Origin of the sequence: Luteimonas salinilitoris (assembly GCF_041300785.1) — a bacterium.
GTDB lineage: Bacteria > Pseudomonadota > Gammaproteobacteria > Xanthomonadales > Xanthomonadaceae > Luteimonas > Luteimonas salinilitoris.
In genome coordinates, this window is record NZ_JBFWIB010000012.1 from 1 (window position 1) to 115343 (window position 115343).

At 68.8% G+C, this 115343-nt stretch carries 91 protein-coding genes, 2 tRNA genes and 2 pseudogenes (1 of these 95 running past the window's edge); 38 read left to right on the top strand and 57 right to left on the bottom strand.

Annotation, left to right across the window (positions count from 1 at the left end):
- Positions 1-137: 137 nt before the first annotated feature.
- Positions 138-917, bottom strand: coding sequence for a LytR/AlgR family response regulator transcription factor (locus AB5T46_RS15765; RefSeq protein ID WP_370564995.1), 780 nt, complete (start codon positions 915-917; stop codon positions 138-140).
- Positions 914-1987 carry a sensor histidine kinase gene (locus tag AB5T46_RS15770; RefSeq protein WP_370564996.1) on the bottom strand — a complete coding sequence of 358 codons (1074 nt, stop codon included), beginning with the start codon at positions 1985-1987 and terminating at the stop codon, positions 914-916. The genes AB5T46_RS15765 and AB5T46_RS15770 overlap by 4 nt, the downstream gene beginning before the upstream one ends.
- A gap of 145 nt (positions 1988-2132) precedes the next feature.
- Between AB5T46_RS15770 and AB5T46_RS15775 the strand changes: the two genes are divergently transcribed.
- The 8 genes from AB5T46_RS15775 to AB5T46_RS15810 all read left to right on the top strand — a co-directional run bounded on the left by AB5T46_RS15775 (position 2133) and on the right by AB5T46_RS15810 (position 14254).
- Positions 2133-3071, top strand: a complete 939-nt coding sequence (locus tag AB5T46_RS15775) for a TolB family protein (protein ID WP_370564998.1) — start codon at positions 2133-2135, stop codon at positions 3069-3071.
- Positions 3072-3314: 243 nt separating this feature from the next.
- Positions 3315-4925 (top strand): FecR family protein, encoded by a 1611-nt coding sequence (locus AB5T46_RS15780; protein WP_370564999.1) that lies wholly within the window; start codon positions 3315-3317, stop codon positions 4923-4925.
- A 2-nt stretch (positions 4926-4927) separates the two neighbouring features.
- Positions 4928-6598 (top strand): CHASE2 domain-containing protein, encoded by a 1671-nt coding sequence (locus AB5T46_RS15785; RefSeq protein WP_370565000.1) that lies wholly within the window; start codon positions 4928-4930, stop codon positions 6596-6598.
- 72 nt (positions 6599-6670) lie between these two features.
- Complete coding sequence (locus AB5T46_RS15790; RefSeq protein ID WP_370565001.1) at positions 6671-7027, top strand: hypothetical protein; 357 nt, start codon at positions 6671-6673, stop codon at positions 7025-7027.
- A gap of 263 nt (positions 7028-7290) precedes the next feature.
- Positions 7291-8772: a SulP family inorganic anion transporter gene (locus AB5T46_RS15795; protein ID WP_370565002.1), complete on the top strand. Its 1482-nt coding sequence runs from the start codon at positions 7291-7293 to the stop codon at positions 8770-8772.
- A 25-nt stretch (positions 8773-8797) separates the two neighbouring features.
- Entirely contained in the window at positions 8798-9682 is an 885-nt protein-coding gene (locus AB5T46_RS15800) for a universal stress protein (protein WP_370565003.1), read from the top strand.
- A 216-nt stretch (positions 9683-9898) separates the two neighbouring features.
- Positions 9899-12106, top strand: a complete 2208-nt coding sequence (locus AB5T46_RS15805) for a M13 family metallopeptidase (RefSeq protein WP_370565004.1) — start codon at positions 9899-9901, stop codon at positions 12104-12106.
- A gap of 141 nt (positions 12107-12247) precedes the next feature.
- Positions 12248-14254: a M13 family metallopeptidase gene (locus tag AB5T46_RS15810; RefSeq protein ID WP_370565005.1), complete on the top strand. Its 2007-nt coding sequence runs from the start codon at positions 12248-12250 to the stop codon at positions 14252-14254.
- A gap of 350 nt (positions 14255-14604) precedes the next feature.
- Here the strand turns inward: AB5T46_RS15810 and AB5T46_RS15815 are convergent, their stop codons facing one another.
- Positions 14605-15252: a rhomboid family intramembrane serine protease gene (locus AB5T46_RS15815; RefSeq protein ID WP_370565006.1), complete on the bottom strand. Its 648-nt coding sequence runs from the start codon at positions 15250-15252 to the stop codon at positions 14605-14607.
- Between the two features lie 99 nt (positions 15253-15351).
- Positions 15352-15687: an MGMT family protein gene (locus AB5T46_RS15820; RefSeq protein ID WP_370565007.1), complete on the bottom strand. Its 336-nt coding sequence runs from the start codon at positions 15685-15687 to the stop codon at positions 15352-15354.
- A 52-nt stretch (positions 15688-15739) separates the two neighbouring features.
- Here AB5T46_RS15820 and AB5T46_RS15825 point away from each other — a divergent pair, with 52 nt between their 5' ends.
- Positions 15740-16150, top strand: coding sequence for a hypothetical protein (locus AB5T46_RS15825; protein WP_370565008.1), 411 nt, complete (start codon positions 15740-15742; stop codon positions 16148-16150).
- A gap of 226 nt (positions 16151-16376) precedes the next feature.
- Here AB5T46_RS15825 and AB5T46_RS15830 read toward each other — a convergent pair whose 3' ends face one another.
- A complete protein-coding gene (locus AB5T46_RS15830; RefSeq protein ID WP_370565009.1) occupies positions 16377-17504 on the bottom strand; it encodes an inorganic phosphate transporter in 1128 nt (375 codons plus the stop codon).
- Positions 17505-17941: 437 nt separating this feature from the next.
- Positions 17942-18568 carry a DUF47 domain-containing protein gene (locus AB5T46_RS15835; RefSeq protein ID WP_370565010.1) on the bottom strand — a complete coding sequence of 209 codons (627 nt, stop codon included), beginning with the start codon at positions 18566-18568 and terminating at the stop codon, positions 17942-17944.
- Between the two features lie 270 nt (positions 18569-18838).
- On the opposite strand from AB5T46_RS15835, the gene AB5T46_RS15840 reads away from it, so the two are divergent.
- On the top strand, positions 18839-20143 hold the full coding sequence (locus AB5T46_RS15840; protein WP_370565011.1) for a hemolysin family protein: 1305 nt from the start codon (positions 18839-18841) through the stop codon (positions 20141-20143).
- Positions 20133-20816, top strand: a complete 684-nt coding sequence (locus AB5T46_RS15845) for an exopolysaccharide biosynthesis protein (RefSeq protein ID WP_370565012.1) — start codon at positions 20133-20135, stop codon at positions 20814-20816. The genes AB5T46_RS15840 and AB5T46_RS15845 overlap by 11 nt, the downstream gene beginning before the upstream one ends.
- A 211-nt stretch (positions 20817-21027) precedes the next feature.
- On the opposite strand, the gene AB5T46_RS15850 is transcribed toward AB5T46_RS15845, so the two are convergent.
- The 3 genes from AB5T46_RS15850 to AB5T46_RS15860 form a co-directional block, all read right to left on the bottom strand.
- Entirely contained in the window at positions 21028-23142 is a 2115-nt protein-coding gene (locus AB5T46_RS15850) for a putative bifunctional diguanylate cyclase/phosphodiesterase (RefSeq protein ID WP_370565013.1), read from the bottom strand.
- Positions 23139-24017, bottom strand: coding sequence for a phosphate/phosphite/phosphonate ABC transporter substrate-binding protein (locus AB5T46_RS15855; protein WP_370565090.1), 879 nt, complete (start codon positions 24015-24017; stop codon positions 23139-23141). The genes AB5T46_RS15850 and AB5T46_RS15855 overlap by 4 nt, the downstream gene beginning before the upstream one ends.
- Before the next feature lie 128 nt (positions 24018-24145).
- A complete protein-coding gene (locus AB5T46_RS15860) occupies positions 24146-24904 on the bottom strand; it encodes an RNA methyltransferase (RefSeq protein WP_370565014.1) in 759 nt (252 codons plus the stop codon).
- Between the two features lie 88 nt (positions 24905-24992).
- Between AB5T46_RS15860 and AB5T46_RS15865 the strand changes: the two genes are divergently transcribed.
- Entirely contained in the window at positions 24993-25829 is an 837-nt protein-coding gene (locus AB5T46_RS15865; protein WP_370565015.1) for an inositol monophosphatase family protein, read from the top strand.
- Positions 25830-26196: 367 nt separating this feature from the next.
- Here AB5T46_RS15865 and secF read toward each other — a convergent pair whose 3' ends face one another.
- The 9 genes from secF to AB5T46_RS15910 all read right to left on the bottom strand — a co-directional run bounded on the left by secF (position 26197) and on the right by AB5T46_RS15910 (position 37444).
- Positions 26197-27162, bottom strand: coding sequence for a protein translocase subunit SecF (secF, locus tag AB5T46_RS15870; protein WP_370565016.1), 966 nt, complete (start codon positions 27160-27162; stop codon positions 26197-26199).
- Between the two features lie 16 nt (positions 27163-27178).
- Entirely contained in the window at positions 27179-29038 is a 1860-nt protein-coding gene (secD, locus tag AB5T46_RS15875) for a protein translocase subunit SecD (protein ID WP_370565017.1), read from the bottom strand.
- 62 nt (positions 29039-29100) lie between these two features.
- The gene (gene yajC / locus AB5T46_RS15880; protein ID WP_370565018.1) at positions 29101-29439 is read right to left on the bottom strand and encodes a preprotein translocase subunit YajC; all 339 of its coding nucleotides are present in this window, start codon (positions 29437-29439) and stop codon (positions 29101-29103) included.
- Positions 29440-29732: 293 nt separating this feature from the next.
- Positions 29733-30863 carry a tRNA guanosine(34) transglycosylase Tgt gene (tgt, locus tag AB5T46_RS15885; protein WP_370565019.1) on the bottom strand — a complete coding sequence of 377 codons (1131 nt, stop codon included), beginning with the start codon at positions 30861-30863 and terminating at the stop codon, positions 29733-29735.
- 254 nt (positions 30864-31117) lie between these two features.
- A complete protein-coding gene (locus tag AB5T46_RS15890) occupies positions 31118-32131 on the bottom strand; it encodes an ABC transporter ATP-binding protein (RefSeq protein WP_370565020.1) in 1014 nt (337 codons plus the stop codon).
- Entirely contained in the window at positions 32128-33798 is a 1671-nt protein-coding gene (locus AB5T46_RS15895; protein ID WP_370565021.1) for an ABC transporter permease, read from the bottom strand. Before AB5T46_RS15895 ends, AB5T46_RS15890 begins: the two co-directional genes overlap by 4 nt.
- 42 nt (positions 33799-33840) lie before the next feature.
- Positions 33841-34947, bottom strand: coding sequence for a Fe(3+) ABC transporter substrate-binding protein (locus AB5T46_RS15900; RefSeq protein ID WP_370565022.1), 1107 nt, complete (start codon positions 34945-34947; stop codon positions 33841-33843).
- A 292-nt stretch (positions 34948-35239) separates the two neighbouring features.
- Positions 35240-36292 carry a tRNA preQ1(34) S-adenosylmethionine ribosyltransferase-isomerase QueA gene (queA, locus tag AB5T46_RS15905; protein ID WP_370565024.1) on the bottom strand — a complete coding sequence of 351 codons (1053 nt, stop codon included), beginning with the start codon at positions 36290-36292 and terminating at the stop codon, positions 35240-35242.
- Between the two features lie 720 nt (positions 36293-37012).
- On the bottom strand, positions 37013-37444 hold the full coding sequence (locus tag AB5T46_RS15910) for an Lrp/AsnC family transcriptional regulator (protein ID WP_370565025.1): 432 nt from the start codon (positions 37442-37444) through the stop codon (positions 37013-37015).
- Between the two features lie 143 nt (positions 37445-37587).
- Between AB5T46_RS15910 and AB5T46_RS15915 the strand changes: the two genes are divergently transcribed.
- The 3 genes from AB5T46_RS15915 (at position 37588) to AB5T46_RS15925 (ending at position 40465) form a co-directional block, all read left to right on the top strand.
- Entirely contained in the window at positions 37588-39099 is a 1512-nt protein-coding gene (locus AB5T46_RS15915; protein WP_370565026.1) for an aminotransferase class III-fold pyridoxal phosphate-dependent enzyme, read from the top strand.
- A gap of 242 nt (positions 39100-39341) precedes the next feature.
- Positions 39342-40313 carry a CNNM domain-containing protein gene (locus tag AB5T46_RS15920; protein ID WP_370565027.1) on the top strand — a complete coding sequence of 324 codons (972 nt, stop codon included), beginning with the start codon at positions 39342-39344 and terminating at the stop codon, positions 40311-40313.
- Entirely contained in the window at positions 40310-40465 is a 156-nt protein-coding gene (locus AB5T46_RS15925; protein WP_370565028.1) for a hypothetical protein, read from the top strand. Before AB5T46_RS15920 ends, AB5T46_RS15925 begins: the two co-directional genes overlap by 4 nt.
- A 47-nt stretch (positions 40466-40512) precedes the next feature.
- Here AB5T46_RS15925 and AB5T46_RS15930 read toward each other — a convergent pair whose 3' ends face one another.
- From AB5T46_RS15930 to AB5T46_RS15945, 4 genes are all read right to left on the bottom strand, one after another.
- Positions 40513-41133 carry an inorganic diphosphatase gene (locus AB5T46_RS15930; protein ID WP_370565091.1) on the bottom strand — a complete coding sequence of 207 codons (621 nt, stop codon included), beginning with the start codon at positions 41131-41133 and terminating at the stop codon, positions 40513-40515.
- Positions 41134-41280: 147 nt separating this feature from the next.
- Positions 41281-42645, bottom strand: coding sequence for a purple acid phosphatase family protein (locus tag AB5T46_RS15935; RefSeq protein WP_370565092.1), 1365 nt, complete (start codon positions 42643-42645; stop codon positions 41281-41283).
- A 38-nt stretch (positions 42646-42683) separates the two neighbouring features.
- Positions 42684-43865 carry an NHL repeat-containing protein gene (locus AB5T46_RS15940; protein ID WP_370565029.1) on the bottom strand — a complete coding sequence of 394 codons (1182 nt, stop codon included), beginning with the start codon at positions 43863-43865 and terminating at the stop codon, positions 42684-42686.
- A gap of 63 nt (positions 43866-43928) precedes the next feature.
- Positions 43929-46481: a TonB-dependent receptor gene (locus AB5T46_RS15945; RefSeq protein ID WP_370565030.1), complete on the bottom strand. Its 2553-nt coding sequence runs from the start codon at positions 46479-46481 to the stop codon at positions 43929-43931.
- A gap of 152 nt (positions 46482-46633) precedes the next feature.
- Between AB5T46_RS15945 and upp the strand changes: the two genes are divergently transcribed.
- Positions 46634-47266 carry a uracil phosphoribosyltransferase gene (upp, locus tag AB5T46_RS15950; protein WP_370565031.1) on the top strand — a complete coding sequence of 211 codons (633 nt, stop codon included), beginning with the start codon at positions 46634-46636 and terminating at the stop codon, positions 47264-47266.
- Positions 47267-47471: 205 nt separating this feature from the next.
- Here the strand turns inward: upp and AB5T46_RS15955 are convergent, their stop codons facing one another.
- The 8 genes and pseudogenes from AB5T46_RS15955 to rsmD all read right to left on the bottom strand — a co-directional run bounded on the left by AB5T46_RS15955 (position 47472) and on the right by rsmD (position 54150).
- Positions 47472-48026, bottom strand: coding sequence for an REP-associated tyrosine transposase (locus AB5T46_RS15955; protein WP_370565034.1), 555 nt, complete (start codon positions 48024-48026; stop codon positions 47472-47474).
- 200 nt (positions 48027-48226) lie between these two features.
- The gene (locus tag AB5T46_RS15960; RefSeq protein WP_370565035.1) at positions 48227-48943 is read right to left on the bottom strand and encodes a hypothetical protein; all 717 of its coding nucleotides are present in this window, start codon (positions 48941-48943) and stop codon (positions 48227-48229) included.
- Positions 48940-49833: an MBL fold metallo-hydrolase gene (locus AB5T46_RS15965; protein WP_370565037.1), complete on the bottom strand. Its 894-nt coding sequence runs from the start codon at positions 49831-49833 to the stop codon at positions 48940-48942. Before AB5T46_RS15965 ends, AB5T46_RS15960 begins: the two co-directional genes overlap by 4 nt.
- 307 nt (positions 49834-50140) lie before the next feature.
- Positions 50141-51925 carry a gamma-glutamyltransferase gene (ggt, locus tag AB5T46_RS15970; RefSeq protein ID WP_370565038.1) on the bottom strand — a complete coding sequence of 595 codons (1785 nt, stop codon included), beginning with the start codon at positions 51923-51925 and terminating at the stop codon, positions 50141-50143.
- A gap of 143 nt (positions 51926-52068) precedes the next feature.
- A pseudogene (locus AB5T46_RS15975) lies at positions 52069-52329 on the bottom strand (YfhL family 4Fe-4S dicluster ferredoxin); the annotation flags it as partial.
- Between the two features lie 171 nt (positions 52330-52500).
- Positions 52501-52986 (bottom strand): hypothetical protein, encoded by a 486-nt coding sequence (locus tag AB5T46_RS15980; RefSeq protein ID WP_370565039.1) that lies wholly within the window; start codon positions 52984-52986, stop codon positions 52501-52503.
- A gap of 39 nt (positions 52987-53025) precedes the next feature.
- Positions 53026-53529 (bottom strand): pantetheine-phosphate adenylyltransferase, encoded by a 504-nt coding sequence (coaD, locus tag AB5T46_RS15985; RefSeq protein ID WP_370565040.1) that lies wholly within the window; start codon positions 53527-53529, stop codon positions 53026-53028.
- Positions 53530-53574: 45 nt separating this feature from the next.
- Positions 53575-54150, bottom strand: coding sequence for a 16S rRNA (guanine(966)-N(2))-methyltransferase RsmD (gene rsmD, locus AB5T46_RS15990; RefSeq protein ID WP_370565041.1), 576 nt, complete (start codon positions 54148-54150; stop codon positions 53575-53577).
- A gap of 122 nt (positions 54151-54272) precedes the next feature.
- Here rsmD and AB5T46_RS15995 point away from each other — a divergent pair, with 122 nt between their 5' ends.
- Positions 54273-55295, top strand: a complete 1023-nt coding sequence (locus AB5T46_RS15995; protein ID WP_370565042.1) for an Ldh family oxidoreductase — start codon at positions 54273-54275, stop codon at positions 55293-55295.
- Between the two features lie 130 nt (positions 55296-55425).
- Here the strand turns inward: AB5T46_RS15995 and AB5T46_RS16000 are convergent, their stop codons facing one another.
- The 3 genes from AB5T46_RS16000 to AB5T46_RS16010 form a co-directional block, all read right to left on the bottom strand.
- The gene (locus AB5T46_RS16000; protein ID WP_370565043.1) at positions 55426-57786 is read right to left on the bottom strand and encodes a beta-L-arabinofuranosidase domain-containing protein; all 2361 of its coding nucleotides are present in this window, start codon (positions 57784-57786) and stop codon (positions 55426-55428) included.
- A 40-nt stretch (positions 57787-57826) separates the two neighbouring features.
- A complete protein-coding gene (locus AB5T46_RS16005) occupies positions 57827-59422 on the bottom strand; it encodes an amidohydrolase family protein (RefSeq protein ID WP_370565044.1) in 1596 nt (531 codons plus the stop codon).
- A 95-nt stretch (positions 59423-59517) separates the two neighbouring features.
- Entirely contained in the window at positions 59518-62289 is a 2772-nt protein-coding gene (locus tag AB5T46_RS16010; RefSeq protein WP_370565045.1) for a TonB-dependent receptor domain-containing protein, read from the bottom strand.
- Between the two features lie 615 nt (positions 62290-62904).
- Between AB5T46_RS16010 and AB5T46_RS16015 the strand changes: the two genes are divergently transcribed.
- Entirely contained in the window at positions 62905-63096 is a 192-nt protein-coding gene (locus AB5T46_RS16015) for a hypothetical protein (RefSeq protein WP_370565046.1), read from the top strand.
- A 395-nt stretch (positions 63097-63491) separates the two neighbouring features.
- Here AB5T46_RS16015 and AB5T46_RS16020 read toward each other — a convergent pair whose 3' ends face one another.
- From AB5T46_RS16020 to AB5T46_RS16065, 10 genes and pseudogenes are all read right to left on the bottom strand, one after another.
- Positions 63492-63992 carry a YybH family protein gene (locus AB5T46_RS16020; protein WP_370565047.1) on the bottom strand — a complete coding sequence of 167 codons (501 nt, stop codon included), beginning with the start codon at positions 63990-63992 and terminating at the stop codon, positions 63492-63494.
- Positions 63992-65794 carry a DUF885 domain-containing protein gene (locus AB5T46_RS16025; RefSeq protein WP_370565048.1) on the bottom strand — a complete coding sequence of 601 codons (1803 nt, stop codon included), beginning with the start codon at positions 65792-65794 and terminating at the stop codon, positions 63992-63994. The genes AB5T46_RS16020 and AB5T46_RS16025 overlap by 1 nt, the downstream gene beginning before the upstream one ends.
- Positions 65795-66037: 243 nt before the next feature.
- Positions 66038-67606, bottom strand: a complete 1569-nt coding sequence (locus AB5T46_RS16030; protein ID WP_370565049.1) for an APC family permease — start codon at positions 67604-67606, stop codon at positions 66038-66040.
- Between the two features lie 61 nt (positions 67607-67667).
- On the bottom strand, positions 67668-68870 hold the full coding sequence (locus AB5T46_RS16035; RefSeq protein ID WP_370565050.1) for a M24 family metallopeptidase: 1203 nt from the start codon (positions 68868-68870) through the stop codon (positions 67668-67670).
- Entirely contained in the window at positions 68867-70462 is a 1596-nt protein-coding gene (locus AB5T46_RS16040) for an aldehyde dehydrogenase family protein (RefSeq protein WP_370565051.1), read from the bottom strand. The genes AB5T46_RS16035 and AB5T46_RS16040 overlap by 4 nt, the downstream gene beginning before the upstream one ends.
- 2 nt (positions 70463-70464) lie before the next feature.
- On the bottom strand, positions 70465-71364 hold the full coding sequence (locus AB5T46_RS16045; RefSeq protein WP_370565093.1) for a dihydrodipicolinate synthase family protein: 900 nt from the start codon (positions 71362-71364) through the stop codon (positions 70465-70467).
- 12 nt (positions 71365-71376) lie between these two features.
- A pseudogene (locus AB5T46_RS16050) lies at positions 71377-72667 on the bottom strand (FAD-dependent oxidoreductase); the annotation flags it as partial.
- The gene (locus tag AB5T46_RS16055; RefSeq protein WP_370565053.1) at positions 72660-72914 is read right to left on the bottom strand and encodes a (2Fe-2S)-binding protein; all 255 of its coding nucleotides are present in this window, start codon (positions 72912-72914) and stop codon (positions 72660-72662) included. The pseudogene AB5T46_RS16050 and the gene AB5T46_RS16055, both read right to left, overlap by 8 nt.
- Positions 72911-74011, bottom strand: coding sequence for an NAD(P)/FAD-dependent oxidoreductase (locus AB5T46_RS16060; protein ID WP_370565054.1), 1101 nt, complete (start codon positions 74009-74011; stop codon positions 72911-72913). Before AB5T46_RS16060 ends, AB5T46_RS16055 begins: the two co-directional genes overlap by 4 nt.
- A complete protein-coding gene (locus AB5T46_RS16065) occupies positions 74008-74961 on the bottom strand; it encodes a proline racemase family protein (RefSeq protein WP_370565055.1) in 954 nt (317 codons plus the stop codon). Before AB5T46_RS16065 ends, AB5T46_RS16060 begins: the two co-directional genes overlap by 4 nt.
- Before the next feature lie 179 nt (positions 74962-75140).
- On the opposite strand from AB5T46_RS16065, the gene AB5T46_RS16070 reads away from it, so the two are divergent.
- The 4 genes from AB5T46_RS16070 (at position 75141) to mutY (ending at position 79637) form a co-directional block, all read left to right on the top strand.
- Positions 75141-75845 carry an AraC family transcriptional regulator gene (locus AB5T46_RS16070; RefSeq protein WP_370565094.1) on the top strand — a complete coding sequence of 235 codons (705 nt, stop codon included), beginning with the start codon at positions 75141-75143 and terminating at the stop codon, positions 75843-75845.
- A 200-nt stretch (positions 75846-76045) separates the two neighbouring features.
- Positions 76046-77284 (top strand): signal recognition particle-docking protein FtsY, encoded by a 1239-nt coding sequence (gene ftsY / locus AB5T46_RS16075; protein WP_370565056.1) that lies wholly within the window; start codon positions 76046-76048, stop codon positions 77282-77284.
- Positions 77281-78555, top strand: coding sequence for an AsmA family protein (locus AB5T46_RS16080; RefSeq protein ID WP_370565057.1), 1275 nt, complete (start codon positions 77281-77283; stop codon positions 78553-78555). Before ftsY ends, AB5T46_RS16080 begins: the two co-directional genes overlap by 4 nt.
- Positions 78552-79637 (top strand): A/G-specific adenine glycosylase, encoded by a 1086-nt coding sequence (gene mutY, locus AB5T46_RS16085; protein ID WP_370565058.1) that lies wholly within the window; start codon positions 78552-78554, stop codon positions 79635-79637. The genes AB5T46_RS16080 and mutY overlap by 4 nt, the downstream gene beginning before the upstream one ends.
- 20 nt (positions 79638-79657) lie before the next feature.
- On the opposite strand, the gene AB5T46_RS16090 is transcribed toward mutY, so the two are convergent.
- Positions 79658-80116 (bottom strand): DUF6491 family protein, encoded by a 459-nt coding sequence (locus AB5T46_RS16090; protein WP_370565059.1) that lies wholly within the window; start codon positions 80114-80116, stop codon positions 79658-79660.
- Positions 80117-80398: 282 nt separating this feature from the next.
- On the opposite strand from AB5T46_RS16090, the gene AB5T46_RS16095 reads away from it, so the two are divergent.
- Positions 80399-80695, top strand: a complete 297-nt coding sequence (locus tag AB5T46_RS16095) for an oxidative damage protection protein (RefSeq protein WP_370565060.1) — start codon at positions 80399-80401, stop codon at positions 80693-80695.
- On the opposite strand, the gene AB5T46_RS16100 is transcribed toward AB5T46_RS16095, so the two are convergent.
- The gene (locus AB5T46_RS16100; RefSeq protein WP_370565061.1) at positions 80647-81123 is read right to left on the bottom strand and encodes a DUF6491 family protein; all 477 of its coding nucleotides are present in this window, start codon (positions 81121-81123) and stop codon (positions 80647-80649) included. The genes AB5T46_RS16095 and AB5T46_RS16100 overlap by 49 nt on opposite strands.
- A 168-nt stretch (positions 81124-81291) precedes the next feature.
- On the opposite strand from AB5T46_RS16100, the gene AB5T46_RS16105 reads away from it, so the two are divergent.
- Positions 81292-81367, top strand: a tRNA-Phe gene (locus AB5T46_RS16105).
- 303 nt (positions 81368-81670) lie between these two features.
- Here the strand turns inward: AB5T46_RS16105 and AB5T46_RS16110 are convergent.
- Positions 81671-83821, bottom strand: a complete 2151-nt coding sequence (locus AB5T46_RS16110) for a TonB-dependent siderophore receptor (RefSeq protein ID WP_370565062.1) — start codon at positions 83819-83821, stop codon at positions 81671-81673.
- A gap of 70 nt (positions 83822-83891) precedes the next feature.
- On the opposite strand from AB5T46_RS16110, the gene AB5T46_RS16115 reads away from it, so the two are divergent.
- Entirely contained in the window at positions 83892-85043 is a 1152-nt protein-coding gene (locus AB5T46_RS16115; RefSeq protein WP_370565064.1) for a DUF1624 domain-containing protein, read from the top strand.
- 77 nt (positions 85044-85120) lie between these two features.
- On the opposite strand, the gene AB5T46_RS16120 is transcribed toward AB5T46_RS16115, so the two are convergent.
- Complete coding sequence (locus AB5T46_RS16120; RefSeq protein ID WP_370565065.1) at positions 85121-85510, bottom strand: hypothetical protein; 390 nt, start codon at positions 85508-85510, stop codon at positions 85121-85123.
- A gap of 310 nt (positions 85511-85820) precedes the next feature.
- Here AB5T46_RS16120 and AB5T46_RS16125 point away from each other — a divergent pair, with 310 nt between their 5' ends.
- Both AB5T46_RS16125 and AB5T46_RS16130 read left to right on the top strand, forming a co-directional pair.
- Positions 85821-86672: a tetratricopeptide repeat protein gene (locus AB5T46_RS16125; RefSeq protein ID WP_370565066.1), complete on the top strand. Its 852-nt coding sequence runs from the start codon at positions 85821-85823 to the stop codon at positions 86670-86672.
- Positions 86673-86761: 89 nt separating this feature from the next.
- A tRNA-Val gene (locus tag AB5T46_RS16130) sits at positions 86762-86836 on the top strand.
- A 468-nt stretch (positions 86837-87304) separates the two neighbouring features.
- Here AB5T46_RS16130 and AB5T46_RS16135 read toward each other — a convergent pair.
- The 3 genes from AB5T46_RS16135 to AB5T46_RS16145 form a co-directional block, all read right to left on the bottom strand.
- Positions 87305-89467 carry a CBM96 family carbohydrate-binding protein gene (locus AB5T46_RS16135; RefSeq protein ID WP_370565067.1) on the bottom strand — a complete coding sequence of 721 codons (2163 nt, stop codon included), beginning with the start codon at positions 89465-89467 and terminating at the stop codon, positions 87305-87307.
- A gap of 132 nt (positions 89468-89599) precedes the next feature.
- Positions 89600-89887, bottom strand: a complete 288-nt coding sequence (nadS, locus tag AB5T46_RS16140) for a NadS family protein (RefSeq protein WP_370565068.1) — start codon at positions 89885-89887, stop codon at positions 89600-89602.
- Positions 89888-90033: 146 nt separating this feature from the next.
- Positions 90034-90243: a hypothetical protein gene (locus AB5T46_RS16145; protein WP_370565069.1), complete on the bottom strand. Its 210-nt coding sequence runs from the start codon at positions 90241-90243 to the stop codon at positions 90034-90036.
- Between the two features lie 304 nt (positions 90244-90547).
- Here AB5T46_RS16145 and AB5T46_RS16150 point away from each other — a divergent pair, with 304 nt between their 5' ends.
- Positions 90548-90760 (top strand): hypothetical protein, encoded by a 213-nt coding sequence (locus AB5T46_RS16150; RefSeq protein WP_370565070.1) that lies wholly within the window; start codon positions 90548-90550, stop codon positions 90758-90760.
- 56 nt (positions 90761-90816) lie between these two features.
- Here AB5T46_RS16150 and AB5T46_RS16155 read toward each other — a convergent pair whose 3' ends face one another.
- From AB5T46_RS16155 to AB5T46_RS16175, 5 genes are all read right to left on the bottom strand, one after another.
- Entirely contained in the window at positions 90817-91542 is a 726-nt protein-coding gene (locus AB5T46_RS16155) for a M15 family metallopeptidase (RefSeq protein WP_370565071.1), read from the bottom strand.
- The gene (locus AB5T46_RS16160; protein WP_370565072.1) at positions 91539-93125 is read right to left on the bottom strand and encodes a serine hydrolase domain-containing protein; all 1587 of its coding nucleotides are present in this window, start codon (positions 93123-93125) and stop codon (positions 91539-91541) included. Before AB5T46_RS16160 ends, AB5T46_RS16155 begins: the two co-directional genes overlap by 4 nt.
- 110 nt (positions 93126-93235) lie before the next feature.
- The gene (locus AB5T46_RS16165; RefSeq protein WP_370565073.1) at positions 93236-96115 is read right to left on the bottom strand and encodes a TonB-dependent receptor domain-containing protein; all 2880 of its coding nucleotides are present in this window, start codon (positions 96113-96115) and stop codon (positions 93236-93238) included.
- 535 nt (positions 96116-96650) lie between these two features.
- Complete coding sequence (locus AB5T46_RS16170; RefSeq protein ID WP_370565074.1) at positions 96651-99731, bottom strand: TonB-dependent receptor; 3081 nt, start codon at positions 99729-99731, stop codon at positions 96651-96653.
- Positions 99732-99774: 43 nt separating this feature from the next.
- Positions 99775-101142 (bottom strand): transglutaminase-like domain-containing protein, encoded by a 1368-nt coding sequence (locus AB5T46_RS16175; protein ID WP_370565095.1) that lies wholly within the window; start codon positions 101140-101142, stop codon positions 99775-99777.
- Between the two features lie 306 nt (positions 101143-101448).
- On the opposite strand from AB5T46_RS16175, the gene AB5T46_RS16180 reads away from it, so the two are divergent.
- The 5 genes from AB5T46_RS16180 to arsC all read left to right on the top strand — a co-directional run bounded on the left by AB5T46_RS16180 (position 101449) and on the right by arsC (position 106784).
- Complete coding sequence (locus AB5T46_RS16180; protein ID WP_370565076.1) at positions 101449-102858, top strand: C40 family peptidase; 1410 nt, start codon at positions 101449-101451, stop codon at positions 102856-102858.
- A gap of 28 nt (positions 102859-102886) precedes the next feature.
- Positions 102887-103984 (top strand): dipeptide epimerase, encoded by a 1098-nt coding sequence (locus tag AB5T46_RS16185; RefSeq protein ID WP_370565077.1) that lies wholly within the window; start codon positions 102887-102889, stop codon positions 103982-103984.
- Between the two features lie 15 nt (positions 103985-103999).
- The gene (locus AB5T46_RS16190; RefSeq protein WP_370565078.1) at positions 104000-104851 is read left to right on the top strand and encodes a MurR/RpiR family transcriptional regulator; all 852 of its coding nucleotides are present in this window, start codon (positions 104000-104002) and stop codon (positions 104849-104851) included.
- Positions 104852-105159: 308 nt separating this feature from the next.
- Positions 105160-106434 carry a dicarboxylate/amino acid:cation symporter gene (locus AB5T46_RS16195; RefSeq protein WP_370565097.1) on the top strand — a complete coding sequence of 425 codons (1275 nt, stop codon included), beginning with the start codon at positions 105160-105162 and terminating at the stop codon, positions 106432-106434.
- On the top strand, positions 106431-106784 hold the full coding sequence (gene arsC, locus AB5T46_RS16200; RefSeq protein ID WP_370565079.1) for an arsenate reductase (glutaredoxin): 354 nt from the start codon (positions 106431-106433) through the stop codon (positions 106782-106784). The genes AB5T46_RS16195 and arsC overlap by 4 nt, the downstream gene beginning before the upstream one ends.
- A gap of 174 nt (positions 106785-106958) precedes the next feature.
- Here arsC and AB5T46_RS16205 read toward each other — a convergent pair whose 3' ends face one another.
- Positions 106959-108581 carry an FMN-binding glutamate synthase family protein gene (locus AB5T46_RS16205; protein ID WP_370565080.1) on the bottom strand — a complete coding sequence of 541 codons (1623 nt, stop codon included), beginning with the start codon at positions 108579-108581 and terminating at the stop codon, positions 106959-106961.
- 36 nt (positions 108582-108617) lie between these two features.
- A complete protein-coding gene (locus tag AB5T46_RS16210) occupies positions 108618-109895 on the bottom strand; it encodes a nucleotide sugar dehydrogenase (RefSeq protein ID WP_370565081.1) in 1278 nt (425 codons plus the stop codon).
- 253 nt (positions 109896-110148) lie between these two features.
- Between AB5T46_RS16210 and AB5T46_RS16215 the strand changes: the two genes are divergently transcribed.
- The 5 genes from AB5T46_RS16215 to treF form a co-directional block, all read left to right on the top strand.
- The gene (locus AB5T46_RS16215) at positions 110149-110913 is read left to right on the top strand and encodes an endonuclease/exonuclease/phosphatase family protein (RefSeq protein WP_370565098.1); all 765 of its coding nucleotides are present in this window, start codon (positions 110149-110151) and stop codon (positions 110911-110913) included.
- 4 nt (positions 110914-110917) lie between these two features.
- The gene (gene clsB / locus AB5T46_RS16220) at positions 110918-112126 is read left to right on the top strand and encodes a cardiolipin synthase ClsB (protein ID WP_370565082.1); all 1209 of its coding nucleotides are present in this window, start codon (positions 110918-110920) and stop codon (positions 112124-112126) included.
- Positions 112123-113088, top strand: a complete 966-nt coding sequence (locus AB5T46_RS16225; RefSeq protein WP_370565083.1) for a lysylphosphatidylglycerol synthase domain-containing protein — start codon at positions 112123-112125, stop codon at positions 113086-113088. Before clsB ends, AB5T46_RS16225 begins: the two co-directional genes overlap by 4 nt.
- Before the next feature lie 310 nt (positions 113089-113398).
- Positions 113399-114196 (top strand): SDR family NAD(P)-dependent oxidoreductase, encoded by a 798-nt coding sequence (locus AB5T46_RS16230; protein WP_370565085.1) that lies wholly within the window; start codon positions 113399-113401, stop codon positions 114194-114196.
- A protein-coding gene (gene treF / locus AB5T46_RS16235; RefSeq protein WP_370565086.1) for an alpha,alpha-trehalase TreF crosses the window boundary here: on the top strand, positions 114177-115343 show its 5' portion. It continues 441 nt past the right edge of the window; the window shows 1167 of its 1608 coding nt (coding positions 1-1167); its start codon is at positions 114177-114179; its stop codon lies beyond the right edge, outside the window. The genes AB5T46_RS16230 and treF overlap by 20 nt, the downstream gene beginning before the upstream one ends.

Below are 115343 nucleotides of genomic sequence, written 5' to 3' on the forward strand. Positions count from 1 at the left end.
ACATCAGGAAGCGGTCGAGCTGCGCCTCGGGCAGCGGGAACGTGCCCTCCTGTTCCCTCTTTCCCTCCCCCCCCCCCCCCCCCCCCCCCTCCCACAATTGCGATTGCACTTCACCCTTGCCCTGCGTTGCGCCCGGATCACCGGGTATGCCGCACGTCCTCATCCCGGGAACCCGGGTCGCGCGCGATGCCCAGCGCACGGCGCAGCGGCTCGCGATAGCTGCGTCCGGAGGTCATGCAGGTGCCGTTGCGCAGCCGCAGCCAGTACTGCGCGGCGCCGTAAGATTCGATCTGGTCGATCAGGTCGATGCGTACGATGCGCGAACGGTGGATGCGCACGAACCGCTGCGGGTCCAGGCGCCGGACGAAGCCTGCCATGGTCTCGCGCAGCAGCAGCGTGCGCTCGCCGAGATGCAGCTCCAGGTAATTGCCCTGCGCCAGCACGTACTCGATGTCGGCGACGCTGATCATGCGCAGCCGCTGGCCGTCCGGCACCGCCAGGCGTTCCGGATAGTCCGCGGATGCCGCCGGCGCGACGGCCGCCTCCGCCGCCAGCCGCCGCCGCACCCGCGCCACCGACTCGCGCAGCCGCGCCGGCGCCACCGGCTTGACCAGGTAGTCGACGGCGGAGGCGTCGAACGCTCTCAGCGCATGCGCCGAGTACGCAGTGACGAAAACCACCAGTGGCCGCCGCGCCGGCGGCAACCGCTCGAGCATCGCGAAACCATCGGCATGCGGCATGCGCACGTCGAGGAAGACGACGTCGACCGCGGCCTCCGCCAGCCCGGCGGCGGCCTGCACGCCGTCGCCGTACTCGGCGATGACATCGACGTCGCCCTCTGCCAGCAGCAGCCGCGACAGCCGCGCCCGCGCCAGCGGCTCGTCGTCGACGATGGCCGCGCGCAGGCGCCGGTTCATGCCGCCATCTCCTCGGGCGGGCACGGCAGCCACAGCCGCACGATGGTGCCGCCGGCATCACCTGGACCGATCTCGAAGCCGTGCCGGTCGCCGAACAGGTAGTTCAGCCGCGAACGGATGTTGCGCAGCCCGGTACCGTGCCGGGCAGTCGCCGCACCATCACCGACGCCGCCGTCGTCGCCGACTTCCAGCCACAGCCGTCCGCCCTCGCGCCGGACGACGATCCGCAACAGACCCGGTGCGCTCTTCTCGGCGATCGCATGCAGGATCGCGTTCTCCGCCAACGGCTGCAACAGCAGCGGCGGCACCGGCAGGTGATCCAGCCCCGGTTCGACCTGCCATTCCAGCCGCAGCCGCTCACCCAGCCGGACCTTCTCGATCTCGAGGTAATGCCGCAGCAACCGCAGTTCCTCATGCAGCGGCACCAGCTGCGAGCGCTGGTGGTCGAGGCTGCTGCGCAGCAGTTCGCCCAGGCCGACCAGCATGCGGTCGGCGGCGTCGGCGTCACGGTGCACCATCTCGGCGATCGAGTTGAGCGCGTTGAACATGAAGTGCGGATTGAGTTGCGCGCGCAGCGCATCGAGGCGGGTCTCGGTGAGCCGCGCCTGCAACTGCACCGCCTCGCGCTCGCGCGCCTGCGCCCGGTGCGCGTACAGCCAGACGTGGGCGACACCGACCATCAGCCACAGCAGCAGGAAGTTGTTGCCGAAGCTGGTCCACAGCAGCGCCGGTACCGCAGGCAATTGCTGATACCAGCCGATCCATGGATTCAACACCGCCACCGCGGCCGCACGCAGCACCACCATCAGCAGCACCATCGCGGTCGTGGCCGCGATCGAGCGCGACAACCTGCCGCGCTCGATCGGCCAGCGCCGCACCCACCACAGCAGCAGCCAGGTCAGCGGAATCCACATCAGCCCCGATGCCAGGCCCAGCCGCAGGGCGTGCGCGGCCGGCATGACGCCGCCGTCGGGGCCTTCCATGCCCAGCAACTGTCCGGCCAGCAGCAGGCCGTACAGCGTCCACCAGCCGACCACCGCCATCAGGAGCTTGAGCGTGTTCCCGCGCATCCACCGCATGCTGCGACCGGCCGCGGGCGCTTGCAACCGCCCGGTGACCGTTCGTCACCGCCTGCATGCGGTTGGTCCCGGCGCGATGGCCGCGGCCCGCGTACGGGGGGATGTTCGATCCCGGTTTAGCCCCGAGGAATTCCGCATGCACGCCTGCCTGCTCGTTCCCGCCCTGGCGATCGCCCTGCTCGCCTGCACCGTCCGTCCTTCCGCCGCGGCGCCTCCGGCCGCCGCCGATCCACGGCAATGCCCGGCAGTGGAAGTGTTCGCCCCCGGCATCATCAGCGACGCGGACTGGCAGTGGCGCATCAGCTTCACCCCGAACCGCTTGCGCGCCTACTGGTCGACCAGCAAGGGCTGGTGGCCCGGCACGCGCGAACGCGCGGTGATCATGACCGCCTACCGCCTGCCCCGGGACCGCTGGAGCCAGCCGGTGGTCGCGCCGTTCTCCGGCCTGCACGCCGACATGGATCCGTTCGTCTCGCCCGACGGGCGCACGCTTTACTTCTCGTCGATGCGCCCGCACGACGGCGTCGAGCGCGGCGACATGGACCTGTGGATGGTCCGGCGCACCGCCCACGGCTGGGGCGACCCGGTCCACCTCGGACACGAGGTCAACGCCGAGGGCCAGGACGAGCTGTATCCGAGCATCGACCGGCACGGCAACCTGTACTTCGCCCGCGTCGACGCACCGGTACCGCTCGGGGACGTCGACATCTGGCGCAGCGAGCGCCGTGCGGACGGCAGCTTCGCGCCGCCGGCCAGGCTCGACCCCGGTGTCAACACGCCCGAACGCTGGGAGTACAACCCGGAAATCTCGCCCGATGGCCGCACCCTGCTGTTCGCGCGCCTGGACCGGCCCGACGACGGCCTTCCCGACCTCGGCCATGGTTGGGGCGACCTGTACGTCAGCCACCTCGGGCCGGACGGCTACGCCACCGCGCGCAACCTCGGCCCGTGCATCAACAGCGCGGCGGACGAATATCACCCGACCATGCTGTGGGACCGCCGCGAGCTCTATTTCGTCCGCAACGCCGGCGCCCCCGGCGATTTCCATCGCATCCGGTTGCGCCTGCCGCGCTGACGACGACCGGTCCTCTCCGCGGCCGCAACGGCCGACGGAGCCTGCGCTCATGGGCCGCCCGAACCGTGCCGGCGGCGCTCATGGCCGCATCCGGCCGGGCGCATTCATCCACTACAATGGCCGCCGTGCAAGTACCGGCGTCGGCATTTGAAGCTTAGCCTCCGCAATCCCCCGCCAACAGACGGCCACGGAGCCCGCCGGGCAGCGCCGACGCCGGTTATCCGGCTCGTCTGGCTGTTGCCGATGCTGCTGGCCTTGCTCGGCAGCACCGCCGCATCGGCGCAGGAATGGCGTTATCGGGTCCGCCCCGGAGACACGATCTGGGACCTGAGCCGGACCTACCTGCGACACGACGTGCGCTGGCAACGTCTGCAGGCGCACAACGATGTCGAGGATCCATGGCAAATGGCGCCGGGCACGCAGCTGCGGATCCCGGTGGCCTGGCTGCGCGTGCAGCCGGCGAAGGCAACCGTCGTCGCGCTCCACGGCGAAGCGACGGCCGCGCCCGCGGACGCTCCCGACGAGGCCTCGCCGATCGCGCCGGACATGCGGTTCGGGGCCGACACCGTGCTGCGCACGGCGGCGGACGCCAACCTCACCCTGCACTTCGCCGACGGCTCGCGCCTGCTGTTGCATGGCGATAGCGAACTGCACCTCGACAAGCTCAGCGCCTATGGCGCCACCGGCATGGTCGACAGCCGGATGCGGCTGATCCGCGGCCGCACCACCAACTCGGTCGAACGCGCGCGCGGGCCGGCCTCGCAGTTCGTCGTCGACACCCCCGGCACCATGGCCACCGTGCGCGGCACCGAATTCCGCATCGGCCGCGATGCCTCGCATACCCGCTCCGAGGTGCTGGACGGGCGCGTGCGGGTCAGCGGCGGCGGGCGCGGCGTGGAACTCGATGCCGGCCAGGGCACCCTGAGCGGCCAGGGCAACCGTCCGCTGCCGGCCAGTCCGCTGCTGCCGGCACCCGACCTGTCGGGCTGGCCCGACGAGTTGCAGCGAATGCCGGCCGCCGTCGACTGGCCGGTGGTCGACGGCGCCGTCGGTTACCGCCTCCAGGTCGGTGCCGATCCGGAGTTCCTGACGCTGCTGCAGGACACGCTGGTCGATGCGCCCCGCGCCGAGGTGGCGGTGCCCGGCGACGGCGATTTCCACGCCCGGGTGCGGGCGGTCGATGCGCGGGGCCTGGAAGGCCGCGACGCCGTCCGTGGCTTCCGCATCGCCGCGCAACCGGCGCCGCCGTTCGCGATCGCGCCGATCCAGGACGGCAGCACCGCCGGTCCGCGCCCGCGCTTCCGCTGGACCCTGAGCGCGGACGACGGCGTGCGCTACCGGCTGCAGGTCGACCGCGACCCGGCGTTCGCCGCCCCCCTGGTCGATCTGGACCGGCTGCGCCGCAACGAGCATCGCGCGCCGGACGCGCTGCCGCCGGGCGAGTACTACTGGCGCGTCGGCGCGACCGACGCCTCCGGCAAGCACGGCCCGTTCGGCGATCCGGTGCGCTTCGTCCTGCGCGGAGCGGAGCCGGGGCCGGCGATCGGCGCCGACGACGTCGAACGCGGCAGGCGCGACCTGCACGTCCGCTGGCCCGCCGGTGGCGACGACCAGCGCTATCACTTCCAGTTGTCCCGCGATGCCGACTTCGCGCGGATCGAACTCGAACGCACCCTGGACGAGAACCAGATCGCGCTGCCGGAACTGCGGTCCGGCACCTGGTACATGCGCACCCGGCTCATCGACAGCGATGGCTACGCGCATCCGTTCGGCCCCACCCAGAGCGTCAAGGTCGGATGCCTGCCGTGCCGGATCGCGCTGGGCGCCGCCGGCCTGTTGCTGCTGGTGCTCTGAGCATGCGCGTCGGGCGCCAACGCGATCTGGCGGCGCGTCTGCTGATCGGCCTGCTCGCCGTGCTGTGCGTCGGCGCGCTGCTGTCGCAGCAACTGACCTGGCGCGTCGACACCTGGGTCTACGACACCCTGCTGTCGCGTTTCGAGCAGCCGGCGGACGAGCGCATCGTGATCGTGGCGATCGACGAGCGCAGCCTGTCCGAACTCGGGCGCTGGCCGTGGTCGCGCGGCGTCCATGCCGAGCTCGTCGACCGCCTGCAGCGAGCCGGAGCGCGCGGAATCGCCCTGAACGTCGTATTCGCCGAACCGGCCCGCGACGATCCCGCCGGCGATGCCCTGCTCGCCCTGGCACTCGCCGAAAGCGGCAACACCGTCCTGCCGGTCATGGCCGAACCCGCCGAACCGGGCGGCATGCTGATCGAGGTGATGCCGATGCCCCCGTTGATCGAGGCCGCCGCCGGGCTCGGCCACGTGGACGCGAAGATCGATCATGACGGCATCGCGCGCCACACCTATCTCCGCGCCGGGCTGGGCTCGGCGCACTGGCCCTCGCTGGCAGTGGCACTGCTGGATACGCGTGCCGGAACCGACGCCGACCGCGCGCTGCCGGGATTGCGCAATCCGCGACGGCAGCATGCCGCGCCCTATCAGTGGGTGCGCGACCATCACATCATGGTCCCGTTCGTCCCGCACGGTGCATTCGCGCAGGCGTCCTACCTAGACGTGCTCGACGGCGCGGTCGACGACGCGCTGTTGCGCGATCGCTGGATCCTGGTGGGCGTGACCGCCGCCGGCATCGACCAGGGCCTGCTGACGCCGCTGACCGGCGGCGGCCCGCGGCTCTCGGCCACCGAGTACCACGCCAACGTGCTCAACGCGCTGACCACCGGGCAGGCGATCATTCCGCTCTCCGGGCTACGGCAGTGGTTGCTGTCGATCGCGCTCGCGCTGCTGCCGCTGGCGCTGTACAGCGAACGCAGCCCGTGGAGGCGGCCGTGGATCGTCTCCGTTCTGGCCGCCGCCGCGACGCTGCTCTGCTGCGCGCTGCTGCTGCGCTACGGCCGCTACTGGTTCCAGCCGACGCCGACGCTGGCGGTGTTGGCGGCCGGCTACTTGGTGTGGACGCTGTCGCGCCTGCGGCAGTCGCAGCGCCTGGCGCATTCGGACGCTTTGACCCGCCTGGCCAACCGCCGCATGTTCGACCTCACGCTGACGCGCGAACTGAAGGCGGCACAGCGCTCCGGCCGGCAGCTGTCGCTGCTGCTGGTCGATGTCGATCACTTCAAGCACTACAACGACCGCTACGGCCACCAGGCCGGCGACGATGTCCTGCGCCGGATCGCCAATGTGATCGGCGTGCACGCACGCCGTCCGCGCGACCTCGCCGCGCGCTACGGCGGCGACGAGCTGACGGCGATCCTGCCCGAGACCTCGGCCGCCGCCGCCGCCGCCCTCGCCGAGGCGATCATCCGCGATGTCCGCGCACTGGGGATCCCGCACCTCGGTTCCGAGATCGCGCCCTGGATCACCCTCACCATCGGCATGGCCACGTTCGATCCGAAGCGCGAGTCCGGCCCGGTCGACCTGGTGCAGCGTGCCGACGCCGCCCTGTATCGCGGCAAGCACGAGGGCCGCGACCGCAGCCAACGCGCAGCGGATGCCGCGACCGCCTAGGTCCGCCCGGTGAGATCGGCACGCGTCTGTGACACGATGTTGCCGGAGTCCACAACACCGGAGATCGCCCGCATGCGCCAGGATAATCCCGCAATCGTACTGCCGCGGCTGCTGCTGGCCGGCGTGTTCGTCGTGATGGGCGGCTGGCGCCTGTGGGGCGCCTGGCAGGGCGCGTCGACCAGCGGCGCCACCCTGACCTTCAGCACCGCGGAACTGCTGCTGGGGCTGCTGATCGCATTCGGCTGGAAGCTGCGCTGGACGGCGCTGGCCGCGGCGCTGCTGATGGCCGTCGACGCGGTGCTGGCGCATCCCTTCTGGTCGGTGTCCGGCGTCGACCGCGATGCCCAGCTGCTGCACTTCATGAAAAACGTCGGCATCGTCGGCGGTTTCCTGCTGCTGTCGCTGACGGCGACCACGCACAGGCGCTGAGCCGTGGCGGTCGAAGGCGACGTCCGGCAACGGGTCGAACCTGTTACCATGTTGCGATGCAGCAACCGTCGATCTTCGCACCCGGCAGGACCGCCCCGCGCGACAACCGCTCCGTGTCGGGCGTGATGTCCGCAGCTGCCCGGACGACGCCACCTTAGCGTCCTGGTATCCGCCGCGCGCACCGCCGGCGTTCCGCTCCGCCTCCCCGACCGTCTCCCATCGACCGCCCGTACCCACGGCCGCGGCCCAGGATCCTGCCCCCCATGACATTTTCCAACCTGCGCGCGGAATGGTTTCCGAACGTCCGCGCCGATCTGCTTGCCGGCCTGGTGGTCGCGCTGGCGCTGATCCCCGAGGCCATCGCCTTCTCGATCATCGCCGGCGTCGATCCCAAGGTCGGGCTGTACGCCTCGTTCTGCATCGCCGTGGTGATCGCCTTCACCGGCGGCCGCCCGGGCATGATCTCCGCCGCCACCGGCGCGATGGCGCTGCTGATGGTCGGCCTGGTGCGCGACCACGGCCTGCAGTACCTGCTGGTGGCGACCGTCCTCACCGGCGTGCTGCAGATCGCCGCCGGCTACCTGCGCCTGGCCGACCTGATGCGCTTCGTCTCGCGCTCGGTAATCACCGGCTTCGTCAACGCGCTGGCGATCCTGATCTTCCTGGCGCAGGTCCCGGAGCTGATCGCGGTGCCGTGGATGGTGTATCCGATGGTCGCGATCGGCCTGGGGATCATCTATGGGCTGCCGCAGCTCACCCGCGCGATCCCGTCGCCGCTGGTGGCGATCGTGCTGCTGACCGCGGCGGCGCTGCTGTTCGGCATCGAGGTGCCCACCGTCGGCGACAAGGGCGAGCTGCCCGACAGCCTGCCGGTATTCCTGCTGCCCGATGTGCCGTGGAACCTGGACACGCTGCGGATCGTCCTGCCGGTCTCGCTGACGCTGATGGTCGTCGGCCTGCTGGAGTCCTTCCTCACCGCGAGCATCGTCGACGACCTGACCGACTCGCCCAGCGACAAGCACCGCGAGGCCAAGGGCCAGGGCGTGGCCAACATCGCCGCGGGTTTCCTCGGCGGCATGGCCGGCTGCGCGATGATCGGGCAGTCGGTGATCAACGTGAAATCCGGCGGCCGCGGCCGCCTGTCGACCCTGACCGCGGGCGTGTTCCTGCTGCTGATGGTGGTGTTCGCCAGCGACTGGGTGGGCATGATCCCGATGGCGGCACTGGTGGCGGTGATGATCATGGTGTCGATCGGTACCTTCAACTGGCGCTCGGTCGCCAACCTGCGTACCCATCCGAAGACCTCCAGCCTGGTGATGATCGCCACCGTGGTGGTCACGGTGCTGACCCACGACCTGGCCAAGGGCGTGCTGACCGGCGTGCTGCTGTCGGCGCTGTTCTTCGCCCGCAAGGTCGGCCAGGTGTTGCACGTCGGCTCGGTCTCGGCCGAGGACGGCGCGGCGCGGCACTACACCGTGACCGGGCAGGTATTCTTCGCCTCGGCGGAGAGCTTCATCGCTTCGTTCGACTTCGGCGAGGTGCTGGATCGCGTCCGCATCGACGTGTCCGATGCACACTTCTGGGACCTGAGCGCGGTCGGGGCGCTGGACAAGGTGGTGCTCAAGTTCCGCCGCGAGGGCACCGAGGTCGAGCTGGTGGGCATGGACGAGGCCAGCCGTACACTGGTCGACCGGCTGGGCGTGCACGACAAGCCCGGCGCCGAGCACCTGATGGGCGGACACTGAGGAACACTGAGGAGAGGAATCGGAGATGAGCGCGAACAGCTATGAAATCCCCGTCGACGGCAAGGTGCTGGCCTGCGTCGATGCCTCGGTCTACGCCGACAGCGTCGCCGACCACGCCGCCTGGGCCGCCCAGCGGCTCGGCGCGCCGCTGCAGTTCCTGCACGTGCTCGACCGCGAGGCGCATCCGACCGCCGCGGCCGACTACAGCGGCAACATCGGCCTGGAGGCGCAGGCCGAACTGCTGCAGGAGCTGGCCGAACTCGACGAGAAGCGCAGCCGCCTGTCGACCGAACGTGGCCGCCTGCTGCTGGCGCGGGCCCGCACGCGCGCGGCCGAGGCCGGCGCCGGCGATGCCGACAGTCTGCAGCGCCACGGCAGCCTGGCCGAGACCCTGGCCGGGCTCGAAGCCGGCGTGCGGCTGCTGGTGCTCGGCAAGCGCGGCGAGTCGGCCGATTTCGACAAGGGCCACCTGGGCGCCAATCTGGAGCGGGTGGCGCGGGCGGTGCATCGTCCGCTGCTGGTCGCCTCGCGCGCGTTCCGCCCGGTCGCGCGCTTCGCGATCGCCTTCGACGGCAGCCCGACCACGCGCAAGTGCGTGCAGATGGTCGCGCGCAGTCCGCTGTTCCGCGACCTGCCCTGCCACCTGGTCAGCGCCGGCGAAGGCAACGACGCGCTGCGCGAGGCGCAGGCCTGGGCCAGCGGCGTGCTGGCGGAGGCCGGTTTCCAGGTGCATGCCTCGATCGCCGCCGGCGACGCCGAGTCGGTCATCGGCAACCACGTGCGCAAGCACGGCATCGACCTGCTGGTGATGGGCGCCTACGGGCACTCGAAGATCCGCCGGCTGATCGTCGGCAGCACCACCACCGCCATGATCCGCAGCTGTCTGGTCCCGGTGCTGCTGCTGCGCTGAGGCCGGCGAATCCGCGGCTGCCGGCGATCGGAGGCGCAGGGACGCCGGCAATGCCGGTCAGCCGCGGCACTTCCGCAGACCGGCAGACCGCTGGAGACACCCGTCATCCCGGCGCAGGCCGGGATGACGGTGCGAGGCGGATCTCCGGGCAGGCCGCTACGAAGCGACTCCAGACACGGCGTGGAGCACCACGTCACCCCGGCGCGCCGGCGATCCATGACCTTCGACACCCCCGGGCGCGGGAGCCTGACGCGTAGAGTGGTCCGATGCCCCGACCGGGGCGGTCCCTCCGAACCACCAGATGCCCCGCCGGGGCGGAGCGTGCATGTGATCAGATCCAAGCCCAAAGTCCTTCTCCTGTCGCTGGCGGTCACGCTGGCGCTGTCCGCCTGCAACCGCGAGGCCCCCGACGACGCCACGGCCGCCGCCGACACACAGGCGCCCGTGCTGACGCTCGACGAAAGCGCGCTGCCGCCGGTCAACCGCTTCCAGGGCAACGACCTGGACCAGGCGATCGGCGCCTGCCAGGACTTCAACGCGCATGCCAACGGCAAGTGGCTGGCCGCCAACGACATCCCCGGCGACCGCACCTCGTGGGGTTCGTTCGAGATGCTGGGCGAGCGCACCCTTGCGATACAGCGCCAGCTCGCCGAACAGGCCGCCGCGGACGAAGGCGCCGCCGGCGTGGAAAAGATCGCCGGCGATTTCTGGGCCACCGGCATGGACCGTGCACGCATCGAGGAACAGGGCATCGCGCCGCTCCGCGAGCGCCTGGACCGCATCGATGCGCTCGACAGCCCCGAGGCCGTCGCCGGTTATCTGCGCGACAGCGCCGCCGCCGGCGAGAACGTCCTGTTCGGCTTCGGTGCCAGCCCGGACTTCAAGGATTCGAAGGTCAACATCGCCTACGCGATGCAGGGCGGCCTGGGCCTGCCGGACAAGACCTACTACTTCGAGGACGGCCACAAGGACAAGCTGGCCGCCTACCAGGAGCACGCGGCGCGGGTGCTTACGCTGTCCGGCGTGACCGCCGACGATGCCGCGGCGCAGGCGGAGGCGATCGTCGCCTTCGAGACGCGCCTGGCCGACAAGTCCAGGGCGCGGGTCGAGCTCGCCCGCGACGCCGAGCTGCGCTACAACCCGGTGACCCCGGCCGAGGCCGACGCGCTCACCCCGAACTTCCCGTGGACGCGGTTCTTCGAGTCCCAGGGAATCGACACCCCGGAGATGTTCTCGCTGGCGATTCCGGAGTTCCACCGGGAAGTCGATGCCATGCTCGCCGACGTGCCGGTCGACACCTGGAAGGCCTACCTGCGCTTCCGCACCGTCGACCGCGCCTCGCCGTTCCTGTCGGACGACTTCGTGCAGGCCAACTACGACTTCTACGGCAAGACCCTGCGCGGCCAGCAGGAAATCGAGCCGGAGTGGAAACGCACCCTGGGCACCATCAATTCGCAGGTCGGCGAGACGCTCGGCCAGCTGTACGTGCAGGTCGCGTTCCCGCCGGAATCGAAGACGCGCATGGACGAGCTGGTGAAGAACCTGAGCGATGCACTGAAGGTCCGCATCGAGAACCTCGAGTGGATGGGCGAGGAGACCAAGCAGAAGGCAATGGAGAAGTGGGCCACCTTCAAGCCCAAGATCGGCTACCCGGACAAGTGGCGCGACTGGAGCGGGCTGGAGACCGGCCGCGACAGCTACATCGGTAACGTGCTGGCCGCCAACGCGTTCAACTACCGCTGGAACATCGACAAGATCGGCCAGCCGGTCGATCCGGACGAGTGGTTCATGCCGCCGCAGACGGTGAACGCGTACTACAGCTCGCAGCGCAACGAGATCGTGTTCCCGGCCGCGATCCTGCAGCCGCCGTTCTTCGATCCGGAGGCCGACGACGCCGTCAACTACGGCGGCATCGGCGCGGTGATCGGCCACGAGATGATCCACGGCTACGACGACCAGGGCAGCCGCTTCGGCCCCAGCGGCAACTTCGAGAACTGGTGGACCGAGCAGGACTCGGCCGGCTTCAAGGCGCTGACCGACCGGCTGATCGAGCAGTTCAACGGCTACGAGGCGGCGCCGGGACAGTTCGTCAACGGCAAGCTGACGCTGGGCGAGAACATCGCCGACCTCGGCGGCCTGGCGGTGTCCTACGACGCCCTGCAGCGCGCGCGCGAGGGCGAGGAGGATCCGATGATCGACGGCCTCACCCAGGACCAGCGCTTCTTCCTCAACTGGGCCACCGTCTGGCGCCGCAACTTCACGCCCGAGGAGCTGAAGGTGCGCCTGGCGACCGACTCGCACGCCCCGGCCGGTTTCCGCGCCGCGGGCGCGCCCTCGAACCTGCCGGCCTTCGCCGCGGCCTTCGGCTGCAAGCCGGCCGATGCCATGGTGCGCGACGGCGAGGCGCGCATCGTCATCTGGTGACCATCCGCGGCTGAGGTCGCGCAGGCACGCCACGAAAGAAAGGTCCGACATCCGTCGGGCCCTTCTTTTTATGTGCATGGCGGTCGCGTTCAGCACCGCGGGGCTTGCTAGACTCCCGCGATCGTTTCGATGGATTCCGCGATGCCCAACGCCAAACCGCTCACCCACGCCCTGGTCGCCTGCCTGGCGATCGGGATGTTCGCCACCGACGCCGGCGCCCAGCGCCGCGGCGCGGCCAAGGCGCCCGACGGGCCCACGGCCTGCACCGACTTCTACAGCTTCGTCAACAAGGACTGGCTGACCGCGAACATGATCGTGGGCTCGGGCAGCGTGTCGGCGCTGGGCGAGCTGCAGGCGTTGGCCCTGCAGCAGCAGCGCGAGCTGCTCGACGCGGCGATGCAGTCGCCGCAGAACAACGTGCAGCAGCTGCTCGGCGATTTCTGGGCCAGCGGCCTGGACGAGGCCGCGGTAGAGGCGGACGGGGCGCAGCCGATCGCGCCGCTGCTCTCGCGCATCGACGCCATCCGCCGCGCCCGCGACATCCCGCCGGCGATCGCGGCGCTGCACCAGGTCGGCATCCCGGTGGTGTTCAATTTCAATGCCGACGTCGACCTGGCCGACCTGACGCGCCACATCGGCTACTTCACCCAGGGCGGCCTCGCCCTGCCCGACCCCGCGTACTACACCCGCGACGACGCCGACACCAAGGCGATCCTCGACCGTTATCGCGACTACGTGCGCAGCATCCTGGCGTTGGCCGGGGTCGAGGAGAAGTCGCTCGACGCCGAGACGGCGGCGGTGATCGACCTGGAGACCGAGATCGCGCGGCACTGGCGCGCGATCACCCTCGCCCGCGACCCCCGCAACAACTACGCACCGGTGCCGACCGCGGGTTTCGACAAGCAGTACAAGCGCCTGCAGCTGGACGAGTTCCTGGAGACCAACGGCATCCAGGCCGAGACGGTGTCGATGGCCAATCCGGCGCTGTTCGCCCGGCTCGACGAACTGGTCGGCAGCGTGAAGCCGGCGCAGTGGAAATCCTATCTGCGCTTCCATGTCGGCAATGCCATGGCGCCGTACCTGTCCAGGACCTTCCGCGAGGCCGAGTTCGAGTTCCACGGCCGCGTGCTGCGCGGCCAGTCCGAGCCGCTGCCGCGGCAGACGCAGGTGCTGAACGCGATCAACAAGGCCGCGGGGCCGATGCTCGGCCGCGAGTACGTGGCCAGGCATCTGCCCGAGGGCGCCCGCCTGCGCGCAACCACCATCGCCACCGAGGTCCGAGACGCGCTGCTGCGCGGCATCGATCGCAGCGCCTGGATGAGCAAGCCGACCAAGGCCGAGGCGCGCAGCAAGATCGAGACGCTGCGGATCGAGATCGGCGCGCCCCAGCACGACCTCGACTACAGCGTGCAGCCGATGGGGCGCGGCAGCTTCGGCGGCAACATGCTGATCGCGTCCACCTGGCGCCACCGCGAGGAGATGCGGCGCATCGGCCGGAGCAACGCCGACCAGCGCTGGGACGTGCTGCCGCAGCAGCCGGCGCTGGCGTACGACATCGCCCAGAACCGGCTGATCGTGTCCGCGGCGGTGCTGCAGCCGCCGGTGCTCGACATGACGAAGGACGCCGCCGCGCACTACGGCAGCTACGGCGCGCTGGTCGGGCACGAGCTCGGCCGCAGCATCGACATCCGCGGGCGCGTGGTCGATGCCGCCGGCAACGTCCGCACCTGGTGGAACGAGGGCGACGAGGCCGCATGGACCGATCTCGCCAACCGCCTGTCCGGCCAGTACAGCGGCTACGCCTATCCCGCCGCGACCGCGCTGATGGTCAACGGCACCCAGACCCGCGACGAGAACGCCGCCGACCTGGCCGGCGTGGAACTGGCGTGGGACGCGCTCACCACCACCAATGCCGAACTGCCCAAGGAGTCCGCGCAGGCGTTCTTCGAGGCATGGGCCCAGCTGTGGCGGCAGCAGATGTCACCGGACGTGGCCAACCGCATGGCGGCCAGCAGCGTGCAGGCGCCCGGCCAGTGGCGCGCCAACGGCCCGCTGGTCAACCTGCCCGCGTTCGGCACCGCCTTCGACTGCAAGGCCGGTACCGCGATGCAGGCCGCCGAGGAGCAGCAGGTGCGGATCTGGCGCTGACTGCTCAAGCCAAAGTAATGAATGCCCCCGCGGCAAGCCGCGGAGTATCTGCGCGCACGTAGAGCCGAGCTTGCTCGGCTGCTCTTGGTTCCAGAGCCGAGAGCAGCGGAGCAAGCTCCGCTCTACGCCGCAAGCAGCGAGGTATCGAGCAAGCGAAAATGAGGTGTTGACCCAAACGGCTGCCTGGCGTGGCGCCAAGCCTTTTCTCACCGCGACGGAAGAGATTGCCGGGCGCGGCTATTCATTGGCGGCGCCCGTGGCGACGGGCCGGTTATCACCGCAGCGGAAAGGGCTGCTTGGCGCGGCGACGGGCCGGTTCTCGCCGCGACGGAGGAGGCTGCCTGGCGCGCCTAGAACCGCCGGACGTTGTTGCCCGAGCGCCGGCTGAAGGGCGGCCGCCCGCGCCACTGCTGGATCAGCAGCCAACCGAACAGCATGCCGCCCAGGTGGGCGAAGTGGGCGACGCCCGAACGCGTGCCGCTGATGCCGAACGCCAGTTCGATCACGCCCAGCACGATCACCAGCGTGCGCGCCTTCATCGGGATCGGCGGGATCAGCAGCATCACCCGCTGGTTCGGGAACAGCATGCCGTAAGCCAGCAGCAGCCCGAACACGCCGCCGGAAGCGCCCAGCGTCGGGAATGCGCCGCCGCCCTGCGCAAGCGCCCACGACACCACCACCAGCTGGCACAGCCCGGCGCCGACCACGCAGACCAGGAAGTAGGTCAGGAACCGCTTCTGCCCCCAGGTGTACTCCAGCGGCGCGCCGAACATCAGCAGCACCAGCATGTTGAACATCAGGTGGAAGCCGCCGCCGTGCAGAAAACCGTAGGTGACCAGCTGCCAGGGCAGGAAGCTCATGCCGCCCGCCTCGGCGCCACCGAGCGGCCACAGCATGAACGGCCAGAACGGCGCATTGCCGAGGACCAGTTGCAGGAGGAAGACCACGCCGTTGAGGATCAGCAGCGTCTTGGTCACGGGGGGGAGATTGGAAAACATCCGGGTTCCTTTAGCGACGCGCCATGATACCGGGATCACGACGGACGCCGTGAGGCCACGCTTCACGCGCACGGGACGAAGCGTCCGGCGAATCGCGCATCAGCGCCGCGGACCCCACAGCGCCGCATCCAGGTCCGCAGCGGGCTTCGCCACGCGCACCCTGCCCCGCTCCACCCGGACGCCTTCCGCACGCAGGCGCTGGACCTGTTCATGCCAGCCGCGGCTGTTCTCCGGCAGCGCGATGCGGCCGTCGCTGCGCAGCACGCGATGCCAGGGCAACGCGGTGTCGGCATTCCCGGACAGGATCCGCGCGACCAGCCGCGCCCGCCCGGGCAGCCCCGCGCGCCGTGCGACCTCGCCATAGCCGGCTACCTGCCCGCGCGGGATGGCGCGGATCGCGGCGAGGATCCGCGCTTCGGCAGACAGTTCGTCCATGGGGGATTAGGATAGCGGCACGACCCACCCAAGGCACCATCAGGCCCAGCGCATGCAGAATTTCGAGCAGATCCGCAGCCATCTCCGCAGCGCGGACTTCCGCATCACCATGCAGGAACCGTACGTGATCTGCGTGGAACTCTCGCTCGACAACGGCCGGCGCCACCAGGCGATCTTCCTGTCCGAACTGCAGGACGACGACGGCCGCGCATACCTGCGCGCGAGCACCGTGATCGCGCCGATCACCGGCATCGACGCGCGGCGCGCGCTGATCTTCAACTGGGAGAGCCGGGTCGGCTATCTCGCCGTCGGCGACCTCGACAGCGTGCCCTACCTGCAGCTGTGCGAGAACCGGCCCTACGCCGCCCTCGACGCCGCCGAGCTGGGCCGCCTGGTACTCGAGATCGGCGGCATGGGCGACCGCCTGGAGCGCGCCCTCTCCGCCGACGGCGATTTGCTTTGAAGCTAGAAACGAGAAACGAGGAGTGAGAAACGAGTAAGAGCAGTGCCTCCTCCCTTTTCTCATTACTCTCCACTCTACATTGCGTTCGACAGCAAATCGTAGTCGAGTGATCGTTTGCGGGATCGTGTTGCTCTTGCAGCTGGGCTGGCCGCAGATCGAAACGTGACAGAAGAGAGTGAGCAATGCTTTCTCTCGTTTCTCACTCCTCGTTTCTCGTTTCTAGCTCTCAAGCCCATCCGACCGTTCGGAACAGCCGAAACATCCCATAGGCGATCCCGCCCGACATCGGGATGGTCAGGATCCACGCCCAGATCATCTTGTGCACCACGCTCCACTTGATCGCGTTCAGGCGCTTGGCGGTGCCCACGCCCATGATCGCCGAGGAGATGTTGTGCGTGGTCGAGACCGGGATGCCGAGCGAGGACGCCGCCAGGATCACCGACGCAGCGCTGGTCTCGGCGGCGAAACCGTGGATCGGATGCAGCTTGACCAGCTTGTGGCCCAGGGTCTTGATGATCCGCCAGCCGCCGGCGGCGGTGCCCGCCGCCATCACCAGCGCGCAGGCGACCTTGATCCATAGGTCGATGTCGCCCTCGGTCAGCGCCGCCTCGGACGGATGCAGGAAGCCCAGCAGCGCCGGCAGGCTGTCCATCGTGCCCGCCGCCTCGGCGCTGATCAGGGTCAGGGCGATGATGCCCATGGTCTTCTGCGCGTCGTTCATGCCATGGGCGAAACCCATGCTCGCGGCGCTGACGATCTGGCTCTTGCCGAAGAACGCGTTGACCCAGCGCGGCCGCGCGATCCGTGCCAGCGCCCCGCCCGAGCGCGCCATCATGGCGATGACGAAGAACAACACGCCCATCATCAGGAAGCCGGCGGCGAAGCCCAGCACCGGCGAACTGACCATCGGCACGATCACCTTCCACAGCACGCCGGCGCTCTGCCACACCGGTTCTGCCGGCTGCGACCAGATCACCACGTCGAAATCCATCGAGGCCGCGGCGAGCGCGGCGCCGAGCAGGCCGCCGATCAGCGCATGCGAGGACGACGACGGCAGGCCCCACCACCAGGTGATCAGGTTCCAGACGATGGCGCCGAGCAGCGCGCACAGGATCAGCTGCGAACCGACGTCGATCACGCCGGCATCGATCAACCCGGAGGCGATGGTCTTGGCGACCGCGGTGCCGGCCAGCGCGCCGATCAGGTTCATGACCGCCGCCATGCCCACCGCCTGCATCGGCGAGAGCACCTTGGTGGCGACCACGGTCGCGATGGAGTTGGCGGTGTCGTGGAAGCCGTTGATGTACTCGAACACCAGCGCGGTGAACACCACGATCAGGACCAAAGTCAGCATCCATAACCCCCTTAAGTTAAGGGGGCGGTCTCGCCGCATAGCGGCGAGACCGGAGTTGTGGAGGAATGACGCAAAGGCATCGGCGCAGCCGATGCCCGTCCCTCCGGAGCCGGCAAACAGCCATCCATCAGCGCGACGATCAGCATCCCCATAGCCCCCCTTAAGTTAAGGGGGGCGGCCTCGCCGCGCAGCGGCGAGGCGGGGGTTGTGGAGACATGGCGCAAGGGCATCCGCGCAGCGGATGCCCGCCACTCCGGAGCCCGGAGACGGCCCTCCATCAGCGCGACGATGAACATCTCATAGCCCCCTTGAGTCAAGGGGGCGACCTCGCCGCGCAGCGGCGAGGTCGGGGTTGTGGAGGCATGGCTCAAGGCCATCGGCGCAGCGGATGGCCGTCGTCCCGAAGCCGGGCAACATGAGGGTACGGGAGGTGCTCATCAAGAATTCTTCAGCACGATTTCGTACGCGACCACGCCGGCGCCGCGGCAACGGTCGATCGCCTTCTCCAGGATCTCGAAGAACTCCTTGAGCAGGAACATCTGCAGCGGGTCGAGCTTGCCGGAATAGATGTCGCCGTAGAGCTCCAGCATCAGCCGGTCGGCCTCGGTCTCGATCGTGCGCAGCTCGTCGCCGAGCGCCTTCATCGGCTCCAGCTTCATCTTGCGCAGTTGGCGGACCATCTGCACCACCACCCCGGCGGCCTGCTCGAGCATCGCCGCGCGCGGGGCGAAATCGATGTGCTCCAGGTGCTGGATCGCCAGCGAATAGCGGTCGGCGAACTTCTCGATCTGCTTGGGGATCTTGTACAGCGCCGATGCCAGCGCCTCGATGTCCTCGCGCTCGATCGGGGTGATGAAGCTGTCCACCAGCTCCTGGCTGATCCGGTTGGACGCCTCGCGCTCGCGCAGCCGCGCCAGGCGGAAGGCGTCCAAGGCCGGCTGGCGGTCGGATTCGCGCAGCATCGCGTGCAGGGCCCGGGCGGCGTCGTGCGCGGCCACGGCGGCTTCTTCCAGCAGGTTGTAGAACTGGTTGCCGCGACCGAAGATGGTTTGCAGGGAGAGCATGCGTGGACCTTGTCGATGCCCCCGGCGGGCCGCCGGAGCTTCCGGTTGCTGATTATGACGGTTTGATGACACCAATACCCACCCGCCCGGGCGCCGCCGGCACCGCGTCCGTCCGCCCTGCACAGCCGTTCACGCCGGCTGCTATGATTCCCCTCCGCGCTGCCGCGCCCCGATGCCGATGGCCGACGACCCTAGACCGCCCCGCCCAACGCCCCGCCCCGACAGCGCCCCGGCCCGCCCCCGCCCCGACCCGACCCAGGAATTCCGACGATGCTGGAATTCCTGATCGTCTTGGTGCTGATCGTCTGCAACGCCTTCTTCGCGTTGTCGGAGATGTCGGTGGTGACCTCGCGCAAGGCGCGGCTCAAGCAGGCGGCCGCCAGCCGCGGCGCGCGCAAGGCGCTGGAGCTGGCCGAGCACCCGGAGCGCTTCCTGTCCACGGTGCAGGTCGGCATCACCCTGATCGGCATCCTCACCGGCATGTTCGGCGGCCAGGCGATCGGCGCCTCGATCGGCGCGCGCCTGGCGGAAGGCATCCCGGCGCTGTCGGACTACGCGGACACCGTCGGCGTGGTGCTTGCGGTCGGGCTGATCACCTACCTGACCATCGTGCTGGGCGAACTGCTGCCCAAGCGCCTGGCGCTGCTGGCGCCGGAGCGGGTGGCGGCTACGGTGGCGCTGCCGATGCATGCGATCTCGCGGGTCGCCACGCCGGCGGTCTGGCTGCTCAGCGCCAGTGTGCGCGGGGCGCTGCGGCTGCTGCGGCTCGACAACACCCAGGCCGCGCACGTCTCCGAAGAGGAGATCCGCCTGCTGGTGAGCGAGAGCCACGAGCAGGGCGTGATCGACGTCGAGGAACGCAACATGATGAACCGCGTGCTGCGCCTGGGCGACCGCAGCGCCGAGAGCCTGATGACGCCGCGCACGCGCATCGCCTGGCTCGACGCCAACGAGAGCTTCGCCGAGAACCTGGCGGCGATGCGGCAGACCCCGTTCTCGCGCTATCCGGTGCTGCGCGGCAGCGACGCCGACGTGGTCGGCGTGCTGGAGGTCAAATCGCTGCTCGACCGGATCGACGAGACCGAGTTCGACCTGTTCAAGTACCTGCGCGAGACCCTGTTCGTCTCCGAGTCCACCCCGGCGCTCAAGCTGCTGGAGATCTTCCGCGAGGAGCAGCAGTCGCTGGCGCTGGTGGTCGACGAATACGGCGATGTCACCGGCCTGGTCACGGTGCACGACCTGCTGGAGGCGGTGATCGGCCGCACCCAGAGCGGCGAAGGCGCCGAGGCCACGTCGCTGGTGACCGTGCGCGAGGACGGCTCGCTGCTGGTCGACGGCGCCCTGACCGCCGACGGCGTGCGCGAACTGCTCGGCGGCGGCGCCCTGCCGGACGAGGAGGCGCACGACTACCACACCGCCGCCGGCATGGTCATCGCCCACTTCGGCCGCATCCCCGACACCGGCGAGTCCTTCCGCTGGAAGGGCTGGCGGATCGAGGTGGTCGACCTGGACGGGCCGCGCATCGACAAGCTGCTGCTGCAGCGCCTGCCCGAACCGGTCGACGATGCCGAGTGACACCCCTCCGCCGCGGCAGCGGGCGGGCGGTGCCGACACAGACGGCCGCCGGCACCGCCGCCGCGGTCCCCAGGAAGCCGGCATCCGCGCCCTGCTCGCCGCCTATGCCGTCGGCGACCCGAACGACCTCCTGACCCTGCGCATCCTGCTCTCCGGCCTCGGCAAGCGCATGTTCGGCATGCTGCTGTTCATCGCCGCGCTGCCTGCCTTCATCCCGATCCCGATCGGCGGCGCGATCAGCGGCCCGCTGACGATCCTGATCGGACTGCAGCTGCTGTTCGGCCTGCGCAAGCCCTGGCTGCCGAAATGGATCGCCCGTCGCGGCCCGCGCCGCCACACCCTGCTGCGCTTCGAGCGCAGGATCGACCCCTGGCTCGGCCGGCTGGAGCACCTGATCAAGCCGCGCCTGACCCTGCTGCTCGACCAGCGCATGACGACCCTGCTCACCGGCCTGTTGCTGGTGGTGCTTGGCGTGCTGCTGGCGCTGCCGATCCCGTTCACCAACTACCTGTTCGGCGGCCTGATGCTGCTCTACGCCCTGGCCCTGCTGGAGCGCGACGGCGTGCTGATGCTGATCGCCTGGACGGCGGGAATCGCCGCGATCGCGGTGTTCGGCGTGCTCAGCGGCACCCTCGCCGCCGCGGCCGTCGAATGGTTCGACCGGATTTTCTGAGGCTCGCTCCCCCACATTATTGATAGCTGTCTTCCCCCCTTTGAAAAAGGAAATCGAGGGGGACGAAAGCCGCCGCTTGCAAGCCGCAGGCTTGCGGCGGCTTGAGCGCCACCGAGCGCTGCGCGGAGGCCGGGAATCGCAAAGCGATTCGCTTCGGCTGTGAGACCGGGGGGCGCCGAGAGCCACGGCCGCGGCAGCTGCTGGCGCCGTTTCAGGCGATCAGCCGCGCCAGTTCCTGCGGGCTCATCGGATGGCCCAGCCAATAGCCCTGGGCGAGATCGCAGCCGCGCTCGCGCAGCAGGTCGAACTGGCCTTCCTGCTCCACGCCCTCCGCCACCACCGTGATGCCCAGCGAGTGCGCCATGGCGATGATCGCAGTGGTGAGCGCCAGGTCGTCCGGATCGCGCAGCACGTCGGCGATGAAGCTGCGGTCGATCTTGACGCCGTCGATCGGCATCCGGCGCAGGTGGCTCAAGCCCGAGAATCCGGTGCCGAAGTCGTCCAGCCAGACCTTCACCCCGGACTCGCGCAGCCGCGCCAGCAGGCTGCTGATGCGCAGCTCGTCGCCGATCACCGCCGTCTCGGTCAGCTCGATGTGCAGCCGTTCGGGCGCCATCGTGGTCTCGCGCAGCACCTCCTCGACCTGGCGCGCCAGGTCGCCGGTCCGCAGCTGCCGCGGCGACACGTTCACCGCCACGAACAGGTCGGCGCCGCCGAAATCGCGCTGCCAGCGCATGGCGTCCCGGCAGGCCGCGCGCAGCACCGACGGGCCGAGGGTCTCGATCAGGCCGCTCTGCTCGGCCACGTCGATGAACACCGACGGCGCGACCATGCCCTGGGTCGGGTGATGCCAGCGCAGCAGCGCTTCGGCGCCGACCAGCCGGTTGTCGGCGACGCGGAATACCGGCTGGTAGACCAGGCTCAGCTCGCCGCGCTCCCAGGCGCCGCGCAGGTCCTGCTCCATGCGCACCCGGCGCTCCACCGCCTGGTCCATCGCCCGGCTGTAGAACCGATAGCAGCCCTTGCCCGCCACCTTGGCCTGGTACATGGCGATGTCGCCGTTCTTCATCAGCATGGTGGCGCCCGAGGCGTCTTCCGGGAACAGCGTCACCCCGACCGAGACACCCAGGAACACCTGCCGCCCCTCCACCAGGATCGGGCGCCGCAACTCGTCCACCAGCAGCCCCGCCAGGCGGCTGGACACCTCGCGGATGTCGTCCGTGCTCTCGAGCAGGATCACGAATTCGTCGCCGCCGAAGCGCGCCAGCAGTGCACCATCGCCGCCGTAGCGCTCCACGATGCCGCGGATCCGGCTGCCGAACTGCACCAGCACCTCGTCCCCGACGTCGTGGCCGAGGGTGTCGTTGATGCGCTTGAAGTCGTCGACGTCCGCGAACAGCAGCGCCAGCCGCCGCGCCGCGCCCTGCGACTGCAGCATGCGCGCATCGAGGATCTCGCGGAACGCGAGCCGGTTGGCCAGCCCGGTCAGGGGATCGTTGTAGGCCATGCGGCGGATGTCGCGGTCGTGGCGGGCGATGCTCTCCCCCATGCGCCGGAAGCCGCGCATCAGCTCGCCGACCTCGTCGTTGCGCCGGCTCGCCGGCACCTCGGCGCCGTAGTTCCCGGCCTCGATCTCGCGCGCGGCGTCGGCCAGCTGCCGGATCGGCCGCACCAGCGCCCGCTGCACGATCAGGCTCATCGCGATTCCGAGCGCGACCAGCGCCGCCAGCAGCCAGACCACCCACTGCAGATGGCGCTGGCCGATCTCCTGCAGGGATTTGCGCAACTCGACGCTCACGTTGTTCTCGTCCCTGCGCAGCGCCTCGAGCGAATAGCCGATGCGCACCCCGCCCAGCCGCTCCTCGCCGATGCGGATCGGCGCCGCCACGTCGAGCACGCGCCCGTCGCTCTGGACCCGCACGCCCTCGGTCGAGATCGCGTCGTGGGCGAACGCGTCGTCCATGGCCCGGCCATAGGTGGCGATGTCGCGCGAGCCGTCGTGGATGACGTCGCCGCCGGCCGAGTAGACGAGCACGTAGTCGACGTTCGGCTGGCTCTGGACATCGGCGATGCTGCTGCCGATGGCATCGAGATCGAAGTAGTACAGCGGATTGACCAGGCTCTCGGCGAGGCGCCTCGCCTGTCCCTCGCCGTACTCGCGCAGCCGGTCCTGCACCAGCTGGTGCAGGGAATCGCGGCTGTGCGCCAGCATCTCCTCGCGCATCTCGCCCTGCCGCTGCAGGATCAGCACCACGACCGCGAGGGTGATCAGCATCGCCGCCAGCAGGACCGTGACCGAACGGGCGTACAGGCCGTAGCGCATCATTCGATCTCTGCGCTCACTCGTGTCACCGCCCGGCGCAGGTACTCGAGCTCCCGCATCGCCGCGTCGTCCAGCGGCAGGAAGCGGCTGGTCCGGAAGAAGCCGAGCAGCGCCTCGGAGGCGTCGGGATCGCCGGCGGCCTGCAGCAGCACTTCGCGCAGGCGCTCCCGGACTGCCGGGTCTAGATCGCCCCGCACCATTTCCAGCGCGCGCGGGTACTCCGGCGTCTCGTGCACGATCCGCAGGTCGCGGCGATACGCAGGCGGCATCGCTCCCGGGTCGTTCCAGTCGAGGTCGCTCATCGCGCCGACATCGACCAGGCGCTTGTGCACCCAGGTGGAAATGTTGGCCTCGGAGCGGGCGAACAGGTAGCCGACCGAATCGGGCGGCGGCCGGTCCATCGGCGAGAGCAGGATCTCCATCGACAAACCGCGCTCGAGCAGTTCCATCGCCGGCACGAAGTAGGCGCTGGTGGACGCGCGATTCTGGAAGGCGACACTGCGTCCGCCCAGCGCGTCCAGCGAATCGATGCCGCTGTCGTGGCGGGCGAAGAACACGGTGCGGTAGTGGCTGACGCCGGTGCGTTCGGTCAGCAACAGCGGCGCCGCGCCGGCGCGCTGCTGCAACAGCATCGCGCTGGCGGAGGTTTCGGTCACCCAATCGACGCGGCCGCGCCGCAGGTAGCTCATCATCTGTTGCGGATCGCGCGCCATCAGGATGCGTCCCTCGCGGATTCCGACACTGGCCATCCGCGGCACCACGTAGTCGAGCAGCGGCTTGAGCTGCTCGTAGTGCGCGGCGGGATCGTCGGTGATCCGGCCCAGCACCAGCACCTGGCGGTCGTTGCCCGAGGCCGGCAACGCAACGGCCATCGCCATCGACAGCCCGCACAACACACGGCACAGCAGGCGAGCGGGTGCGGTCAAGCGGGAATCACCTGGATGGCGGGCCACGCGAGACTAGCCGAAATGCCCGTCGCGCGACAGACGGCGGACGAAGACGAGAGTCACTCCCGTCTGCCCGCAGCCAGGCGCGCCATCCGCTGCGCATCGGCGAGTACGCCGCGCAGCAGCCGCACCTCGCGCGCGTCCAGGTCGCTGCGCAGGAACAGCCGCCGCAGCTTGCGCATCGCCGTCTCCGGGGTGCGGCCCTTGTGGAAGTCGATCGCATCGAGCGTTTCGGCGAGCTGGGCGAAGAAGCCCTCGAGCTCGGCATGGCTCGCCGGCGGCTGGCCGCGGGCCGGCGCCGGATCGGGCGCCGTCTCCAGCAGCGCCAGGCGGATCTCGTAGGCGAGCACCTGCACCGCCGCCGCGAGATTGAGCGAGCTGTAGTCGGGATTGGCGGGGATGTGGACGGCGGCGTGGCACAACTGCAGTTCTTCGTTTTCCAGGCCCGTGCGCTCGCGGCCGAACACCAGCGCCACTTCGCCCTCGGGGGTTGCGGCGGCCGCCCGCTCCGCCGCCTGGCGCGGACGCAGCTGCTCCAGCGCGATGCGCCGGTCGCGCGCGGTACACCCCAGCACCAGCCGGCAGTCGGCGACCGCGGCCGCCAGGTCGTCGAAGCGTTGCGCCTGCACGAGCAGGTCGCCGGCGCCGGCCGCCATCGCCTCGGCGTCGGCGTGCGGGAACCGCAGCGGCGCCACCAGCGCCAGCCGCGACAGTCCCATCGTCTTCATCGCGCGCGCCGCCGCGCCGATGTTGCCCGGGTGCTGGGTCCCGACCAGGACGATGCGGATGCGTTCGGCGGTGCGTGCGGCGGAATCCATGGTGCGGATGGTAAACTGCGCGCCCGGTCTTCGCGCCGGACCGTTCTTTGTCCCCGTCGATCCTTCCTGCGCCCGGAGCCCGTCCGCGATGCAACAACCAGCCGTCAATGTCATGGTCAAGGCGGCCCGCGCCGGCGGCAACGTGCTGCTCCGGCACATGCACCGGCTCGACGCGCTCAACGTGGTCGAGAAGGACCGGATGGACTACGCCAGCGAGGTCGACGGCCTGGCCGAGGCGGAGGTGATCAAGGAGCTGCGCCGCGCCAATCCCGACTACGCCGTCCTCGGCGAGGAAGGCGGCGCGCAGAAGGGCAACCGCGGCGTCAGCCGCTACACCTGGGTCATCGATCCGCTCGACGGCACCAGCAACTACCTGCGCGGCTTTCCGCACTGGTGCGTCTCGATCGCGCTGGTGGAGAACGGCGAGCCGCTGCACGGGGTGATCTTCGATCCGCTGCGCAACGAGCTGTTCACCGCCACCCGCGGCGGCGGCGCGCAGCTCAACGAGCGCCGCATCCGCGTCGGCGAGCGCAGGGAGCTGCACGGCGCCATGCTCGCCACCGGCTTCGCGCCGCGCGAGCGCGAACGCGCGGGCGCGCAGCTCGAATGCATCCGCGAGCTGCTGCGCGACGCCGAGGACGTGCGCCGCGCCGGTTCGGCCGCGCTCGACCTGGCCTATACCGCCTGCGGACGCGTCGACGCCTACTTCGAGGCCGGGGTCAAACCCTGGGACATCGCCGCCGGCGTGCTGCTGGTGCGCGAGGCCGGCGGCCGCGTCAGCGACTTCCGCGGCGCCGCGCTCGGCCCGATGGACGCCCGCGGCACCGCCGACCGGCAGGTGATCGCCGGCAACGTGCGCATCACCGAGCCGTTGCAGAAGACCATCGCGTCGTCGGGCTACGCGGCGACATTCGCCAAAAGCTAGGAACGAGAAACGAGGAGCGAGAAACGAGAGAAGTGCGGTGCCTTCTCTCGTTTCTCGCTCTCATCTCGCTCTCGAGGCCGCCTCGTCCCTCTCCCTCCGCGGGAACAGAGAAGCCCGGCACCGGTTCCCCCGTAGGAGCGCGCCATGCGCGCGATGCCGCGTGACCCCAACTTGCCGCCGATACTTGCAACCGGCTGCGTTCGCACCGCCGCGGCATCGCGCGCATGGCGCGCTCCTACGGACATGGCGTCATGGCGGGCGTCCGGTTGCGGTCACGTCCGGCGGCCCAAATGCGCGGAACGAAACAGGAAACGAGCAAGCCCCCCGCTCTCACTCGTTTCTCACTCCTCGTTTCTCGTTCCTCGCTCTACGGCCTTCTAGCCAGCGCCGCCTCGTCCCTGGCCTTCGGCAGCAGGTCCTGCTTGGTGACCTTGAGGAATCCCACGGTCAGCAGCGGACAGGCGATCAGGATCGACGACAGCGTGCCGACGATCACGCCGATCATCTGCGTCAGCGCCAGGCCTTCCAGCGAGCCGCCGCCGTACAGGTACAGCGCCAGCACCGACAGGAAAAACACCGCCGAGGTGATGATGGTGCGCGACAGGGTCTGGTTGATCGAGCGGTTGAAGACCTCATGGGGATCGGCCCGCATGCTGCGGAAATTCTCGCGCACGCGGTCGAACACCACGATCGTATCGTTGATCGAGAAGCCCATCACCGCCAGCAGGCCGGCGAGCACGGTCAGGTCGAACTCGCGCCCGCTGAGCGCGAAGTAGCCCGCTACCACGCCGACGTCGAACAGCGTCGTCACAGAGGCCACCACCGCGAACTTCCACTCGAAGCGGAAGCCGATGTAGATCAGGAACCCGACCAGCACGAACAGCACCGCCTCGGTCGCCTTCTCCGCCAGCTCGGCGCTGACCTGCGAACCGATCGACTGGCGGTCGAGGATCTGGGCGGGATTCTCCGGCGTACTGACCGCCTCCTGCACGTCGCGGGCGAGACGCTCGGCCTCGTCGACTGTGTTCTGCTCTTCCTCCGCGCGCATCCGCACCAGCAGGTCGGTGCCGCTGCCGAAGGTCTGCACCTGGGCGTTCTCGTGCCCGATCTCGGCCATCCGCGCACGCACCGCGTCGACGTCCGCCGGCTGCTGGAAACGCAGCGTGATCGCGGTGCCGCCGGTGAAGTCCAGGGCGAAATTGAAACCCTTGACGGCGACCGCGCCGGCGGCGGTGGCGAACACCAGCAGCCCGAGCACCAGCGTCACCCAGCGGATGCGCATGAAGTCGAAATTGGTATCGCTGGGGATCAGCATCAGCGGGAAAATCTTCATATGGTGTGTCCTCCCGTCAGACGGCCAGCGACTTGAGCTTCTTGCGGCGCGCGTAGATCAGCGTGACGATGCCGCGGGTCACGGTGAGCGCGGTGAACATCGACGCCAGGATGCCGACCACCAGGGTGATGGCGAAGCCGCGCAGCGGCCCGGTGCCGAACGCGTACAGCGCCACGCCCGCGAGCGTGCCGGTGATGTTGGCGTCGAGGATCGAGCTCGAGGCCTTGTCGTAGCCGGTCGCGATCGCCGTCTTCGGCGGCATGCCGTTGCGCAGCTCCTCGCGTATTCGCTCGTTGATCAGCACGTTGGCGTCCACGGACAGGCCGATCGACAGCGCCAGGCCGGCGAAGCCCGGCAGGGTCATGGTGGCGCCGAAGATCGACATCACCGCGGCGACGATCAGCAGGTTCAGCAGCAGCGCCGCGCAGGTGACCAGGCCGAACATGCGGTAGTAGGCCATGAAGAACACCAGGGTGAACAGGAACGCGTACAGCACCGCGGTCACGCCGCGCTCCACGTTCTCGGCGCCCAGGCTGGGGCCGACGATGCCCTCGCCGATGAAGTCCATCGGCGCGGCCAGCGAGCCGGAACGCAGCAGCCGGGCGAGATCGTCGGCCTCCTGCTTCTCCAGGCCGGTGGTCTGGAACTGGCGGCCGAACACGCTATTGATGTTGGCGACGGAGATGATCTCCTCGCTCACGCGGAAGCTGCGCACCTCCTCGCCGTCGACCGTGCGCACCTGCGGGATCCGCTCGATGTAGACCACCGCCATCGGCTCGCCGACGTTGGCGCTGGTGAAGTCGAACATGCGCTTGCCGCCGGCGGCGTTGAGGGTGACGCTGACCGCCGGCAGGCCGTCCTGGTCGTAGGTCGACTGCGCGGTCACCATCTCCTCGCCGGAGGCGATCACGCGGCGGCTGAGGATGTACGGGATCGGCTTGCCGTCGGGGCCGGTACGGCGGTGGAAATAGATCTTGCCGCCCGCGGGCACTATCCCGCTCTCCGCCGCGGCATAGGCGTCGCCCTCGATCGTGGCGCGGTATTCCAGCGTCGCGGTGGCGCCGATCATGCGCTTGGCCTCGGCGGTGTCCTGCACGCCCGGCAGCTGCACGACCACGCGGTCGTCGCCCTGGCGCTGGATCACCGGCTCGGAGACGCCGATCTCGTCGATGCGGTTGCGCAGGGTGGTGATGTTCTGCTCGATGGCGTCGGCCGAGATCTGGTCGATCTCGGCCTGCGGCAGGCGGACGACGATGCGGTTGTCGGCGAGGTCGCGGTTGAGCATCGGCTGCGCCGCCGCCAGCAGCGACAGCGCGCGCTCGGCGTCGGCGTCCGGCGCCAGCACCGCGAGGATGCTGCCGTCGCCGCGACGCTCGACCGACTGGTAGCGGACGCGGTTCTCGCGCAGCGTGGCGCGCGCCTCCTCGGCGTAGGCCTCGACGCGCTTGTCCAGCGCCGCCTGCTGGTCCACCTGCAGCAGGAAGTGCACGCCACCCTGCAAATCCAGGCCGAGCAGCATCGGCTCGGCGCCGAACGAACCCAGCCAGTCCGGCACCGTCGAGGCGAGGTTGAGCGCGACGACGTAGTTCTCCCCAAGTCCCGATCGCAGGGCATCGGAAGCGCGGGTCTGCGCCTCCAGGTCCGGCAACCGCACCAGCATGGTGTCGCCGTCGACGTCGACCGCCTTGGGCGAAACACCTGCCTGCTGCAGGACGTCGTCGACGGTTTGCCGCAGCGCGGCGTCGACGGCGGCGCCGCGCTGTGCCGTGATCTGCACCGAGGGATCCTGCGGATAGATGTTGGGCAGCGCGAACAGCGCGCTGACCAGCACCACGACCAGGATGAGAACGTACTTCCAGCGGGGAAACTCGAGCATTGCGAAGCCCTGCGCGCGGGGTCGACCGACCGGCGCCTAGAGAGAAGGAACGGAAGGGGCGATCAGGCCGACTTGAGCGTGCCCTTGGGCAGCACGGTGCCGATGGCACCCTTCTGCACGCGGACCTCGACGCGGTCGGCGATTTCCACGGTGACGAAGCTGTCGCCGATCGCGCGCACGGTGCCGGCGATGCCGCCGCCGGCGATGACCTCGTCGCCGACCGACAGCTTTTCCAGCATCGTCTTGTGCTCCTTGGCGCGCTTCATCTGCGGACGGATCAGCAGGAAGTACATGATCGCGATCAGGATCAGCGGGAACATCAGGGTGGAGAGCAGGCTCGGGCCGCCCGCGGCGCCTGCAGCGGCGTGGGCGGGAGCGATCAGGAAGTCCAGCAGATTCATCGGTGGGTCCGTCAATGGAAAAAACAGCGGGCAATTATGGCACGCGGCCGCCGCGCCATGCAGACATCTCCGTATGCGGTGAGATCGGGCCCGTCGCCACGGGCGGTGCCAATGACGAGCCGCGCCAGGCAGACCTCTCCGCCGCGGTGAGACAGGGCCCGTCGCCACGGGCAGGCCAATCACGCTTCGGGCCGATATCGCCCCGAAGCGCCAATGGATCCCGGCTTGCGCCGGGATGACGGTGCGGGCGGCTTCCCGATTGCCGGCTACCAGTGGCCGCCACCGGCGAAATGCTACCGGCCGCCGCCTCGCGCCGCGTAGAAGGACTCGCGGAAGGCCGCGAAGGTTCCCGCCGCGATCGCCGCGCGCATGTCGGCCATCAGCCGCTGGTAGTGCCGGAGGTTGTGCAGCGTGCCCAGGATCGGGCCGAGCATCTCGTTGCAGCGGTCCAGGTGGCGCAGGTAGGCGCGGCTGAAGCCGCCGCTGCAGGCCGGGCAATCGCAGGCCTCGTCGATCGGGCGCAGGTCGTTCTCGTATTTCGCGTTGCGGATGCGTACGGTGCCGGTCGAGGTGAAGAAGTGGCCGTTGCGCGCGTTGCGGGTCGGCATCACGCAGTCGAACATGTCGACCCCGCGCGCCACCGCCTCCACCAGGTCCTCGGGCCGGCCGACGCCCATCAGGTAGCGCGGCCGGTCCTCGGGCAGCTGCGGGCAGGTGTGCTCGAGCATGGCGTTGCGCTCGGCCTCCGGCTCGCCCACGGCGAGGCCGCCGATGGCGTAGCCATCGAAGCCGATCGCCCGCAGGTCCGCGGCCGAGCGCGTGCGCAGGTCGTGGTGCACGCCGCCCTGGACGATGCCGAACAGCGCCGCGTCGTTGCCCTCGTGCGCGCGCCTGGAGCGCTCCGCCCAGCGCAGGCTGAGCTCCATCGACGCGCGCGCGACCTCCGCGGTCGCCGGCGCACCATCGATCAAATATGGCGTGCACTCGTCGAAGATCATCACGATGTCCGAATCGAGCGCCTTCTGGATGCGCATGCTCTCTTCGGGACCCAGGAACACCGTGCTGCCATCGGTCGGCGCCTGGAAGGTGACCCCGGCCTCGGTGATCTTGCGCCGATGCGCCAGCGAGAACACCTGGAAACCGCCGGAATCGGTGAGGATCGGACCGTCCCAGCGCCCGAACCCGTGCAGCCCGCCGTGCGCCTCGATCACCTCCAGCCCCGGCCGAAGGTACAGGTGGAAGGTGTTGCCGAGGATGATCTCCGCACCGGTCGCGCGCACCTGCGCGGGCAGCATGCCCTTGACGGTGCCGTAGGTGCCGACCGGCATGAACGCCGGCGTCTCCACCGTGCCGCGGGGAAACGTCAGGCGGCCGCGGCGGGCGGCGCCGTCGCTGGCGAGCAGCTGGAACTGAAGTCGGGACATGAAGTCGATCGATGGAGACGGGTTGCGCCGGGCGCGGCCCGCCATTGTCGCGGATCGCGCGCGCGATGGCAGTGCCCGCCAGCCGATCATCGAGATCGGCATGTCCGTAGGAGCGCGCCATGCGCGCGATACCGCGGGTGTCGGCAGGATCCGGTGGATGCCGCGATTCCAGACCGGCAGGCACGCCGGTCACCGGAATCCGCGGGCGGCGAAGCGCCCGCGGCATCGCGCGCATGGCGCGCTCCTACGGCAGGTCAGCGCGGGAACGTCACCAGCCCTTGCTCGACCAGCCGCAACGGCAACACCTCTCCGGGCTGCCGCGGCGCTCCCTCCGGCAGGTCGATCTCGACCAGCTCGCCCGTGGCCAGCCGCACGCTGCCGACGTAGCCCGGCCCGCGGAAACCGGCCTCGACCAGCGTCGCCCGGATCGGGCCGCCGGGATCGTGGCGCAGGCATTCCGGCCGCAGCAGCACCTCCACGTCGTCCGCCAGGCCCAGCGCGGCGCCCGGCACCAGCGTGCCACGGCCGATGAAATCGGCGACGAAACGATCCGCCGGGCGCCGGTAGAGCGCCTCGGCATCGTCCCACTGCACGATGCGGCCGCACTCCATCACGCCGATGCGATCGGCAATGGCGAACGCCTCGGCCTGGTCGTGGGTCACCAGCAGCACGGTGGTGCCGGTGGCCTTGAGCAGCGCGCGCAACTCGCCGGCCAGGCGCTGGCGGGTATCGATGTCGAGATTGGAGAACGGCTCGTCGAGCAGCAGCAGGGCCGGCTCCGGCGCCAGCGCACGCGCCAGCGCGACCCGCTGCTGCTGACCGCCGGAGAGTTCGTGCGGATAGACGTCGGCGCAGTCCCGCAGCCCGACCAGGTCCAGCATCGCCTCCACCCGGGCCCGGCGCCCGGCGCGCGGCATGCGGTGCAGGCCGAAGCCGATGTTCGCGGCGACGTCCAGGTGCGGGAACAACGCGTAGTCCTGGAACATCATCCCGACCCGGCGCCGCTCGGGCGGCAGCGCCGTCGCCACCGTAGCGACCGCATCGCCCAGCAGCGCGATGCGGCCCGCGCGCAGCGGCTCGAAGCCGGCGATGGCGCGCAGCACGGTGGTCTTGCCGCAGCCGGACGCGCCCAGCAGGCAGCCGATTTCACCGGCACGCAATGCCAGCGAGAGATCGTCAACGACCACGTGCAGCCCACCGCTGGCCGGATAGCCGACGCGGATCCGCTCGAGCTGCAGCAGCGATTCGATATTCGTGGGCGCGTTCATGGCAATCGTTCCTGCAGGTCGGGTTCCTGGCCGTAGCGCAGGCCGGCGCGCGCCAGCAGGATCACCGGCAGCAGGCCCACCAGCACGATCAGCAGCGCCGCCACCGCGCCCTCCTCATAGGTGCCGCGCGCGGCTTCGCCGTAGAGCCAGGTGGCCAGGGTCTCGAAATTCAGCGGCCGCAGCAGCAGCGTCGCCGGCAGCTCCTTCATGGTATCGACGAACACCAGCAGCGCGGCCGCGGCGACTGCAGGACGCAGCAGCGGCAGGTGCACCCGCCACAGCGTGCCGGCGGCACCGTGGCCGAGTCCCGCCGCCGCCTGCTCGAGCGAGACCGGGATCCGCGTCAGCCCGGCCTCGATCCCGCCGGCGGAGATCGCCAGGAAGCGCAGCATGTAGGCGAGCACCAGCGCCGTTGTGGATCCCATCAGCAGCATCCGCGGCGCGCCGCCAAACGCCTGCAGCAAGCCGTTGCCGGCGTCGTCGAACCAGGCCAGCGGCGTCAGCAGGCCGATCGCCAGGACCGTGCCGGGAATCGCGTAGCCGAGACTGGCGATGCGCAGGCTCGCCGCGGCCATGCGCGGACGCCGCCGCGCCTGCGCCAGCCGCAGGGCCCAGGCCACGATCAGGCCCGCGATCAGGGTGACCGCGGTCGCGGCCAGCGCCACGAACACCGTGTTCCAGGCGCTTTCGACGAGTTGGCGCGACACGTCGCCGTAGCGCAGGCGTTCCAGCGTCTTCCACAGCAAATAGGCCGCCGGCACCAGGAAACCGACCAGCACCGGCAGCAACGCCAGCAGCAGCGCGACCACGGCATCGATGCCGCGCAACCGCAGCGGCTGCAGCGGCCGCGGCCGCTGCGTGGCGGCATAGCGCTGGCGGCGGCGGCCGTAGCGCTCCAGCGCGATCACCGCCACCACGATCGCCAGCATGGCCAGCGCGATCTGCGCCGCGCCGGGCAGGTCGCTGCGGGCGACCCAGGTGGTGTAGATCGACACCGTCAGCGTGCGGACGCCGAGGAACTCGGAGGCGCCGATGTCGTTGAGCGTCTCCAGCAGCGCCAGCGCCGCACCGATCGCGATCGCCGGCCGCGCCAGCGGCAGCGCCACCCGCAGGAACAGCGCCGCGCGGCCGGCGCCGAGCGAGCGCGCCGCCTCCAGCAGGCTGCCCGCCTGGGTCATGAACATCGCCCGCGTGGTGAGATACACGTAGGGATAGAGCACGAAGCCCAGCAGCAGCACGGCGCCCGCCAGCGAACGGATGTCCGGCAGCCGGAAATCGCGCGGACCGTCGTAGCCCAGCAGCGCGCGCACCGCGCCCTGCACCGGCCCCAGCGGATGCAGCAGGTCGAGATAGGCGAAGGCGACGATGTAGGTCGGCACCGCGAGCGGCAGCAGCAGCGCCCAGGACAGGACGCGCGACCCCGGAAACGCATACGCGGTCACCAGCCAGGCGCTGCCGGTGCCGATCGCCGTCACCAGCACGCCGACGCCCGTCAGCAGCAGCAGCGTGTTCACCGAGGCCCGCGGCAGCACGTGCACGGCGATGTGCGACCACAGGCCGTCGCTGCCCTGCGCCGCGGTCCAGGCCAGCGCCAGCAGCGGCAGCAGCGCCATGGCGGCGATCGCGACCGCCGCGAACTGCCACGGGTCGGCCCGGTTTCGCGTCATCGGCGCTGCCGCCGGGCCACGCCCAGGTCCGGAGTGCCGGCCTCAGTCGTCAAAGCCGACCTTGTCGGCCAGCTCGCTGGCCTGCCTGCGGTATCGGGCGACTTCGGTCAGCGGCAACGGATCGATCTTCATCTCGCCGAAGCTGGCGACCACCGGGTCGAGCTCCACCCCTGCCTTCACCGGATACTCGTAGTTGGCCTTCGCGTACAGGCTCTGCGCCTCGTCCGAGACCAGGTATTCCATCAGCTTCACCGCGTTGTCGCGGTTGGGCGCATGGCGGGCGACGGCCGCACCGCTGATGTTGACGTGGGTACCGCCGTCCTCGGCGCCGGCGAACACCGGCCGGATCACCTGGATCGCATCGCCCCACTGGCGCTGCTCCGAGCCTTCCTCGGCGTTCTTCATCCGGCCGACGTAGTAGGCGTTGGCGATGCCGATGTCGCAGATGCCGGCGAGGATGTCGCGGGCGACGTCGCGGTCGCCGCCGGCGGCCTTGCGTGCCAGGTTGGCCTTGACCCCGCGCAGCCAGCGCTCGGTGGCCTCGACCCCGTTGTGCGCGATCATCGCCGCGAACAGGCTGGTGTTGTACGGGTGCTGGCCGGAACGGATGCACACCCTGCCCTTCCACTGCGGATCGGCCAGGTCCTCATAGGCGAAGCCGTCGAGCTCGAGGTCCTTGTCGGCGTACAGCACGCGATCGCGCAGCGACAGCGTGAACCACTGCCCGTCGCTGCCGCGCAGGTGCGCCGGGATCGCCGCTTCCAGCGTCGGCGACTGCACCGGCTGCGTGTGGCCGGCCTCGACCACGTCGAGCAGGTTGCCGGTATCGACCGTCATCAGCACGTCGGCGGGCGACCGCTCGCCCTCGGCGCCGAGGCGCTCGAGCAGCCCGTCCTTCAGGAACACGGTGTTGACCTCGACGCCGGTGTCGTCGCTGAAGGCGTCCAGCAGCGGCTGGATCAGGCCCGGTTCGCGCGTGGTGTAGAGATTGACCTCGCCGCCGGCGACAGGGGCGGCGGGCGTCTCCGCGGCCGGGTCGGCGGCCGGCGGCGCCTGCTGGCTGCACGCGGCCAGCAACAGGCCGGCGCAGGCGGCGGCGAACAGGGTCGTGGCATGTCGCGGGCGAATGACGGAACGATCGGAACGCATGGGGAGCATCTCCTGGGAGTGGATTCGATTCGACCGGCCCTGGCGGCGCGCTGCGCGGATGGCTGGAGCGGAGATGAGAATTCTAATCATTTACGGCTCGGCCGCCCAAGAAGTCCCGCGCAACCGGGTGGCGGTCCAGGCATTCCACGCGTCCGTAGGAGCGCGCCATGCGCGCGATGCCGCGGGTGTGGCGCCGCCCGCAAATTCCGGTGACCGGCGTGCTTGCCGGTCCGGAATCGCCGCATCCACCGGATCCTGCCGACACCCGCGGCATCGCGCGCATGGCGCGCTCCTACGAAGAACCAGCACCGTCCGACGTGGCGGGAAACAGCAGCATCGCGTCGCCGTAGGAAAAGAAGCGGTAGCGCTCGCGCACCGCGTGCCGGTACGCCGCGAAGATCCGTTCCCTGCCGGCGAATGCCGACACCAGCATCAGCAGGGTCGATTCGGGCAGGTGGAAGTTGGTCAGCAGCGCATCGACGCTGCGGATGCGGTAGCCGGGAAAGATGAAGATCCGGGTCTCGCCGGCGAACGGCTGCAGTTCCCCGTGGTGCATGGCGCTCTCGAGCGCGCGCACGACGGTGGTCCCGACCGCGACCACCCGGCCGCCGGCCTCGCGCACGCGGCGGATCTGCGCGATGAGCTCGGCGCCGACATTGAGCCATTCGCTGTGCATGCGGTGCTGGTGCACGTCTTCCACGCGCACCGGCTGGAAGGTTCCGGCGCCGACGTGCAGGGTGATGTGCCCGAACTGCACGCCGCGCGCGCGCAACGCATCGAGCAACGCGTCGTCGAAGTGCAGGCCGGCGGTGGGCGCCGCCACCGCCCCGACACGGCGCGCGAACACGGTCTGGTAGCGCTCGGCGTCGTCGTGTCCGGGCGCGCGCCGGATGTAGGGCGGCAACGGCATGCGCCCGGCCTGCAGCAACCACGACTCCAGCGCGTCCGGGACCTCGAAGCGCAGGTGGTAGAAGCCGGCCTCGTCGCGCGACAGCACTTCGGCGCTGCCGCCGCCGTCGAGCGCGATGCGCCCGCCCGGCTTCGGCGCCTTGCTGGCGCCGATCTGCGCCCGCGCCTCGTTGTCCGGCAACAGCCGCTCGATCAGGATCTCCACCCGGCCGCCGCTGTCCTTCTGCCCGAACAGCCGGGCCGGGATCACCCGGGTGTCGTTGAACACCAACAGGTCGCCGGGCTGCAGCAGCGCCGGCAGGTCGCGGACGCGACGGTCGTCGAAAGCGCCCTCCCGCGGCGGCGCCACCAGCAGCCGACTGGCCGAACGCTCAGGCAGCGGCGCCTGGGCGATCAGCTCCGGCGGCAGGTCGTAGTGGAAATCCGATTTCTTCAAGGCGGCGAGTCGTGCGGGGCGCGGGCATTGTAAGACGCGGGTGCTTGCTGCCCGTCAGCCTTTCCTTCACGGCTCGAACAAGCGGGCAGGCTCGCCGGCTTCGGAGCCAGCGACGCCCAGGCCGGGTGATGTGTACCCCCGGCGCAACTCGCGCCCCGCGTGGTCGGTCGAAGCAGATCTTCCTCGAACCAATTCCTGACGCGGCTAGTCACTGGCGCCGCCCCGTGGCGACGGTGATGACTCGTTGCGACGGATGGCGCTGCCTGGCGCTGCTTCGGAGGCAGCGGCGCCCGGGCCGGGCAATGCTCCCCGGCTCGGTCGGGCCATCCATGGCCCGACTCGCCGCCGCAGACCATCCCTGGTCTGCTGTCCGCATCACCCGGCCCGGACGCCGCACTGGCGATTCGCTGTCGGCTGCTCGGCAGCCCATTCCTCCGGAGCCAACCAACACTGCAGCGGGAGCTGTGCCGGGGGTATTGCGGAGAGCTGCACAGGGATGTGCAGCGGCCCTGAGTCCGGCCATGGACGGCCGGACCGAAGGGCGGAGCAATACCCCCGGCACAGCTCCCGCCCCGCGCGGCCAACCGAAGCCGCTCTTCGAAAAAACCAACTGCCAGACTCGGCTATTCACTGGCGCCGCCCCGTGGCGACGGTGATGCCTCGTCGCCACGGATGGGGCTGCCTGGCGCGGCTATTCACTGGCGCCGCCCCGGGAGCAAATCAGCGCTGGAACTTCGTCGACAGCACCAGCGAGGACGTCGTGCGCTCCACACCCTCGAGTGCGCCGATGCGGTCGGTCAGTTCATCCATCTCGCCGATGGTCGGCACCGCGGCGGCCGCCACCAGGTCCCACGGTCCGCTCACCGATTGCACGCTGCGCACCCCGGCCATGCCGCGCAGCGCCTCCACCACCCCCGGCATCTGCTTGGGAAACACCGTCACCATGATCAGCGCACGGATGCGCTCGCGCTCGTAGTCCTCGTTGAGCCGCACCGTGTAGCCGGCGATCACGCCCTGCCGCTCCAGCCGCTCCAGCCGGCTCTGCACCGTGGTCCGCGACAGCTGCAGGCGGCGGGCGAGTTCGGCGGTGGACGCGCGGGCGTTCTCGCGCAGCAGCGACAGCAGGGCTTCGTCGGCGTCGGTGAGCTTCATTGCGGTCCCGGGTTCGTCGATCTGACGATTTCTACATGAATTCCGAGCAGATCGCACCTGTTAATCGACGAAATCATCGCGATAATAGGGAGATGCCTGCCGCAAGCGCGGCGCCGGCCCCACTCCAGCACCCGGAGGACCGCATGTCCGTGATCGATACCCTCGCCCCGCTCCGCGCCCGCAAGGGCCAGCGCCGCACCAGCGGCCTCGACGACGCCACCCTTGCCAGCTTCGCCGCCGGCCATCCGGAGCTCGTCGCCGCGATCGATGCTGCCGCCGCGGAGTTCGCGCGCATCGAGGGCGATTTCGCCGAGTTGCTCGACCTCGACGAGGACGCCCAGGTCCTGGCCGTGCAGGCCGATTTCGTCAATTTCTACCCGCAGGACGGGGTGAACCCGTATGTCGCCCTGGCCGCACGCGGTCCGTGGATCGTGACGCTCAAGGGCGCGGTGATCTACGACACCGGCGGCTACGGCATGCTCGGCTTCGGCCATGCGCCGGAGGCGGTGCTGGAAGCGATGGCCAGGCCGCAGGCGATGGCCAACATCATGACCCCCAGCCTGTCGCAGCTGCGCCTGGCCCGCGCGTTGCGCGCGGAGATCGGCCACACGCGTCAGGCAACGGCAGGTGGCGACTGCCCGTTCGCCGCCTTCATGTGCCTCAACTCCGGCTCGGAATCGGTGGGCCTGGCAGCACGCATCGCCGACACCAACGCCCGGGCGATGACCGACGAGGGCGCGCCCAGCGCCGGCCGCGCGATCAAACGGCTGGTGGTCAAGGGCAGCTTCCACGGCCGCACCGACCGCCCCGCCCTGTACTCCGATTCCACCCGCAAGACCTACATGCAGTATCTCGCCAGCTATCGCGGCGAGGACAGCGTGATCGCGATCGAGCCCTACGACATCGAGGCGCTGAAACAGGTGTTCGCCGATGCCGACGCCAATGGCTGGTTCGTCGAGGCGATGTTCCTCGAGCCGGTGATGGGCGAAGGCGACCCTGGCCGCCGCGTGCCGGTGGCGTTCTACGCCGCCGCGCGCGCGCTCACCCGCGCGCACGGTTCGCTGCTGCTGGTCGACTCCATCCAGGCCGGCCTGCGCGCCACCGGCGCGCTGTCGATCGTCGACTACCCCGGCTTCGAGGGGCAGGACGCGCCCGACATGGAAACCTACTCCAAGGCGCTCAACGCCGGCCAGTACCCACTGTCGGTGCTGGCGTTGGGCGAACGCGCGGCCGGCATCTACCGGCGCGGCACCTACGGCAACACCATGACCGCCAATCCGCGCGCGGCCGACGTCGCCTGCGCGGTGCTGGGCGCGATCACCCCGGAGCTGCGCGCCAACATCGGCGAGCGCGGCCGTCAGGCGGTGCAGAAGCTGGAAGCGCTGAAGGACGAGCTGGGCGGGCTGATCACCAAGGTCCAGGGCACCGGCCTGCTGTTCTCCTGCGAGCTGGCCAAGGGTTTCAAGGGCTATGGCGCCGGCTCCAGCGAGGAATGGCTGCGCGAGCACGGCCTGGGTGTGATCCACGGCGGCGAGAATTCGCTGCGCTTCACCCCGCGCTTCGACATGGGCGAGGACGAGCTCGACCTGGTGGTGGCGATGGTGCGCCGGGTGCTGCTCGAGGGCCCGCGCCAGCGGCAGGCCGAAGCCGCCTGAGGGCACGCATTCTCCCGTGCACCCCGCTTTTCTTGGAAGCAGCGCAACAAGCGCAGCGAATCACGGCGAAGCCTGCCCGAAGAGCCTGCCCACCGGGCGGTATCGACATTCGCTTTCGCCGAGCTCCGAAGCCTCGCACGCATCGACGTCTCGCACGCCCGGATACGGCGCCGATGTCCTGCCTCGGTAGACTCTGCAGGCCGGGCCGCGTCCCGACCTTGCCATCTCCGAGCGAAATTCCCATGCGATCGAGCGCCAGCTCCCCCATTCGCCGCTACGCTGCCGCGTTCTCGCTTGCCGTTGCGCTTCTTCCCGCCTGCTCGCTTGCCGCGGCTCCCGCCTCCGGGACGGCTCCCGGATACGGCACCCTCGACGTGGTCCTGCTCGTCACGTATCTCGGCGTCGCGATCGGGCTGTCGTTCCTGTGCTCGATCGCGGAAGCGGCCTTGCTCAGCATCACGCCGTCCTACATCGCAGGCTTGCAGGAAAAGCGCCCCCGACTCGCAGCCTCGCTGCATCGGCTGCGCCAGGACAACATCGACCAGTCGCTGGCCGCCATCCTCACGCTCAACACCATCGCCCATACCGCCGGCGCCGTCGGTTCCGGCGCGAAGGCGGCCGTCGTCTTCGGAAGCGCATGGGTGGGCGTGTTCTCGGCCGTCGCGACCCTGCTGATCCTGTTCCTGTCCGAGATCGTGCCGAAAACGCTCGGCGCCGTGCACTGGCGCCGGCTGGCGGCGCCGACCGCCGTCTTCGTCCGCGGACTGATCCTGCTCCTCTATCCGCTGATCAAGGTGTCCGAACTACTGACCCGTCTCGTCTCGGGCGGCCGGCAGACGCATGTCTTCAGCCGGGAAGAGTTCATCGCCATGGCGGGCATCGGCGAGCAGTCAGGCCACATCGATCCGCGCGAATCGCGCATCCTGCGCAATCTCTTCCGCATGTCCACGCTCAGGACGCGCGACGTGATGACGCCGCGCCCCGTGGTCGCTGCGCTGCAGCACGACACGACCGTCTCCGAAGCGCTTCGGGCCGCCCCCGCGGCGCCGTTCTCGCGAATTCCCCTGTACACGAAGGACCTGGACGACATCGCCGGCTTCGTCCTCAAGGACGAGCTGCTGCAGGCCGAGGCCCGCGACGAAGGCGGGACGCCGCTGCGCCGCCTGCAGCGCGACCTGTCGTCGGCGAGTACGGCGATACCGAGGGACTGGTGACGATGGAGGACGTGATCGAGACACTGCTCGGCGGCGAGATCGTCGACGAGATGGACCACGTCACCGACATGCAGCGTCTGGCGCGCCAGCGCTGGGAGCGGCGCGCGGCCGCCCACGGATTACAACTGCCGCCAGGCGGGTGGCCGGGCTGACCTGCACGACGCGTGAGCGCAGCGCTGCACAGGTCGTGCGGTTGCCCTCACTCCCCCGTTCGCTGCCGGAATCTTTCCAGTGAACTCCGGATCAGAAGCCGTGCCTCATCGGCGTTTCCAAAACCGTCGAGCACGACCGGATTCGCTTCCTCCGGCAACTCCTTGTAAACGCGGAAGAACGCCTCGATGCGTCGGCGCTCCATCTCCGGCAGGTCGGCGATGTCGCGGATGCCGGAGTACGTGGGATCGACGTCGTCGGCCGGCACGCCGACGATCTTCTCATCGCGTTCGCCGCCGTCGATCATCCGCAGCACGCCCACCGGGCGAAAGCGGATCAGTACTCCCGGGTGCAACGGTGCACGGGTGAGCACCAGCGCGTCGAGCGAATCGCCGTCGCCGGCCAGGGTGCGCGGCATCGATCCGTAGTTCGCCGGATAGGCCATGGGCATCGACAGGAAACGGTCAACGCGGACCAGGCCGTCGTCGCCGATCTCGTACTTGGTGAAACTCCCGGCCGGAACCTCGACTACCAGCACCCCCTCCTCCGGGATGCTGCCCGGCTGTCCGGCATGGAACGGATGCACGATCGACCCGGCGGCCTGGACCGTACACACGGCTGCCAATCCCAACACCAGCGCCGGCAACCGCTGCGACAACATCGAAAGCATCACGACAACCCTCCGCATGCGCTTCCCCCCGTAGAGCGGAGCTTGCTCCGCTGCTCCCTCTCCCGGAACCGAAGCAGCCGAGCAAGCTCGGCTCCACCGCGGAGCGCGATCAGCATGGGATCACAGGGCAAACCCGGCTCCACTCCCCTACTCCCAGCAGCGATCAGTACGCCCCTTCAAAGTCGCCTCGCGCGGGCAGTCGCGCTGTCCGATGCGCCCGGCCTCGATCTCGACCAGGCGCCGATCATTGCCTTCTGCACGCAGCTCAAACGTGTCGTACAGCCGTCCGGTCGCGGTGCGCGCCTCGTAGCGCAGGGTGTCGCCGTCGATGCGCAGCACCTGGAACAACTGCGTGTCCTCGGCCACCGGGGCCATCGTGTTTCGCGCCTCGTCGGACAGCCGGTACTGCTTGGCGCCGGCCACCGAGACCACGTACTGCGGTGTCGCCCGGCCTTCGACCAGACCGCCGCGGCGGCCGTAGACGTGATCATGCCCCTGCAGCACCACGTCGACGCGGCGGCGCTCCAGCACCGGCAGCAGGTACTCGCGCAGCAGCACGTTGTCGCGGTCCTGGCGCGGCGAGAACATCGGCTGGTGGATCAGCGCCAGGGTCCAGGGCCGCGGATTGTCGGCCAGCACGCCGTCGAGCCAGCGCGCCTGCGCCTGGGCGGTGCCCAGATCGAGCGCCGAGGTGCCGTCCAGTACCACCACGCGGGCGCCCTGAAAATCGAACCAATAGGTGGTCGCCTCGGCGCCGGGCGCACCGTTGCCGGGCAGTGCGAACGCCAGCGACCACGGCGCGCCAAGCACGCGGCGCTCCTGCGGGGTGTCCTCGAATTCCTCGAAATGCTCGTGGTTGCCGGCGGCCGGCGCCACCATCAGCAGCGAAGGCAGCGGGCCGGCGGCGTCGAACCACTCGCCCCACTCGTTGTCGTCCTCGCCGTCGCCGCCGCTGACCAGGTCGCCGGCGTACAGCGCCAGGCGCGCGTCGGGAGCATGGCGCAGCGCCTCCAGCGCCACCCGGGTGACGAGACTGGCGTTCTTGTTCTGGGTGTCGCCGAAGTACAGCAGCGTCAGCGGCGCATCGGCCGCGGCGGCGGTGCGCAGCTGCCGCCACGGGCTCCAGGTGCCCTCGCCCTGCACGCGCCAGGCGTACAAGGTGTCCGGCTGCAGGCCGTCGACATCGGCGCGGTGGTGGTGCGCCGCGCCGTTCTCGGTTGTCAGCGCCCGCGTCGTCGACCGGACGTGCCGTGGCAGGCCCATGTCCGGCGAATCGCCGGCCTCGACGATCTCCAGCCACGGCGCGTCGACAGCGCCACCGGTGCGCCAGGCGACCGCGAACCCGGTCGCCGCGTCCTCGGACGGCGAAGCCACGATGCGATCGGGGAAAACGCCCGGCGCATATCGCATCACCCCCGCGGGCACGAGCGTGTTCGGTTCGGCTTTGCGCTGGGCCGGACCGGCATCGGCGAACGCGGCGCCCGCCAGCAGCGCACCGAGCGCCAGCATCATGCCGGCACCGAGCACGCCGCCCCTCCGCCGACACGCCATCAACGCGCGCACCCCGGCAACTTTGCGGCCCTGGCGATCTCCGCCCAGTCGAACGCGACGACACCCTGATCGTCGTGCACGGCATACAGCACGCCGTCGGGGAAGCGTTCGGACGGCACGTCGTGCAGCCAGATGCCGTCGGTGTTGGCGACGGTACGTCCGGTCACCGCGCCGGCATGTTCGAGCGTGTCGCGGTCGAACAGGTGGAACACGGTCCGCGACGGCCCCTGCTCGGTCGTCAGCCACCAGCCGCTGCCGTTCGCGCAGGTCTTGAGCATGATGCCCTCGGCCTGGGCCTTGAACACGTCGCGGCCGACCGTGCGGCCGGCGAACCTGCCGGCGAGGTCGTAGACCTTCAGCTCGTTGGCGTAGGTCTCGTCCTCCTCGGCGATCAGCAGGCGGTCGGTCGCCGGATCGCCCCAGATCGACTCGACCACGCGCAACGCGCCCTCCGGGCCGGTATCGCCGAATGCGCCCAGGCGGGTCACCTCGAACCCTTCGCCCGCAGGCTTCAGGGCGTAGCGATGCACGCGACGATCCAACTTCTCCAGTGGCGGGAGGATGTCCTCGCCCTGCGCATCCTCGCCCTCGTCGTACGAGTCGGTGACATAGACCTCGTAACCGCCGTCGGCGCGGTTGACCCACAATCCATAGGGCTTGACGAGGTCCTCGGCCGCGAACGTGACCACATGCGCGAACTCCGGCAGGCGCAGTACCTGGACACGATGATTGTCGCGCTCGACGACGAACAGCAGCGCCTGCCCCGGGCCTGATCCGGGGTCGTCGACGACGGCGACGCCGTTGGGCCGCTCGAACTGGCCCTCGCCGATGCCGAGGCTGCCGACGCTGCGCAGCGTCTCGCCGGTGGCGCCGTCGTAGACGACGAGGCGGTCGGTCGCCTTGGCCGTCGCGATGACCCAGGTCGTGCCGTCGGGCGCGGTCCACGCAGCGGGCGAGTCGATGTTGTCGTCGGGCGTCAGTGCGGAGACGAAGGCCTCCTCGATGGCCGGCACCGCGGCGCCACCGTCGGGTCGCGCGGCGGTGACATCGGCGGGCGCCTGTACCGCTTCGTGCTCGGCGGCGGCGTCGCCGGTCGCCATGTCGGCGCTGCAGGCAGTGGTCGCGAGCGCCAGCGCCGCCGCAAGCACGCCGGCAGGCAAGGAATACTTGGAGTTGGACATGAAGACTTTTCCTTCGAACGTGACTGCCGGACCGCCGGACCGCCGGCCCGGCGACCGGGGAGATCAGAATCGCAGTTTCGCGCCCACGACGTAAGTCCGGCCGTACAGTTCGTTCTGCAGCGTGTTCGCCGGCGAACCCTGATACAACTCCAGCGGCTCGTCCAGGAGGTTGGAAGCCTCGAAGAAGAAGCCCCACTCGTCGCTGACCTTGTAGTCCAGGGTGAAGTCGAGCTGGGTGTTCTCCGCGACCCAGATGTCGAAATCCGGATCGTCGCTGTCGATCTCGTCCAGGTATTCGCTGCGGTAGACCGCCGCCAGGCGCACGCTCAGGCCGCGTTGCTCGTAGCCGATGTGGGCGCTGTACAGGCGGTCGGACGCGCGCGGCAGCGCAAACTTCTCCCCGGCGCGGTCGACGCCGGGCAGCAGGCTGAACTCGGTGTCCAGCCAGGTGGCGCTCGCGCCGAACAGGAGACCGTTGTCGAAATGCTGCTGCCAGTTCAGTTCCACTCCGAGCACGCTGGCGTCGTCGCCGTTGACCGGCATGGTCACGTCGAAATCGGCATAGTCCGGATGGCTGCGCTCGGAAGTTTCGGCGATGTATCCCTCGATGTCCTTGTGGAAGACGCCGACCGAGAAGATGCCCGACTCGCCGATGTAGCGCTCGGCCGAGAAGTCCAGGTTCCTGGACTTGTACGGGTCCAGGTCCGGATTGCCCAGTTCGACCTCTTCGTCGTCGCGGTTGATCCGGGTCCGCGGCGAGATGTCGCCGAACGACGGACGGGCGATGGTATGGGTGTATGCGCCGCGGAACACCCAGTCGTTCTGCGTATCGTAGCGAAGATGCAGGCCTGGCAGGACGTTGGTGTAGCTGCTGGACACGTTGCGCTTGCCGATCGAGCCGATGGTCTCCTCGTCCTCCAGGTCGACCACGTTGCCGGTCGCCTCGAAATCCGTCGTTTCGACACGGGCGCCGGCGATCACGCGCAGGCCGCCGAAGTCCACGGTACCCATCAGGTAGCCCGCCAGGATGTCCTCGTTGGCGACGTAGTCCTCGATCAGCGAGATCTCGGTGTTCGCCGCCGCGTCCTGCGGCCGCTCCGAATACTGGTCCAGGAACCGGCGGAGATAGTCGTTCATGGCGCCGGAGCCGATGCCGTCCCCCATGTTCCCATGCGCGTAGGAAGGCGGGTTCGAGGTCCAGCTGCCCAGGTTGATGTCGGGACCGACGCGCAGTTCCCGCTCGTCGATGTTCACGTCGCGCTCCCGCCACCGCCCCAGCACGCCGGCCTTCCAGGTCACCCTGTCGGTATCGAAGCGGACATTCAGCGCCGCGCTGTACTCGTCGTCATCGACCCAGATCGGCGCCACCACGAAACGGTCGAACGCGTAGTTGTCGTTCCGCAGCCAGCCTCCGGCCGGCGAATCGGCGATCGTGTACGTCGGGACGGCACTGCGCTGATCCAGGATCAGGGAAACGTCGTCGTCGCCGTCGTAATCGAAGCGGGATTCGACCTCGTCTTCGACCCGCTCCCGCATCTGGGTGTAACCCAGTTTGTAGTCGACCGCGAATGCGTCGAAGCGGTTCTCGCCCCCCGCACTCACCGTGAAGGTCTCTTCTTCCTTGGTGCGCCAGCGCACGCGCCGGCTGAAATCGCCGGGATCGATGCCCGTCACTTCATAGACACCGTCCCCGATCTGTGCGAAGTCGCCCTCGCCCACCGGAACGATGCTGTTCTGGCGCGTTTCCGCATCGGTGAAATCGGTGTACAACGTGCGCAGGTAGTAGCTGCTGCTGTCGTCCGGCCGCCAGTCGAGGTTGAGGTTCACGCCGGTGCGTTCGCGGTTGATGCTGTACTTGCGCTGCTGCACCTCGATCGGGATGAGGCCGTCGGAGACATCTTCGTCCTTGTCGTACTCGACCTCGATATTGTCCGACTCGTAGTTGCGGTCCTGGTAGCTGACACCGAAGGCGACGCCGAAGGTGCCGCCGCCGAAGATGTCGCTGTAGTTGAACGAAGCCTTGGGGCTGGTGATGCCGCTCAGGCTCTGATGGCCGAGTTCGGCTTTCGCACGGATGTTGCGTCCCTCGCGGTCGAAGGCCGATGCCGATTCGATCAGGATGGTGCCGCCAATGGAGTCGCCGGGCATGTCCGGGGTCGGCGACTTGATCACGGTCAGGCGTTCGGTGGAATCGGAGGGGATCACGTCCAGCGGCGCCGCGCGGATCGAATCCTCCGGCGTGCCGACGGCCACGCCATCCACGCTGACGCTGTTCAGCCCGGCATCCAGGCCGCGGACGACGACGAAGCGTCCCTCGCCCTGGTCGCGGGTCACGCTGATGCCGGGCAGGCGCTGCAGCGATTCGCCGACGTTCTTGTCGGGGTACTGGCCCATCGAGTCCGAGGACACGGTGTCCTGGATGGCATCGGAACTGCGTTTGAAATCGATCGCGCGCATCTGCGATTCGAACTGCGGACGCACCTCGAGGGTGTCGAGGGTGACCGCATCGTCGTGGCCGACGGTCGGCGCGGCAGTCGACTGCGCGGAGACAGGATTGGAGGCGGCGGCCACGAGGGCCATCGCGATGGCGACGGGGAGCGGATGGCGAGGGGTCACAGGATCACCGGAAAGTGTGAACAACGGGCGCAAACCCTATTGCCGTTCGATTGCAGGTCCATGACAACCGGACCGCGCCCGCTCGCCATGCGGCTTTGTGCCGCATCATCTTTCAGTCACACTGACCTGGTTCCCTCGATACCGGTCCGCCCATGAAAGTCGTCGAAGTCCGCCATCCGCTGGTGCAGCACAAGCTCGGCCTGATGCGCCGCACCGACAACAGCACCAAGACCTTTCGCGAGCTGTCCGCGGAGGTCGCCACCCTGCTCACCTACGAGGCGACGGCGGACCTGGAGACCGAGGACACCGAGGTCGAAGGCTGGGCCGGCACCGTGCGCGTGCGCCGGATCAAGGGCCGCAAGGTCACCCTGGTGCCGATCCTGCGCGCCGGCCTGGGCATGCTGCCGGGCGTGCTGGAACTGATCCCGGCGGCCAAGGTGAGCGTGGTCGGGATCAAGCGCGACGAGGCCTCGCTGCAGGCGATGCCGTACTACGAGAACCTGGTCGGCGGCATGCGGGACCGCACCGCGCTGATCCTCGACCCGATGCTGGCCACCGGCGGCACCCTGATCGCCACGGTGGAGATGCTCAAGGCCGCGGGCGCGTCGCGGATCAAGGGCCTGTTCCTGGTCGCGGCACCGGAAGGCCTGCGCGCGATCGAGGCGACGCATCCGGACATCGAGGTCTATACCGCCTCGATCGACGAGCGCCTCAACGAGAAGGGTTACATCCTGCCCGGCCTAGGCGACGCCGGCGACAAGATCTTCGGCACCCGCGCCGACTGACCCCCGCCGCGAGCCCCGCCCGTTTTGCCTTCGCCCCCACCAATCCTCCACGCCCCTCGTAGAGCCGAGCTTGCTCGACTGCTCCTGGCTCCGGAGCCGGAAGCAGCGGAGCAAGCTCCGCTCTACGGATGGCCGCGATCTCCGCCAATCCCCCGCACCCCTCGTAGAGCCGAGCTTGCTCCGCTCTACGGAGCAGATATCGTATTTACAGGTCGGCGGCGCGGGAGATCCATCGGCACCCCCAGTACGGATAGGCATCGATGTCGCTGACGAGTCCGCTTCGGATGGGATTCGCGATGAGGTATCTGGCCTGGCGGTCGAGATCGCGCTCGTCGCGTAGACGGTGGTCGTAGAAGCCTGGTTGCCAGACAGAGCCCTGCGACGCTCCGACGGCGTTGATCGCACGCGCGGACCGCGATTTGAACGCCTGCATGCACCGGCTCAGCGAACTCTGCTGCAACTGCAACAGCCAATGCAGATGATCGGGCATGACGACCCATGCGAGGGAAATCAGCGCGCCCTCCTCTGCGCAGAGTTGCAGCTCCCCGACAACGACATCTGCCAGCTTTCCACTGCGAAATAGTTCCCGACGTCGCTCAGTGACCGTCGTCACCACGTAGAAATCGCCGACTCGCGAAATGCGGCCTTTCAGCAGTCGTGGGCTCGCCATGGCCGCAGCATCGCCGGAAGCGGCCGGCGCCGATATCGGCGCAAGGCTGGTTATCCAGTAGGAATTTCCCACGCCGCCGGCCTTCGGCACCCCCGCGTAGAGCCGAGCTTGCCCGGCTGCGCAGGCCCCGGAGCCGAGAGCAGCGGAGCAAGCTCCGCTCTACGGGGCGTCATGTTTCCCGCCGGCCTCCGGGCGTCATGTTTCCCGTCGGCCTTCGGCACCCCCGCGTAGAGCCGAGCTTGCTCGGCTGCGCAGGCCCCGGAGCCGAGAGCAGCGGAGCAAGCTCCGCTCTACGGGGTGCGGCGGCGGCGTTGGCGGTGGCGGATGGCGACCAGGATGGCGACGATCAACAGCAGCAGGCCGCCCACCCACGGCGTGTAGTTGCGCACTTCACCCTCGCCGTCGGCCGGCGGCACCTCGCCGGGGTCGGTCGCCGGCATCTCGGCAGGATCGACCGACGCGTCGGCGACGATCCACGCGCCGTCGCGCAACACCACCTGGCCGTGCAATGGCGGCAGCACGCGCTCGAGCCAGCGGATGCGCAGATCCCCCGCACGCGGTGCGGCCACGTCCTCGGCGGTGGTGAGCGTACTGCCATCGAACTGGAAGGTTGCGGCCATATTCTCCGGCAACGCCTCCGGGACCGGCGTCAGCGGCCGCCAGATGCCCAGCGTTTCCACCGCCTCTTCCGCCAGCGGACGTCCGTCGGGCATCGTCGCGGCGGTCGTCCATTCGCGGCTCGGCAGACGGAATTCGCCGGGATTGCGGTACTGGGGCGGGAACCCGGTGGAATCGATCGGCTGCGCGCTCCAGATCACCACGTATTCCCCGTCGCTGCGCTGCCACTGCGCCATTTCGACGTGGCGGCGCAGACCGAATCGTCGGCTGGCGACGCCGAACTCGTCGTCCACCAGCGCCAGCTCAGCGCGCGGCGTACCGGGCCCCGCCGATTCCTGCGCGAATGCAGGCGAGCACAACAGCAGCATCAGCAGCCAGACGTATTTCATGGATGCAGGACCCTCGCCTTCAACTCGGCCACCTCGTGCGTGGCGCCGAACCGCCCGCGCTCGTCACGGTTCACCCGCACCAGCGCGATCTCCGGATCGTGTGTCAGGAACAGATGCACGTCGCGCGCGAGCTTGTCTTCCAGGAAGGCTCGCTTCTCGTCGATCAGCAGTTCCGGGTTGCGGTCGTAACCCATGGTGATCGGCACGTGCATCCACGGCCGGCCGGGCACCAGGTCGGCGCAGAAGGCGACGCCGCCGTGCGGGCGGCCGTCGACTGCGATCCCGGGGCCGTGGATCTCGGCCAGCATCATGCCCGGCGTGTGGCCGTCGCTGTAGGTGAAATGCACCGCATCGCCGAGCAGCGGCGAGCGGTCGCCGTCGACGAACTGCAGCCGGCCGCTGGCTTCCAGCAGTGCCGGCAGTTCGGGAATGAAGCTGGCGCGGTCGCGTGGATGCGGGTTGCGTGCGCGCTGCCAATGCTCGCCACCGGTGAGATAGGTTGCATTGGGGAACAGCAGCTCGGGAGCGCGGCCTTCGCGCCAGGCGGTCAGCAGGCCGCCGGCGTGGTCGAAGTGCAGGTGCGAAAGCACCACCACGTCGATGTCCTCGTGCGAGAAGCCGGCCGCCGCGAGCGAGTCGAGCAGCACGTGGCGCTCTTCCACGACACCGAAGCGCTCGCGCAGCTTCGGCTCGAAGAACGCGCCCACCCCGGTCTCGAACAGCACCGCCTTGCCGTTGAGCGGCTTGACCAGCAGCGCGCGGCAGGCCAGCGGAATGCGGTTGTGCTCGTCGGGCTGCGCCCATTTCGTCCACATTGCGCGCGGCGCGTTGCCGAACATCGCCCCGCCGTCGAGCTTCTGGGTGTTGCCTTCGATCGACCAGAGTTTCATGGCCGGAGTGTAACGCCGCGGGTGTGGAGAAGGCCGCAACGGCCCGCGCTGCATGCCCGTGCGCCGGCTCGCAGCGGGCGCTTCCGCCTGGCGCTGGCGCATCCGCGCCGCGCATCGCCCCGGATCGGGAAATGCGGGAAGGTCCATCGCGGCGGGCGTCCGACGGTGCGGGCGTCGCGACTGCCGTCGCTCCCACAAAAAAGCACCGGAACCTCGTGGCGGACACCGCGGCTGCCGCGGTCTCCACGGGAAACTGGCTCGTCTGCGGGAATGGCGGCATGCCGCCGCCGGGTGGCCGCACCCGCGGCTAGTCGGCCGCGGCGCGCAACTCCACTTCCGCCTTGCCGACCGGGTTGCGCGGGTCGCTGCCGCCCTCGAGGGTGTTGTCGCGAAGGTCCCAGGCGACGGTCTGCAGATTGCCCCAGACATGGCTGGAGGTGCGGCCGCCGGCCTGGCGCATCTCCGCCTCCTCGTCGGGAGCGTCGACTTCGTGGCCCATCGCCCGCAGCGCCCGCACGGTTTCGGCCGAAAGTGCGCCGCCTTCCGCCGAGATCCGGTCCGGAATCCACTGGTGATGGAAGCGCGGCAGCGCCGCCACCGCCTGCGCATCCAGCCCGGCGTCGTAGCCGAGCATGCCCAGCAGCACCATGGTGATGATGCGGGTGCCGCCGGGCGTGCCGAGCACGGCGATGCGGTCGTCGGACACCATGAAGCTCGGCGTCATCGAACTGAGCATGCGCTTGCCGGGCTCGGGCGCGTTGGCCTGGAAGCCCATCACCCCGAAGGCGTTGGGGGTGCCGGGCTTGAGCGCGAAGTCGTCCATCTCGTTGTTGAGCAGCACGCCGGTCCCCGGCGCGACCAGGCCGGACCCGAACAGCAGGTTGACGGTCTGGGTGGCGGCGACGCGGTTGCCGTCGGCGTCGATGATCGAGAAATGCGTGGTCTCCTCGTCCTCGAGCGGGGTCGGCTCGCCGGAGAGCAGGTCACTCGGCGTGGCCTTGCGCGGGTGGATGGTGGCGCGCAGGCCTGCGGCGTAGTCGCGGCTGGTCAGGGTGCGCATCGGGATCTCGACGAAATCGGGATCGCCCAGGTAGAAGGTGCGGTCGCGGAACGCCCGGCGCATCGCCTCGACGGTGAGATGCGTACGCTGCGCCGGGTCCAGTTCGTCGAGGTCCCAGCCGGCGAGGATCTGCAGCATCTGCGCCAGCGCCACGCCGCCCGACGACGGCGGCGGCGCGGTGACGATCTCCCAGTCGCGGTAGCGGAAGCGGATCGGATCGCGCTCGGCCACGCGGTAGCCGGCCAGCTCGTCCGCGGTCCACTGCCCGCCCTCCGCGTTGACGCCTTCGACCAGCAGGCGCGCGGTCTCGCCGCGGTAGAAGCCGTCGAAGCCCTGCGCCGCCAGCCGCTCGAGGGTGCGCGCCAGGTCCGGCTGGCGAAAGAGATCGCCCTCCTGCAATCCCCGGCCCTCCGGCGCATACACCGCCCGGGTGCCGGGATAGCGGTTCATCACTTCGCGCCTGCGTTCGTAGCCACGCGCCATGCGCCCGTAGACCGGAAAACCCTCGCGGGCGACGCGGATCGCCGGTGCCAGCGTGGTCCGCAGCGGCAGCTTGCCGTAGCGCTCCGCCAGGTGCACCAGCGCAGCCGGCAGGCCGGGGATGCCGGCGGCCCAGGGGCCGTTGGTGGCGCGGTCGCTGTCGAGTTCTCCCGCCTCGTCCAGGTAGCGCTCCATCGTCGCCGATGCCGGCGCGATTTCGCGCGCGTCGACGAAGACGTCACGGTCTTCATCGGCCTGGTGCAGCAGGAACAGGCCTCCGCCGCCCAGGCCCGAACTGATCGGTTCGACCACCGACAGCGTCGACGACACCGCCACTGCCGCGTCGAAGGCATTGCCGCCCTCGCGCATGACCTGCAGCCCGGCCTCGGTCGCCAGCGCGTGCGCAGAGGCGACGGCGACGCCCGGCGGTTTCTGCGTTTCTGGACGGCTTCCGTCGGCCGCCTGCGGCGGCGTCGCGGCTTCCTGCGGCACCGCCAGCACGGGCGCGAAAGCCACGACCAGCAGAAGGGCGAATTTGAACAGGTGTTTCATGCGGTCTCCTGCGGCGTGTTCGCGCCGTGGCTTCGATCGAGTCGTCAATGCCGTCCCCGTCCCTGGCCGGCTTCCGGATCGTCCGGCCCGGCCGTCCCGGACCGGGCGCCCAGGGTCGCAGCCGACACCGACGGGACATCGGCCGGGCGCGGCCCCTCGCCCTCCTGCAGCCGGCGCAATTTCGCCAGCAGCTGTGGTTCGGATTCGGGGAACTCCGGATCCGGATCGATGCACTCGACCGGACACACCGCGACGCACTGCGGCTCGTCGTAGTGACCGACGCATTCGGTGCACCGCGCCGGATCGATGACGTAGATCGTCTCCCCCTGCGCGATCGCCTGGTTCGGGCAGGCCGGCTCGCAGACGTCACAGTTGACGCAAAGGTCGTTGATCTTCAGCGACATGAATTCTGGACGACGCCATGGAGGGGTTTCGAGGCCGCCGGACAGGGGGCCGGGGCTTGGGCTCGCCCGGCACCGGACGGCCTCGCACGGTACCCGGAACCTGCCGGTGCAGGGAAACGCGCCCGATCCCGGCGTGAGCCGGGACCGGGCCGGACTGCGGATACGTGCAGCCTACTTCTCGACGAGAACGTATTCGACACCGGCCGGCGTGACGGCCTGTTCCACGCGTGCGCTGTCGGCGGCGTCGCCGATGAACAACACGCGCACGCCGTTCATGCTCTTGGCCGGCACGCCTTCGAACGCGCTGACCACCATGTCGGCGACGCGGTTGGAGTCGGGACCGGCGTAGGCCAGCATGTTGCCGCGGACGATGCCGCGGGCCACGTCGATCCTCGCCTTCTCCTCGAGCCGCTCGTACTGGCCCTCGAAATCGGCGATGCCGTCGTCCGGCACCAGATAGATGTAGGGCTGGTTCTGGATGCCCTCCATGTGCCGCGGCACCAGGTCGGACAGGTAGGCGCGCCACTGCGCGCTGTCGCCGTCGGTCGGCGCGGTCATCGGCGCCTTTTCGGCCTGTTGCGTCTGCCCTTCGTTCTGGCAGGCCGCGAGCGGCAGCACCAGGCAAGCCGTCAGCAGCAGGCGGTGAATGATGTTCATGGTGTTCCTCCCCGTTTTTCGTATGGTCGTCATGTTGTCTCACGCATCGGTGCGCTGCCATTCGGCCTGCAGCGCTTTGGCCACCGCCGCCGGCACGAACGCGGAAACGTCGCCGCCGAGGCGGGAGATTTCGCGGACCAGCGAAGAGGATATGAAGCCGTATTGTTCCGCCGGCGTGAGGAACAGCGTCTCGACCTCGGGGATCAGATGCCGGTTCATGCTGGCCAGCTGGAACTCGTATTCGAAGTCCGACACCGCGCGCAGCCCGCGCAGCAGCACCCCGGCGCCGACGTCACGCACGAAATGCGCCAGCAGCGAGTCGAACCCGCGCACCTCGACGTTGCCGTGTTCGGCGAGCGCCGCGCGCGCCAGTTCGACGCGCAACTGCAGGTCCAGGGTCGGGCTCTTGGCCGGGCTCTCCGCGATCCCGACGATGATCCGCTCGAACAGCGGCGCGGCGCGATCGACCAGGTCCACGTGCCCGTTGGTGATCGGGTCGAAGGTGCCGGGATAGACCGCGATGCGGGTGCGGGCCACGCTCATGGGTTGTGTCCGTCGTCGGGAAGCCGGATCGTTCGCGCAAGTGTATCAGCGTCGCACCACGGCCCGATCCGCGGCCCGGCGATACAGGGCATGACGCGCTTCACGGCTGCGGCCCTCCCGATGCGGCAGCCAGCCCGCGTCCGGCTCGATGCCGGTCTCGACCGGCGACTCGAGGTACAGCCATGCCGTGTCGGCGAGCCATGGCGGCAAGGCCGCGAGCACCGGCTGCCACAGGGCCGCGTCGAACGGCGGATCGAGGAACACGAGGTCGAAGCGGCCATGCAACGGCGCCCGCAGGAAGGCCGACGCGTCGCCCCGCACCACGCGCGCCTGCGCGCCCAGGCGCTGCACGCTGGCCTCCAGCGCCTGCGCCAGGCGCGGATCGCGTTCGACCAACAGGGCCTCGGCCGCGCCGCGTGACAGCGCCTCAAGCCCCAGCGCGCCGCTGCCGGCGAACAGGTCCAGCACGCGCGCACCGGGCAAGGCCGGCTGCAACCAGTTGAACAGGGTTTCGCGCGCACGGTCCGACGTCGGGCGCAAGCCGTCGGCATCGGCGACCGGCAAGCGGGTGTTGCGCCACTTGCCGCCGATGATCCTGACCTGTCCCGGAGCGCGTTTCATGCGTGCATTGTGCAACGTGCGGCGGCCAATGCCATCAATCCGGCACAAATCCCGCGGGAGCCGCCACCCGCGATCCCGGATGCGTATAGTCCCGTGCTGGCTTCGATGCGGTGCACTCTCGAATGGATACGACGCAGACGGTTTCGCTGTCCCTGGAGGAATCGGCAGGACTGGTCTCCGGCATCCTCCGCCACGCTGGTTTCAGCGAACGCCACGTGCGCACGCTCACGGACACCATGGTCGCCGGCGAACGCGACGGCTGCGCCGCGCATGGACTGTACCGCACCCTGGTCTGCGTGCATTCCCTGCGCAGCGGCAAGGTGGTCGGCGATGCCGAGCCGGTCGTGCACGACCAGGCGCCCGCCATCGTGCGCGTCGACGCGCGCGGCGGATTTTCCCTGCTGGCGTTCGACGCCGGCCTGCCGCACCTGCTCGACAAGGCCCGGACCAGCGGCCTGGCCGCGATGGCGATCAACCGTTGCGTGCACTTCTCCGCGCTATGGCCGGAAATCGAGCGCCTGACCGATGCCGGGCTGGTGGCGCTGGCGTGCAACCCCAGCCACGCCTGGGTCGCACCCGCAGGCGGTCGCGTGCCGCTACTGGGCACCAATCCGTTCGCGTTCGGCTGGCCGCGGCCCGATGGCCACCCCTATGTCTTCGACTTCGCCACCAGTGCGGTGGCGCGCGGCGAGATCGAGCTGCGCCGGCGCGCCGGCCAGCCGCTTCCCGAAGGCGTCGGCATCGATGCCGACGGCCAGCCGACAACCGATCCGCAGGCAGTGTTCGATGGCGGCGCGATGCTGACCTTCGGCGGGCACAAGGGTTCGGCGCTATCGACCATGATCGAACTGATCGCAGGCCCGCTGATCGGCGACCTGACCAGCCTGGAATCGCTGCAGCACGATGCCGGCGCGGGCGCGTCCCCTTATCACGGCGAACTCGTGCTCGCGCTCGATCCGCAGCGTTTCCTCGGTGCCGACGCCTCCGCCCACCAGGCGCGTGCGGAGGCCTTCCTCGCGGACTTCGCCGGCAGCGGCGCACGGCTGCCCTCGCAGCGGCGCTACCAGGCACGCCAGCGAAGCCTCGCAGAAGGCGTGCGCATCCCGGCGAACCTGCATTCCGAGCTGCTCGCACTGCTGGACTGACGTTTCGGCGCATCCGTGCGGGCACAGCTCTCGTAGAGCCGAGCTTGCCCGGCTTGCGGGCCGACGACGGCGGAGCAAGCTCCGCTCTGCGGGAAGACGCGGCGGCATTCTGATGTGGGCTTGGCCCGGATCAGGCCTCCAGCAGCCAGCTCCCGAACACCGGACCGGCCGAATAACCGGCGTCGGGCTCGATGCGGACCCGCCAGCCATCGGCTGGCGGCGCCCTCAACGCATCAGGCAGCGGATACTCGACCTCGACGAAATCATCGCCGCGTCCGCCGTCGAGCACCTCATGCGCGATCGGCGTGCCGTTGACCGAAATCGTGAACCGGCGTCGGTGTTCCTCGCCCCAGTAACGCATCCGCAGGAAGCTGGCGGCACGCTCGCCGCGCAGCGTGAATTCGAACGCCCCCCCTGTGCGGGCATCGCGTCCGGACTGGCGCCGATAACTGACCGCGTAGGAATCCCCCGTGGACGCGAACGCATGCGCCCGTTCGCTGGCTTCGTCCCCCGGCACGATGCGGTCCAGGCTGCGCCGGTCGAGCGCCTCGGCCTGCTTGCGCCGCGCCGCCTGCGCGGCCTCCCAGGCACGCCGGGCCTCGGCATCGAAATGCCGGAAATAGACCGCATACCTGCGCTCGTGCAGCGCATGGAACGGCGCGAACGCCAGTCCCCGGGGATGCGAAGGCAAGTTGACCGACAACCGGCCGTCCTCGCCCGGCGGGCCGAAGCTGCGCTCCACCCCGGCCGGTAGCCAGGGTTCGATACCATCCCAAGGCTGATCGGCCGGGCCGAGATCGGCCGCGAGCACGCAGGGCCCGCGTCGCAGCGAGACCAGCGCCGGATCATCGCCGCAGGGTTCGACCAGCACCGGCAGGGTGAATTCGATTTCGATCCGGTCGCCGTCCCGCCACTCGCGCTCGAGCAATGCATAGCCGTTTCGCCTGGGGGCGCCCACCTCATGGCCATTGACGAGGATCCGCGCCTGGCCTGCCCATGACGGGATGCGCAGCTGCACGCTGCGCAATGCACCAGGCATGGCCGAGACGACCTCCAGCGCGACCTGTCCGGCATCGGGCAGGGTCGAGCTCATCCGTAGCGACAGCCCCCGTTCCGCGTCCTCGAGCGTGGACGGAATGTACAGGTCGACCGTCAGGTCGCGGCCATCGAAACCGTAGATCGCATCGGAGAACTGTGCATGGCTCTCCATGCCGGTGCCGACGCAGCACCAGAACTCGCCCTCGGGCTCGGAATACTTGCGCGCCTCGCCGCTCAGCATCGGCGTCATGTAGGTATAGCGCCCGCCGTCGGGATGCTGCTGCGACAGGATGTGGTTGTAGAGCGCGCGCTCGTGGAACTCGACATGGCGCACATCGCCGGACCAGCGGTGCAGGTAGCGACCGAGCCGCAGCATGTTCAACGTGTTGCAGTGCTCGCAGGTCTGCTCGGTGACGTACTTCGAAATGGTGTCGGGCGTCTGGAAATACTCGCGGTCGGAATTGCCGCCGATCGCGTAGCTGTGATGGCCGGTCACCCGCTGCCAGAAGAACAGCGCCGCAGCCGCGTCGCCGCGGTCGCCGTCGAGTTCGAATCCGCGCGCCGCGCCCAGCAGTTTGGGAATCTGGGTATTGGCGTGCAGGCGGTTGAGCCGATCGTGCCCGGCCGCCAGCGGATCGAGCACCACGTCGTGGCGGAAACGCCGCGCCAGTGCCAGCCAGCGCGCGTCGCCGGTCCCGGCCGACAGTTCGGCCAGGCTCTCGGGCATGCCGCCGAACTCGCAGTCGAGCACCTGCTGCATCTGCGCATGGTCCAGCGGCGCCAGCTTGCGCTCGACGTAGCCGGCCAGCCCGACCGCGACTTCCAGCGCGTCCTGATTGCCGCAGCAGCGGTGCGCGTCGAGCAGGCCGGCGAACAGTTTGTGCCAGGTGTAGAAGGGCGCCCAGCTGCCGTTGAGCCGGAACGGCAGCGCGCGGATGTCGCCTCGCGAGACCTCGTCGAACACGACCCGGCCACCTTCGATGGTGCCGTCCTCGCGTTTGCGGGTGAAGCCGGCCACGTAGCCGTCGCCGCCGGCCTGCTGGCAGCGCTTGAGTTCGGCGACGATCGCATCGGCGCGCGCCTTGCACGTCGCATCGCCGTCGCCTTCGTGCATCAGCGCCAGCGCACTCAGGTAATGCCCGAGGGTGTGCCCGGCGATGGTGTCGCTTTCCCAGCCGCCGTAGACCTTGCCCTGCGGCGGCAACCCGGCCTGGACGTGGAAGTTGTGCAGCAGGCGGCCGGGATCGAGCCGCATCAGGTAGCCGCGGGTCGCGGCGACCGCGTCGGCGAACATCGACGGCAGCAGGCGCACGCTGCCCGGGGCGGGCCTTGCGATCCGTCCGGGCGCGAACGCCAGCACCTGTTGCGGGAAGCCCATCCATCCCGCCGCGATGGCCGCCACGCTCCAGGCCAGCAGGCGCCTGCGCCCGGCATCGATGTCCATCGCCTTCATCTGCGTGCCCCTCCGCTTGCCTCGTCGCGCCATCGCCGCCTCACCGCTCCGCATCGACCACCGGCATCGGGCCGTCGGGCAGGCCGCGCGCGGCCTTGGCCTCGCGCACCATCCGGCGCACATCGGCCCGCAGCGCCGCCGCGTCGTAGACGATGCCGTCCTTGATCGTGTAGTCGATCCCGCCGACCTGCTCGACCCGGCCGGTCGCGTCATCCAGCCGGATCGTACCAGTGCCCAGCAGCAGCTTCAGGTTCGCCAGCGGATTGCCGCGTACCAGCACCAGGTCGGCCTTGTGCCCGACCCGCACCGTGCCCACCTCGTCCGCGCGCCCGATGATCTTCGCGCCCATGCCGGTCGCGGCATGGATCACTTCCAGCGGGCTGAACCCGGCCTCGCGCAGCAGTTCCATCTCCTGCACGTAGCCGAAACCGTACAGGTTGTAGATGTAGCCGCAATCGCTGCCGATCCCGACCAGCCCACCGCGGTTCTTGTACTCGTCGACGAAACGCATCCACAGGCGGTAGTTCTGCCGCCAGTCCATCTCGCGCTCGGTGGTCCAGTCGAACCAGTACGAGCCGTGGTGGTGGCGGCTGGGACGGTAGAAATCCCACAGTGCCGGCAGGGTGTACTCGGCATGCCAGGTCGCATTGGTCATCCGCATCAGATCGCGGCTGGCCAGATACGCGGTGAAGGTCGGGCTCAGGCCGAAGCCGCGCTCGAGCAGGGTGTCCATCACCTCGTTCCAACGTTCCGATCCGGGCTCCGCGGCCTGCTGCCACAAGCGGCCGGCCTCGGCGAAGCGCATCTGCTCGTCGGTGTTGTTGAAACCGGCCGGCCAGCGCTGCAGGCGGCGATCGGTGAACATCGCCTCGGGCAGGCCGTACCAGTGCTCGATCGAGTCCAGGCCGCGCGCCGAGGTCTGCAGCACGTTGGCATAGGCCACCAGCTGCTGCGCATGGTGCATCGTGGTGCGCATGTCCAGCGCCTCGGCCTCGTCGAGCGCCGCATAGAGCACGTCCTCGGGGATCGAGCCGATGAACTTGATGCCGTCGGCGCCGCGCCGGCGGGCCTGCCGGACCGCGTCGCGCGCGGCCGCCGGGTCGTGGATGCCTGGCCGGATCGCATTGAAGAACGGATAGACATCGATCCGCGGCGCGACGATCTCGTTGCGCTCGCTGCGGCGCTTGACATCGACCAGCCATTCGATCGGCCGCCCGCTGCCGAGTTCGCGGACGCTGGTCACCCCGTGCGCCAGCCACAGCTTGAGCACGTACTCGGGCGGCACGCCCTGGGCGTCGTCCAGGGTGTGCAGGTGGACATGGGTATCGACGAAGCCCGGCATCAGGGTGAAGCCGGTGCCGTCGATCTCGCGCTCGCCGGCGTCCGCCCGCTTGTCCGGCTCGATCGCCCCGGGCGCACCGATCGAGAGGATCTCGGTGATCCGGTCGCGCTCGACGACCACGTCGAACGGCCCCTGCATCGGCGCACCGGTGCCGTCGACGACATCGACGTTGCGGATCACCAGCCGCGCGTACGGCCCCTGCCCGGCATCGCGCGCGGGAATCGCCTCGCGCGTATCGGCGGCCAGCACCGGAACAGTCATCGCGCCGATGGCCGCGACCAGGCCCGCCAGCATGCTCCCAACCCGCCTGCGTACCGCCCGCATCGCGTTCTCCTGAAAGGACATGGAACCCGTCGCGGGCCATCCGCCATGGACGGCCCGCACCTGGATCAGAACTTCACCCGCAGGCCGAAGAAGTAGCGGCGCCCGAGCACGTCGTAGACGCCGACGTCGGTGTTCGCATCGCCGGCCAAGGCGGTGCCGAGGACCGGCGGCTGGCGGTCGAACACATTGTCGATGCCCGCGAACAGCTGCAGGTGCTCGTTGAAGTCGTAGGCGGCGTTGGTGTCGAAGTACCACTGCCGCGGCGACTCGGTGACCGCAGCGGTGATGCCCGGCCGCAGCTCGAACTTGTCGATCATCCGTCCCTGCAGGCGCAGCGACAGCGGACCGCTGCGGTAACCGGCCGACAGGTTCAGCTTCAGGTCCGGGATCATGATGTTGCCGGTCCCGCCGCCGCAGCCGCCGCCCATGTAGCCGGCGCAATCGAGTTCGCCCTGGTCGGCGATGACCTCTATCGAACGCTCGAACAGCCAGCTGGTCAGCAACGCCAGCGAGACCCGTCCGTCGTCGCCGCCGATCCCCCACGGCACCGCGAAGCCGTAGTCGACCTGGAAGTCCAGTCCGCTGGCCTTGAGCAGTCCGATGTTCTGCAGCGTCGAGCGCACATCGTCGATCTGGCCGTTGGGCAGGCGCACGATCGACTGGCAGCTCGGCGCAGTCGGATCGACCCGGCTGAAGCAGTCGGCAAGCATCTGGTTGGCGGTGATGCTGGTGATCGCGTCCTCGACCTCGACCTCGAAGTAGTCGACCGCGAAGTTCAGGCCCTCGGCGGCCGGGATCGAGAACACCGCGCCGATGGTGAAGGTCTCGGATTTCTCCTCGGTCAGGTCTGGATTGCCGCCGGTGGTGCGTTCGAACCCGACCGAGCCCTGGGTGAAGTTGGGCAGATCGGCGGCAGGCACACCTTGCTGGATGCACAGCTGCTGCTGGGCCGCGGTCGGGTTGGCCGCGGCCGTGCAGGGATCGACGCCGGCGGTGAAGCCGCGCGTCCGCGGCGCGTACAGTTCGTTCAGGCTCGGCGCACGGATCGCGACGTTGAACGCGCTGCGCAGGCGGAACCAGTCGCTCGGCGCCCACTCCGCACCGAGCTTCCAGGTGTTGACGCCGCCGATGGTGGAATAGTCCGAATAGCGCGCCGCACCCTCGATGGCGAGATCGTGCGCGAAACGCGCGCCGGCGAGCAGCGGCACGCGGAACTCGGCGAACAGCTCCTTGACGCTGTACTCGCCGGCCATCGGCGACTGCGAGGTCGCGCCATAGTCGCCGGACACGTCCATCGCGCTGGGCTGGAACCGGTACTCGTCCTTACGGTACTCGGCGCCGAAAGCCAGTGCGACCGAACCGGCCGGCAGATCGAACAGCGTACCGCTCATCGAGGCGCCGGCCACCGTGCGATCGAAGATCTCGTAGCTGGTGCGCTGCGGGGTCAGGAACGCCGCCGCATTGGCGTTGATCGAGCCCAGTCCGAAAATGCTCGCCGGCACGCAGCCGCTGGCCTGATTGACGCAAACCAGGTTGCCGTCTGCATCCACCGTGGCATCCAGCGCCTGCGACAGCCGCGCTTGGTTGATCTGGTTGTTGTTGGCGGTGTCGGTGCGGGTGCGCTGCTCCTGCATGAAGGCGTCCCAGCGCCACCAGTGGCCGCCGCCGGCCTCGAAGTCGCCGCGCAGGCCGCCGACCAGGTTGTAGCTGACCCGCTCATAGGTATAGAAGCGCGGCCCCAGTTCGTCGGCGCGCCGGCCCGAACCGACGATCGCCGCGACGCCGTCGCCATCCGGATCGAAGATGTGGACGTTGTCGGACAGGAACTGGCGCACGTTCGGCAGCAGCACCGGGTTGCTGGCGTAGTTGGGCACCAGCAGTGTCGATGACGGCGCGCCCGGCGTGACCGGCGTGAACGAATCGGGGGCCTGCTGGTACTCGTTGCGGCTGTTGGAGTAATAGGCCTCGCCATAGGCCTCGACCGCATCGTTGATCTTGTAGTTGGCCAGCGCGGTGACCTGGGTCCGCTCCAACGGGCGCTGCAGGTAGTTCAGGTCCGCATAGTTGTAGGCGTCCTGCGGGCTGCAGTACGGCAATGGCGTTCCGCCCTCGCCGAAACGGATGCCGGTGATCGCGCTGCATGCCCCGGAGGGGGCCAGGTCGACGCCGACCAGCGAATCAAGCTGCGCGCCGCTGAGCCCGATCCGGGTGCCCGGGACCGAACCGGAGCCACCGGGCACGAGTTCGCCGCCGACGGTATCGAGCGGCACGCGCGAGAAATCACGCCGGCCTTGCAGTACGGCGTCGCGTTCGGTGCGGCTGATCGACAGCACGGCGTTGCCACGATCGTCGGCGAAGTTTCCGCCGATAGTCAGGTCGAACTTGTCGTAGGCGCCGTCACCTTCGGCGGTCTGCCCGTGGGTGTATGCCGCTTCGAGTCCTTCGAAGTCCTCGCGCAGGATGAAGTTGACCGCACCGGCGATGGCGTCGGAGCCATAGACCGCCGAGGCGCCGCCGGTGATGATTTCGACATTCTCGATCAGCGCATCGGGAATGCTCGCCAGGTCGACCACGCCATCGGAATTGGCCGGCATGAAACGGCGGCCGTTGACCAGGGTCAGCGTGCGCGTGGCGCCGAGGCCACGCAGGTTGGCGGTCAGCACGCCGGAACCGCCGCCGTTGTTGACGCTGGAAGTATTTCCGGCTGCGAGCTGCGGAAATTCGTTGAGTACAGTCTCGATCGTCGCGCTGCCCGACATCGCGATGTCTTCACGGGTCACCACCGTGGTTGGGCTGGGTGCGCTCAGATCGCTGCGCGCCAGGCGCGATCCGGTCACGGTGACCGTGTCGAGATTGGAAACTGTCGCGCTCCTGGATTCCGTTTCCGGCGTGGCAGCCTGCTCCTGCGCATGCGCTGCGCCCGCAACCAGCGAACCGGCGACCAGGATGCACGCAACACTGTCCGCCAGGGGGCGCCTCTTCGGCGGTTGCGGCAGACACTGCGAATCACGTGAGGAATGGCGCGTGGCGCGTCGAACGGCTGTCATGGAAATACCCCCGGCTATGAAAGGAATGCTTGGGTGCGTTATGAACTCTTGCCTGTCTCCGCCTTTCCTGGAGAGGCCATCGCTTCCCGATCGACGGCAAGCTGGCAGATGACACTTCCATGACCCCAAGTCTCGTTGCCCGTGGTGCGCCCGGTCTTGTGTGGTTTGATGGATTTGCATGCGGAAACCTGCATGATTGTCTTGTGCAATACAGCAATTCCGCGGCCCCGTGCACGTGAAACCCGCCACCCGAATTCACACGCAGCTACGCTCTAGAATGCTTGTCGTTAAGTGCGTACGTCCCGTATCTTCGAGGGATAAGCCGGCTCAACGTTTGGTTTCTGCCGACCGCGACAATTCATCTGCAGAAATCAGCACAAGCATTCCAATACAGAAAATTCCCGTATGATCCTGCACCTGCTGTTTACAGGACTGCTCTGGTTCGCCGACGCGATCGGTATCGGCCCGCTGAACCTGCATGCCAGCCACCCGGGCCGCGACACGGCGGATGCCCGGTGGGAAAACGCTTCGCTGCCGATATCGGCAACCCTGCCGGGGGATTGTCAAAGGTTTGATCTTTCCGGCAGTCGGCTTTGAAGCCCCTCTCCCTCCGGGGCGACAGCACACGCGGAGCGGGGGTTGGGGTGAGGGTACGGCGAAGTCGCGATGGTTCAGACGCGTGCCGCTTCGCCGTACCCTTGTGGTGGGCCAAGGACCACCCTATAACCCGCATAGGGTGGGCCTTGGCCCACCATTGTCGCCCGCGATAACGCGCCACCTATCCTCCGCGCCACCACGCCCCGGCCCTTGCGCATGGCGCAAGGGCGTTCAGGCGTGCGCGAGCCAATGGCTCGCAAGCGGCACGCCTTCACCCCGAAGGGAGAAGGAAAATGCGTCTGTCGCCTTCAGGCGGCGCATGCTTTTATTCGCCCCTTTGAGGGGCTCACCTCTAAAGCCCCCGGCTTTGCCGGGGGATACTTACCCGCGCCTGCTCAAGGGCGGCAGTCGCTCGCCAGCAGGCGATCGCCCGGATCGGGCGTTGACACCGACGACACGTGGTTCAACGCGATCACCCAACGACCCTCCACCTTCCGCATCAGCCGGGTATTGATTCCATACTGCGGTTCGTCCGCGCGCGCCAGGTGGTAGCGGCTGACGAGCTGAGCGGCATCGTCGGCAAGACGCTCGATCCGGATGTCATAGAAGCACAGCACGCCGCGCTTATCCGGCGCACCGCCGTAATCGGCGATGTAGTGATCGAGCGTCCCCTGCCAGTCGCGCTGAAACCGGCCTCGGGACACGAACACCACGTCCGGCCGCAAGAAGCCGGCCATGTAGGCGACGAAATCCCCACGGTTCCAGGCGACCTGCATGTCCGCGATGACTCCGCGGATGGCCCGTTCCTCCTCCCAGTCGCCTACCTGCGCGGTGCCGACCACGGACATCGCCGCGGCCAGCACCGTTATCGCCCGCAAGCGATGGAGCCTGGACATCAACCGCCCCCGGCCTGCGCCTTCTTCCGCTCGGCGATGAACGCACGCATTTCCTCTTCCAGGACTGGCAGCGGTACCGAACCGAGGTTGAGGATGGCGTCGTGGAACGGACGCTGGTCGAATGCCGTCCCGAGCTCGCGTTCTGCCTCGCTGCGCAAGTCGCGGATGGTCTTGTAACCGATGTAATACGAGAGCGCTTGTCCCGGCCAGGCGATGTAGCGGTCGACCTCGTTGACGATGTCCTGATGCGCCAGCGCTGTATGGCTGGCGAGATAATCGATCGCCTGCTGCCTGGTCCAACCGAATTCGTGCAGACCGGTGTCGATCACCAGACGTGCCGCGCGCCACATTTCGAACGTCAATCGACCGAAATCCTCATAAGGCGTTTCATAGATACCCATCGACGTACCGAGCCATTCGGTATACAGCGCCCAGCCCTCCCCGTACGCGGAGAAGTAGGTCTGCTGGCGGAAATCGGGACGCGCAGGCGCCTCCAGGGCAAGCGCCGCCTGCAGGCTGTGCCCCGGATTGCATTCGTGCAGCACCAACGCAGGCAGGTTGTACAACGGGCGCGAAGGCAAGTCATAAGTGTTGAACAGGCACGAATCCAATCCTCCGCGACCGGAGGTGTAGATCGGCGCGATATCCTCCGGCACCGGCAGGATCGTGAAACGATAGCGCGGCAGGACGCCAAGCACGTGCTTGAGTTCGCCATCCGCCTTCTTGGCGATCCAGGCGGTGTAATGGAGCAGCTCCTTGGGCGTCTTGGCGTAGAATTGCGGATCGGTACGCAGGAAGGTCAGGAACTCCTCGAAGCTGCCGTCGAACTTCGCCAGCTTCATCACCTCGCGCATCTCCTTCGAGATGCGGTCCACTTCGGCCAAGCCGATCTCGTGGATCTCCCTGGCGGTCATGTCGCGGGTGACGAATTCGTCGATCTGGGTCTTGTAGAACGCGCGTCCTTCCGGCAGGTCGCTGGCCGCCGTGCTGGTGCGCGCACGCGCAAGGTACTGCTCGCGCATGAAGCTCAACAGCTTGCTGTACGCCGGGACCACCTGTTCGAGCACCGCCTTGCGCCCCTCTTCGATCAACCGGCTGCGCGCCGGTTCCGGAATCGACGCAGGCATCCTCGCCAAGGTATCGAGGAACGGATTGCCCTCGCCGGCGATGGTGTACGGCTCGATCGTGCTGTCGCGCCCTTCGACCGACGAGCGCGGCACGCTCCAGCCGCGCGACAGCCCCGCCTCCATGTTGGCGATGTTCTCGTCGAAGTAGCGCGGGATGTCGCGGAGCCGGCCGATGAAGCGCTGCCAGTCGGCCTCGCTCTGGAACGGCTGGCGCGGATTCAGGCCGCCCCAGAAGAACGTGTCGCTGTTGAACGGCGCCTCGTAGGTACGCCAGACCGCGTTGTTGTGGTGGGCCTCGACCGCGGTGCGGAACACCGCCGCGTTGATCTGTTCCTCGCGGGTGAAGTCCTTCGCCGGAATCGCGTCCAGCGTCGCCAGCACCTGCTTCCAGTACGCCGCACGGCGCTGCCAGCTCTCCGGCGTGACCGAGGGCAGGCGGGCCGACGGTTGCCAGCGCCCGTCGATCTTCTCGCGCGCGAACTCGTCCTGCCGCCATTCCCATTCGGCGGTATAGAGATCGCGCAGCTTCGCTTCGGAAGCATTGGCCGGCTTGGCGATCTCCTGCGGTGCCTCGTCCTGCCCCGCCATCGCAGGCACGGCGGCCATGCCCATGGCCACTACCATGGACAGCGAAAGCGTCTTTATGATCGGTCGGATACGGCTAGCAGCGTGCATCTTCTCCCTCCTGCGGTGGATGTGGCGGTGCATCGGAGGGAGGGCGGATGGCCGATCCGCTCCAGCGCGCCATCGTCCATCCTGCGCAGGCAAGGCGGCCGCGTCTTGTGGGACAGCACCGGAACAGGTGCGGCATTCCGCATAAACCGTATCCGCGGCGGAAAACCGCTCGGAACCCTCCCCCGCCAACGGCCGCCCGTGGCGCCAAACCCCCGGCGCAACGATGCGGCCCTGCATCCGACCTCACGCGCCGTCGTCCTCTTCCAGCGCGAGTTCCTCCGCACGCAATCCAGAACGCGCCGCCCATTCGTAGACGACGAATGCGATCGCCGCCACGGCCAGCGTATCCCAGGGATGCGCGATCGCGCCGGTGCCGCCGAAGGTGCCCAGGTACGACACCGCCATCACCAGCACGTAGAACACGATCAGCCACAGCGAACACTGCACCTGGCGCAGCAGGCGTGCGCGTCCCTCCTTCGAAGGCAGCTTGTAGAGCACGTACGCGGCGAACATCACCACCTGCAGGCCCAGCAGCCACGACAGCGTCTGCCAGCGCGACCAGTACACGATCAACGCGGCGACGATGAACGACAGCGGCCCGAGCAGCGCCAGGACGCGTACCCGGAACGGGCGCGCCAGGTGGGGCGCGCTGCGACGCAACGATGCCACCGTCACCGGCGCCGCAGCGTAGCTCAGCATGAGCGCAGCAGAGACCACGCCGATCAGTTTCTCCCACGACGGGAACGGCAGGGTCCAGAACACCGACAGCGCAAAACTCAGCCACAGCGCCGGGCGCGGAATACCGGATTTGGCGTCCACCTTGGTCAACGACTTGACGCCGATGTTGCGTGCCCAACCGTAGATCACCCGCGGCGTCGCGCTCATGTAGATGTTGCCGGTGCCGCTGGGCGAGACCACCGCATCGGCCACCACCAGCGTCGCCAGCCAGCCCAGGCCCAGCACCAGCGCGATGTCGCGGTACGGCAGCGGGTACAGCTTGTCGATGCCGTTCCAGCCACCGGCTAAATGTTCGGCGGGAATGCCGCCCAGGAACGATAGCTGCAGGAGCACGTAGATCGCCGTGGACAGCAGGATCGACAGGATCAGCGCGATCGGGATCGTGCGCTGCGGATCGCGCACCTCGCTGGCGACCGACACGATCGGGGTCAGGCCGAGGTAGGCGAAGATGATGCCGCCGGTCGAGATCGCGGCCTGGATGCCGGCCGCACCGTTCGGTGCGAAGCCGTGCAATTGCATGTTGTCGCTGTTGAAATGCGACAGCAGCAGCACGATCACCAGGATCGGCACCATGAACTTGAACACGCTGACGATGTTGTTGGAGATGGCGAAGCTCTTCACGCTGAAGTAGTTGAGCAGGAAGAACAGCACCAGCAGGCCGAACTGCACCAGCCAGCCCAGGAGCGAGGGATCGCCGCTATCGGCTTGGGTCAGCCCCGGGAACCATGCCGCCGCATACTGGCGGGCGGCCACCGCCTCGATCGCGATCAGGCTGGAGAACGCGATCAGGGTGATGAGGCCCATCAGCGATCCCAGCAGCGGACCGTGCGAGTACTCGGGATAACGCACCACCCCGCCTGCGCGCGGCAGCGCCGCGCCCAGCTCGCAATACACCAGCCCCAGCAGGAACACGGCGAAACCGCCGAACACCCATGACAGGATGCCGGCCGGGCCGGCCATGCCGGCGACATGGCTGGCGGCGAACAGCCAGCCGGAACCGAAGATCGAACCGAGCCCGATGAAAGTCAGGTCGGTGAGGCTGAGGGTCTTGCGAAACTTACCTTGTGAAGCCATGGGTCACCTGTTTGGAAGGGACATGCCAGGCGAAGGCGGGGGACTTCGCATCGGGCCGGTGTCATGCGAACGGCCTGTCGATCGCCGGCGCCGGCGGCGTGAACCACTGCGCACCGTCGCCGGTGACGTGGAAATGGTCTTCGAGGCGCACGCCGAACCGGCCGGGCACCACGATCATCGGCTCGTTGCTGGCGCACATTCCCGGCTGCAGAACGGTCCGGTTGCCGCGCAACAGGTACGGCGCTTCGTGGATCTCCAGTCCGCAGCCGTGACCGGTGCGGTGCGGCAGCCCCGGCAGGCGATAGCCCGGCCCGAGGCCGGCCGCTTCCAGTACGCGCCTTGCCGCGGCGTCCACCGCCTCGCAGACCTCGCCCGGGCGCGCCGCGGCGAATGCGGCCTCCTGCGCGGCCCGCTCGAATTCCCAGATGCGGCGCTGTTCGTCGGTGGGCGTGCCGAAGACGAAGGTCCGGGTGATGTCGGAGTGGTAGCCCTGCACGGTGCAGCCGGTGTCGATCAGCACCAGGTCGCCTTCGCGCAGGTGCTGCACGCCGGGAATGCCGTGCGGATAAGCGGTGCCATGCCCGAACTGGGCAATGCAGAAGGTCGAGCCGTCGTCGGCGCCCAGCGCGCGATGCGCTTGGTCGATGAAGCGCACCAGTTCGTCGCTGCCGATGCCTTCGCGGACGATGCCTGCCGCGAGTCGATGCACCTGCAGCGTCATGTCGCAGGCCTGCTGCATCAGCGCCAGCTCGGCTCGCGACTTGCACATCCGGCAGCCATCGACGATCGCGACGGCATCGATGATGGCGTTCGCGGCCAGGTGCGCGCGCAAGCCGGTATGCACCGCGAACGCCATTGCCGGATCCAGTGCCAGCGTGCGCGCGCCACGCTCGGCCATCGCCTGTGCGATCAGCGCGTACGGATCCTCGTGCTCCTCCCACAGGCGCTTGCCGGCCGGGATCTCCAGCACCGCGTCGAGCGAGCCTTCCTCGAACGCCGGGCAAACCAGCAGCGGATCGCCATCGGCGGTCACCAGCATCGCCACCAGCCGCTCGCTCGCGCTCCAGGGCACGCCGGCGAAATAACGCAACGAGGCACTGGCACCGACCAGCAGCGCATCAACGCCCTGCGTGCGCATCAACGCCCGCGCGCGCTCGATGCGCTGCCGGTACTCGTCGGCGGAAATCGGCGGAGCGCACCGCGCCCATGGCGACAGCCCCGCCAACGCCGTATCGCGCTGCAGATGACCGATCTGTCCGCTCATCCGGCCGCCCCCGCGTCGCCCGTACTCCACTCGCCGTCGATCCGGCGCCAAACTCCCCCGGGGTTGCGGTCGCGCAGCACCGGCGGCAGCAACGCATCGGGGACGTTGTCGTAGCTGTGCAGACCGGCGAAACGGCGGATCGATCCCGGCATGCCCACCGAGGTGAAGCCTGGGTGGCCGGTGGCCGGATACGGCCCGCCATGATTCATCGCGGGGCTGACCGCCACGCCGGTCGGCATCTTGTCCACGATCAGCCTGCCCACGCGTGGACGCAGCAGCGTGATCAACGCGGAAGCGGCGGCATCGTCGCGACCGTCGGCGGCACGATACAGGGTCGCGGTCAGGTTGCCCTCGAACGCGCGTGCGATCGCCTGCGCCTGCTCGTGGCCGTCGCTGCGCACCACCAGGCCGACCGGCCCGAATGCTTCGGTCTGCAGGCTCGCCGGATCGGCCAGGAAGCGCGCACCGTCGACGGCCAGCAGTTCCGGCCGCACCCAGTAGCCCGGACGGTCCGGGTCGCCGCCACCGGCGATCCGTTCGGCACCTGCGGCCCGCAGCGCATCGACGGCGGCATTGAGGTGACGCTTGCCGTCGCCGGAGAACAGCACCTGTTCCGGCGCGGCGTCGAACCTCGATGCCGCTGCGGCGACGAAAGCGTCGCCCGCCGCCGTCCGCGGCACCACCAGCAGCCCCGGATTGGTGCAGAACTGCCCGCTGCCCATGGTGCAGGACGCGAAGAATTCCTGCGCCAGCGCCTCGCCGCGTTGTTCCAGCACACCTTCGAGCAGGAACACCGGATTGATGCTGGACATCTCGGCATAGAACGGCACGCCGGCGGCATCGGCCTGCGCCTTCAACGCCAGCCCGCCGGAACGTCCGCCGGTGAAGCCGACCCCGCCGATCGCGCCCTGCCCGACCAGCAGGTCGCTGCACGACGGGTCCACCCCGTACAGCAGCTGGATGGCCGCAGCCGGAAGCCCGGCGGCCACCAGCGCCGCATGCGCGATCCGTCCCAGCTTCTCACTGGTGCCCGGATGCAGCGGATGGACCTTGGCGATCACCGGATTGCGCGCGGCGATGGCCGAGGCGAAATCGCTGCCCGCGATGGCGTTGAATGCGAACGGAAAGTTGTTCGGCCCGAACACCGTGACCGGCTTGCCCAGCGGACCGAACACCGAACGCAGGCCGCCGGCGGTGTCGATCACCGGATCCGCCCAGCTCCACTCGCGCACCGCACGCACGGCCTGGCGCAGTTGGCCGGTGGTGCGCGGCAGCTCCACGTCACGCAGGCGCGGCGATACCGGCAGGCCGGTTTCGGCATTGGCCACCTCGGCCAGCGCATCGGCCTCGGCCTCGATGCCGTCTGCATAGCCTTCGAGGAAGGCGGCGATCCGCTCCGGGTCGGTGGCGGAGAATGTCTCCGCCACCGCCACCGCGGCCGCCACCGCGTCTTCCACCTCACGGCGGCCGCTGACCGGATACGCAGGGCCGATTGGCTCGCCGGTCGCCGGATTGTGTGCGCGCAGTTCGCCGATCGGTTCAACCTCATCGCGCCATGCGCCCGCCACCAGAACCTGTTGACGTCCGCTCATCGTCACAGCGTCGGACGGTTCTTGTTCGCGTGCTCGATCACGCCGAGCGCGGCCTCGCGCTCGGCGCCTTCGACCGGCAGGCGCGGCGCACGCACGCGCTCGTTGCCCCAGTCCACGCACTGCTGGGTCAGCTTGATCAGCTGCACGAACTTCGGCACGGTATCCAGCCGCAGCAGCGGCAAGAACCAGCTGTACAGGTCCTTGACCGCGTCATACCCACCATCGCGTGCGCGCTCGAACAGCGCCACCGATTCGTGCGGATAGGCATTGACCTGGCCGGCGATCCACCCGGTCACGCCCATCGCCAGGCCTTCGACGATGGCGTCGTCGATGCCGGTCATCAGCACCAGACGGTCGCCGGACAGTTCCTGGATCTCGGCCAGGCGACGGATGTCGCCCGAGGATTCCTTGACCGCCTCGATCTGCGGGAACTCGTTGGCCAGTTCCACGATCTGCGCCGCGCTGAAGTCGGTCTTGTAGGCGACCGGGTTGTTGTAGAGCAGGATCGGCAACCTGGCGGCGTTGGCAACCGCGCGGAAGTGCGCGCTCATTTCCTTCCAGTCGGTCGAATATGCGTAGACCGGCAGGATCATCAGCCCGCGCGCGCCTTCGGCCTCGACCGCCCTGGCCAGTTCGACCGCCTCATCGGTGGACAACGCGGCAATCCCCGGGATCACCGGCGTGTCACCCAACGCCTTGACCAGGGTGCGCACGATCGCGACCTTCTCGTCGAAGGTCAGCGTGGCGCTTTCGCCCAGCGAACCCAGCGGGACCACGCCGATGCAGCCGGCTTCGACCTGCCACTGTGCATGCTTGGCGAGGAACGCGTGGTCGACCTGTCCGTCCTCGGCAAAGGGGGTGGTGAGTGCGGGGATCACGCCCTGCCACATGCGCTTGCTCATTTCACAACTCCTGGGATGAGTCCGCTGGAAGTCCGCCGCCGAAACCGGCCAGCACCTCCAGCGGAACGGGAAAAATCGGGGGCCGGAAGCCGTCTCGCGTGGCGCCGCCCAACTCGGCCAATGCGCTGCCGCAGACACGCCCCTGGCAGGCGCCCATGCCGCAGCGGGTCAGCAGCTTGGCTTCGCGGCCCGGCGCGCAGGCGGACAGCGCCGACAACCGCACATCCTCGCAGCGGCAGACGATGGTGTCGGGCTCGGCCAGCGCACGCAGGCCGTCGTGCAGCGCGAAACGACGGTTCAATGCCGTGGCGAAACGGCGCGCGTGCGCGCGCCGCGGTAACAGCGCGCGTGCGGCCTCGCGCCGCCCAGCCGCCGCATGGCCGGCGATGGCACCTTCGGCCAAGGCGCAGTCCAGGCCGCCGATGCCGCAGGCCTCGCCCGCGGCGAACACGCACTTGACGCTGCTGCCCTGCCACCGGTCCACCAGCACGTGCGCATGCGGGCCGCCGCCGTCCAGCGCGCACCCCATGGCCTGCGCCAGCTCGATGTTGGGCACCAGCCCGAAACCGCAGGCAAGCTGGTCGCATTCCACGGTCGCGGTGCGCCCGCCGATACGCAGGTCCACCGCACGCAGGCGCTCGTCGCCCAGGGCACGCAGCACATGGCTGCCGGCGTGATAGGACACGCTCCACAACGACAGGCGCAGGCGCGCCGCCTGCACGGCCTTGCCCGGCCAGCGCCACAATCCGGCGGTGAACATGGACAGCGCGCGCATGGACGCCTGCTCGTGGATGCCGAGGACCCGGGCGCCGTGGCGGTGCAGCGTATCGGCGACCGCCAGCAACAGCGGGCCGCTGCCGGCCACCAGCACGCGTTTCCCGCGCATCGGCCAGCCCTGCTTGGCCAGCGCCTGCGCGCCGCCGGCACCGGTCACGCCGGGCAGCGTCCATCCGGGAAAGGGCAGCAGCAGTTCGCGCGCCCCGGTCGCCAGCACCAGCGACCCGTAGTCGACGGTCACCGCCACCTGCCCGCTGCGCACGAACAGGCGCTTGCCGGCATGGCCGGCAACCTCGGACTGCATCAGCATCGGAACACCCGCCGCCGCCAGTTCCCGCCGCAGCGAGCGCGCAGGTCCGGGCGCGCCGTGCCGCACGTCGTTGCGCCAGACCTGCCCGCCCGGCACCGGCTGCGGATCGATCAGCATCACCCGCACACCATGCGACGCCGCGGCGCGGGCCGCCGACAACCCCGCGGGCCCGGCACCGACGATGGCGACATCGCAATGGTGGCGCCGATCAGCCATGCGTGCGCACCTCCATGCCTTCGGCCACCGGCAGCAGGCAGGTCCGCTGCTGCGCCCGGCCGTCGACCGTCGCCCGGCATTCGAAACACACCCCCATGCCGCACACCGGCGCGCGCCGCTGCCCCCCGCAGGAATCGCGGGCGGTGCCGCCGGCATGCGCGATCGCCGCGGCCACGCTGCTGCCGGCCACGACCGAGATCTCGCGGTCATCGATGCGCAGGCGGATCGGGGGCGACGGCGCGTTCATGCCGCCACCCGCGCGGGATCGTAGGGAGCGGGGTCGATCGCGGGGTGCCGTCCGTCGATCAGGTCCAGCAGCAGGCGCGCCGTGCCCGGTGCGGCAGTCACGCCGAGTCCTTCGTGCCCGGTCGCCACCCAGCAGTCCGCGCGCCCGGGCACCGCCCCGATGTAGGGGCGGCCATCGGCGGTGCACGGGCGCAACCCCGTCCAGGCCCGGATCGCCTGCAGCCCACGCAGCACCGGCAGGTAGCGGAACGCGCGCTCCAGCATGCGCCGGAGCACGGACGGATGGACTTCCGGTCCGGCTTCGCGCCGCTCGCGCGAAGAACCGATCAGCAACTGCCCGGTCGGACGCGGCTGCACGTTGAACGCCACGCTGACCTCGGCATCGCCATGCGCACTGTCGGCATAGCCCAGTTCCAGCACCTGGTGGCGGAGCAACCCCGGATGACGGTCGGTGATGACCAGGTGCCCGCGGCGGACGTGCATCGGCAATTCCGGCAGCAGTGCGTTGCTGGCGGCCCCCGCCGCCACCAGCACCGGCCCTCGCAGCACGGCGCCGTCGTCCAGCGCCACGCCGTCGCGCAGCACACGCAGCACGTGGCGGCCGCGCACCAGGATCGCGCCCGCATCGATGCAGCGCCCGATCAGCCACGCGACCGCGCGCGGCGGATAGACCGTACCCTCGCCCGGGACCAGCAGGCCGCCGGCCAGGTCCGGCGCAAGATGCGGCTCCAGTTCCCGCAGGCGCCCGGCATCGATCCGTTCGGCATGGATGCCGGCCTTGCCCAAGCGCGCGATCTTGCCCGGCACCGCCGCCATCTCGGTCTCGTTGGCCGCCACCCACAGGGTGCCGCAACGGCTGAAATCGGCGGCGGCGAGCCCTTCGAATCCTGCCCACAACCCGAGCGAATAGCGGGCCAGCGCCAGCTCCGCCGGATCGCCGTCCATCGCCACCAGGTGCCCCATCGACGCCGCCGTGACCCCGCCGCCGGCAACATCCGCCTCGACAATGGCCACCCTGCGCCCGCCGGCCACCGCCCGCTCGGCACAACTGGCGCCAATGATGCCGGCGCCGACGACGATGAGGTCGAACTCCCTCATGCCTGCGCGGCGCCCCCGCGGATCCCCCAAGCGAAAGGGTCGTCGCCCTCGATCAGGATCTCGGCGCTGCCGGTGATCCAGGCTTGCCCGGTGATCCGCGGCAAGACACCGCGTTCGCCCTTGCGGTAGGCGCACTCGAACGCGCTGCCCAGGATGCCCTGCTGCACCCAGATTCCGCCTTCGGCCAGCTTGCCTTCGGCGGCCAGGCAGGCCAGCTTGGCGCTGGTGCCGGTACCGCAGGGCGAACGGTCGTAGGCGCCGCCCGGGCACATCACGAAATTGCGCGCCTGTCCGGAGCCGTCCGGCGCGGGGCCGTTGACCTCGATATGGTCGATGACGCCACCGTTGCCCCCGCCGATGCCCGCCGCATCGATCGCACGCTGGATCGCCAGGGTATAAGCGCTCAGTTCCGACCGGTGCGCGAAATCCAGCGGCACCGGGGACTGCGCGGTGATGAAGAACCAGTTGCCGCCCCAGGCCACGTCGCCGACCACGGTCCCGTAACCGGGAACCTCGACAGTCACCCCGGTCGCGGCGCGATAGCTTTCGACGTTATCGATCGACACCCGGCCGTCGGCATGCAGTTCCACTCCGACCACGCCGACCGGCGTCTCGATCAGGTGCCGGCCCGGGCCGATCCGGCCCAGGTGCGCCAGCGTACGCGTCAGTCCGATGGTGCCGTGACCGCACATGCCCAGATAACCGACATTGTTGAAGAAGATCACGCCAGTGCAGCAACGCGGATCCACCGGCGCCTGCAACAGCGCGGCGACCATGGTGTCGGAGCCGCGCGGTTCACAGGCGATGGCGCTGCGCCAATGGTCGAATGCGTCGCGGAAGCGTGCACGGCGCTCGGCCAGGCTGCCGCCGCCGAGTCCGGGAAAGCCGGACAGCACCACGCGCGTGGGTTCGCCGACGGTATGGGAGTCGATGACGGTCAGGCTCTGCATGCCGTCATCTTCCAGCCGCGGCGCCTTTCCGCGCTAGGACACCCTCCCCACGACGGATGCGGAAATATGCATAATCGAGAAGAACGTCGCGACGCCTTCCGGCTTGTTTCCAAGATCGGGAAAGCAATTGGAGCACGCTGGTCCTGACGCAATGCAGCATAATTTCTGGAGCCGCCGCCATCGGCTTTCAAATCGAACCGGACGAACTGCAGCATCTCTTCGATGCGCTGCCCGATGTGGTGTTCTTCATCAAGGACCGCCAGGGCCGCTACACCCACGTCAACCTGACCCTGGTGAACCGGCTGGGCGCGCGCAACCGCGCCGATCTCGTCGGCAGGACGCCGCTACAGTTGTTCCCCAAGCGGCTGGGCACCCGCTACATGGTGCAGGACGAGCGAGCGCTCGCAGGCGAAACGATCGAGAACCAACTGGAACTCCATCTGTACGCCAACCGTGCGCCCGGATGGTGCCTGACCTTCAAGCACCCGCTGTACAAGGACAGCCGGGTGATCGGACTGGTCGGGATCTCCCGCGACCTCGGCGCGCCGGACCGGCGCCACTCCTCCTACGGCCGCCTGCAGCGCGCGGTCGAGCACATGCAGGCCCACTACAGCGCACCGCTGCGGGTGCAAAAGCTCGCGGACATCGCGGAAGTGTCCGTGGCCCAACTGGAACGGTTGTTCAAGCGCGTGTTCCAGCTCACCCCGCAGCAACTGCTGACCAAGCTGCGGATCGAAGAGGCGATGCGGCTGCTGCACTTCGACGCCAGCATCGCCGAGATCGGCCAGGCCTGCGGTTTCTCCGACCAGAGCGCGTTCGCGCGCCAGTTCAAGTTCACCGTCGGCATGCCGCCGCGCGCCTACCGCGCGCTGGTACACGACTGAAGCAACCGGCGACTGCGATCTGATGGAGCCGGCATCCCGGTGCGGGTGATAGGCAGACGGGTGCCGCGCCAGCGGCCGCCGATGATGCGCACGTTGCCGCTCATGCGCGGCGTCCTGGCGCGCATGTCGTCTGCCGGATTGTCACGGGGGCGGGTGCTACCATGCGCGCCATTGTCCCCCATCCACGATGTCACGGCCGCATGGTCAGCTGGTTTCGACGCGACAAACCCGAGCCGGTCAAGCCGGAAGACAGCAAGCGCCGCCTGAGCATCGAGGAACTCGCCGCTGCGTTCCCCGACAACCGGCCGGCGCCGCGCGACGATGCGCAGACGACGGAGGCGCCGCCTCCTGCCCCGGTCGAACCCGCTCCTGCTCAGACTCCTGCTCCGGCCCCTGCTCCGTCCGCCCCGCCGGTCGAGGACCGCGCCGCCGCGGTGGCGGCGGCTGCCGCGGCAAGCGCCGCCTTGCGCGAATCCGAGGCCGCGCCCGCTGCGGCATCGGGCAAGTCCGGCTGGCGCGAACGCCTGCGCGGCGGCGGCTTCGCCCGCAACCTCGGCGGGCTGTTCGCGCGCAATCCGAAGCTCGACGACGATCTGCTCGACGAAATCGAAACCGCGCTGCTGACCGCCGATGTCGGCGTCGCCGCCACCACCGAGCTCGTGGAAGCGATGCGCAAACGGATGAAGGCGCGCGAGTTCGCCGATGCCGCGGCGCTGCTGACCGCGCTGCGCGGCGAACTGATCGCCCTGCTGCAGCCGGTGGCGCGGCCGCTGGTCATCGATGCCGGCGCCAGACCCTTCGTGATCCTGACCGTCGGCGTCAACGGCGTCGGCAAGACCACCACCATCGGCAAGCTGGCCAAACGCTTCAAGGACGAGGGCCACATGCTGATGCTCGCCGCCGGCGACACCTTCCGCGCCGCCGCGGTCGCGCAGCTGCAGGCCTGGGGCGAGCGCAACGACGTGGCCGTCGTCGCCCAGGGCCAGGACGCCGACGCCGCCTCGGTTGCCTTCGATGCGTTGCAGTCGGCGAAGTCGCGCGGCGCCGACGTGCTGATCGCCGACACCGCCGGGCGCCTGCACACGCAGCAGGGACTGATGGCGGAGCTGGGGAAGATCAAGCGCGTGCTCGGCAAGGTCGACCCGGCCGCGCCGCACGAGGTGCTGATGGTGGTCGACGGCACCACCGGGCAGAACGCGATCTCGCAGCTGCGGCAGTTCCACGCCGCCGCCGGCGTCACCGGGCTGGTGGTGACCAAGCTGGACGGCACCGCCAAGGGCGGCGTGGTGTTCGCGCTGGCGCGCGAGTTCGGCATCCCGATCCGCTATGCCGGCATCGGCGAGCAGCCCGAGGACCTGCGGGTGTTCGACGCCGAGGCCTTCGTCGACGCGCTGCTGCCCGAAGCGCTAGGGCCTGCCAACGCCATGGGCGTGGGGTGAAGCGGCGCGGCGCGATCGCGCTGCTCGTGATCGCGGCGCTGCTGCTGGTGGCGCTGTTGCTGCTGCGCTGGCTGATGCGTGCGGACGTCCTGGGACCGATGGTGCTCGACAGGGCCGGCGCCGCGCTGGGACTGGAGATCACCGCGGAGGCGTTCGACTACCGCCTGCGCGGCACGCCGCAGCTGGTGGCGCGCGGCGTGGTCGCCCGCGAACCCGGCGCCCCGGAGCCGTTGCTGAGCGCCGACCGCGTGCTGGTGTCGGTGCCATGGTCGACGCTGCGCGCACGCGGCGCCGACCTCGCGATCGAGCGGATCGAACTGGATGCACCGGTCGTCGGACTGGCGGCATTCCGGCGCTGGTGGTCGGCGCGTCCACCGGGCGAAGGCCCGCCACCCACGCTGCGGGGCGGACTGCATGTCGTCGACGGACGCGTGTCGGGAGACGCCTGGCGAGTGGACGGCATCGCCCTCGACCTGCCGGAATTCGCCGCCGATCGTGCGCTGCGGGCGCACGCCCGCGGCCGCTATGTCGCCGGCACGCTGCAGGCACCGTTCGACCTGCACGCAAGCATGACCCGGCCGTCGGCGGACGCCGGCGTCGGCATCGCCGGCGAGATCTCGCCGCAGGGCGACGGCTGGCAACTGCCGTCGACCATCGTCCTGTCGACGCATTTGCAGGGCCCGTCCCCGGGATCGTCCGCAGCCACTGACGACGCCGGGCTGCGACTGCGGCAGCTGCGGCTGTCGTCGCGCGCGCGCTACCTGTCCGGCGCCGGCGCGCAGCCGTTCGTGTTCGGCTTCGCCGCAGAAGGGGCGCTCGCCGACGGCGGGCTGCAGTTGCGGCCGGCTGCGTTGACCCTGCGTGGCCGGGAACTGATCCCGCGTTTGCGCGCGCGCGGCGCGATCGGCTTCGCCGACGGGCTGCAACTCGCGCTGCAGGGAGAACTGGCGGACTGGCCCGAGGCCTGGCCGGCACTGCCGCCGCCGCTCGGCGCATCACAGGCACCGTTGCCGTTCGAACTGCGGTACCGCGGCACGCTCGCGCTGACCGATCCGGTCGCGCTGCGGCTCGAGCGCGACGGCGCCCGCTTCGACGGACGCCTGCGCGTGCCCGAACTCGCCGCCTGGATCGATGCCGGCAGCGGCGACTCGCCGCTGCCGCCGTTGCGTGGCCGCATCGAAGCACCGCGGATCGATATCTCCGGCGCCATCCTGCACGGCGTCGAGATCGAACTGGAAGACGACGGCGTGACCGAAGGCGCCAACCCATGACCGCACAGCAGGACCAGGACTTCGCCGCCCGGCTGCTGGCCTGGTTCGACGTCAACGGGCGCCACGACCTGCCCTGGCAGCACCCGCGCACGCCGTACCGCGTGTGGCTGTCGGAGATCATGCTGCAGCAGACCCAGGTGCGGGTGGTGACGCCCTACTTCGAACGCTTCGTCGCCGCGCTTCCGGACGTACCTTCGCTGGCCGCGGCGGCACTGGACGACGTGCTGGCGCTCTGGTCCGGCCTGGGCTACTACGCCCGCGCGCGCAACCTGCACGCGGCCGCGCGCATCTGCGTCGACCGGCACGGCGGCGACCTGCCGCGCGACTTCGACGCCCTGCTCGCCCTGCCCGGCATCGGCCGCAGCACCGCCGGCGCCATACTGTCGCAGGCATGGGGCGATCGTTTCCCGATCCTCGACGGCAACGTCAAGCGCGTGCTGTGCCGCTGGCACGGCGTCGAGGGCTGGCCCGGCGCACCGAAGGTCGAGAAGCGCCTCTGGCAACTGGCCGAGGCGCAACTGCCGGACGCGCGGCTCGCCGACTACACCCAGGCGCAGATGGATTTCGGCGCCACGCTGTGTACCCGTCACGATCCGTCCTGCCTGCCGTGCCCGCTACGGGAGGGCTGCGCAGCGCTGCAGTCCGGCCGCGTGCCCGAATTGCCGACCCCGAAGCCCGGCAAGCCGCTGCCCGAACGCGAGGCCATCGTGCTGCTGCTGCAGGACGACGATGGCCGCGTGCTGCTGCAGCGGCGCCCGCCGGCCGGCATCTGGGCCGCGCTATGGTCACTGCCCGAGGCCGCCGACCACGACGCGGCGCGCAACTGGTTCCGCTCGCATGTCGACGACGACTACGACAACGGCCGGGCGCTGGCATCCATCGCCCACGGCTTCACCCACTACCGGCTGCAGTTGCATCCGCTGCACTGGCGCCCGGTCGCGCCGCGGACGGCGGTGCGCGACGACGGCGACCTGCGCTGGGTCGCCCCGGCCGAACTCGGCACGCTCGGCATCCCGTCGCCGATCCGCAAGCTGCTGGAGCGCGAGAGCGGCCCGGCGGACGACGCGCCGCACCCGCCGTAGAAGCAGCAGCATTCCCTTGGTCAGTCCTGCTCCGGCTGCCGCTGCCGCTCCTCCACGTTCGCTTCGCGCAGTTCCTGCTCCGCCACCTTGACCGCCTTGACGTCGACCGGACGGATCTCCTGGATGCGGCACGGGATGCGCCCGATGTCGGAGCCCCCGCCCCGCACGATCACGTCGTCGAAGCGCGCCGAGACCTGTCCCGAGAAGTTGGTCAGGCTGATCGCGGGAGCAAAGCCCAGATCCTGGCACGGTCCCGCCAGGTCCAGGAGATAGGCTTCGTTCGGACGCGTCCACACCACCAGAGCGCGTTCGCCCAACGGGGTCCAGCCATTGAGGCTGCCGAAGAACCGGAAGTCGCGCACCGGTTCGCCGGCACTGGAGCGGTACATCTCCATGCGCTGGCTGTCGGTCAGCCGGTCTGTGCTGGCACAGGCGCCCAGAACGAGGATCGATCCAAGAAGCAACGAGATGTGTTTCATGCTCACCCTCCTGACGGGGGTCGAATGGACGTGTACGTCATGCACCCGCTGCCGCCCCGCCGGTACGGGTGGCGAACGCAGCCCATCCATCGACTCCATCCCGCCGGCCACGCCCGCGGCCACATTATGCCGCCCTTTGCGCAGAAGCGTTTTGCCTGCCGCTGCCGGCCGCGATGCCGCGCATCGCCCGCGGAGCGGGATTTGCGCGGACGACCCGGAAGAAAAGCAGCGGAGCGAGCTCCGCTCTACAATGGCGGCCAGCAATTTTCCGGGACCGATCCGATGCGCACCGTGTTCTGCCAATACGAGCAACGCGAGACCGAAGGCCTGGATTTCGTGCCCTGGCCCGGCGAACTCGGCAAGCGTATCTATGCCGGCATCGGCAAGGCCGCCTGGAGCGCGTGGCTGGCGCACCAGACCATGCTGATCAACGAGAACCGACTCTCGCCGCTCGATCCCAAGCACCGCGCCTTCCTCGAGAAGGAGATGGAAAAATTCCTGTTCGAGGGCGGCACCGACAAGCCGGCCGGCTACGTGCCGGAACCGGGCGAATCTTCCGGCACGCCGCCGTCCGGCTGATCCGCCGGCATCGCGTCGGCGTCGCGGAGCTGGCGCTCGGCCTCGCGTATGGCGTTCACGTCCAGCGGACGGATTTCGCGGATGTGGCACGGGATCTGGATCGAGCTGCGGTTGAGCGCCATCACCTTGTCGAAGCGCGCGTACACCTGGTTCATGTTGCTGGTCAGCGAGATCGCCGGGGTGTAGGGCAGGTCCGGGCACGGCCCGGACAACTCCAGGAGATACGCCTCGCGCGGCTTGGTCCAGACCGCCACCGCGCTGTCGCCCAGCGGCGTCCAACCGTTGATCCGGCCGAAGAACCGGAAATGCGGCACCGGCTCGCCGGCGTTGTCGCGGTACAACTCGAGCTTCTCGGCGTCGCTCATCCCGGTGCTGGCGCAGCCGCCGAGCGCGAACGTTGCGAACACGATGGAAAGAATCCGTTTCATCGTCGACTCCCTGCCCGTCGGGCATCATGAGTCATGTGATGATGCCGCCCGGACGCATCACGGGCGAGTCGATGCCGCCCGGCATTCAGCCTCCAGCCGGCTTGCCGGCCGCGCCCCGGCCTCGTATCATGCCGCCCTCGCACACGGCCCGTCCGCGTCGCGTCACCCGGCCGGGTAGCTCAGTTGGTAGAGCAGGGGATTGAAAATCCCCGTGTCGGCGGTTCGATTCCGTCCCCGGCCACCACGGATTACCGAAAGGCCTGCAGCAATGCAGGCCTTTTTTGGTGCCTCGTTCGAAAACGGAACGAATTTCGCTTGCTTCCGCTGCGCTTGTCTTCCCCCTTCGAAGAAAGGGATTGAGGGGGGCGAAAGTCGCCGCTTGCGAGCCGCAGGCTTGCGGCGGCTTGAGCGTTCCCGCACGCTGCGCGACACCGGCGACGGCGTGTTCATGACGTCCGGCAAGATCGTCAGCCGGAGGTCGCGGTTCCGACCGGAAACGCTGTAGCCAGGCACGCAGGATGCATTTCAGTCGACCGCAACGTACGGATCAGAACCGCCACTGCGCACCCAGCGTCAGCGTGCGCGCCTCGCCTACCGACACCCACGGCGTGGCCGCGACCGAGCTGGTGTAGTAGGTCCGGTCGAACACGTTGTCCACGTCCAGCGACAGGCGCAGGGCCGATGTCGGCCGCCAGTACGCGGTCAGCTTGGCCACGGTGTAGGCCGGCAGCTCGGACGGCGCGACGCCGGCCTCGGCCTGGGCGCGGGTGTAGGCCTCGGCGGGACGCGCGCCGGTATGGGTGAGGCCGCCGCCGATGCCGTACAGGCCGCCGCCCAGCGCACGTTCGTAGACCGCCAGCAGGCTGGCGTTGACGCGCGGCACGTTGATCAATGAACGGCCCGGCTGCAGGGTGTTGTCCTCCACGACCTCGACGTCGTTGAAGGAGACGCTGGCGTTGGCGCGCCAGTGCTCGGTGACCTGGCCGGCGAAGTCCAGCTCCGCGCCGCGGCTGCGCACCCGGCCCGCGGCGATCAGCTGGCCCTCGTTGTCCGGATCGCCGGTCAGCACGTTGCGCTTGACGATGTCGAACAGGGCCAGCGTGCCGCCGAGCCGGCCATCGGCCGCCTGCCACTTGGCGCCCAGCTCCAGCGCACGGCCGGTTTCCGGCGCCGGCGGCGAACGGGTGTCGCTGCCGCCCCAGACGTCGGCGCCATTGTTCGGGCGGAACGATTTGCCGGCATTGGCGTAGATCGTCCAGTGCGCGTCCGGCAGCCAGCTCAGGCCCAGGCGCGGCGAGGTGGCGGACGGACTCTGGCTGTGGCGGGTGCCGAGGCGATGGTCGTACAGGGTCTGCCGATGGTCGTCGCGGCGCAGGCCCAGCAGCAGCCGCCAGCGTTCGCCCAGGCCGATCGCGTCCTGCAGGTACAGCGCGCGGTTGCGCTGCGTCTCGCGCGTATCGATGAACGGCAGCGGCGCCGGCTGCGGCTGGCCGTAGACCGGCTGCAGGAGGTCGAGCGCATACGGCTCGGCAGCCGAGGGACGCACGCGCAGCACGTGCTGGTCGAAGGCGTAGTCGTAGGTTTCCACGCCGACCAGCAGGTCGTGGCGCAGTGCGCCGGTGGCCAGTTCGGCGCGCAGTTCGGCCTGCAGCACGGTGTCCTCGGAGGCGTAGTCGCGGTGGCGGCGCTGTCGCCACAGGGTGCGGCCGTCGGCCTGCAGCGCCGACGGCTCGGTGGAGAGGCCGCGCAGCGCGGTGGTGCGGCGCGAGGCGGCGATCCGGCCGGACCAGCCTTCCGCCCATTCGTGATCGAGCACCAGCTGGTGCGTGCGGTTGTCGACCCGGATGTCGCCGTCGGCCGGCTCGCCCAGGAACCGCTCGCGCGGCACCGCGCCGAGCCTGCCGTCGACCTGGAGTACGCCGCGGTCGAGCGGCACCTCGTGGCGCAGCCATTCGCCGTCGTACTCGAGCGTGGTCGCCTCGCCCAGGCGCCAGGTGAACGCCGGCGCCAGGAACGCACGGCGGCTGCGGACGTGCTCGCGCACGCTGCCGCCCTCCTCCGCGGCGGCGTTGAGGCGATAGGCGAAGGCGTCGCCGAGCGGGCCGGTGGTGTCGAGCACGGCGCGATAGCGGTCGCGATTGCCGGCATACAACTCCACGGCGGTGCCGCGCCGCCACTGCGGCGCCTTGGTCACCAGGTTGATCGTGCCGCCGGGTTCGCTGCTGCCGTAGAGCGCGGCGGCCGGTCCCTTGAGGAACTCGATGCGCTCGAGGTTGGCGGTGTCGCGCGGCGCGTTGTAGCCGCGGTTGCCGGCCAGGCCGTTGCGCAGCATCGCGCTGCCGGTGTTCTCGCTGCCGGGCAGGCCGCGCACGGCGAAGTTGTCCCACAGGCCGCCGAAATCGTTCTGGCGGGAGATGCCGCCGACGTAGTCGAGCGTGTCGTCCAGGCGCGTCGCGCCGAGGTCGTCGATGGTCTGGCGCGAGAGCACGCGCACCGACTGCGGCAGTTCGCGCAGCGGCAGATGGGTCTTGCTCCCGCTGGTCTCGTCGGCGTAGTAGGCGCCGGAGTCGCGGCGGCCGACCACGCGCACCGCGTCCAGGTCGGTCGCGGCGGTATCGGCGGAAGGAGACTGGGCCTGGGCGGGAATGCAGACGAGCAGCAGCGGCAGCGCGACGAGCCGCAGTCGGGAAAAGGTCATATCGATCGACGAAGCAGAGGGCGGGTAATGTTATCTTATAACGATTCCTCTACGAAGCGCCCTTCCCCGCATGCCCCTGATCTCCCGATCGCAACGCCTGCCCGCCATCGACCTGCTGCGCGGCACGGTCATGCTGATCATGCTGCTGGACCACGTGCGCGAGACCTTCTACCTGCACTACCAGGTGCTGGATCCGATGGCGCTGGAACAGACCGGCACGGGCCTGTTCCTCGGCCGCATGCTCAGCCACCTGTGCGCGCCGGTGTTCGTGTTCCTGACCGGATTGTCGGCCTTCCTGTATCGCGATAAGCAGCGCAGTTCGGCAGCGGCGTCCGCGTTCCTGCTCAAGCGCGGCCTGTTCCTGGTCGTGCTCGAACTGACCCTGGTCAACTTCGCCTGGACCTTCGAATTCCCGCCGCACACGATCTACCTGCAGGTGATCTGGGTGATCGGCCTGAGCATGATCGCGCTGGCCGCGCTGCTGTGGCTGCCGCGCCCGGCGCTGGTCGCGCTGGGCGTGCTGCTGGTCGCCGGGCACAACCTGCTGGATGGGCTGCAAGTGGCGCAAGACTCGGCCTGGCAACCGCTATGGGCGGTGCTGCACCAGCGCGAGTGGATGGCCGTGGGCGACGGCCTGCGCCTGCGCACCTCGTATCCGCTGCTGCCGTGGATCGGCGTGATCGCACTGGGCTATGCCGCCGGGCCGTGGTTCTCGGCGCGTTTCAGCGCGGCGCAGCGGCAGCGCCGGCTGGTGGCCGCGGGCGCGGGTGCGCTGCTGGGCTTCGTGCTGCTACGTGCGTTGAATGTTTACGGCGACGCGCCCTGGATCGCCGGCGACGGCGCGGGCGCGACGCTGATGAGCTTCTTCAACGTCACCAAGTATCCGCCGTCGCTGCTGTTCCTGCTGCTGACGCTGGGGATCGGCCTGCTGCTGCTGCGCGCGTTCGAACGGCCGGCCATCGCGCATCGGCTCGGCTTCGTCGCCGTGTTCGGCGCCGCGCCGATGTTCTTCTACCTGCTGCACCTGTACGTGCTGAGGGGCCTGTACCTGCTGTGCCTGCGCGCCTGGGGCGCGAACCAGGGCGAGGTGTTCGGCTTCGCGCACGTGGCGGGCCTGTGGCTGGCGACCCCGCTGCTGGCGCTGGCGCTGTATCCGGCGGTGCGCTGGTTCGCGCAGCTCAAGGCGCGGCGCCGCGATATCGGCTGGCTGAAGTACCTGTAGCGCGTCCGGGCGGCGCCAACGCAAACGCCCCGCTTTCGCGGGGCGTCGACGTCCACTGACGGTGGAGAGAGACCTCTTCAGCCGCGGGTGCGCGTGGCCGCGCGTTTCGCGGTCTTGCGCGGGGTCGCACGGCGCGCGGCCTTGCGCGCAGCCGGCTTGCGGGTCGGCGGCGCGGCGATGCCGAGCTTTTCGAGCACCGGCGCCAGGCGCGCCTCAACCTCGGCGCCGAAGCCGGCGATCTTCGGTTCGACCTGCTCGCGCAGGGTGATCGCGCCGCCGCGGGCGACGTCGAGGACATCCACGGCATATCCGGCGGCGCGGCGCTGCAGGCGGTCGGCGGTGGCGGCGGCGTTCGCGACGGCATTGCCGGCTTCGCGGCGGGCGACCGAGATCAGGCCCAGCGACGCCAGCCAGGCGTGGCGGAGGTTCGGATCGGCGCTGAAGTTTGCGGTTTTCGATGCAGCCATGACGGGCTCCAATGGTCGGCAAGATGCCGGTTTCGATGCCCCAGCCTGCCGCCCGGCGGTCGAGCAAACACACTAGCCGCAGCCAATTTCCGTAGGAGCGCGCCATGCGCGCGATACCGCGGGCGTCTCCGGCCTCGGTCATCGGCGGTCCCGCCACGAACCGGAAGGCGCGCCGGTGGACGGAATCGCATGGCTGCACAATGCCCGCGGCATCGCGCGCATGGCGCGCTCCTACGGCGGCGGGGCTTGCCTCCCGCCGGCCACGGCAGGATGCTGCTGCCATCCTCCCTCATCGCACAAGGATCCGACGATGGCCAAGACCGCCTGGGCGCCCTTCCCGCTCGATGCCAAGGGCTACGCCTATGCCGGCGACGCGCTGAAGAAGGCCTGGCCGAAACTGCATGCCGGCGACTGCGAGCCGTGGCCGGACGAGAAACGCTCCGCGGCGCTGTTGCAGGCCGCCGGCAAGGCGGCGCCGAAGGGCGTGGACGCGAAGGGATTGGCGGGATCGCTGCAGGAGGCCTGGCGGGCGTTCCATCGCGGCGACTTCCAGGCGGCGTTCGAAGCCGGCGAGCAGCTGGGCCCGATCGGCGCCTCGGTCGCGGTGAAGGCGCTGGGCATCCACGCCACCCACCTGGTCGACAGCGACGCCGAGAAGCTCAGGCGCTTCGAGCAGGCCGCGAAGATCGCCGAGGCAGCGGTCGGGGCGCTGCCGGGCGAGGCCAACAGCCATTATCGCCACGCCTTCGCGCTGGGCCGCTACAGCCAGGGCCTGAACATCGCCAAGGCGCTCAAGCAGGGCATCGCCGGCAAGGTCCGCGACGCGCTCGACAACACCCTGGAACTGGCGCCGAAACATGCCGAGGCCCACACCGCCATGGCGCTGTACCACGCCGAGATCATCGGCAAGGTCGGCGGCATGATCGGCGGCCTGACCTACGGCGCCAAGGCCTCCGAGGCCGAAGCCCACATCAAGAAGGCGCTCGCGCTCACCCCGGCCTCGCCGGTCGCCCACATCGAATACGGCAACCTGCTGATGCTGCTGCACGGCGAGCGCAAGGAGGACGCCGCCGCCGCCGCCTACGAGAAGGCCGCCGCGATCGAGCCGCTGGACGCGATGGAGGCCCTGGACGCCACCTACGCCCGCGACCAGCTGGAGTAGGCACGGCCGTGGACCGGCGGCTTGTTCCCGCCCCGCCCCGCCCGTAAACTACGCGGCCTGCCGGCGCCCAGCGCGCCCGGCACCGGATCGGGCGGTTAGCTCAGCGGTAGAGCATTGCCTTCACACGGCAAGGGTCAGTGGTTCGATCCCACTACCGCCCACCAGTACAAACCCATGAAACTGCAGGTTTTAGCGAAAAGGCCACCCTAGTCGGGTGGTCTTTTTTTGCTTTGTAAGGCACGCGCACGGCAATCCGTTCCCGATTCGGCACTACCAAAACGCAGCCGCCACCATGAGTCCCGGCACAACTGGCGGCCTAGCCAAGTCACGCTCGGCGGCGCTCCCACAGCAATCACACGTGCGCTGACACGCTGGCTGGGGGCGCCCCATTTGCCCGTCCCAGGCTTGCCGCACGGGCTCTACCCCGTTTCCACGGACAGTTGGGGTAAGAGTCTAAATACCTGATCCCGGGCATCAAGCCTGCGTCGGATGATCGGGTTGTGAATCTGCCGTAGAGGCTCTCTCCTGCCACTTGAAGCGACAGCTTGATGCACTTAGCCGGATCTGCAAAATTCACATGGATGGATGTTGGTTCCTGCATAAGGATATTTCGATGTGTATTGACCCACTGTTTAGCCTGCATCAACCAGCAATTGCGGTCCAACGCCGTCAGATTGATTTTTTGAATGTGCATATACCGGACTACTGCGAGAACCGGCGCACGTCAGAGCCAAGCTAATCAGGGTGCGCCCGGCCTCGAGTTCACTTCGAACCCAGTCCGTGACATCCCATTCGAATTCTGCCATTGGGCCGGCAACCGGCCTGCTATCCAAGGCGTCGCTTTGCAGAGCGGGCCTATTGCTCCAGGTGATTGTGTCCTCCGCCCAGCTCGTGTCCGCTACTGCATACACCCGCACCCAAGCGCCCTGAAAACCGGAATTCTCAGGTGATATGTGTCTGGCGGACAGGCGCAGCCTGACATTTTTCAATCGGCCAGCGTTAACCCCAACCAGATTGAACTTCAAATACGCCCATCTTTTGAACTCATCATACTCACTATGTTTTATCATGAGCACGTTCCTACCGCCAAAGTTGATATTAGAATAACTACCACCTTGCACGTAGGCATCGTGAATGACGGGAAAATGCGTGTAGGAAGTGCTACGCCGTTCATCGATCTGCGCAAGATACAGCGATTCAGGCTTCAAGCCGTCTTCGTCAGTTCCCTTGATATAACCGGCAGGATGTTCGAAGAAACCCGTCCCAGTAACGTGACCGAAACAGCCGATGGCATAATTTTGAGCGGTAGGCGGTTTCTGGATGATGATATTCTGATCGCTGGGTACGACAGCGTTCCATGCCACGGAGTGCGCCGCAGCCCAACCATGGCCTCCTCCAAAGCTGCCACGATTGTAGAAACCGAGCGCATTGCCATTATTATTTGGATCTATCTCCGTAAAGCCATCGTACAACATTCCCTGCGTCCACTTCTTGTGCCCCTCACTCATCAAATACCCATACTGTGAAGTGCATCTTAGGAATACTATGCCAGAAGCCGTGGCGTTTCCATTGGATACGAAGGCGTGTCTTGCCTTCGTTGCCAGGCAGTCGACGAATAGAATTTGTTGAGACGACCCCTGAACATTAAAATTATAGCGCTTGCTACCATTAATAATTGAAACCGGGTCAATGGCCTTACAGTTGGCAACGGTCACTCGGGTGGCTCTATACGTAATGACCCCGGAAAGTCCGAAATGCAACATCGTGCAATTTTTTATCCATGAATCCTGAACATTCAGTAGTTTGATTGCATTCCATGCGTGATCTTCATCTTCATCCGGGCTACCCGTGTATGCAATATCGATCCGGAGATTCTCCACGCCAACTTCCGTAATCAGCCCATCTCCATCCCATCGATACAAGTAGCATTGAGACAGATTCCTGTTCAAGTGATTGAATACAGGCGCATCTATCGTGATGTGATTACCGGAAATCGCGGCGATAAATCGATTATAGACAATGGGAACCGTATATAATCCCCATGGAGGATCGTACGCGGTCCCGCCGCCGTCGACCGCTTCCAGCCACTCTTGAGTGCAAGGATGCACAATCATAATGTTATCGCCAACGGCAAGCGAAGCCGCATCTTCGACCCGAAATGTTCTTGCACCTACAGGCACAAGATCAGTGATAATATTTATTCTTGTATCGGGTATATGGTCCAACCAATCAGTATCTGTTTTACTAACACGAACCACAGAATCGATACTATTTCTGACTGAACGAATGACCGTATTATCGGCCTGATTCGCCCCATCGCCTACCCCGCGCAGCACTACTCCTGAATTCCTGATATGAATTGTGCCGGTTACCTCGTACTCTCCAGCTTCCATAAGCACCGTGCCCCGGAACCCGTTGGCATCCTTCGGCAATCCCCCAACGTCATTGATCGCACTTTGAATGTTTTGCGTATTATCGCCTGGCACGGGTCGAATGTTACGCTTCACCGGTACGTTCGGAAGCGGCCGCTCGCCATTGTGATAGCCGGCATAACTGAAATCCGGGATCCGGTTGCCCTCTTGATCCGATCGGTACACCAGCTTCCCGCTTTGATCGAAGGACACGGGTATGGATTGCCATGATGCCAAAACCTCGGGCGTGAGCGCCGAACCGGTAGTCTCTGCCGCGAATGCCCGTCCTCCCAATCCAAGATGCGGCACCACGAGTCCCGTGGTCGTCAAGCCAACGCCTGCTCCCAACAACCGTCTCCGACGCAAATCAAAATCGTTTGACATTTTTCTTGCCTCCTGCTGTCAAAATGCATTTGGGTTGTGGAACCGCTCGATGTAGTCGAACACGTCCGTCCGAGTGGGGTTAGGAAAATTCCTATCCTTACCTGCGAACAAGGTGGCAGGCAGCCCTCTGTTCTATGTGAGCGCCTTAAGGACGTGCTTCGGGTCGTTCTCGATAGCCTTCAGGAGAGCCTTAGCCGACCCGGTAGGAGAACGCCTCCCCTGCTCCCAGTTGCGCAGAGTGCCTACCTCTACGGAGATGACCTTTGCGAATTTGGCCTGGGACAAGCCAGTCAGGGCCCTGACTTCCTTTACCTCCACTGGATCGACATGGAACTCACGGGACGGTGCCCGCTCGCCGCGGACAATCTCATCCATCTCGCTCACGCTTTGCGTGAGTTCGCTGAACACGCCGTCTTTCATGGCTTGCTCCAATGCCGGGCCTCAATGAAGGCCGAGGGCGCAATGTAAATCAATGGCGTATGTGCGCCAATGACGCACCACGACCCTTCTTGGAGCCTGTTCAGCTTATTCATGCTCTAAGATTGTCCGCGGGCGCGGGCTTCCGCTCACCGCTCGACCCCGGCCGCGGCCAGCATCGTTTCGATGCGGACTTCCACATGGGTGGAGTCCTCGGGAGTGACGGCGCCGTCGCCGATCTCGTCGGCCTCCTCGGCGAACGCGGCCCAGAAGTCCTCCTCGTCCGGATACTCGTCCAGCAGCAGCGGCAGCTTGCGTTCCAGGGCATCCAGGCGCGCGTCGAGTTCCTGCCGGTCCATGTCCGCTCCTCGTGGCTTTGGTCGGCTTCCAAGGTTTGCCGCGCCGGCGTTGTTCCGAAGTGAATGCAGTTGCGGCGATCCGTCGCCGCCGCGGGCGGGCCCGCCGACCGCTGTAGGATTTTTCCTACACGCTTTTCCTTCATTCGCCGACTGTGCCGGCCGTGGTGTTTCGCGAAGATGTCACCACGCCCCAGCAGCACGGTCCATGCGTCGGCAACGGATGCCGCTCCGCAACGGAATCACGGCCGCGACCCTGAGCAAGTCATCCAGCTGGGCTGGGGCATTTCACTTCTGGAGACTTAGGATGGAACGCATCCTGATCGGGGTCGAGCCGGACGAGCACGGCTGGCGCATCCAGCTCGCCGGCATCACGCTCGAGCGCAATCTCAAGCAACCCGCCGCCCTCGGCCGCGCCGACGACCTGGCCCGCGAACGCCACGCCTCCACCGGCCTCCCCACCGCGGTGCACATGCGCATGCTGTGCGGCGACCGCGTGATGCTGGGAATGCACGGCTGAGCGTTGCGTCGCGCGTCTTGCGGGCGTGGTTGGCGACGAGGTAGCCCGCTTCCGCGTCAGCGGACCGGCACGTCGAACGCGACGTCCGGCGAGGGTTCCGGCTGGAACCCGTAGTGCCACCACTCGCGCTCGTAGTTGCGGAAGCCGTGCCGCTCCATGGCGGCGCGCAGGCGATGGCGACTGCGCCGTTGCGCCTCGCTGGCATTCGGGCTGTCGGTATGGGCGAGCGGATCGAAGAAGTCGAACCCGGTGCCCATGTCCAGCGGCGCGCAGTCCCGCCCGGACGCGTCGCAGCGCAGCAGCGTCAGGTCGACCGTGGCGCCGCGACTGTGGCCGGAGCGCTCGGCGATGTAGCCGTGGACGAGTTCGCCCTTGTCCAGGTTCGGATAGTGTTCCGCCTTGGTGCGCAGGTCGCCCGCGTCCTGCACCCAGCGCATGAAATGCCGCACCGCGCGCACCGGCCGGTAGCAGTCGTAGACCAGCAGGCGCAGGCCCTGCGGTCGCAGCGCCATCTCCACCCGCTGCAGCGCTTCGGCCACCGGCCGCAGCAGGTAGCAGCGCGGCGCCTCGTAGCCGTCGATCGGCGCGCCGACGAAGTTGTCGCTGCGGGCATAGCGGATGTCCTGGTGGATATCGGGTATCAGGGTATCGATCGCGACCAGGCCCGCCTGCTCCGCCGTGCGCGCCGGCGACACCGCCGGCCCGTCCGCGACGGGCGCGCACGCCGCCGGCAGCAGGACCGCGGCCAACACGATGCACCAGCGGGACGGCAACGGCTTCATGGGCATTCGCCGACGCGGACGAAGGCGAGATCCTGGTAGTCGTAGCTGAAGTCCGCCTGCGGATCGACCTTGGCCATGGCCAGCGTCGGCGGCGCGTTCGCATCGTCCGCATCGGCGAACGCCAGCCAGGCCTCGGCATCCACGCTCACATCGTCCCAGTCCACCAGCAGGCGCTCGCCGACCCGCATCACTGTGCCGCTCAGCATCGGCGACCTGGCGGCGACGAAGCGCACGACATCGTCGCGCCGGCAGACCGACGCTTCGCCGAACCACGGATCGCGATACACGCCGAGCCACGGCGTCATGCCGTCGACGCCCGCGACCTGCCGCGACGACGTGTCCGGTGCCGAGGCGCCGCCATCGTCCCTGTCCGCCGCCGCTTCCGCGGCGATGGCGTCGGCGTAGTCGCCGACCGTGCGGTCCGCCTCCTCCGGCGCGGTGAAGCGCTTCGACAGCGCCTGCACCAGCGCGCTGCGCGCGTCCGAACCGCCGCCGTTCATCAGCACCACGAAGCCGACGCCGAGTTCCGGCAACAGGGTGACCGCCGAATACATGCCCGCCAGCGTACCGGTATGCGAGACCTTGAGCAGGCCGTCGGTGTCGTTGAGCCGCCAGCCGTAGCCATAGGCATTGAAACGCGCGCCCTCCCACTCGCGCAGGCGCCGGCCCAGCGGCATCGGCGTATGCGCGGTCCACAGCGCGGTGCGCTGCTCGGCGGACAGCCAGGGGCGGCCGTCGACCAGGCCCTCGCGCTCCGGCTGCAGCCACATCCGCACCCAACGCAGCATGTCGTCGAGGCTGCAGCGAATCCCGCCCGCCGCCGCCATCGGCACCGCCGCCACCACCTCGCCGTCTTCGCGCACCGGCACGTTGCGGCCCTCGATGCGGATGTGCGGCTGCGCCACCTCGCCCACCTCGTCGCGCCGCCACTCGCCGACGCGGCAGCGCTCGAGGCCTAGCGGCTCGAACAGCTCGCGGCGCAACAGCACCTCGTAGGACTCGGCGCCGGCCGCCGCCGCGGCGACCTCGCCGGCGACGATGTACAGCGTGTTGTCGTAGGCGTAGCGCGAACGGAAGCTGTGGATCGGCTTCAGGTGCGCCATGCCGGCGATCACGTCCTCGCGGGTGAACAGGTTCGGCTCCGGCCACAGCATCAGGTCGCCGGCGCCGGCGCCCAGGCCGCTGTTGTGGATCAGCAGGTCGCGCACCTGGATCTCGCGGGTCACCCACGGATCGTGCATGCGGAAGTCCGGCAGGTGCTCGATCACCGGGTCGTCCCAGGCCAGCTTGCCCTGGTCGACAAGCCGCGCCAGCAGCGCCGTGGTCATCGCCTTGCTGTTGGAGGCGATCTTGAACAGCGTTGCCGGCGTGACCGGCCCGCCGCCGCCCACGTGCAGTTCCCCCGCGGTCCGCACGTAGGTGATCTCTCCGCCCTCGACCACACCGACCGCCAGGCCCGGCAGTTCGAAGCGCGCGAAGGCAGCATCGACCTCGGCGTCGATCGCCGCTTGGCGCATCTCGCCGCCCGGTGGCTCGCGGGCGACCGCCACGTGCATCGCCTGCGCCAGAAGCAGCGCCGCCATGCATATGCGGCCGACGGCTGCGCCCCGCTTCGCTTTCCCGCGGGACACGTCGCGCGGTCCCTGGCCTGGCGCGCCTGCGCGCCGCACTGTCCTGTCCAATTCGTTGCCTGTCAGAAGAACTTGTATTCGAGCTGCAGGGTATAGGCACGCCCTCGCGGGTCGGCGACACGCGGTTCCCAGCCAGCCCCCGCGGCGAAGTCGTTCTGGTGCGCGGTGAACGGCGGATCCTCGTCGAGAAGGTTCCTGATGCCGAATATCACCTTCAGCGAATCGATGCCGGTGTAGCCGACGCTGTAGTTGTAGGTGGTGTAGCTGGGCACCCTGGGCTCCCATTGCGGCGGGACGTAGGTGTCGTTCCTGACGCTGACGGGGGGCTCGTCGTTGTAGCCGTGGCGGTAGATCTGGGTGAGGCTGTGGGTCCAGTCGCCGCGGAAGTAGCTGAAGTTCAACGTGTGCTTCCACTTGATCGGCAGGTTGTAGTAGCGCACGTAGTCGCCGACCAGGTTGTCGGTGTACGGCAATGCCTCGACACCCTTGGTCCGGAACGAGTCGATATAGCTGCCGTTGAGGTTCACGCTCCAGCGCCCGCCGGCCAGCTCGCCCATGAAGTTGGCATCCACCTCCACGCCCCGCATCTGGCTGCCGCCCGAATTGATGTAGCGGCGATCGATGGCGACGACCTCGCCGGCGGCGTTGCGGATCCAGTTCTCCTGGAACAGGTCGTAGTGCTCGACCAGGACCTCGGTCCGCGCCGGTTGGATCGTGTTGGTGCGCTCGATGTCCCACCAGTCCAGCGTCATGTTGAACCAGTCGACCGGCGCGATCACCACGCCGAAGCTCTTCTGCTTGGACTCCTCCGGCTGCAGGTCCTCCTTGCCTCCGAAGAGCATGTCGGGCTGGATCGACTCGCACCCGGGCACCTCGGGATCGGGAACGCCGCCCGGGCAGGTGGCCGGATCGGCCAGGTCGAAGCCGGTGTACGGCAGCTCGCTGACGCCGTTGAACAGCTGGTTGAAGGACGGCACCTTGAAGCCGGTGCTGTAGGCGCCGCGGAACGCGAGCGCATCGAGCGGCTGGTACTTGAAGGACACCTTCGGGTTGGTGGTGCTGCCGAAGCCGTCGTAGCGGTCGTAGCGGCCGGCCAGGGTGACGTCCAGGCTGTCGAAGACCGGCAGGTAGACCTCGGCGAAGACCGCCTCGATGTCGCGGCTGACGTCCTCGAGGATGTTCGCGTCGTCGAACGGCGCGTTGAAGACCGGCCGCAAGTCGGCGCGCTCGTCACCATTGAACCTGAACTCCTCGCGGCGCAGGTCGATGCCCGCGGCCGCGTAGATCGATCCGCCGGGCAGCGACAATCCCACGTCGCCGGAGAAGACGGCGTCGATCTGGGTAACGACCGACTCGCCGCCGTACAGCACCACGCCCGTCGCCGACCCGGCCTCGAGCGCCGCCATTGCCGCCGCCGACTGCTCCTGCCCCGGCAGCAGGAACGGGTTGAGCAGGCCGCTGCCGAAGGCCTCCTGCAAGGCATCGGTGTAGTGGAAGCCGCCGGCCAGCGTCGATGTCGATTCGCTGGAGGCGCGCGACAGGCCGACCGCGTAATCCCACCTCCCGACCAGGCCCTCGAACCCCGCCAGCAACCGGTAGGCCTTGGTGTTGGTCGAGATCTGGCGCGGACCGCAGGCCATGCAGCGCCAACGATAGGCGATGCGGTCGCCGTAGCTGAGCTGGTCGGCGCCGAAATAGTCCGCCAGCGCGTCGAAGACCATGTCGTAGGATTCGCCGGTGCTCGGATACCAGGTGTCCGGGTTGAAGGCGGCAGTCTCCGACGTGCTCGACGAGATCTGGTTCGGCTCGAAGGTCTTCTCGACGTCCACGTCGGAGCCGACGAACTCGACGAAGGCCTCGTGGCGGTCCGACACCTTGAAGGTCGCCCGGCCGATGAAATCGATGCTCTCCTGGGGCTGCTGGATGACCGCCGCGGCGGGATAGTCCCAAGCGCAGGCGTAGCGCGAGGAGGGGACGTTCCACAGGCGGTGATCGTACGGCCCCATCAGGTCGCCGCCGCTCTCGCAGCCGGCCGCGCCGGGCAGGTTCAGGATGTTGACGGCCGCCTGCAGCGATCCGTCCCCGGGATCGAGCACGCCTCCGCCCATCATCGATCCGTCATGGTTGAACACCGTCGCGAACGGCGGACCGCGGGTGTCGGGAGACAGGCCGCGCTCGGGCTGGAAGGCGTTGGAGAAATCGCGGTCGGTGCCGCGCAGGATCTCGTTCTTCTTGAAGCTCACCGTACCGAAGACGTTCCAGCGGTCCGTGTCCAGGTCGCCGCCGCCCACCAGCAGGTTGGCACGATGGATGTTGCCGCCGCCGGCTTCCGTCACGTCGACGAACGCGGAAGCCTCCGCGCCCGTGTAGTCGCGCCTGGTGATGAAGTTGATCACGCCGCCGATGGCATCGGTGCCGTAGACGGCCGATGCGCCGTCACGCAGCACCTCGACCCGGTCGATGGCCGCGAAGGGAATGGAGTTCAGGTCGACAGCCCGCCCCTTGAGGCCGTGCGTGGCCACGCGGCGGCCGTTGAGCAGCACAAGGGTCGCGTCGGCGCCCTGTCCGCGCAGGTTGGCGCCGGACACGCCGTTGTTGCCGCGCTGCTCCTCGTGGACGATGCCGGCATTGCTGGACAGGTTGTCGGAAGAATTGCCGGCGACGTTCATGTACATCAGCAACTGTTCCGCCGAGGTGATGCCCTGCGCCTCGATGTCGGCCTTCCGGAACACGGTGATCGGCAGCTGGCTCTCGACCTCGGTGCGCTTGATGTGCGAACCCGTCACCCGCACGGTGTCCAGCGTCCGGGGCGCGCTCTGGTCGTCGGGTTCCGGCGGATCGGTCGGGCTCTCCTGCCCGAGGGCGACCCCCGGACTCAACAGCCCGACCAGGATGGCCGCGGCGAGACGGCTCGGCTTCGAACGCGGATATGCGGTAGGCATGCGGGATTTCCTGGGTAAGTGGAGCGCTGCGAAACGTTGGCGACGCCGCGCGCTGCCATGCGCGTGGCCATGCCATTCGAGGCGTCGACCGCGAAAGCGACCTCGTGCCCTGGAACGCCAGCCCGTCCAGCGATCGCCCGACCGCGATGGAACGCCCCGCGCCAAAAACGCGACAACACCAGGATTACGCGCTCGCCCTTTTCCCCGGGACCCGCACCAGTTCTCTCGCCGGTGCGGAATGCATGTGACTGCTTCCCGGCCGCCATCCCCCTTTCATTGCTGTGTAACACGACCCCTGTAGGCGGTCAATAATCTATTCCCCCTGCCGTTTTCACGGGAAACATCGATTCCAGTCACTGCGCGGCCTGTGGCATCAGGCAACGGAGCGAGGCCGGTCGTCAGGTTCACGTTCCGAGCGTCCATGCCGGTAGCGGGAGCCCCAAAAAAAGCGGCCGACAGCGCGGCCGCGAGGAGGGCAACACGAAGCAGTGTCGCGATTGGCCCGAGGCGCCCGTGGGCGCCCCGGCCTGCCGGATCAGAACGCCAGCGCCAGGGTCAGCTGGCTGTAGCGCGGCGCCTGCAGGAAACGCTCCTTGCCGAAGAACGCATTGCGGTCGCCGACGCCGGGCTCCAGGTCCTGGTATACCCAGACCGTCTTCTGGTTGTTGAGCAGGTTGTACACCGCCAGCTTGGCCGTGAAATCGACGGCGCCGAAGCTGCGCTCGTAGGCCACGCTCAGACCGATATCGACGATCCAGGGCATCCGGCCGGCGCCGCCACGCGGAGAGTGCTCGAACACGCGCTCGCCGGTGTTCCAGGTGTCGCCTTCCAGCGCACCCGGATAGGTCTGGTCCGCTGTGCAGTTCTCCGTGCACACGAAATAGCTGTGGTAGCTCTTCCAGTTGTACGGATTGCCTACGCCCATGGCGGTGATCGGGCCGCCCGACCGCGCATCCAGGGTCGCACCGACACGCCAGTTGTCGTTCAGGGCATACGCGCCGCGCAGTTTGATCTGGTGGCGATGGTCGTTGGCCAGTGGACCGTCGCCGCGGTAGTTGACGAACGGGTCGTCGAAGTTCTCGGTGCGGCCGGCATCGCCGAAGTTGGTGTCGGTGTTGACCGGGCCTTCGGCATTGCCTTCGCTCCAAGACAGGGTGTACGACGCGTTGAAGGCCCACTTCCCGTCCCAGGCGCGGTCGAGCTGCAATTCCATCGCCTTGTAGGTGCGCTTCGGCTTGACCCAGCCCCGTTGGCCATTTGGCGTCGAGTGCGTGTACTCCCAGGAACGTTCGTCGTCTTCCGGATCTGCCGTACCTTGATCATCGATTTCAAGGACGTAATGGTCGTCCTCGGTCCAGTAGCCGGCCTGGGAGGTGTCGATCGTGAGATAGCCGTCGTCGCTGCCGTCGCAATCGGTGTCGCCCCAGATGGTGAGGTCCTCGCCGGGGTTGGCCATCACCCAGGAACTCGAGACGCGGCCGCAGTGGGTGGCGGTGACGTTGATGTCGTCGATGGCGTTGTTGAGCTTGCGGTAGGTGCCGCGCACGCCCCACGACCATGCCTCATTCAATGCCTGCTGGAAACCGAGGATCAGCTCGTCCTGGTAGACCGGATCCATGTCGGCGTCGACCTCGGCGCGCAGGTCACCGACGGTGCCGTCGCCCTGGTCGTCGCTGAAGCCGAACTGCGGCCCGAGAATCGGCAGCGCGTACTGGACCCCGTCGCGCTCGTGGATCTCCCAGCCGTCGAAGCCGTAGAACGTCCGCTCGTCCAGCAGCGCGCCGCCCTGCTTGATGTTGATGACGTTGGCCACCGGCAGGTAGTAGCGGCCGGCGTTGCCGAACAGCTTGGTGGTGCCGTCGCCCTTGAAGTCCCAGGAGAAGCCGACGCGGGGCGCGATCATGTCGTCCATCTCGATATAGGTGCGCCCTTCCGCGTCCTTGTTGTCGAACTCCTCGTAGCGCAGGCCCAGGTTCAGCAGGAAGTTCGGCGTGATCGACCAGTTGTCCTCGATGTAGAGGGCTTGGTTGTTCGACTCGAACTCGCCGAAGAGCTCGTAGCGGCGGGCACGCACGTACTCGGTGTAGCCCGGCGGCACGGTGCCGGCGTCGGGGATCTGTGCGTTCGGCGTGGTCGTGCTGACCGAGTAGGCCACCCCGCCGGGACCCGAGTATCTCTGGCTGAGGTCGGAAGTGTTCACCTCGCGGTCGTAGCCGAAGCGCAGCAGGTGGTCGCCCAGCGACCACTCGAAGTCCGCACGGGTCTGCTCGCGCTCGTCGTTGCGGTCGTAGATGCTCAGGTTGCTGGAGCAGCCCAGCGGAACGCCGGCTTCGGGCACGCCATTGCCAGCGCTGACGGAGTTGCAGTCGGGATCGTTGGGCGAACCGGTGAGGCTGTTGCGCTCCATGCTGCCGTGCATCAGCTTCATCGACAGCGAATTGGTGAGATAGGAACTCCAGGTCAGCGCCCAATTGGTGCCACCGCTTTCGGAGTACGCGTCGGAGAGCGCATCGCCCACCGTGTCGGTGTCGAAATCGTACTTGTAGGTGGTGGTGTCGGTGCGGTTCTCGTTGGAGAACGCCATCAGATTGAGCAGGTTGTTCTCGGTGATCTGCCAATCCAGCGTCGTCCCCCAGAAGCCGTCATCGGACTTGCCGCGGTCGAAGCTGGTACCCAGATTGTCGGTGTTTTCCGGTTCGATCCGTCTCCCCTCGTACATGGCGAAGAAGAACAGCCTGTCCTTGATGATCGGGCCCGAAGCCCAGGCGTTGAGCTTGGTGTCGTCGGTGGTGTCCTTGCTGCGGGTGATGTAGCGATCGCCGTCGTGGTAGCTGTCGCGTTGCGACGCTCTCCAGTCGTCTGGGGCCCAGACCAGCTTCGCGCCGCCGCGGAACTCGTTGGTACCGGACTTGGCCAGGGCGTTCACCACGCCGCCCGTGGTCCGGCCGAACTCCACCGAATAGCCGCCGGTCTTGACCTGGAATTCCCCGTAGAAGTCGAACGGCGCCTCGGAGAAGCCGACACGATTGTAGAAGTCGGTGACGTTCAGGCCGTTGACGTAGAAGGCGTTCTCCGCGACCGAGGAACCGCCGAAGGAAAGGCCGGCGGCGGAGCGGCCGCCGAACCTTGCCGAGCCCTGCGCCACGCCCGGCGCCAGCAATGCCACCGAGGTGACGTTGCGCTCAACCGGCATGCGTTCGATCTCTTCGGCCGTGATATTGGTCGCCGACTCGGTCGAGGTGACGTCCACGGCGTTGACCACGCGCGAACCGATCACCTGTATGGCGGCCAGGTCGGTCGTGCTGCTGGCCAGATTGACGGTGGTCGCGTTGCCCAGGCTCACGGTCACGCCAACGGGTTGGCCGCCCTCCGCCTGCACGGTGTAGTGCCCAGGTGGAAGCAGCGGGAGCCGGTAGCTGCCGTCGGCTCCGGCCGTCACGCTACGGGTGAAGCCCGTCGACGGGTTGATGATCGTGACCCGCGCCCCGGCCTCGGCCCGGCCGGCCACCGCGCCGGTCACGCTCTGCGCCAGCACCGCCGGCGTGGTTGCGGACAAACACGCCCCGAGGGCGAGACAGAGTGCGGCGCGGCGGAACTTGGTATGGCTGGCCTTCATTAGCGGTTCTCCCCAGAAACAGGTGCGTGATGGTTGGCGATGGTCAGGTGCGCTCGTCCGTGGCGGGTGGCAGGACCTGCCACTCGAAGTCGTAGTCCCATTGGTCGAAATACAGGTTGCCGCCGTCCCACTCGGCCTCGCCGCGTTGCGAGTCCACGGTCTCCGAGCGGAAATGGCGCTTGGGCGGGACGAAGGGCTGCGACCAGTCGTCGTTGAAGGCGATGCGGGAGGCGTCGAGGCCGCCGAGATAGAACCAGCGCAGCGCCGGATCGTCGGACTCGAGCTGGCCGGTGGTGACGTCCATCGGCACCCAGCCGTACGGGGCCAGGTACAGCCAGCCCCAGTCGTGCATGTTGTCGTAGCCGACGTCGTCGTCGGAGAAGGTCCAGCCGGATTGCCAGCGCGCCGGGATGCCGTTCATGCGCAGCAGGGTGACCAGCAGCAGGGTGACCTGCCCGCAGTCGGCGTGGTCGGCGTGCAGGGCGTGGTCGCCGATGTTGCTGAGGGTCGAGTATTCGCGCGCGCCGCCCCAGGGAATCTCGTCGACCGCGGCGAACAGCTTCTGTGCGATGCGGTAGGGGTTGGTCTCGTCGCCGACCACCTTGCGCGAGTAGGCGCGCATCGCGTCGGTGAAGACGACGTGCGGCGGGCGCTCGGCCACGTACGGCGCCAGCGACGCGTCGATTTCAGCCGCGACCACCCGGTCCGGATCGATGTCGAAATGGCGGGCATGGATGGTCAGCTCGTAGCTGGCCGAGAACCGGGTCGGCTCGCCGGCCACGGCGGGCCGTTCCAGGTAGGCGGTGCGCTGCGGTGCGCTCTCCGGCGCGATCCGCGCGCCGGTGGGCACGCTGTCGACCAGGCGGATGTCCTCCTGCTGGCCCGGGATCGCCCGCGGATACGGGATCCACGCGCGCACCGTCTCGCCGGCCGGCACCGCGTCGGCATCGACGGTCAGCGACTGGGTGATGCGCACGCGCCGCGGCGCCACGCTGGTCGCGCCGCTGTCCTTCGCCGCGGCCAGCACTTCCTCGTGGTGCGGATGGAGCACCTCGTACGGGCCCTGGCTGAAGGGGCGCACCGGCGGCGCGCGCCGTGCGGCGGCTTCGGGCACGAGGCGGAACAGGTTGAAGACGGCGCGGTTGAAGTAGCGCTTCTCGCCGTCGATCTCGATGCGCTCGATCAGCCCTTCGCGATCCCAGGCGGCGAACTCGGCGTTGCTGACGTCCGGCGCCTGCTTGCGCACCGCGGCCTTGGCGGCGGCTTCGTCGAGCGGGAAATCGAGGCGGATGCGGCGCATGCGTTCGCGCTGGAACTCGAGTGCGCGGCGCAGGTCTGCGTCGTCCTCCGCCATCGCCAGCAATTCGGCGATGCGCGCCTCGGCCGCGGTGAAGCGGCCCTCGTCGACCATTGCCACGATCTCCAGAGGCGCGGCCGGCGGCAGTCCTTCGGCACTGGCCGGCCACGTAAGCAACGCGAGCAGGCCGAACACGCAGGCGCGGGCGAACCCTTGCGCTGCCGCGCCGGTCCGACTGGTGAGTCCGTTTTGGTCCGTCACGCCCCGCACGTCCGCCCCCTTGCTGGTGTGGCCTACGTCACGGCTATGTAACATTGCCGCAGGGGCCAGTCAATAATTTATTCTTCCGAAGTTGATTTTAAGAAAAATGTATTCCATAACTGTCGCCGGGTCGCCTGGCGGCCCATGCAAGGGGAAGCCATGAAGCCCTCGAAGCTGTTCACATTGCTGGTGGCAACGGCCCTGGCGGCCTGCGCCGGGCCTGCGCCGGCCCGGGAGGCGCCATCCGCGCTGCCGGTGCCCGCCCATGGCGTAGTGGCCGTCGAGGCGCGCTATCTCGACCCGGCCCACTGGATCGGCCGGCTCGGCGCGGCCGCCGACAGGCCCTATCTGGATGAAGCTGCCATCGCCCGCCAGAACGCGGCGCTGGTGGCGGACGACGACTCGGTGCGCGATGTCACCGCCCTGCCGGCCACGCTCGAGCGGGCCGAGGTCGCCGGCTGGATCCGCGCGCTGTCGTCGCGCCCCGAAGGCGAGCGCTACGACGCCGCCGGCACGGTGCTGCCCGCCTCGTTCTTCGACGCGCTGGAGTCCAATCTCGCGCTCGACGCCGTCCCAGCCTCGCAGGCGACCCGCTACGGCCTGGTGGTCCGCCGTGCCGACCTGCGCACCTTCCCCGATGCCACCCGCATCTTCAGCCGCCCGGGCGATACCGATATCGACCGCTTCCAGGAGAGCGCGCTGTTTCCCGGCACGCCCGTGGTGGTCGCGCATGAGAGCGACGACGGCCGTTGGCTGTTCGTCGCCAGCGACCGCTACTCGGCCTGGATCGATCGCGATGCCGTCGCGATCGGCGAGCGCGATACGGTGCTCGGCTACGCGCGCAAGTCGCCGTCGCTGGTCGTCACCGGCGCCACCGCGCGCACCGTCTACAACCCGGAGCAGCCGCAGGTCTCGGAACTGCAGCTCGACATGGGCGTTCGCGTGCCGCTGCTGGCGGACTGGCCGGCGGATCGCGCGGTGCACGGCCAGCATCCGTACTTCGGCCACGTGATCGAGCTGCCGCTGCGGCAGGACGACGGTACGCTGGCGCTGGTGCCCACGCTGCTGCCGCGCACCGCGGACGTGTCGCCGCAGCCGTTGCCGCTCACACCGGCCAACATCATCGGCCAGGCGTTCAAGTTCCTCGGCGAGCGCTACGGCTGGGGGCATTCGTACAACGCCCGCGACTGCAGCGGCTTCGTCTCCGAGGTCTACCGCAGCATGGACGTGCGGGTGCCGCGCAACACACGCGACCAGAGCGTGAGCCCGGCGCTGGACAAGACGCTGTTCGACGAATCCGACAGCCACGTCGCGCTCATGGCCGAGGTGGCGAAGCTCGAGGTCGGCGACCTGGTCTACATCCCCGGCCACGTGATGATGGTGATCGGGCGCGAGAACGGCACCACCTACGTCATCCACGACACCACCGGCATCAGCTACCTGGGCGCCGGCGGCGACCTGGTGCGGATGCCGCTCAACGGCGTGGTGGTGACGCCGCTGGAGCCGCTGATGTCCGGCCAGGACCAGCCCACCATCGACCGCATCACCAGCATCGTCCGCATCCGCTGACCGACGCCTCCCGGGGAACACGAGCCGAATGAAAATCACCCAGATCCGCCTGGACAAGCTCCGGGTCCCGCTGAAGACTCCGTTCAAGACCGCCCTGCGCACCGTCACCGCGGTGGAGGACATCATCGTCAGCGTGCATACCGACAGCGGCCATATCGGCTACGGCGAGGCGGCGGCCACCGCGGTGATCACCGGCGACACCCACGGCTCGATCATCGAGGCGATCGACAAGCTGATCGCGCCGCGCCTGGTCGGCATGGAGATCGCCGACCTCAACCGCATCCTGCAGCTGATCCACGGCGCCGCGGAGCGCAACACCAGCGCCAAGGCCGCGGTCGAGATCGCCGTGTACGACCTCTGGGGGCAGCTCTACGACGCCCCGCTCTACCGCATGCTCGGCGGCGGCGATCCGGTCATCACCACCGACATCACCATCAGCATGGACTACATCGACAAGATGGTGGCCGATTCGCTGGCCGCGGTCGATCGCGGTTTCGAGTCGCTGAAGATCAAGGTCGGCCGGGAGATCGGCGTCGACCTGGAACGGGTGAAGGCGATCTACACCGCGGTCGAGGGCCGCGCCCTGCTGCGCCTGGACGCGAACCAGGGTTGGAATGCCAAGCAGGCGGTCTACGCGATCCGCACGCTGGAGGACGCCGGCGTGCAGCTGGAGCTGGTCGAGCAACCGGTCAAGGCGCGCGACCTGGCGGGGCTGAAGTACGTCACCGAGCGCGTGCACACGCCGATCATGGCCGACGAGAGCGTGTTCGGCCCGGCCGAGGTGATCGACCTGCTGCGTATGCACGCGGCGGACATCATCAACATCAAGCTGATGAAGACCGGGGGGATCTCCAACGCCATCCGCATCGCCGACATCGCCGCGCTTTACGGCGTGGAGTGCATGATCGGCTGCATGATCGAATCCAGCATCAGCGTCGCCGCGGCGGTACACGTGGCCGTGGCCAAGGCCGACACGATCCGCAAGATCGACCTCGACGGGCCCTCGCTGTGCGACTTCAACCCGGTCGAGGGCGGCGTGGTCTTCAACGAATCCGAGATCTCGATCGGCGACGCGCCGGGCCTGGGCATCCGCGCCATCCGCGGTCTCGAACCGCTGGCCGCGTGACCGGGAGACGGGCCGATGTCGGCACTGCTCAAGATCCGCTCGCAACGTGACCAGATGTCCGCGATCGAGCGGCGCATCGGCGATTTCATCCTCGACAACGCCCACCTGCTGCGCGACTACTCCTCGCAGCAGCTGGCCAACGCGCTCGAGATCAGCCAGTCGAGCGTGGTCAAGTTCAGCCAGAAGCTGGGCTACAAGGGCTATCCGGACCTCAAGTACGCGATCGGCGAGGACATCGCGCGCGGCGACGGCGGCAACCATGATCCGGCACACGAGTCGGACGGCAACGGCGATCGCCACGCCGCCCTCGCCGAGGCGCTGTGGCAGGCGAAGGCCAATGCCGAGCAGGAGACCCGTCTGCTCAACCCGCCGGACAGCCTCGATGCGATCGCCGAGACGATCCGCAGCGCGCGCACGGTGTTCGTGATCGGGCTCGGCCAGGACAGCATCGCGGCTCGCGGGTTCACCCTGCGGCTGTCGCAGGTCGGGATTCTCGCGGTCTACCACTTCGACCCGGCGCTGATGCCAACCAGCCTGGCCAACGCCAACCACGAGGACGTGCTGATGGTGTTCTCCGAACACGGCAAGCGCGCGGCGCTGTGCGAACTCAGCCGCCTGTTCCGCCACCGCGTCGGCAAGGTCGTCAGCATCACCCGCCACAGCGCCAATCCGCTGCGCGCCCAGGCCGACCTGGCGCTGCTGGTCTCGGCGCACGACGAGCGCTCGCACATCGAGCAGCTGCTGTACCACTCGGCGTTGCAGCATCTGCTGGACATGGTCTTCGTGCTGCTGTGCGAACATGTCGGGGAACGGTTGCAACTGCTCGACCGCAACGCCGCGCGCATGCGCCAGTTGCTGGAAACCTGATCGACGCCGCGCCGGAGTGCCTTCGGCGCATAAGGGGAAACGACATGACCCGATGCAACCCGGTTCATCCGCGTAGGAGCGCGCCATGCGCGCGATGCCGCGGGCATTTCGCCGCCCGCAAATTCCGACCACCGGCGCGCCTGCCGGTCCGGAATCGCGGCATCCACCGGATCCTGCCGACACCCGCGGCATCGCGCGCATGGCGCGCTCCTACGGGGGGCCGCACCCGCGTGCACCATGGCAAGCTCCCCCTTCACTCCTGACCGATGCCGCCGATGACCGACGCCACCGCCAAAAAGCCTTTTCGCCTGTCCACGCCGGCACGGGTCCTGATCGCGCTGATCGCCGGCGCGGTCGTCGGCCTCGTGCTGGCGGCATGGGATCCCGGCATCGCACAGCGTGTCGCCGACACGGTGCAGCCGGTCGGCCGCCTGTGGCTCAACGCACTGCAGATGACGGTGGTGCCGCTGGTGGCGGCACTGGTGGTGGTCGGCATCAACACCGCCAGCGATGCCGCGGCGTCCGGGCGCACCGCGCGCGTGGCGATGGCGGTGTTCGTGATCCTGCTGGCGGTCTGCGGCGCCTTCGCCGCCGTCGCCTCGCCGGCGTTCCTGGCGCTGATGCCGCGCGACGAATCGCTGGTGGTCGCGTTCCGCGCCGCGATCCAGGCACCCGAGGCGCTGCCCCAGGCGGCCGGCTTCGGCGACTGGCTGGTCGGCGTGATCCCCAGCAACGCCATCGCCGCCGCGGCCGCCAGCGCGATGCTGCCGCTGGTGGTGTTCGCGATGTTCTTCGGCTTCGCCCTCACCCGGCTGGAGCCCGAGCGCCGCGCGCGCATGCTGGAGCTGGTGCAGGCGATCGGCGACGCGATGATCGTGATCGTGCGCTGGGTGCTGTGGGCGGCGCCGCTGGGCGTGTTCGCGCTGGTGCTGGCGGTGTGCGCCCGGGTCGGGCTGCACATGCTCAGTGCACTGGGGTACTACATCGTCCTGCAGTGCACGCTGTACATCGCGATCACGCTGCTGATGTACCTGGTGGCGGTGCTGTTCGCCGGCGAGCGGATCCGGCGCTTCGCCGCGGCGCTGATCCCGGTGCAGGCGATCGCGGCCAGCACGCAGTCCTCGCTGGCCTCGCTGCCGGTGATGATCGACAGCGCGCGCACGCGGCTCGGCTACCCGCTCTCGGTGACCTCGCTGGTGCTGCCGATGGCGGTGTCGCTGTTCCGCATCGCCAGCCCGGTGCAGTACCTGAGCGTGGTGGTGTTCATCGCCTGGATGTACGGCATCGACCTGAGCGCTGCGCAGCTGGCAGCGGCGGTGGCGCTGAGCATCGTCATCAGCATGGGCTCGGTGGGCCTGCCCGGGCAGGTCAGCTTCATGACCACCAACATGCCGGTCACGCAAGCGATGGGACTGCCGGTGGAACCGCTCGGCGTGCTGCTGGCGATCGACACCATCCCCGATGCGTTCGCGACCGTCGCCAACACCAGCGCCGACGTGACCGCCACCGGCGTGGTGGCCAAGCGCACCGGCGCCACGGACGAGCCTGGCCCGGCCGAAGCCGACCCGACGGAAGCGTCGTGAGCGCAGGCGTGCTCTATCACAACCCGCGCTGCTCCAAGTCGCGCGGGGCGCTGCAGCTGCTGCAGGCGCGCGGCGTCGAGCCGCGCATCGTGCCCTATCTCGAGCAGCCGCCGAACGCCGACGAACTGAGCGACCTGCTGCGCAAGCTCGGCATCGCGCCGCGCGCGCTGCTGCGCACCGGCGAGACCGTCTATACCGAACTCGGCCTCGCCGCTCCCGCGCTGGACGATGCGGCGATCATCGCGGCGATGGCGGCGCATCCGCGCCTGATCGAGCGCCCGATCTTCGTCCGCGGCGACCGCGCCGTGATCGGCCGTCCGCCGGAGCGCGTGCTGGAACTGCTCGACTGAGCCCGGAACGCCCGCGGGTGCGCGATACGCATGGAACCCCGGTTTGCATAGGAGCGCGCCATGCGCGCGATGCCGGCATCGTCGGCCCTGTCGGTGCGGCTTCGGCAACCGCAGCCTGTCCGAAGCCGCGATCGCGTCTTCATGCGACGCGGGCATCGCGCGCACGGCGCGCTCCTACAAGGACTTGCTGTCGCGGAGGCGGCGGATTCGCTCGGGCGGGTCGAAGGAGTCGCTGCGGGCGTCGTGCCAGAAGGACCGGAACACCGCGTGCTCCGGCGCGCCGTGGATCAACTCGCCCGGCTCCAGGAAGCGGTACAGCGCCGCCAGCGAGCGCACCTCGATCGCCGACACCCTCCGCAGGATGTGCTCGGGGCCCAGCTGCTGCGGATGGACCAGTCCCGCGGCGCCGATCAGGTCGGCCAGCGCCTTGAGCGTGTTGTCGTGGAAACGACGCACGCGCAGGGCCTTGTCGGGCACGTCGAGCGCCCTCCAGCGCCTGGGGTCCTGCGTCGCCACGCCGGTCGGACAGCGGTCGTTGTGGCAGCTCTGCGCCTGGATGCAGCCCACCGCGAACATGAAGCCGCGCCCGGCATTGCACCAGTCGGCGCCCATCGCCATGGTGCGGGCGATGTCGAACGCGCTGATGATGCGCCCGGCCGCGCCGAGCCTGATCCGCTCGCGCAGGCCGAGACCCACCAGGGTGTTGTGCACCAGCATCAGCGCCTCGTGCATCGGCAGGCCGACGTGGTCGATGAATTCGGCCGGCGCCGCGCCGGTGCCGCCCTCGGCGCCGTCGACCACGATGAAGTCCGGCAGCGGCCCGCTCTCGTACATCGCCTTGGCGATGCCGAACCACTCCCACGGGTGGCCGATCGCCAGCTTGAAGCCGACCGGCTTGCCGCCCGACAGTTCGCGCAGCCGCTGCAGGAAATCGAGCAGGCCCCGCGGCGTCGAGAATGCCGAGTGCCGCGACGGCGACACGCAATCCAGCCCCACCGGCACGCCGCGCGCGGCGGCGATCTCGGCGGTGACCTTGGCGCCCGGCAACAGCCCGCCCTTGCCGGGCTTGGCGCCCTGCGAGAGCTTGAGCTCGATCATCTTCACCTGCGGGTCGGTCGCATTGGCGACGAAGCGCTCCTCGCTGAAGCGGCCCTCCGCGTCGCGACAGCCGAAGTAGGCGGAGCCGATCTCCCACACCAGGTCCCCGCCGTGCTCGCGGTGATAGCGCGAGATCGAGCCCTCGCCGGTATCGTGGTGGAATCCGCCGGCCTTGGCGCCCGCGTTGAGCGCGCGGATCGCGTTGGGCGAGAGCGCGCCGAAGCTCATCGCCGAGATGTTGAACACGCTCGCCGAGTACGGCTGCGCGCTCTCGCTGCCGACGACGATGCGGAAATCATGCGATGCGATTTCCACCGGCGCAATCGAATGGTTGAGCCACTCGTAGTCGGCCGCGTACACGCCCTGTTGGCTGCCGAACGGGCGCACGTCGCTGACCGACTTGGCGCGCTGGTACACCAGCGCGCGCTGCTGGCGCGAGAACGGCACCTCGGCGGTGTCGCCCTCGATGAAGTACTGGCGCATCTCCGGGCCGATGGACTCGAGCCCGTAGCGGAAGTGCGCCAGCAACGGATAGTTGCGCCGCAGCGTGCTGCGCCGCTGCAACAGGTCCCAGGTGCCGAGCGCCGCCAGCACAGCGAACACCGCCGCGGCCCAGCCCCAGCCCGGCCAGCGCGTCGCCAGCAGCAGGCTGAGCAGCAGCAGTGCGATGCTGCTCCCGTAGGCAGCATAGCGACTCATCGTGGACCCGGCGTCGATGGCACCATGCGCCCGAGTCTACAGGCGCCCGGCCACGGCTTCGCGCGGCCATGCCGACTTGACGTCGTAGATCACCGCGCCGGGCTTGCCCAGGGCGCGGATCGCATCGACGGACATGTCGCGGAACCCGGCGTGCGCCACCGCCAGCACCACCGCGTCGTAGGTGCCGGCCTCCGGCACCGCCAGCGGTCGCAGGCCGCACACGCGCTGCGCCTCGTCGGGATCGGCCCAGGGGTCGTGCACGTCGACCTGCGCACCGGCGGTCTGCAATCCCTCCACCACGTCCAGCACGCGGCTGTTGCGCAGGTCCGGGCAGTTCTCCTTGAACGTGAGCCCCAGCACCAGCACGCGGGCGCCGGCGACCGGCACGCCGCGCTCGCCGAGCAGTCTCGCCACGCGCAGCGCCACGTGCGCACCGACCCGGTTGTTGATCGCACGCGCGGCGAGGATCAGTTCCGGGTGGTAGCCGACCGACTCCGACTTGTGGGTGAGATAGTAGGGATCGACGCCGATGCAATGGCCGCCGACCAGGCCGGGACGGAACGGCAGGAAGTTCCACTTGGTGCCGGCCGCCTCGAGCACGTCGAGGGTGTCGATGCCGAGCCGGTCGAACATCATCGCCAGCTCGTTGATCAGGCCGATGTTGACGTCGCGCTGGATGTTCTCGACCACCTTTGCGGCTTCGGCCACGCGGATCGACGGCGCGCGGTGGGTACCGGCGGCGATGATCCCGGCGTACAGCGCGTCGACCGCGTCCGCCGCCTCCGGCGTGGAGCCGGACGTGACCTTGGGGATGTCGGCCAATCGCCGGTTGCGGTCGCCGGGATTGACGCGCTCGGGACTGTAGCCGCAGAAGAAGTCGACGTTGAACTTCAATCCCGAGCCGCGCTCGAGGATCGGCACGCAGATCTCCTCGGTGGTGCCCGGATACACGGTCGACTCGAAGATCACCAGGTCGCCGCGCGACACCAGCCCCGCCAGCAGTTCGCTCGCCTGCTGCAGCGGCCGCAGGTCCGGGCGCTGCAGCGCGTCGATCGGCGTCGGCACGGTGACGACATGGACGTTGCGGTCGCGCAGGTCCTCCGGATCGGCGCTGTAGCGCAACCGCGTCGGTGCCGCCAGTTCCCCGGCGTCGAGCTCACGGGTGCGGTCGTGGCCGTCGCGCAGTTCGGCCACGCGCCGGGCATCAATATCGAAACCGATCGTGTCGTGCCTGCCGCCGAAGGCCACTGCCAGCGGCAGGCCCACGTAGCCGAGGCCGATGATGCCGATTCGCGCGTTGTTGGGATCGAGCATGCAGGCCCCCGGTTCGTACCGCGTGCGTCGTGCCGCGCGGTCGGAACGATCGGCAGCCGGAGCCCGGCATTCGACAACCTCCGGTGGCCGAAGTCAAACCCGGCGGTCGCCGGCGACAGGCGCGTGCGCATGTCCACGCATGCAGCCGGCTGCCGGGGTGGCGGATTTCACGTCGGGTTCTGCGGACAGCCCATAAGGTCGGCGCTGCTACCGCGTCGCCCGCGGTCCCCAAGTGACGCGCACCGCCATCGACATGCCCGATCTCGACCTCAACCTGCTCACCGCCAATATCCACATGGGGTTCAGCGCCGGCCGGCGCCGCTTCGTCCTGCCCGAACTGCGGCAGGCGATCCGCACCGTGTCCGCGGACATCGTCTTCCTGCAGGAGGTCCAGGGCGCCCACAGCGAGCACGCCGACAAGCACGAGGACTGGCCCGAGGTCCCGCACTACGAGTTCCTCGCCGACGAGCTCTGGCCGCAGTTCGCCTACGGGCGCAACAGCGTGTATCCGCACGGCCATCACGGCAACGCGCTGCTGTCCAAGTTCCCGATCCTCAGCCACGTCAACCGCGACGTGTCGATCGACGGCGCCGAAAGCCGCGGGCTGTTGCACTGCATGCTCGACCTACCCGGCTCCGGGGTCTCGATCCACGCGGTCTGCGCCCACCTGGGGCTGCGCGACTCCCATCGCCGCCGGCAGCTGGACCTGCTGTGCACCATGGTTTCGGCCGAGATCCCCGACGACGCCCCGCTGATCGTCGCCGGCGACTTCAACGACTGGCGCCGCCGTGGCCATCCCCTGCTCGAGCGCTACGGCCTGCGCGAGGCGCACCTGGAAACCCATGGCCGGCTCGCACGCACGTTCCCCGCGCGCTGGCCGCTGCTGCCGTTGGACCGGATCTACGTGCGCAACGTGCGCGTGCACGAGGCCGCGGTGCTGTCCACGCCGCCCTGGTCGCACCTGTCCGACCATGCCACGCTCGCCGCCAGCGTCTGCGTGGAAGCGCAAGGGAGCTGACGCCATGCGCATGACCGCGAACGGCCGGCTCTGGCGCCCGGGCAACCGCGTCGAACTCCTCGAGAACGGCGAGGCCTTCTTCCCGCGCGCCTTCGCGGCGATCGCGGAGGCCCGGCACGAGATCCTGCTCGAGACCTTCATCCTGTTCGAGGACAAGGTCGGCAACGAACTGCGCCAGCACGTCATCGACGCAAGCCGGCGCGGGGTGAAGGTCGAAATGACCGTCGACGGATATGGATCGTACGACCTGTCGGAAGACTTCCTGTCGGGGCTGACGGCGGCCGGCGTGAAGTTCCGGATATTCGATCCACACCGCACCCTGTTCGGCATGCGCCTGAACGTCTTCCGCCGGCTGCACAGGAAACTGCTGGTCGTCGACGGCGAACGCGCCTTCGTCGGCGGCATCAACTACGGATGCGATCATCTGGAGGACGCCGGCCCGCTCTCCAAGCAGGACTACGCGCTCGCGATCGAAGGTCCGGTGGTGGCCGATATCCGCGACTTCGTCTCCACGGCGATGCACGCCAACGACAACGGCCACTCGTGGAGCCAACCCGACGTCGAGCTCCCGGCGGCTATGCCGGGAGACGCCCGGGCGCTGTTCCTGGTGCGCGACAACGGCCGCAACTCCACCGCGATCGAGCACGAATACCGCGCGGCAATCCGTGCGGCGCGGCGCGAGATCGTCATCGCCAACGCGTACTTCTTTCCCGGCTATGGGTTCATGCGCGAGCTTCGCGATGCCGCCCGGCGAGGCGTACGGGTGGCGCTGATCACCCAGGGCGAGCCGGACATGCCGTTCGCGCAGCTGGCCGCGCGCATGCTGTATCCCGACCTGGTCGCCGCCGGCGTCGCCATCTACGAATATTGCCGGCGACCGTTCCACGGCAAGGTCGCACTGGTCGACGACGACTGGAGCACCGTCGGCTCCAGCAACCTCGACCCGCTGAGCCTGTCGTTCAACTTGGAGGCGAACGTCTTCGTCCGCGACCGGGCGTTCAACCAACGGCTGCGCCAGAGCCTGGACGGATTGCGGCAGCGCGACTGCCGTCGGATCGAAGCACGGGCGCTGCCCAGGCGCAGCTTCTGGCGCACGTTGGTCGCGCCGGTCTTCTACCACGCGCAACGGCGGTTTCCGACGTGGGCCGGCCTGCTGCCGGCGCACACCCCCAAGGTCGTGCTGGTCGCGAACGACGAGAAGCAAGACTCGTGAACCGCACCGATACGAAGCCGCGCGGAGCACTCCGCCGCCGCCTGGCCAAGGCCTTCCCGTTCGTGCTGCTCGCAATCGTCGCGGTGGCGCTGTTCCGGTATGCCGGTTCGGTCGACTGGCCGAGCGTGGGCGAGGCGCTGAAGGGCTATCCGGCCACGAGGCTGTGGTCGGCCGCGGGGTTGGCCGTCGCGAGCTACCTGCTGTATTGCGGCTACGATCTCGCGGCGCGCCGCTATGCCGGGCACGCACTGTCCACGCCGCGCGTGCTGACGGCGGCGTTCGTCAGCTATGCGCTCAACCTCAACCTCGGCGCGCTCATCGGCGGCGTCGGCTTCCGCTTCCGCATGTACCTGCGCGCCGGGATCGGCGCCGGCGTCATCGCCCGCATCGTCGCCTTCAGCATCGTCGCCAACTGGCTCGGGTACACCGCTCTTGCGGGATTGCTGCTGGTGCTGGCTCCGGAGCCGCTGGCCGGCGCCGCGGGCCTGCGCGCTTCGTACCTGACCGCCGGGGGAGTCGCGGCACTGGTGTTGGTGGCGACCTATCTCCTGGCGTGCGCGGGGCTGCGCGGGCGGGTCCTGCGCATCCGCGGGCACGAGTACCGGCTGCCATCGCCTGCGCTGGCGCTGCTGCAGCTGGCGCTGTCGTCGCTCAACTGGCTGACGATCGCCACGATCCTGTTCATGCTGCTCGGCCGCGAAGTGGCGTACCCCGTGGTGCTGGGGGCGTTGCTGGCGGGCGCGGTGTTCGCCGCACTCGTCCACATTCCCGCCGGCCTGGGCGCGCTGGAAGCGGCGTTCTTCGCCCTGCTCGGCAACCACGCGGAGCAATCGCAGCTGATCGCGGCGCTGCTGGTCTACCGTGCGATCTACTACATCGCGCCGCTGCTGCTGGCGATCCTGGTCTATCTCGGCCTCGAAGCCCGCGGCATGGAGCGGCACGGCCATCGGGACAGCACCTGACGCGCGCGGGCGATTCACGGGCGAGCAAGCGCCCGACGCCGACGCGCCGGGCCAGGCCGCGTTGACCGATGCTGTCACGCCCGCTGCGCTACCTTTCGCGTGCCGGAGGAAAAGCCAGCGGGCTGAGGTCCGAAGCGAACTCCGGTAGAAGGTCCAGTCGCCGGGCGTTTCATCCTCGGCACTGGGCCTTCTCATTGTCGGGAGCTCGCGGGACCTGCTGATTTCGCAGTCGCTCCCGAGCAGCTGCGACTGCTCGCATCGCGTTGACATGTCGTTCACTAGCATTGCGATTCCTACTGGGGAGCGCGCGATGCGGTTCCAAGACAAGGTGGCGCTGGTCACCGGCGCTGGGCAAGGGATCGGCCGCGGGATCGCGGTGCGCCTCGCGCTGGAAGGCGCGAAGGTGATCGTGGCCGACCTGCACGACGATGCCGATTCGCAACGCACGCTGGCGCTGATGCACGAAGCCGGCGGCGAGGGCTGCGTGCTCGCCGCCGACGTCGGCCGCGTCGACGCGGTGCGCGCGATGGTGGCCGAGGGCGCGCGCCGGATGGGCCGCATCGACATCCTGGTCAACAACGCCGGCGTCGAGCATCGGGCGACGTTCAGCGAAGTCACCGAGTCCGACTACGATCGCGTGCTGGACATCAACCTCAAGGGTGCGTTCTTCGCCGCGCAGGCCTTCGTGCGGCACCTGGGCGAGAGCGGCCGCGGCGGTCGCATCATCAACATCAGTTCGGTACATGAGGAGCTGCCGTTCCCCGATTTCGCCAGCTACAGCGCCAGCAAGGGAGGAATCAAGATGCTGATGCGCAATCTGGCGGTGGAACTGGCGCCGCTGGGCATCACCGTCAACAACGTGGCGCCCGGCGCGATTCGCACACCGATCAACGCGCCCCTGCTCGACGACCCGGAACTGCTGGAACCATTGCTGGCCAACATTCCGCTCAAGCGGCTCGGAACGCCGCGCGACGTCGCCGGCGCGGTGGCGTTCCTGGCCTCGGCCGATGCCGACTACATCACCGGCAGCACCATCTACGTCGATGGCGGGCTGCTGTGGGACTACACCGAAAAACGCGTCCGGACCAATGAGCGGAAAACGGACTGAGCCCCGCGACGTCGAGCGCAACGCCGCCAAGGTGGCGACGGTCGCGCAGCCGGACACCCTGACTCCCGCGGACCGGTACCAGGAACTGTTCGTCGCGGTGCAGTCCGGGCGGGTGTTCCCCGACAGCAAGATCTTCGTCGACTGCGCGCCGCTGCAGGACCCGGAAGACATCCTCGATGCCTACCGCGCGCGGAAATCGGCGCCCGGTTTCGACCTCGCCGCATTCGTGCACGCGCACTTCCGGCCCGAGCACCCGCCCACCGGCCGCTACGTATCCGATCCGGAGCGCACGCTGGCCGAGCACATCGATTATCTGTGGGGCGTGCTGACCCGTCAGCCGCGGGAGCATCCGGTGCGTTCCTCGCTGCTGCCGCTGCCCAATCCGTACGTGGTGCCGGGCGGGCGCTTCGGCGAGATGTACTACTGGGACTCCTACTTCGCCATGCTCGGCCTGGCCGGCAGCGGCCGGCTCGACCTGATGCGCTCGATGGCCGACAACTTCGCCTACCTGATCGACACCTACGGTCATGTGCCGAACGGCAACCGGAGCTATTACCTGAGCCGCTCGCAGCCGCCGGTGTTCGCGCTGATGACCGAACTGTTCGAAGCGCACGGCATCTGCCATGCGCTGCGCTACCTGCCGCGGTTGCGCAAGGAATATGCGTTCTGGATGGAGGGCGCCGACGAACTGCGCCGCAACGAGATGCACCGCCACTGCGTGCGCATGGACGACGGCGCACTGCTCAACCGCTACTGGGACGATCGCGACACCCCGCGCGAGGAGTCGTACCGAGAAGACGTCGGCACGGCCGCGCAAGGCCGGCGCCCGGTGCACGAGGTCTATCGCGAGCTGCGCGCCGGTGCCGCTTCGGGCTGGGACTTCAGCTCGCGCTGGTGCGACGACGACGGCGGGCTCGCCACCATCCGCACCACGTCGATCCTGCCGGTGGACCTGAACAGCTTCCTGCACAAGCTGGAAGCGCAGATCTCGCAGCTTGCGGCAGCCGGCGGCGACGACGCGTCGGCCTTCGAGTTCAGCCGGCGCGCCGATGCGCGCCGCCGGGCGATCGACCGTTGGATGTGGAGCGAGGCCGCCGGCGCCTATCTCGACTACGACTGCCGGCAGGGCCGCCAGCGCGAACGCCTG

Coding starts and splice junctions, on each gene's coding strand:
- AB5T46_RS15765 (WP_370564995.1), bottom strand. CDS start 917: ATGAACCGGCGCCTGCGCGCGGCCATCGTCGACGACGAGCCGCTGGCG.
- AB5T46_RS15770 (WP_370564996.1), bottom strand. CDS start 1,987: ATGCGCGGGAACACGCTCAAGCTCCTGATGGCGGTGGTCGGCTGGTGG.
- AB5T46_RS15775 (WP_370564998.1), top strand. CDS start 2,133: ATGCACGCCTGCCTGCTCGTTCCCGCCCTGGCGATCGCCCTGCTCGCC.
- AB5T46_RS15780 (WP_370564999.1), top strand. CDS start 3,315: ATGCTGCTGGCCTTGCTCGGCAGCACCGCCGCATCGGCGCAGGAATGG.
- AB5T46_RS15785 (WP_370565000.1), top strand. CDS start 4,928: ATGCGCGTCGGGCGCCAACGCGATCTGGCGGCGCGTCTGCTGATCGGC.
- AB5T46_RS15790 (WP_370565001.1), top strand. CDS start 6,671: ATGCGCCAGGATAATCCCGCAATCGTACTGCCGCGGCTGCTGCTGGCC.
- AB5T46_RS15795 (WP_370565002.1), top strand. CDS start 7,291: ATGACATTTTCCAACCTGCGCGCGGAATGGTTTCCGAACGTCCGCGCC.
- AB5T46_RS15800 (WP_370565003.1), top strand. CDS start 8,798: ATGAGCGCGAACAGCTATGAAATCCCCGTCGACGGCAAGGTGCTGGCC.
- AB5T46_RS15805 (WP_370565004.1), top strand. CDS start 9,899: ATGACCTTCGACACCCCCGGGCGCGGGAGCCTGACGCGTAGAGTGGTC.
- AB5T46_RS15810 (WP_370565005.1), top strand. CDS start 12,248: ATGCCCAACGCCAAACCGCTCACCCACGCCCTGGTCGCCTGCCTGGCG.
- AB5T46_RS15815 (WP_370565006.1), bottom strand. CDS start 15,252: ATGTTTTCCAATCTCCCCCCCGTGACCAAGACGCTGCTGATCCTCAAC.
- AB5T46_RS15820 (WP_370565007.1), bottom strand. CDS start 15,687: ATGGACGAACTGTCTGCCGAAGCGCGGATCCTCGCCGCGATCCGCGCC.
- AB5T46_RS15825 (WP_370565008.1), top strand. CDS start 15,740: ATGCAGAATTTCGAGCAGATCCGCAGCCATCTCCGCAGCGCGGACTTC.
- AB5T46_RS15830 (WP_370565009.1), bottom strand. CDS start 17,504: ATGCTGACTTTGGTCCTGATCGTGGTGTTCACCGCGCTGGTGTTCGAG.
- AB5T46_RS15835 (WP_370565010.1), bottom strand. CDS start 18,568: ATGCTCTCCCTGCAAACCATCTTCGGTCGCGGCAACCAGTTCTACAAC.
- AB5T46_RS15840 (WP_370565011.1), top strand. CDS start 18,839: ATGCTGGAATTCCTGATCGTCTTGGTGCTGATCGTCTGCAACGCCTTC.
- AB5T46_RS15845 (WP_370565012.1), top strand. CDS start 20,133: ATGCCGAGTGACACCCCTCCGCCGCGGCAGCGGGCGGGCGGTGCCGAC.
- AB5T46_RS15850 (WP_370565013.1), bottom strand. CDS start 23,142: ATGATGCGCTACGGCCTGTACGCCCGTTCGGTCACGGTCCTGCTGGCG.
- AB5T46_RS15855 (WP_370565090.1), bottom strand. CDS start 24,017: ATGGCGATGGCCGTTGCGTTGCCGGCCTCGGGCAACGACCGCCAGGTG.
- AB5T46_RS15860 (WP_370565014.1), bottom strand. CDS start 24,904: ATGGATTCCGCCGCACGCACCGCCGAACGCATCCGCATCGTCCTGGTC.
- AB5T46_RS15865 (WP_370565015.1), top strand. CDS start 24,993: ATGCAACAACCAGCCGTCAATGTCATGGTCAAGGCGGCCCGCGCCGGC.
- secF (WP_370565016.1), bottom strand. CDS start 27,162: ATGAAGATTTTCCCGCTGATGCTGATCCCCAGCGATACCAATTTCGAC.
- secD (WP_370565017.1), bottom strand. CDS start 29,038: ATGCTCGAGTTTCCCCGCTGGAAGTACGTTCTCATCCTGGTCGTGGTG.
- yajC (WP_370565018.1), bottom strand. CDS start 29,439: ATGAATCTGCTGGACTTCCTGATCGCTCCCGCCCACGCCGCTGCAGGC.
- tgt (WP_370565019.1), bottom strand. CDS start 30,863: ATGTCCCGACTTCAGTTCCAGCTGCTCGCCAGCGACGGCGCCGCCCGC.
- AB5T46_RS15890 (WP_370565020.1), bottom strand. CDS start 32,131: ATGAACGCGCCCACGAATATCGAATCGCTGCTGCAGCTCGAGCGGATC.
- AB5T46_RS15895 (WP_370565021.1), bottom strand. CDS start 33,798: ATGACGCGAAACCGGGCCGACCCGTGGCAGTTCGCGGCGGTCGCGATC.
- AB5T46_RS15900 (WP_370565022.1), bottom strand. CDS start 34,947: ATGCGTTCCGATCGTTCCGTCATTCGCCCGCGACATGCCACGACCCTG.
- AB5T46_RS15910 (WP_370565025.1), bottom strand. CDS start 37,444: ATGAAGCTCACCGACGCCGACGAAGCCCTGCTGTCGCTGCTGCGCGAG.
- AB5T46_RS15915 (WP_370565026.1), top strand. CDS start 37,588: ATGTCCGTGATCGATACCCTCGCCCCGCTCCGCGCCCGCAAGGGCCAG.
- AB5T46_RS15920 (WP_370565027.1), top strand. CDS start 39,342: ATGCGATCGAGCGCCAGCTCCCCCATTCGCCGCTACGCTGCCGCGTTC.
- AB5T46_RS15930 (WP_370565091.1), bottom strand. CDS start 41,133: ATGCTTTCGATGTTGTCGCAGCGGTTGCCGGCGCTGGTGTTGGGATTG.
- AB5T46_RS15935 (WP_370565092.1), bottom strand. CDS start 42,645: ATGATGCTGGCGCTCGGTGCGCTGCTGGCGGGCGCCGCGTTCGCCGAT.
- AB5T46_RS15940 (WP_370565029.1), bottom strand. CDS start 43,865: ATGTCCAACTCCAAGTATTCCTTGCCTGCCGGCGTGCTTGCGGCGGCG.
- upp (WP_370565031.1), top strand. CDS start 46,634: ATGAAAGTCGTCGAAGTCCGCCATCCGCTGGTGCAGCACAAGCTCGGC.
- AB5T46_RS15960 (WP_370565035.1), bottom strand. CDS start 48,943: ATGAAATACGTCTGGCTGCTGATGCTGCTGTTGTGCTCGCCTGCATTC.
- AB5T46_RS15965 (WP_370565037.1), bottom strand. CDS start 49,833: ATGAAACTCTGGTCGATCGAAGGCAACACCCAGAAGCTCGACGGCGGG.
- ggt (WP_370565038.1), bottom strand. CDS start 51,925: ATGAAACACCTGTTCAAATTCGCCCTTCTGCTGGTCGTGGCTTTCGCG.
- AB5T46_RS15980 (WP_370565039.1), bottom strand. CDS start 52,986: ATGAACATCATTCACCGCCTGCTGCTGACGGCTTGCCTGGTGCTGCCG.
- coaD (WP_370565040.1), bottom strand. CDS start 53,529: ATGAGCGTGGCCCGCACCCGCATCGCGGTCTATCCCGGCACCTTCGAC.
- rsmD (WP_370565041.1), bottom strand. CDS start 54,150: ATGAAACGCGCTCCGGGACAGGTCAGGATCATCGGCGGCAAGTGGCGC.
- AB5T46_RS15995 (WP_370565042.1), top strand. CDS start 54,273: ATGGATACGACGCAGACGGTTTCGCTGTCCCTGGAGGAATCGGCAGGA.
- AB5T46_RS16000 (WP_370565043.1), bottom strand. CDS start 57,786: ATGAAGGCGATGGACATCGATGCCGGGCGCAGGCGCCTGCTGGCCTGG.
- AB5T46_RS16005 (WP_370565044.1), bottom strand. CDS start 59,422: ATGCTGGCGGGCCTGGTCGCGGCCATCGGCGCGATGACTGTTCCGGTG.
- AB5T46_RS16015 (WP_370565046.1), top strand. CDS start 62,905: ATGATCCTGCACCTGCTGTTTACAGGACTGCTCTGGTTCGCCGACGCG.
- AB5T46_RS16020 (WP_370565047.1), bottom strand. CDS start 63,992: ATGTCCAGGCTCCATCGCTTGCGGGCGATAACGGTGCTGGCCGCGGCG.
- AB5T46_RS16025 (WP_370565048.1), bottom strand. CDS start 65,794: ATGCACGCTGCTAGCCGTATCCGACCGATCATAAAGACGCTTTCGCTG.
- AB5T46_RS16030 (WP_370565049.1), bottom strand. CDS start 67,606: ATGGCTTCACAAGGTAAGTTTCGCAAGACCCTCAGCCTCACCGACCTG.
- AB5T46_RS16035 (WP_370565050.1), bottom strand. CDS start 68,870: ATGAGCGGACAGATCGGTCATCTGCAGCGCGATACGGCGTTGGCGGGG.
- AB5T46_RS16040 (WP_370565051.1), bottom strand. CDS start 70,462: ATGAGCGGACGTCAACAGGTTCTGGTGGCGGGCGCATGGCGCGATGAG.
- AB5T46_RS16045 (WP_370565093.1), bottom strand. CDS start 71,364: ATGAGCAAGCGCATGTGGCAGGGCGTGATCCCCGCACTCACCACCCCC.
- AB5T46_RS16055 (WP_370565053.1), bottom strand. CDS start 72,914: ATGAACGCGCCGTCGCCCCCGATCCGCCTGCGCATCGATGACCGCGAG.
- AB5T46_RS16060 (WP_370565054.1), bottom strand. CDS start 74,011: ATGAGGGAGTTCGACCTCATCGTCGTCGGCGCCGGCATCATTGGCGCC.
- AB5T46_RS16065 (WP_370565055.1), bottom strand. CDS start 74,961: ATGCAGAGCCTGACCGTCATCGACTCCCATACCGTCGGCGAACCCACG.
- ftsY (WP_370565056.1), top strand. CDS start 76,046: ATGGTCAGCTGGTTTCGACGCGACAAACCCGAGCCGGTCAAGCCGGAA.
- mutY (WP_370565058.1), top strand. CDS start 78,552: ATGACCGCACAGCAGGACCAGGACTTCGCCGCCCGGCTGCTGGCCTGG.
- AB5T46_RS16090 (WP_370565059.1), bottom strand. CDS start 80,116: ATGAAACACATCTCGTTGCTTCTTGGATCGATCCTCGTTCTGGGCGCC.
- AB5T46_RS16095 (WP_370565060.1), top strand. CDS start 80,399: ATGCGCACCGTGTTCTGCCAATACGAGCAACGCGAGACCGAAGGCCTG.
- AB5T46_RS16100 (WP_370565061.1), bottom strand. CDS start 81,123: ATGAAACGGATTCTTTCCATCGTGTTCGCAACGTTCGCGCTCGGCGGC.
- AB5T46_RS16110 (WP_370565062.1), bottom strand. CDS start 83,821: ATGACCTTTTCCCGACTGCGGCTCGTCGCGCTGCCGCTGCTGCTCGTC.
- AB5T46_RS16115 (WP_370565064.1), top strand. CDS start 83,892: ATGCCCCTGATCTCCCGATCGCAACGCCTGCCCGCCATCGACCTGCTG.
- AB5T46_RS16120 (WP_370565065.1), bottom strand. CDS start 85,510: ATGGCTGCATCGAAAACCGCAAACTTCAGCGCCGATCCGAACCTCCGC.
- AB5T46_RS16125 (WP_370565066.1), top strand. CDS start 85,821: ATGGCCAAGACCGCCTGGGCGCCCTTCCCGCTCGATGCCAAGGGCTAC.
- AB5T46_RS16135 (WP_370565067.1), bottom strand. CDS start 89,467: ATGTCAAACGATTTTGATTTGCGTCGGAGACGGTTGTTGGGAGCAGGC.
- nadS (WP_370565068.1), bottom strand. CDS start 89,887: ATGAAAGACGGCGTGTTCAGCGAACTCACGCAAAGCGTGAGCGAGATG.
- AB5T46_RS16145 (WP_370565069.1), bottom strand. CDS start 90,243: ATGGACCGGCAGGAACTCGACGCGCGCCTGGATGCCCTGGAACGCAAG.
- AB5T46_RS16150 (WP_370565070.1), top strand. CDS start 90,548: ATGGAACGCATCCTGATCGGGGTCGAGCCGGACGAGCACGGCTGGCGC.
- AB5T46_RS16155 (WP_370565071.1), bottom strand. CDS start 91,542: ATGAAGCCGTTGCCGTCCCGCTGGTGCATCGTGTTGGCCGCGGTCCTG.
- AB5T46_RS16160 (WP_370565072.1), bottom strand. CDS start 93,125: ATGGCGGCGCTGCTTCTGGCGCAGGCGATGCACGTGGCGGTCGCCCGC.
- AB5T46_RS16165 (WP_370565073.1), bottom strand. CDS start 96,115: ATGCCTACCGCATATCCGCGTTCGAAGCCGAGCCGTCTCGCCGCGGCC.
- AB5T46_RS16170 (WP_370565074.1), bottom strand. CDS start 99,731: ATGAAGGCCAGCCATACCAAGTTCCGCCGCGCCGCACTCTGTCTCGCC.
- AB5T46_RS16175 (WP_370565095.1), bottom strand. CDS start 101,142: ATGGTCGACGAGGGCCGCTTCACCGCGGCCGAGGCGCGCATCGCCGAA.
- AB5T46_RS16180 (WP_370565076.1), top strand. CDS start 101,449: ATGAAGCCCTCGAAGCTGTTCACATTGCTGGTGGCAACGGCCCTGGCG.
- AB5T46_RS16185 (WP_370565077.1), top strand. CDS start 102,887: ATGAAAATCACCCAGATCCGCCTGGACAAGCTCCGGGTCCCGCTGAAG.
- AB5T46_RS16190 (WP_370565078.1), top strand. CDS start 104,000: ATGTCGGCACTGCTCAAGATCCGCTCGCAACGTGACCAGATGTCCGCG.
- AB5T46_RS16205 (WP_370565080.1), bottom strand. CDS start 108,581: ATGAGTCGCTATGCTGCCTACGGGAGCAGCATCGCACTGCTGCTGCTC.
- AB5T46_RS16210 (WP_370565081.1), bottom strand. CDS start 109,895: ATGCTCGATCCCAACAACGCGCGAATCGGCATCATCGGCCTCGGCTAC.
- AB5T46_RS16215 (WP_370565098.1), top strand. CDS start 110,149: ATGCCCGATCTCGACCTCAACCTGCTCACCGCCAATATCCACATGGGG.
- clsB (WP_370565082.1), top strand. CDS start 110,918: ATGCGCATGACCGCGAACGGCCGGCTCTGGCGCCCGGGCAACCGCGTC.
- AB5T46_RS16230 (WP_370565085.1), top strand. CDS start 113,399: ATGCGGTTCCAAGACAAGGTGGCGCTGGTCACCGGCGCTGGGCAAGGG.